We start from the raw sequence: 83447 nt of genomic DNA on the forward strand, positions 1-83447 counted from the left end.
TTCATGGAGGCGATCCCGGCGCCGATGGTCATCGCCGAAGGGTCGAACCTACTGTCGTTGGTTCCAGCGCCGGTCACGTTGCAAGCGTCGGTCGAGCAGATGATTTGGATTCGCGCTGGTTGGTCGGGTTGTACCGTGCCAAATCCGCCGACACTTGAAAGCGTGCCGTCGTAGATAACGCTCCACATCTGGGCACCCGTCTGTAATCCGGATGCCGAGACAGGTGTTACCGTTTCCGCGAGTGAAATTAGGCTTGCGAGGACAGTAACTTGGACTGCGAAGAGCAGATAACCCATACGCATGAGGATCTGCCGTCAGCTCAAGGAATAGGTGTGCCGTTGATTGACAATCCCAGCGCCGGTTCGGCGAAGGACGGCCCGACGATCGTCGAGGTATCCCCTGGCACGATCAATGTTAACTCAAGGAAACCCGTACTGTCGGTGCCCCACGTCTTCGATCCGGCTGGCTGGTAGTCGCTAACGTACTCGGGGACGTTCAGTCTAGCTAGGGAAGCTGCCAATGTGTCAAACAGTTCCTGCCCAGCGCCGACATAATATGACCAGGTCCAGTCGATTGCTCCGCGCTGATAAGTGCAGGAAGGAATCGGCAAATCCAGGGCATCAGGTACGGGAGTTGTTTCGAACGGGACCTCGACCCACGCGTTTCCACCTGAGCTTGCAGAGTTGAGGGTGTCGGCGAGTCCAGTGGGGCACGCCGGGTATGTACTTACCGCAGGTTCAACCGTCGGTGTAGGCGAAGGAGTCTCTTCAGCGCTTGCTGAAGCGGTCGGCTTGGACCCTGAAGGTTCCTTCTCGGAAGTGCCGGTCGCGCACCCACTTAACATGACAGAAAGGAGCGCTGCCAGAGACATCGATGCCATCCGGAACGTTTTGATGGTGGCTCCTCCAACTACGCGGTCATAGATCGCAATGACATTCGGATTGCCGTAGAGCTCCGCGGCCCGAGATGCCGCGTCGGAACTTGAAAGACGGCATCGCTGGACTTAACGAAGATTATGGCGCGACCACCCTTGGTTGCATAGGCCTAAGCAAAAACAGTTGGTTCGCCGGTTCAAAGGCGGGTGGCCGCTCTGATGCAGCTGCATAGCGGCGGCCTGGTGTCGTCCGCACCGGCTTCGCCCCCGTTCGCCGGACTCCCTCGATGAGAGCTCGCGTGGTTCAGCCCGTTATCGCAGGCCGAGCCGCACATCCCGCGGGTGGTGCTGCAACCCAGTCGACGACCGCGTATCCGGTCGCGTTCGCTGACCATGAGACGACCGCTGCCGCCTGTTCGATGGTGACGATTGTGTTCTGCCCGGTGGCCGCAGCCTGCGTTCCTGGGTTGATCGTCCCGGACGACCAGCTGACCGCAACCGGGATGACACGGCCGCCTGCAGCATCGAGCCCCCAATGAGGCCAGTGGGGGGAGTTTAGACGGCTAGTTCGAGCCCTTCATTCTCGCCGTGTTACTTATTCCGTTTCGTGAGCGACCGACCTGTACAGTATGTGCATAATCCTCACAACTGTGACGCACTCCCGCGCTCATGGTTTCCCGTGATGGAAGAACGGAATCCCCGCATGAGAAAAATCTCGCTCGGTCTGGTCGGCATCGTCGCCGCAGCCGTCAGTCTCGCCATTGCAGTACCCGCGAACGCCGCCAGCAGCGTCCTCTACGTACCGGACAGCTTCAACTCCGCACTTTCTGACACGAGGGCGTCAGGGCACTACGAAGTGGTCGCTACCGGTCTCCACATTTATACCGACTCGACCACCAGCACAGACAAGGTCGCGGAGTACGTCGACACGAACACCCTGCTCGCCGCAGCCGGCGAACCAAACCTTGAGTACACGAACACAGCCGGGGGTATCCCCGGCGCCCAGCTCATCGCCGACTTCGACGCAGACGGCACTGCCGATGGGATCCTCATCGGAGAGCCTGCCACTTATGGCAACGACTGGTGGTTGAGCAACTCCGCAGACCTGTTCGTCAAGGACGGAGCACCGTCCCACATAGGCGGATTCGGCAGCAACAACCACGGCACCCTCGACCAGTGGCGCACCGCCTTCCCGAACGCTGTCGTCACCGCGTTCGGCTTCTCCCTCGGTTCAGGTGTCAAAGGCAATGGCGTCCTCAACGCGATCAACTTCGCTGGCACTGAATACACATTCGGAACTCCGACTGTGCTCGCGGGCAAGGACAACTGCAAAAACGGCGGGTGGAAAACTAGTACGAGTCCCGTCTTCAAGAATCAAGGTGACTGCGTCAGCTCTTTCGCCTCTTCGAAGGAGTAGTTGTACTCGGCAAGGACATTGGTGACAGTTCGGGCTCGTGAAAGGTGAGGGCCTCCGAGCTTAGGGACTGCAGATGATTAACACGCTGGTTTGATTTCTGATCCGGTTTCGGGGCATGAGCAACAACGGAACGGTCAGTGGCGTTCAGCGGATGGGTTGAGTCCATTGACCGCCATTGGCTGTTCCAATGTCGGTCTGTGTTTCCTCGCTGGGGCGGTCTAGCAGGTCCGTGGATGGCTCCGGCGTGAGGGTCTCGTCGCGTGGGATACGGATTTTGTTATGGTTTGATGTTGTTGGGTCGCTTGGCTGGTGCTTTTAGGCTACTTTTCTCCTCATCGATGGAGTTTCTGACCGATGACGAGATCGCGACCTTTGGCCGGTATGCGGTGACGTTGACGCAGGCGGACCTGGATCGGGTGTTTCCTCGACGACGCCGATCTGGTGTTGGTGGGCCGGCGTCGAGGCGAGCATATGAGGCTCAGATTCGCGTTGCAGTTAGTCACTATGCGCTGGCTGGGGACGCTCTTGAAAGATCCTGTGGATGTGACAGCGGTCGTGCTGGATTTCGTAGCAGACCAGTTGGATGTCACGGATTCGTTGCGAGTCAACGAGTACACCGTTACTGAGACACTCCCACCGTCCCGCGCGGAGCGCCCTGAAGTCTTCGACGAACTGACTAAGAACGGTCCCGCTGCTCTCTTCAGGCAATTACCTCGGCCTCGTCATCCAGGTGAGGATGCCCGAGATTACAAAGGACACGGCGTCAATACCGATTGCGAGCACGGTGAGGTCTAGTGCCAGAAGATTCCGGCTAGCAGAGGTCCAGCTCGGTGCCCACTTGTGTATGCGGCCTAAACGTTGCCGAAGCGAGCGTGTGATTACGTCGTGGCGTGTTTCCTATGACCGATTTTTTTGAGTTTCGGCAAAATGTGGGAAAATCGGCCACTTAATCAAAGAAGAACCCCCTACTCCCCAGTAAAACACTGGGGATTAGGGGGTTTTCGTGGCGGTACCGGTGGGATTTGAACCCACGGTGGAGTCTCCCCCACACGACTTTTCGAGAGTCGCACCTTCGGCCGCTCGGACACGGTACCGCGGACGATTCTAGTAGAGACTGGGGTCCGGCGCGAATCGGCGAACATGCAGCCGACACTCGGATGCCGCGGAGTAGCCTCAGCGGGTGACCTCACCAACTCCACGCATCCGTTCTGCCATCGCTACCGGAGCAGCCGTTGTCGCGACAGGCATTGTGCTCGTCAGCACCTGGTGGCGGCGCGACCTCGACCAGCAGAAGGCCATTCTCAACGAAACGCTTCCGGTGCACTCGGCGTGGTGGCGCGAAAACGCCAAGAACTCGGGCGAACTGCTCTACGTTGCTATTGGCGACAGTGCCGCCCAGGGCATCGGGGCCTCAAGCCCAAACAAAAGCTATGTCGGCGTTCTCGCTGATCACGTACGGCTGGCGACCGGACGGACGGTTCGCGTCGTGAATCTCAGCGTGTCGGGTGCCACGGTTGCATTGGCTGTGCGCGACCAGCTTCCGCGCTTTGACAAGCTCGAGCCCGACCTCATCACGGTCGCGATCGGCGCCAACGACATCGCCCAATGGAACCCTGAGACCTTTGAAACTGGTATCCGCTCTGTGTTCGACGCGCTGCCACCGCACGCCCTCGTCGCCGACCTCCCGTGCTTTCACCTGCCGCATAACGAAATCAAGGTAGCGGTGGCCAACGAGATCATTCGCCGGATCGCCGCCGATAACAAGCTAACGGTGGTTCCGCTGCACGCGACGACCAAACGGGCTGGCTTCCGCAGCATCTTGACGCACGTCGCCAAGGATCTCTTTCACCCCAACGACCGTGGATACCGGTCCTGGGCAGAAGCGTTTCTGCCGGCCATGAGTGCCGATATCGCGCACCGTTTCTCGGCAGTCAGCCATACGCCAATCGAGGCCGATTAGAGGCTGCGCCGCGCGCACGGCCGACTGTCGGTGGCCCCGGCTAGGCTCGGAATATGGCAAAATCCGTCTCCTCTTTTCGCTGCTCCGAGTGCGGCTGGACCACCCTGAAATGGGCGGGCCGCTGCGGCGAATGCCAGCAGTGGGGCACCGTGGTCGACGCCGGCCAGACAGCGGGCATTACCCGCAAGCTCAAGGCCATCACACTCGTCGGGGATGGTGTCGCGCGCCCCATCACGCACGTTGAAACGGATGCCGCCGCCCACTGGCCGACCGGCATCAACGAGTTCGACCGGGTGCTTGGCGGGGGCATCGTGCCCGGGTCGGTGATTCTGCTCAGCGGCGAGCCGGGCGTTGGCAAGTCCACGCTGCTGCTCGAAGTCGCGTCCAAAGCGGCGGCGGCAAAGAGCCGCGTGCTCTACGTCAGCGCCGAAGAGTCCGTGAGCCAGGTACGATTGCGCGCCGAACGCACCAACGCGCTCGAACCCGAACTGTACATCGCCGCCGAAACCGACCTCGGGGTCATTCTTGGTCAGATCGACGCGGTCAAGCCCGACCTCATTATCATCGACTCCGTGCAGACCGTGTCGAGTGCACTCTCCGACGGTTCGCCGGGCATGCCCAGCCAGGTGCGGGAGGTCGCATCCACTCTTATCCGGGTCGCCAAAGACCGCAATCTGCCGGTGCTGCTGGTCGGTCACGTCACCAAAGACGGCTCGATTGCCGGGCCGCGGGTGCTAGAGCACCTGGTCGACGTGGTCTGCCAGTTCGAAGGCGACCGCCAGACGTCGCTGCGATTCATTCGGGCGCTCAAGAATCGATTCGGACCGACCGACGAGGTCGGCTGCTTCGAGATGACCGGTGATGGCATCGCCGAGGTGCCCGACCCGAGCGGGTTGTTTCTGAGCCGAGCCACCGAGCCGGTCGATGGCACCTGTGTCACGGTCGCTCTGGAGGGTCGCCGCGCGATGCCGGTCGAGGTGCAGGCGCTCGTCACCGACACCCAGGCTCCGAACCCGCGCCGCGTCACGAGCGGCGTCGACTCAGCCCGCGTGGCCATGCTCCTCGCCGTGTTGCAGGAGCGTGCGGGCATGAATCTGTCGACAAAAGACGTCTACGTGTCAACGGTCGGCGGTATCCGTCTAAATGAACCGGCCGCCGACTTGGCAATCGCGCTCGCCATCGCCTCGGCGTTCACAGGGCTCGCAGTGGCACACAACGTGGTCGCGTTCGGTGAGATCAGCTTGGCCGGCGAGGTGCGCGGCGCGCTCATGTCCAAACAGCGCGTGAACGAGGCGGTGCGCCTGGGCTTCACGACCCAGATTGACGCCGCCTGCGGGTCGATCCACGCGGCGGTTGCCTTGGCGCTTGGCACCACCCGTAAGCCGCGCGACGCCGAACTGGATCGGGCGTGGGGATAGGCCAGGGCGGTTCAGCGGGTCGGTGACCCGCTGAACGCGCGATACAGACGCTCGATCGTTATTCGGTGTCGCCCTCACCGAGCTGCGGGCTCAGTGCCTTCAGCAGGTCGGCCGGAGCCGCCTGCATTACATTTGGCCCGGCAATATCGAAGAAGACCATTTCCAATGTCGAGGCGTGCACGGTGAGAAACTCCCGCAACCACTGGCCATCGCACACCATAACCTGCGGGTTGATGTCATCGGGAACCACACGCACGTAGTTCTCCGCCGCGGAGAAGAGCAGCAGCATCCGCTTGTCGGAGCCTTCGCGGCCAAAGACACGCACCTGTGCTGCCTCGCCGTTGACAACGAGTTGAGGCACGATCATGTAATCGTTGCGCAGCGCGTAGGCGACGGCGACGACGTCTTGCGCCGCCAGTGCGGCGGCGAGCGCCTCGGAACGGGTGTTGGCAGTCGTATCGGTCACTCACTCAGTCAATCAGCCACGGCCGTGCACGCCCAGCTGGCAGCACACGCCACGAGCGAACGGATACCGCAGCCCCGGCGCAAACCCTAGTTGAGAATCATCAGCGCCGGGTCGGCCGCTTCGATGCCGTCCACGGTCACGTGCAGGTAGTACGACGCTCCGCCAGCCGGAACCGCAGTGCGGGCTTCCGCTGCACAGGTGTCAACGGCCGAGCGCGTGCGATCCCAGGTAATCGCGGCAGCGAGGGGCATGACGACCCCGGGCTTGAGGGTTACCTGGGCGTCGATCGGGTTGGTCTGGCAGTCCGTCGAGGTCCAGTAAACGTCCGCGCCGCTCATCACGGTGAACACCTGCCTGGCGTTACCGGCGTTGATGACACAGTCGGTGGTTCCGATGTTAGTCAGGCTCAGCGATAGCTGCGGCAGCGCGTCCGCCGCGTAGTTGGTCGCGTCGGTAATGGCCGCGACCTCTACGGCCGATGGGTCGCATGCCGCGCCGGCGACGGCGGTGGCCGTCTCGGGAATCGTGGTGGCGGCATCCGTAGGTGCGGCCGAATTGGCCCCGGCGGCCGCAGGTGATTTCGAGGCGTCTGCGTCGCCTTTACTTGCTCCCGGCTGCATGATGATGAGAAACAAAATGACGAGCACGGCGAGAAGCCCGAGCCCCACTAGGAAACGCCGGCGCCGGTACACCTTGCTGGACTGGCGGCCGACCGATTGCTTGATCGTCGACATGCCCCAAGGTTATTGAAGACGGTGCCAGAATCCGGTAATGGTGTGCGTGTCGGCAGCAATTGATGCCGGAAGAATCCAAGGCCCGCCCGCAATCGAAGGCGTGCGGACGGACCCTGACAACCACGGAACTAGCGAAGTCCGTTCTTCAGCGGCTTCCTGGGGTGGTCGATTTTGACGTCGGTCCAACCGATCACGTCACCGCTCACATTCTGCACGGAAACGCTGTATCGGCCGTGCTTGACGTCGTCGGCGAGATTGACGCTCACAGTGCCCTCGGCATTCACGAGCAACCAGCCACCGAGGTCGTCGGCCTTCTTCTTGGAGTAGGCCCACACCGACACATATTGCCCGGCGTGCTTCATTCCGACCTCGACCACAACCCTGTCACCGGCGCGATATGTATTCCGGTCGGTGTCGATCGCGCCCTTGAGTTTCTTCGTCAGCTCCTTCGCCGAGGCAGCCGTGGGCGCCTCGCCCGGCTCGGCAGTTACAGCCACCGCGACGGCCAGCCGCACAACGGTGCTTGACTCGACGGCTGTCATTTCCAGCAGGCTGTTCTCGACCGCGTCGGCCGGTACTGTAACGGTCACGGTGGCCGTCCCCGTCGAATCAACGGATGCCGTACCCACGTCAGTCCCCGACCACTTCAGCGCGAGTTGCGTGTTCTTCGGAGCGCCGAGCGAGGTGAGGTTGAGACTTCCGACCGTGAGGGTGAGAGTGTCACCCGGGTTGACCGGTGCCGTGGGGCCCCCGGTGATCGAGGCCTGGTTAGCCTTAAACGACGGCGACAGCGGGCTGTTGTGCTGAATGTAGGAAATCCAGGCGTCCCGGTCGACGAGGCCGGAGTCTCGCGTGTCCGTTCCATTCTTGAACTCGCGAAAATTGTCGCCGCCGGTGAGTAGAAAGTTGAACGAACCGATGCGATAAGACTGTGCCGGATCGAGCTGCGTCCCACCGATCCAGATACCCGTCACACGGTCCCCCGCTGCACGAGCGGCATCGAAGGTGTAATTCACGTTGTCGCTCAAGCCGAGTTGCAGGAACGGACGGCTCGGAATCGTGCCGTCCGCGTTGGTCTGCCACTGCTGTTCGAGAACGGTCTTGAACTGTGCGCCGGTAAGACTTGTCGTCCACAGGTTGTTCAGGAACGGCAGCACAGCGTTCGCCTCGGCATACGTCACGACACCGTCGGGAGCGCGTAAGAGGTCGGCACGCATACCACCGGGGTTGACGATGCCGATCTCGGCACCGCCGATAGCGGGATCGGCCAGGGACTCGCGCAGCGAGTTTGCGACGAGGGTGCCCATAGAAGAGGGCGCCATGCGGTTTTCGGCGCACGGGGCGACTCCGCCGACGCAGGCTCGGGTGATATCGGCGGTGATCGACCCCACCGGTACGTTGCCCTGGATCGCAGCCTCCGCCAGCGCGGCGTTCGTTATTGCCTGAACTTCAGCAGCGCGCGGGTAGGCGGCCACGAGGTCGGCATCGGGCACGGTGGAGCGGGCTACGTTGCGGTTGGTCACGGTGGTCGTGTCACCCGAGGCGATGTCGTAGCTGAGCACAACCTGCCCGATGTTCTCACCGTAGTTGCCGGTCTGCAGCACGGGACGAGTCACGCCATCAGCCGCACCGGGGACCTGCGCGTCCCACGCGTACTGCTTGTGCGTGTGGCCGGTAAAGATCGCGTCGACCGCAGCCGTTGTGTCATTCACGATGCTCGCAAAGGCTCCGCCGGCGGCGAGCTCCTGCTCAAGCGTTGCACCGTCGGGGATTCCCGCGCCCGCGCCCTCGTGGTACTCGGCGATCAGCACATCCGCTTCACCGTTAGACGGGTCGCCGTCGGTCAGTTGAGATGCCACTCGGTTGACAGCTGCGACCGGGTCGCCGAAGCTCAGGGTCGCGATTCCGTTGGGTGACACGAGTGCGGGGGTCTCTTCGGTGACCGCCCCGATTACACCCACGGTGATGCCGGCCACATCGAGCAGTGCGTATTCCTTCATCGCGGGAGTTTCCGTGCCGACGTTGTAGACATTCGCTCCGAGATAGTCGAAGTCGGCCGCGTCGGCCACCCGGCCGGTGAGGTCAGCGAAGCCCTGGTCGAACTCGTGGTTGCCCACGCCGGAGGCGGCGAGGCCGAGGGCGTTGAGCACGTCAATAGTGGGCCGGTCATTTTGCGACGCCGACGCGAACAACGAGGCGCCGATATTGTCGCCGTCGGAAAGGAACAGCGAGTTCGCGTCGCCGTACTCGGCCCGCAGCTGTTCAACTGTTCCGGCGAACTTGACGGTGTTCGCATCAATGCGTCCGTGGAAATCGTTGATGTTGAGCAGATTGAGCTCGATCGCGGTGGGGGCCGCGAGGTTAAGTCCGAGGATAACCGGGTCGTGGTCTGAGGACCGGAAGGCATCGGCGACGTAGAAGTCGGTCACATTGTTGTTGTAGCGACTGTACTCGAGGGCGACCGATTCGACGGAGTTGATGTTCCAGACGTCGACGGCGTTCACCGTGGCATCCGCTTCGGGCGAAGCGAACACGTGGTCGAGTGAGCCGACCGTGCCGCCGAAAGCGTAGGTGTACTCGCCGCTCTTGTTGCCCTGGTTGATGTAGCCGGCCTTGAGCAGCACCTGAATGGGATCTTCACGGTCGTAGGCGTTGAAGTCACCGGTGAGAAAAACCCGGTCAATGCCGGAATCGGCCTTCATCTGATCGGCGAAGGCTACGAGCGCCGTGGCCTGCTCGACCCGCGTTGGGTTGGAGGCGCCCTGCCCGTCGCCCTGGTCGGCGTTGTCCCCGGTGCCGGACCCCTTCGATTTAAAGTGGTTGACGATGGCGAGGAAGCTGCTCTCCTCATCGCCGACGAGCGCAAATGCCTGCGCGAGCGGCTCGCGTGCGCGACCGTTGAACGCGATGGATTCGGTCAGAATGACCGACTTCCCCACCGTTTCAACGAGGGCCGGCTTGTAGATGAACGCGGTGCGAATGACGTCTTCACTAGCTGGAAGCGCCGCCGGCGAGGCCACAAACGCCCAAACGTCACTGCCCGCGGCCGTGTTGAGCGCCGCGGTCAGGTTGCCGAGGGCATCGTCGCGGTCCTTGCCGAATGCGGCTGAGTTTTCGATCTCTTCGAGCGACACCACGTCGGCGTCGAGTGCGTTGATGGCCGAGACGATCTTGGCCTGCTGGCGTTCGAAACTGAGCTGGGTCGCGGCGCCGCGGGCGTCGCATCCGCCCCTCACCGTGGTCGGCACGCCGGCCCGGTCGTTGTAATACCGGCAGCCCTCGAGAGTGTCCCCGGTGGTGGAGAAATAGTTCAGAACGTTGAAACTCGCCAGGCGGATGTCCCCACCCACGTCTACCGGCGCGCTCGTGCGGGTGTCGGCAAAGGTCACCGGCTGCACGGTCGCGGCGTTGCCCGCGACGAGGGCCGTGGTCGGCTGCATTTTCCAGGCGTCGTTGCGAAAGTCGAAGACGACCGGTGACAGGAACGACACCGCGGCGCCGATGCGCACCGGAGCGGTCGTCGACAAGTACGGAACCGGGCTGCCCTGGTTGGCGGCGGCGAGGTAGTTGGTCGTGGCCCCATCGTCGAGGGTGACCGCGCGGCCGGCATTCTCGGCGAGGGCGGCCTGGTATTCGGCCGAGCCCGGCAGTGCCGTGACGGTCGGGTTCACAAGCGGTGTCGTTCCGGCGGCAAGGCCGATCTCGGCATACTGGTTGGTCGTGTAGTTGTTAGTGACGGTGTAGTCACCCTGCGGCGCGAGCAGCATGCCCTCGAGGGTTTCCCGCTGTTCCTCGCTGGTCGGCAATAAGACCGTAGCCGGTGCCACCGCGACAGCAGGGTCAGTGAGCTGGATGACGTCGCTAGCGGTCCCGAAGGTCACCTCCGTCATTCCGAAGAATTCCACGACGGTGCCCACGACCTGCACGTGGTCCCCGACTTGCACGTCGGCCTGTGCCGAGTTGGAGTATGCGAAAACGCCGTGCGAAGCAGAGTGGCTGGCGAGATCCAGTTGGCCACCGGTACCAGCGGTCTGCAGGTAGAACCCGTCGAAGCCACCCGTCGGGTAGGCGGCCGTGACCACGCCGGAGGTCTTGACGACGGTTCCGGCGAGCGGGCTCGCATCGGTCGTGCCCTGGATCGCATTGATCGCTGTCAGGGCGTCGGGCACCGGCGTCGGGTCAGGATCTGGGTCCGGACCAACCGGGGTTCCCGTGTCACCGGCTGTATTCGTTGGCGTGGGCGCCTTCGAACTGAAGTCGGCGAAGTTGACATCGGTGTCAGCAGAGGTCGTGCGATTCACCGAGGTGGTGACGGATGCAGCGGGTGCGGCCGTTCCCTCAAACGTGTTCGACGTTCCGTAGCCGATCAGGTCGAGGATTTGGGTCTGCCCGGTGAGCGACCCGGTTGCGGGCGCGGTGAGCGCGGTGGACTGGTTGGCGAAGAAGATCGTGCCGGCGGCGGCGGAGAAAGAGGTTCCAAAGGAGGCATCTGCCGTGGGCAGGGTAGCCCCGTTGGCCGCGTTCGAGCTGCCCTGCACGAGGTAGTGTCCCCCGGCGGCAATCGTACCGGTCAGGGCGACGACCCCGGTCGGGTTCGACGATCCGTTGGCCGAGCGATATTGAATCGAGGTGCCGTCGAGCGATACGTCGTCGGCAGTCGGATTGTAAAGCTCGACGAACTTGTTCAGGTAGGTCGCGCCCGAGCTTCCCCCGTTCAGGTACGCCTCATTGATGACGACTCCGGTGCCGGCGGTGTTAGCGCTGGCCGGTAGGGCAATGATTGGAGCGGCCGCGAGGCTCACCCCGAGAAGTGTGGCGAAAACCAGCCTGGAGCGGCGGCGAACGGCGGATGACATGGATCTCCTCATTCATAGGTCGTGTCACTACACCTGGGGCCGTGCTGGAGATAGATCTCCCGGCCCACGGATTGGCGGGTGCAATTGATCGCAGCCTAGCGACGGCCCATGTCCGGGGGGTAAACACCGCGTACTTTGCTCGTATGAGCACTGTTTAATACCCGATCCGGCCGATCCGAGCGAAATTTGTCAGTTCAGGCGCTTCACCATGCGGGTGTTTCCGAGGGTGTTCGGCTTCACCCGAGCCAGGTCGAGAAACTCGGCCACACCCTCATCGGGCGAGCGCACGAGTTCGGCGTAGACGGCCGGGGCGACGGTTTCGGTGCCCATGTCGCTGAAACCGTTGCGAGCGAAGAATCCCACCTCGAAGGTGAGGCAGAACAGTCGGCTGAGGCCGAGGTCTTGGGCATCCGTTTCGAGGCGTTGCATCATCGTGTAGCCGACGCCGCGGCCGAGCCAGTTCGCATCCACGGCAAGGGTGCGCACCTCGCCGAGGTCTTCCCACATGACGTGGAGGGCGCCGCAGCCGATCAGCTTCCCTGAAGAGTCAACGGCCACCCGAAATTCCTGCACCGCCTCGTAGAACACGACGCGGTCCTTACCGAGCAGGATGCGCTGCTGCACGAGCGGTTCGACGAGCGCTTCGATGCCGGGCACGTCACTCGTGCGGGCGCGGCGTACCGTGTATCCCGTTTCTAAATTCACTCCTCCAGTCTATTGATCCCCCTTCCACCGACTCTCCCCGCGCATAACTCCTGCAATTCGTGTTCGCTTCAACCGGCAACTCCTGGAAAGACGCGGAATTTGACCCGATGCTTCAGAATTTGCAGGAGTTGTGCGAACGCACGGCCGCCCCGGGCACAGAAAAGGCCCGACAGACGAATCTGTCGGGCCTCTTTCTACGAAACTTCTAGTCGCTGGTGATGGCCAGGTCGGGGGTGGCCGGACCGGTTCCGATCGCGGCGGACGTGTTCACTCCCACGCCGACCGGGTCAACCCTGGTCGTTGTGGTGAAGATGTACTCGCCGTCGACGTAGTCCACGTGCACGTGGTCACCGGCGTTGAGCTCACCCTGCAGGATCTTCTCCGACAGCCGGTCCTCTACCTCGCGCTGGATCGCACGACGCAGCGGCCGAGCACCGAGCGTTGGGTCGAAGCCGACCTCGATCAGGTGTTCCTTCGCCGGGACGGTGACCTCAACGGTCATGTCACGGTCGAGCAGACGCACACCGAGACGCTTGATGAACAGGTCGACGATCTGCAGCAACTCGGGCTTGGTCAGCTGCGGGAATACGATGATCTCGTCCACGCGGTTGAGGAACTCGGGCTTGAAGTGCTTCTTGAGCTCGTCCTTCACCTTGCCGGCCATGCGCTCGTACCCGGTGGTGCTGTCGCCTTCCAGCTGGAAGCCGACGGGTCCACCCGAGATGTCCTTGGTGCCGAGGTTGGTGGTCATGATGATGACGGTGTTCTTGAAGTCGACCACGCGACCCTGGCCATCCGTCAACCGTCCCTCTTCCAGAATCTGCAGCAGGGAGTTGAAGATGTCGGGGTGAGCCTTCTCGATCTCATCGAACAGCACCACGGAGAACGGCTTACGACGCACCTTCTCGGTGAGCTGGCCGCCCTCTTCGAAGCCGACGAACCCGGGAGGTGCACCGAACAGGCGCGACACGGTGTGCTTCTCGCCGTACTCACTCATGTCGAGCGAGATCATGGCGGCCTCGTCGTCGAAGAGGAACTCGGCGAGCGCCTTGGCGAGCTCGGTCTTACCAACGCCGGTGGGGCCGGCGAAGACGAACGAACCGGAGGGACGCTTCGGGTCCTTCAGGCCAGCACGGGTGCGACGGATGGTCTTGGCGAGCGCCGAGATGGCCTCTTCCTGACCGATGACGCGCTGGTGCAGTGCCTTCTCCATGAAGACCAGCCGCGAGGATTCTTCCTCGGTGAGCTTGAACACCGGAATACCGGTGGCCTGGGCCAGGACTTCGGCGATCAGGCCCTCGTCGACGACCGCGGTGGTCTTGACGTCGCCGGACTTCCACTTCTTCTCAAGGCGCAGACGCTCGCCGAGGAGGTTCTTCTCCTCGTCGCGCAGGCCGGCGGCCTTCTCGAAGTCCTGCTCTTCAATGGCGAGTTCCTTGGCGGCACGCACCACGGCGATCTTCTCGTCGAATTCACGCAGCTCTGGCGGGCTCGAGAGGATCGAGAGGCGCAGGCGGGCGCCGGCTTCGTCGATCAGGTCGATGGCCTTGTCGGGCAGGAACCGGTCGGAGACGTAACGGTCGGCGAGGTTTGCCGCGGCCACGAGTGCACCGTCGGTGATGGACACCTTGTGGTGCGCCTCATACCGGTCGCGCAGTCCCTTGAGGATGTTAATGGTGTGCGGCAGCGACGGCTCGTCGACCTGGATCGACTGGAAGCGGCGCTCGAGGGCGGCATCCTTCTCGAAGTGCTTGCGGTACTCGTCGAGGGTGGTCGCACCAATGGTCTGCAGTTCACCACGGGCGAGGAGCGGCTTCAGGATCGACGCGGCGTCGATTGCGCCCTCGGCGGCACCGGCACCCACGAGGGTGTGGATTTCGTCGATGAAGACGATGATGTCGCCGCGGGTGCGGATCTCCTTGGTGACCTTTTTCAGGCGCTCTTCGAAGTCACCGCGGTAGCGGCTGCCGGCGATGAGCGAGCCGAGGTCGAGCGAGTAGAGCTGCTTGTCCTTGAGCGTCTCGGGCACATCGCCCTTGACGATGGCCTGGGCGAGGCCCTCGACGACGGCGGTCTTGCCGACTCCGGGCTCACCGATCAGTACGGGGTTGTTCTTGGTGCGACGCGAGAGGATCTGCATGACCCGCTCGATTTCTTTCTCGCGCCCGATGACCGGGTCGAGTTTGTTGTCGCGGGCCATCTGGGTGAGGTTACGACCGAACTGGTCGAGCACCTGGCTGCCGGCCGTGTTGGCCGCCTGCTCGTTGGCGCCGACCTGCACCTGCTCCTTGCCCTGGTAACCGGAGAGGAGCTGGATGACCTGCTGGCGCACGCGATTGAGGTCGGCACCGAGCTTGACGAGAACCTGGGCGGCGACGCCCTCACCCTCGCGAATGAGTCCGAGCAGAATGTGCTCGGTTCCAATGTAGTTGTGGCCGAGCTGCAGCGCTTCGCGCAGGCTCAGCTCGAGAACCTTCTTCGCACGCGGCGTGAAGGGGATGTGGCCGGTGGGCTGCTGCTGCCCCTGGCCGATGATGTCCTGAACCTGCTCGCGCACGGCGTCCAGCGAGATGCCGAGGCTCTCTAAAGCCTTCGCGGCGACGCCTTCACCCTCGTGAATCAGCCCGAGCAGAATGTGCTCGGTACCGATGTAGTTGTGGTTAAGCATCTTGGCCTCTTCCTGGGCCAAAACGACGACGCGACGAGCTCGGTCGGTAAATCTTTCAAACATGTGATCGCTCCCTTGGCGCCAGGGCAGTTGGTGCCGTTACATTGAGAGTAGCCAGCCTGCGCCGCTTCCGGGCGTTTGTTCGCCGTAGGCGTGACGGATGCTATGCCTCGCCCCCATCCGCGGCCCCCGCAAGCCGGTTGTCATTGCACTGCGGAGGTGAGCCGGGCGAGGTTATCGAGGATCGTGGAGCGCAGGGGCTGCTTGCGCCATTCCTCAAGGGTCAGCTCGCGGCTGTTCAAGCGGTTCTCGTCTTCCATGACGCGCAGTTTGCGCACGAAGGAGCGCCCGCGCACCATGAGCGAGACCTCCATGTTGAGGCTGAACGAACGCTGGTCCATATTGCTCGACCCGACGACGGCGACCTCATCGTCGATGGTGAAGTGCTTTGCGTGCAGAATGTAGGGCGCTTTGTACATGTAGATGCGCACTCCAGCGGTCAACAACTCCTCGTAATACGAACGCTGGGCATGATAGACGACGGCCTGGTCGCCGATCTCCGACACGAAAAGCTCCACCTGCAGCCCCCGCTGCACGGCTGTCGTGATGGCGTACATGATCGATTCGTCCGGCACAAAGTACGGGCTCGTAATGACGATTCGGTCCTGCGCGTAATAGAGCAACGCGAGAAACAACCGCAGGTTGTTCTCACCCTTGAACCCGGGGCCACTCGGCACCACCTGGCAGTCGAGGGCATCGGTCACCGGCCGTGGATGCACCGGCTCAATGTCACGCGTGAGCAGCTCGTTGGTTTCGCTGTACCAGTCGGTGATGAAGATCGCCCCCAGCCCGGACACGATTGGCCCTTCCAGCCGGGTCATGAAGTCTTTCCACATCAGACCCCGCCGAATGTTGCGCCGCGTGTTGTAGGTGCGGTCGATGATGTTCTGCGATCCCATGAAGCCGACCGAGCCGTCGATGATCAGCAGCTTGCGGTGGTTGCGCAGGTCTGGTCGTTGCCATTTACCCCGGAACGGCTGCACCGGGAGCATGAGTCGCCACGGAATGCCGGCATCCGTCAAATATTTCTTGGTCTGGTGAAAGCCGGGCTTGCGCATCGATTGAATGTGATCCATCAACACGCGCACGTTCACTCCGCGCTGGTGCGCACGCTCCAGCGCGTCAAAAAACGGCGCGGTCGTGGGGTCAAGCGAGAGAATGTAGAACTCGACGTGCACGTATTTCTTGGCCAGATCGATGTCGGCGATCATGGTGTCGAAGGCACCCTGATAGTCGTTGATCAGGCTCGCGGTATTGTCACCGACAAGCGGCATCGCCCCCAGGTTGCGGTTGAGTTCAACGACCGATTCGAGCCAGCCCGGCCACGGATGGTCGCGCCGCACCAGGTCCATTCCCTCGGTGCTTTCGAGAATGAACCGGTTGATTTCATCTTGCATCAATCGGCGCTTCTTCGGAAAGGTACGGTAGCCGATCAGCAAAAAAAGCAGCACTCCGAGATACGGAATGAAAAAAATGGTCAGCAGCCAGGCCATGCCCGACATCGGACGACGGTTGCGCGGGACCACGATGATGGCCACCACGCGAACGGAAAAGTCAACAATCAAAGCCAGCAGAACGGTGATGGACAGGCCGTCGATGCCGAACATCGAACTTAGGTGACCGGTTTGTCGAGACCGAGTCGGGCTCGTTCTTCCGCTTCGATTTGGGCGTACACCTTACGTTCAGTGCGATCAGCGCGCAGGATTGAGCGCAGCATCAACCAGAACATCAGGCCAAGCGCAATGGTAGGCACAACCGAAAAAATCGCGTTACCCCAAAAGTCCTCAATCACCCTGCCAGCTTACGCGTAAAGGCTGGGAGAGCAGCTACTTGCTGAGGAGCCCAACGATGCCGCTTCCGAGGTAGTAGACGCCGACGCCGCTGATGATCACCCAGATGGCGATGCGGTTCATGGATGGCGGCTTGCGCCCACTCTTGTTTGGTTTCAACTCATCGTCGGGCAGATAGCTCATTATTTCACCAGGGGGAAGAGGATCGTCTCACGAATACCCAGGCCGGTCAGTGCCATCAACATGCGGTCAATGCCCATACCCATTCCGCCGGTCGGCGGCATACCGTATTCGAGTGCGCGCAGAAATTCTTCGTCGAGGCGCATGGCCTCCGGGTCTCCCCCGGCGGCGAGGCTCGCCTGTTCGACGAAACGTTCGCGCTGCACGACCGGGTCCACCAGCTCGGAGTAGCCGGTAGCCAGTTCGAAGCCGCGCACGTAGAGGTCCCACTTTTCAACGACGCCGGCCACCGATCGATGCCCGCGCACGAGCGGGCTGGTGTCGATGGGAAAGTCCATGACGAAGGTCGGGCGCACCAGATCGCCCTTGACGAAGTGCTCCCACAGCTCTTCGACGTACTTGCCGTGTATGGGGTGGTCGATCTCGATGCCCTCACGGGCGGCGAGCGCTACAAGTTCGGCGAGGGGCGTCTCGGGCGTGATCGTGATGCCGGCGGCGGCCGACAGGCTGTCGTACATGCCGATGCGATCCCAGTCGCCGCCAAGGTCGAACAGGGTGCCGTCGGCCCAGGTCACCACGTGTGATCCGGCGACCTGGAACGCGGCATCCTGAATCAGCTTCTGGGTGAGATCAGCGATGGAGTTGTAATCGCCGTACGCCTCATAGGCTTCGAGCATCGCGAATTCGGGCGAGTGAGTGGAGTCGGCGCCCTCGTTGCGAAAGTTGCGGTTGATCTCGTAGACGCGGTCGATGCCGCCGACCACGGCCCGCTTCAAAAACAGTTCGGGTGCGATGCGCAGGAACAGCTCGGTGTCGAAGGCGTTGCTGTGGGTCTGGAATGGCCGAGCGGATGCCCCGCCATGCATCGTTTGCAGCATCGGAGTCTCGATTTCGATGAAATCAAGGCTGGTGAACGTCTGGCGCAGGCTCGCCACCGCCTTGGATCGGGACAGCACGTTGGTGCGGGCCTGTTCCCGGCTGATCAGGTCGAGATAACGGCTGCGCACCCGGGTCTCTTCGCTGAGTTCGGAGTGCAGGTTGGGCAGGGGAAGCAAGGCCTTCGCGGCGACCTTCCAGTCGGCGACCATAACCGACAGCTCACCGCGGCGGCTCGAGATAACCTCGCCGGCCACGAACAAGTGATCGCCAAGGTCGACGAGGTCTTTCCACGCGGCGAGGGATTCCTCGCCGACCGCGGCGAGGGAGACCATGGCCTGGATGCGGGTGCCATCGCCGCTCTGCAGGCTCGCGAAGCACAGTTTGCCGGTATTGCGCAGGTGCACGATGCGGCCGGCCAGTCCCACCGTGACGCCGCTGGTGGCATCCGCTTCGAGCTGGCCGAATTCGGCGCGCACGGCCGGAATGGTGTGCGTGACCGGAACCGACACCGGGTACGCACCGCCGGCCGGGCTCGCAGCGGCCGCGTTCAGGCGGTCCCGCTTGCCGAGGCGCACAGCTTTCTGCTCGTTCATCTCCGCGTCGGACAAGCCTTCGTCGTTCGAGGCTGGCGTGGGGTTCTGGCTCATGGGGTTCTCCGTTGGTGCTGTCGTTTCAAAAAAGCGGATGCTGCGACTCACCCCAGGCAAAGCGACACATTGTCGATCAGCCGGGTTTTGCCGACGCGCGCGGCCACGAGCAACCGGGCTGGCCCGCGATAATCGTCGTGCACGGTCAGCAGGGTTTCCGGGTGCACGATCACGAGATAGTCCAGTTTAACCAACGGCTGGGCGGCGATGCGCGCGTGCGCGGCGACGAGGGCGGCGGCCGGGCCGGCCTCTGCCGCTTCCACGGCCGCGGTGAGCCCCGCGAACAGGGCCGACGCGGCCGTGTGCTGCTCATGGTCGAGGTAGCGGTTACGACTGGACAACGCCAGCCCGCCCGGTTCCCGCACGGTCGGGACGACCTCGATGATGCTGCGCACGTTGAGATCGTCGACCATACGCCGCACGAGAAAAGCCTGCTGGCCGTCTTTCTGCCCGAACACTGCGACATCCGGGGTCACGATGCCCAGCAATTTCGCCACAACGGTGAGCATGCCGTCGAAGTGCCCTGGCCGCGCGGCGCCCTCGTAGAGTGAGCCGACCAGGCCCGCGGTGACCCGGGTGTCGCTCTCCCCGCCGGGAAACATCTCGCGGGCATTCGGCGCGAACACGAACGAAACGTTCTCGGCTCCGAGGGCGGCGACGTCAGCGTCGAGCGTTCGTGGGTAGTTGTCAAGGTCTTCACCGGCGCCGAACTGCAGCGGGTTGACGAAAATCGACACCACCACGATTCCGCCGAGTGTGTGCGCGCGTCGCACCAGCGCGAGATGGCCGGCGTGCAGGGCGCCCATGGTCGGCACGAGCACGATGCGCGTATCGCCACCGGTCAGCGCAGCACTGTCGCGGGCCTGCCCCAGACGGTCGTGCAGCTCGGCAATGGTACTCACTACCTGGATGGTGCTCATTCGATCTCCCGGTCGTCGTCAAGCGGATGCTGCCGCTGCTCTATTTCGTCAAACCCGGTGAGATCCAGCCGTTCGGGGCTCGTGCGCGCGAGGGCGTTTTCCATCGCGGAACGCAGCAGCGGACCGAGGATAGCCCCCGGATGCTCCAGACCGATCCCGGTGAGCAGGCGCGTGGCCTGCTCGACGATCGAAGTGGAGAAGGCGGTGGCGATCTGGATGGCTTCGGCATAGCTGGCCCGGTCGGCTTCGGCGACGATAAGCGGTTCGCCGCCCATCTCCACGGCCAACGCCTGCCCGATCGGCAGCACCGGGCCGGGGGCGGTCACGGCGAAGTAGCTGTCGGAAAGTCGGGCCAGGTCGAGGCTGGTACCGGTGAAAGCCATGGCCGGGTGGATAGCCAATGGGATAGCGCCGGCGGCCTGCGCTGGCGCTAGCACCGTGGTGCCATAGCGAGCGGAGGTATGCAGCACGAGCTGGCCTGGCTGCCAGGTATTTGTTGCCGCGAGGCCCTTCACGAGGTCATCCAGCTGGGCGTCGGGCACGGCAATAATGACCAGCTCGCTGCGTTCGACGACCTCGGGCACCGTCAGAATCGGCACGAGGGGCAAAATGGCTTCCGCCCGATCAAGGCTGGTCTGCGAGATCGCGGAGATGCCGACGATCGCGTGGCCTGCACCGGCAAGCGCGGCGCCGAGGATGGGGCCGACGTGACCGGCCCCGATAATACCGACGCCGAGGCGTCCCGGTTTGGCGTTCATTGCGTTGCTTCCTGGGTTGGTGGGGTCGTGCGGCTCCACTGGTGGCTGGTGTCGGCGAGCGCCGACCGTACTGCCCCGGTGGACATCCACTCGAACAGCACGAGAGCTTCGTCGACGTCGATGACGCTGACTGAGGCGGTGACCGGTCCGGCGACCGTGTGCAGGGCGGCCGACGCGAGGCGCAGGCGACGGCGAATCGCGCCCTGGCTGATGCGCACCCCTTGCATTCGGGCCAGGGGCACCAGAATCAGGTCACGAGAGAGTACGCCGCGCCGAATCAGGGCGACGCTGCCCGAGACCGCCCAGCCGGTGCGCCACCAGGAGAACGGGCGCAGCCAGACAGCACGGGCGGGCGCATTGCTGTAGAAATCGGCGATGCCGGCGTCACGCTTGCGGCCGCCGAGCATGCCGTTTTCGATCAGGGCACGATGGGTGACCATGTCAAAGTCGGGCAGCGCCAGTTGCAATACCTTTTCCACGTCGGCGAGGGTGCCGACCGGCAATAGTGTGGTGCCCGTCACCGGGGTCGAGCTGCGACCGGAGGTCTGCCCGGCCGTGTTGATGCTGATCTGCCACCAGCCGAACCGACGCCAGAGAATAGGCTGCGACACCTCGATAGCGTGGATCCGCCCCGGAGGCAGGGTCTGGCTGCTGGTCGAGAGCAAACCATAGCCGACCCGTACGCCATCAGGGGTGCCCGCAATGCTGAATCGGAGCGTCTTGGTGATGCGGGAGAAATAGTAACCGACACTGCCGATGAGGCCGGGCAGAACGGCCACGAGCACCCAGCCGCTGCTTCCGGCGATGACGCTGATAAGGAGGCCGACGCTGGCCAACAGGAGAAAAACGGTGAAGCCGCTGAGTACGACCGACCCGATCAGGCGCCGCGGGGGAATACGCACCACCGACTGCGGCGGCGCGGCATCCGGATCAAGTTCCGGTGCCCGAAACTCGTTGAATCGCGCGGTCGCGAAGTCGCCGAGGGCGGAATGAGAAGTGGGCGCTCCGTCTACGGCGGGCGCTGAGGCGACCGATGCATCGGGCGCTGCGGCAGGCTGTTTGGCCTGCCGCAGGCCGGAGGCCAGATGCAGGATGTCGCGGCGCAGGTCATCGGCAAGTTTCGAGCCGAGGTAGGCGAGCTCCACGTTACCGTCCTGCCCAGCGACGGTGATTTGCAGCCGGGCAGCGCCAAACAGCCGCGGAATCAGCGGCCGGGTCAGATTGACGCCCTGCACTCGGTCGAGGCGGGCTTTGCGGTTACTGCGAAAAACAAGGCCGCTGCGCACTTCAACGATCTCTCCGGTCACGCGAAAGGTGTGCATGCGCCAGGACAGGTAGAAGACCACGAGAATGACCACCAACACGCCACCGATGATGAGCAAAGCCCAGCCGGTTGCTCCGCGCTCGTAGATGGCGTCGATCGGATCGCCGCCGTAATTCTCTTCGCCGATGAACAAATCGATGAGGCGTTCGCGCAGGTTGGCGATGATGAAACCGATGATGGCCACCATGAAAATACCGCCGCGCAGCAGGGGTGTCGCCGGGTGCAGCCGGTGCCATTCACCGTCGGTGAGGTCGGTGCGCGGTGCGGTGAGGGGCGGCCGTGCGTGAGCAACCGGCTCCTCGTTCACAGCCCCGCCCGGCGGCTCTCGGCCAGCTCCACCAACCGGTCTCGCAGGCTCTCGGCATCGGCCTCGGCCAGCCCGGGAATAGAGACGACGGCACTCGCAGCGGCAGTCACAAACTTGAGATCAGCCAAACCGAGCCAGCGGGCGACCGGGCCGCGAGTGATATCGATGAGTTGCATGCGCCCGTAGGGCACCGCCACGAAGCGTTGAAAAAGGATGCCCCGACGAAAGAGCAGGTCATCCGCGCGCAGCAGGTAGCCGATGGCGCGCACCCGGCGCGGCTCAAACACGAGGTTGATGATTGACAGGGCGAGGACCACGATTCCGACCCACAACGCCCAGGTCTGGCCGAGCAGGAGCCACAGCAGGGCTGCTCCGCCGCAGACCACGACGGCGTTGACGATGGTGCCGACGATCTCGACCACCACGTACTTCGGGGAAACGCGCTTCCATTCGCCGGTCTCGACCAGTTCGAGCCGATTGGACGGTTCAGGTGCCGGTTTAGGCTGCTGCCCGGCGGAGGGATTGGGTTCGCGATCAGGCACGGGTACCTCCCGAGTCGTCGATTTCGTCGTCGGGAGGGAGGGTGCAGAAGTGTTCGGCGACCAGGCCGGCCGTGAGCATCAAGGCCGCCCCAATGGCCGTGCCGATCGCGAGCCACAGGGACGTGACCGCGGGAACCACCGATCGGGTGAGGATGTACAGCACTATGCCGAGGGCAGCGCCAAAAAGCAGCGACGCCGACAGTGAGGTCGCCTTCGATAGCACAGCGACCCGCATGGCCCAGAACGGGTCGATGCGGCGCAGCGCCTTACGATGACTGCCCTGGCGCACCTGCCACGCCAGGCTGACGATTACGGTGCCCAGCAGGATCAGAGTGACCGGCAGGGTCACCGGCGGGACAACGATCGGTGCCCCGGAGGCCGCGAAGGCGATCTCGACGAGAAAGCCAACGACGAGACCGATGAGCAGAACGGCGAGCAGCCCGGTCGCCTGTGAGCGCTTCATTGCCGTGGTTCCAGCGTCGGTGCGCCCAATGCGGTATCCGCTGCTCGGCGCACCGCGTTGCCCGTTGCGGCCAGAAGGTCACGCACTAGTCCACGGCCAGGGATGGCCGCCGCTGGGTCGAGATCGAGCCAGGGTGCCAGTACGAAGTCGCGTTCCGCTGCCCGCGGATGCGGCAGGGTCAGGCGGTCATCGTCGATGCTCCGCTGTCCGAACACGATGAGGTCGATGTCGAGGGTGCGGTCGCCCCAGCGTTCGGCGCGCACCCGGCCGTGCTCCGCCTCGATGGCGTTGACGGCGTCGAGGAGGTCGTACGGGTCGCCACTGTAGTCGATGATGAGCACCGCGTTGAGGTACTGCGGAGCGGTCTCGTCGACGCCGTCGAGTTTCACGGCGGCGGATTCGTAAACGGGCGAGACGGCAGCCAGCGTGACACCGGCCAGGTCGGCGAGATCGTGCACGGCGCCGGCCAGCGTGGCCGTGCGGTCACCGAGATTGCTGCCGAGGGCGAGTACGACGCGTTCGCTGCGGTCGGTCATGGCCGCGACCGGGTGATCTGCACGGCGACGTCGGTGAACGGAACTGAAATGGGAGCCTGTGGTTTGTGCACCGTGACCTGCACGCGCAGCGCCGGCGGGTGGGCCAATACGACCCTCGCGATGCGTTCGGCAACGGTTTCGATGAGATCGACCGGGTTGTGCGCAGCCGCTCGAGTGACCTCCTCGGCGAGGACGCCATAGTGGATGGTCTGGGTGACGTCATCGCTCGCGGCCGCCTGGAGCAGATCGAGCCAGACGGTCACGTCGATGACGAAGTCCTGACCGTTTTCTTTCTCGAAGTCGTAAACGCCGTGGTGGGCGTTCACCCGCAGGCCGGTGAGGGTGATCGAATCAGTCATGGGTCCATTGTGACGGACGCGACGCGGCGCCCGGCACCTGCCCGGTACTCGAGGGCGTCGATCGGCGCACGCTGGCGAGCACGTTGAGGGCGGTGCGCGTCGCGGCCACGTCGTGCACGCGTACTGCCCAGGCTCCGGCCTGGGCTGCCAGCACGCTGACCACCGCCGTTGGCAGGTCACGATCCAGCACGGGCGCGTCGACCGGCAGCACGCCGGCGAGGAAGCGTTTGCGTGATGCCCCGACCATGACCGGGAGGCCGAGTTCGGCGAAGGCGTCCAGCCGGTTAATGAGCTGCCAGTTGTGTTCGGCCCTCTTGGAAAACCCGAGACCGGGGTCGAGCACGATGTGCTCCCGAGCCACGCCAGCGGCGGTCAGGGCGTCGACGCGGGCGCGCAGTTCGGCGATGACGTCGGTGACGACATCGCCGTAGTCGGAACGAGCGTCCATCTGCTGGGCATGAGCGCGCCAGTGCATGGCCACATAGGTCAGGCCGGTATCGGCGGCGACGGCGGCCATGCCGGGGTCCGCGAGCCCGCCCGACACATCGTTGATGATGCTCGCGCCCGCTTTCGCGGCGGCGAGGGCCGTCGCGGCATTGAGCGTGTCGATACTCAGGCGAAGACCGTGACTGGCGAGCTCGGTGACCACCGGAAGGATTCGGCGCTGCTCGTGTTCCGGCGCGACGCGGGTGGCACCGGGCCGCGTGGACTCGCCGCCCACATCGATCAGGTCGGCGCCCTGGGCGTGCAGCAGCAGTCCATGCTCGATGGCCGAATCCGTCGACGCCCACTGGCCGCCATCGCTGAAGGAGTCGGGGGTGACATTGAGCACACCCATGATGAGCGTCACCCGCCAGCCGAAATCAGCGCAATAATTTCGGCACGGGTCGTTGTTTCCGTCAGGGTACCGCGGGAGGCCATGGTCACGGTAGAACTCGCGGTCTGGCGCGGGCCGCGGGTACCGACGCAGCCGTGCACGGCGTCGAGCACGACGAGCACACCGAGCGGGTCGAGCCCCTCCTGCAGTGCGTCAGCGATCTCCTCGGTGAGACGTTCCTGCAGCTGTGGCCGGGCCGCGATGGTCTCCACCACGGCGGGCAGCCGTCCGAGGCCGACGACACGATCCCGTGGCAGATACGCCACGTGGGCGGTGCCAAGAAACGGCAGCAGGTGGTGTTCACAGATCGAGCGAAAGGCGATATCGCGCAGCAGTACAAGTTCGCCGGTACGGCCTTCGACCGGAACGAAATCCTGGAGCAGGTCTTGCGGGTCTTGGTCGAGCCCCGCGAAAAACTCGCCGTAGGCATCCGCTACCCGTCGTGGGGTGCTTTGCAGGCCGGCCCGATCGGGGTCCTCACCGATTGCGGCGAGAATCTCCGAAACGGCCGCCCGGATGCGCGCCCTGTCCACTGCCACGAGCGCCTAGGCGGTCGCTGGACGGGGATTGCGGGCCGGCGCGCGTTTTGGTTTGGTGTGGACTGCGTCGCCGCTGGAGATGCCACCGTCAACGGCGTCGCCATCGATGGGCGCTTTCGGGGCGGGCATTGCAATGGGCGGCACGTCCGAGACGGGGCGTTTGTCGCTGGAAAGCCACTGCGGGCGTGCCGGCAGCTGCTCGACGTTGGCGAAGATCTCGGCAAGGGCGGTCTGGTCGAGAGTTTCGTGCTCGAGCAGGGCCGTGGCGAGCTCGTCAAGAATCACGCGGTTCTTGATGAGTACCTCGTAGGCCTCGTCGTGGGCGTCTTCGAGCAGTTGGCGCACCTCGCGGTCGACGCTCTCGGCGACCCGCTCGGAGTAGTCGCGTTGGTGACCCATGTCGCGGCCGAGAAAGACCTCGCCAGAGCCCTGGCCGAGCTTGAGTGGACCGACGACACTGCTCATGCCGAACTCGGTCACCATTTTGCGGGCGGTGGCCGTGGCTTTTTCGATGTCGTTGGAGGCACCACTGGTCGGGTCATGAAAGATGATCTCTTCGGCGACACGGCCGCCCATGGCATAGGCGAGCTGGTCGAGCAGCTCATTACGCGTGACCGAATAACGGTCTTCGAGCGGCATGACCATCGTGTAACCAAGGGCCCGGCCGCGCGGAAGAATGGTGATCTTGGTGACCGGGTCGGTGAAGTTCATCGCGGTGGCCACGAGTGCGTGACCGCCCTCGTGGTACGCGGTGATGAGCTTTTCCTTGTCACGCATGACGCGCGTGCGGCGCTGCGGTCCAGCCATAACCCGATCAACGGCCTCGTCGAGAGCACGGTTGTCGATGAGCTGGGCGTTGGACCGAGCAGTGAGCAGCGCGGCTTCGTTGAGTACGTTGGCGAGGTCGGCTCCGGTGAAGCCGGGCGTCTTGCGGGCGAGCACTTCGAGGTCGACGCCCTCGGCCATGGGCTTGCCCTTGGAGTGCACTTCGAGGATGCGCTTGCGGCCGAGCATGTCGGGCGCGTCGACGCCGATCTGGCGGTCGAACCGGCCCGGGCGCAGCAGCGCAGGGTCGAGGATATCGGGCCGGTTGGTGGCGGCGATGAGAATGACGTTGGCCTTGACGTCGAAGCCGTCCATCTCGACCAACAGCTGATTGAGGGTCTGCTCACGTTCGTCGTGTCCGCCGCCCATGCCGGCGCCACGGTGCCGACCAACGGCGTCGATCTCATCGATGAAGATAATGGCGGGTGCGTTTTCCTTGGCCTGGCTAAACAGGTCGCGCACCCGGCTGGCGCCGACACCGACGAACATTTCGACGAAGTCCGAGCCGCTGATGGCGTAGAACGGCACGTTGGCCTCGCCGGCCACCGCGCGGGCAAGCAAGGTTTTACCGGTTCCGGGAGGGCCGTAGAGCAGCACACCCTTCGGAATGCGCGCGCCGACCGCCTGAAACTTAGCGGGCTCCTTGAGAAAGTCTTTGATCTCTTCGAGCTCTTCGATGGCTTCGTCGGCACCGGCGACATCGGCGAAGGTGACCTGCGGGCTTTCCTTGGAGACGAGCTTGGCCTTGGACTTGCCGAACTTCATTACCTTGCTGCCACCACCCTGCATCGAGATCATGAGCCAGAAGAAGGCACCGATCAGCAGTACGGGCAGCAGAAAGCTGAGCACTCCCAGAACCCAGTTGGGCTGCGGCACCTCGTCGGTGAAGCCGTCCTTCGGGTTCGCCGCAGTGACGGCGGTGATGATCTCTTCGCCGCGCGGGGCGACGTAATAGAACTGAACCTGTGTTCCGAGGTCGCCGCTGGCCTTGGTCAGCGTGAGGTCGACGCGCTGTTCGCCGTCGACGATCGTGGCCTCGGCAACGTTGCCGGACTTGAGGTAACCGAGGCCTTCCTGCGTACTGACCTCACGGAATCCGCTCATGGTAATGAGGCTTGACCCCACCCAGACGGCGATGACGGCGAGCACGATGTAGAGAATCGGGCCGCGGAGTAGCTTCTTGACGTTCATGGTGACCTCAGGCTAGCGCTCGATTACAGGGGAAAGCCGTGTGTTCGCTTAAAGGGAAACTCCAACGTGGTGCGCCGGCTGTGATTAGAGCGCGGGCGCGGCGACGGTGGAGTAAACGTGCGGGGCGAGAATACCCACCGAACGCAGGTTGCGGTACTTCTCGTCGTAGTCGAGACCGTACCCGACCACAAACTTGTTCGGAATGTTGAAACCGACGTATTTCACGTCGATATCGACGCGCGCGGCATCCGGCTTGCGCAGCAGCGCGCAGATCTCAATGGATGCGGGACCGCGAGTTTTCAGGTTCGCCAACAGCCACGACAGGGTCAGACCACTGTCGATGATGTCCTCGACGATGAGCACGTTACGACCGGAGAGGTCGGTGTCGAGGTCCTTCAGAATGCGCACGACGCCGCTGGACTGCGTGCCGGAGCCGTAGGAACTGACCGCCATCCAGTCCATGGTCACCGGGTGATGAAGCTCACGGGCCAGATCAGCCATGACCATGACTGCACCCTTGAGCACTCCGACCAGCAGCAGGTCGGTGCCGGCGTAGTCGACTTCGATCTGGCGTGACATTTCGGCCAGGCGAGCCCGAATCTGCTCCTCGCTGATCAGGATCTCGGTGAGGTCGCCGTCAATGTCGCGAGGTTCCATGTGGAAAAAGCATTCCTTTGTGTTAGGTGGGCCCAGGGGCGGAAAAAACTAAAATTCCATCCTGCCGTACAACTCTAATACCTGGCAGGCTGAGCGCCCCCTGTCCGTGCCACTGCGTCACGAGCGCCGCCACGGCCAGGGTCTGCACTCGATTCAGCCACACCCCGCACATTGCCTCGACTCCGAACCGAATCACTCTCTGCCGTACCGCCGCCGCCACCGACGCCAGCACGGCTGTCGCAATCCTGCCGTTGGCAAAATGTTCCTGCAGCATCGTGCGCGCCAGTTCGTCGAGGGCGTCTGAGTCTTCGCGCAGCGCATCGGCAGTACGGGCAAGCGCCACCCCGACGCCAGGACCGAGCTCCTTCTCGAGCGACGGCAGCACCGTCTCGCGCACCCGCACCCGCGCGTAGCGCGGGTCGAAATTCTGCGGGTCGCTCCACGGCTCCAGGCCTGCATCGACGCAGAATTGGCGGGTTTGGGCCCGACGAATGCCGAGCAACGGTCGCAGAAGCGGTCCGGTACGCGCAGCCATGCCCCGCAGGCTGGTCGGTCCGGAACCACGGGCGAGCCCGAGCAGCACGGTTTCGGCCTGATCGTCGAGGGTGTGGCCGAGCAGCACGCTGCTCGCCCCGGTGCGTTCGAGGGCCAGGTCGAAAGCCGCGTAGCGAGCGGTGCGGGCGGCCGCCTCCGGGCCCGTGCCGTCGCTGTCGACCGTGACGCTCACCACCAGCACCGGGTCGAGACCCAGCTGTCGGGCGGCCGCGGCGGCCCGCGCCGCGACATCCGCTGACCCGGTTTGCAGATTGTGATCCACGATGACCGCTCCGGCACGGATGCCCGCCCGCCCGGCTTCAAAAGCGGTCGCAGCGGCCAGCGCGAGCGAATCGGCGCCGCCGCTCAGGCCGACCAGAACGAGCCCCTCCGACGGCAGCAGCTCGCGCACGGCCCGGCGAATATCGGCCAGGGCCGGGGTCAGGCGCAGGCGGTGGACAGATTCCATCCAGTAACGTTAGCGGCAGACTTTGATCAAGGGAGAAACCAGCCATGGCCGAATACGACGCAGTCATCGAAATCCCTCGCGGGAGCCGCAACAAGTACGAGGTAGACCACGAAACCGGTCGCGTCTACCTCGACCGCGTGCTTTACACGAGCTTCATGTACCCCACCGACTACGGCTACTTCGAGAACACGCTCGGCCTCGACGGCGACCCCGTTGATGTTCTCGTATTGCTCGATTACCCGCTGTTCCCGGGCGTGGGTGTCTCCGTGCGTCCGGTGGGCGTCTTCAACATGACCGATGACGGCGGTTCCGACGCCAAGGTCATCGCCGTTCCGGCGGGTGACCCCCGCTGGGATCACATTCAAGATGTCCTCGACATTCCGGAGTACACCCGTAAGGAAATCGAGCACTTCTTCGAGCACTACAAGGACCTCGAACCCAATAAGTGGGTCAAGACGGAGGGCTGGGGCGACGCCGCCGAAGCCAACCAGATCGTGGTCGACGGCATTGCGAAGCTGGCCGACGAGGGACACTAACCCTCACCTTCAACGAAGGCCCCCGTGTTGCTAGGGGGCCTTTGTCGTACCTACGGTCGGGCCGGCGGTACGAAACCGGAGCTACGCTGCGGGGCGGCCGACGTACGGTGCGACGGCCCACGACGACCAGATACTGTGCACGCGCACCCGCGCCGAGGGGTTGGGGGCTTCGAGGACCTGGCCGTTACCGACGTAGATCGCCACATGGTAGTAGTTGCCCGGGCTGCCCCAGAACACCAGGTCGCCCACCTGAACCTGGGCGAAAGAGACGAGATTGCCCTGCTGGGCCATGGTGTTGTACTGGTTCGTGGCTGAGTGGGTGCCGATGTACACGCCGGCGGCTGCATAGGCGGCCTTGGTCAGCCCGGAGCAGTCCCACGCGTCGGGGCCGGAACCTCCGAAGACGTAGCGGTCGCCGAGCTGGCCGCGGGCGAACGCGAGGGCTGCGTCGACGACGCTCGCGTTGGGTACCGCAGCTGGCGCGGCCGGTGCAGCGGGCGCGGCCGGCGTGGCCGGCCTGGACGGCGTGACCGGCGTGGACGGTACAGCGGACGTCACCGGCGTGGCCGACCCGGAACCAGATCCTGATCCCGAACCGGCCGTTGCCCCGGCATCGCGAGCGGGTTGCGCGGGTGCGGCATCCGCTATTGCAGCAGCGGATGCCTGCGCCTGTGCGAACGCCTGAGCCGCAGCGGCCGCGTCCTCGCCGACGTGAAAGCTGCGCTCGGCCTCGGCCGTGGTGTCTTTGAGCAGGGCGAGTTGTTCGAATAGTTCAGTCGACTTGCGCTGCTGGGAATCGTAGGCGACCTCGGCAGCGTTCGAACTCGCCGTGGCCGCATCGAACGTGGTCTTGGACTCTTCGGTGAGCCGTTCGCGTTGCTCGGTCGCTGATGCCGCCTGCTCGCCGAGAGACTCCGCCGCATTCTTGTCCTGCAGGGCCTCGGTGTAGATCTGCTCCGACTGTTCGCTCAGCTTGCTGGCCGTTCCCAGCTGGCCGAGCAGGTCATCCGCGGTGCTGCCGTTCAAGAACAGGTTGAGTGACAGACCGCTGGCGCCCGACTTGGCGAGGTGAGCGGCGATGAGGCCGGCACGCATCTTCGATGTTGCAGCGGTGGCTTCGGCGGTTGCAGCCTGCTCGCTGAGGCTGGTTTCGCGCAGGGTCGCGGCGTTCAGGGCGTCCTGCGTCACACGATAAGCCTCGGCCGCAATCTGCGCGGTCGTGACGGCCTTCGCGGCCTGGCTCGCCAGACCGTCGAGCAGCTCGCCGAGAGTCGCGATCTCGGCTTGCTTGGTCGACTCGTTCTGTTTAGCCTTCTCGACGTCGTTCCAGCTCGGATAGTCCGGGGCGGCGAAGGCGGCCCCGCCGGCGGCGGCAACGGATGCTGTGACAGCCGAGACCGCGCCGATCGCCACGGCGGAAAGTAGCCGCTTCGACTTGGTGCGAACCCCTGCGCGTGCAGCGTCGGTGGTCTGTGCGGTGGTGCGCTTAGCCAAGTGATGCTCCCCGGTCGGCCATGAATGGAACGGGATTGATGCGGTTTCCACCAATCCACACTTCGAAGTGCAGGTGGCAGCCGTTGGCTGCGCCGGTGTCGCCGGAACTGGCGATGACCTGCCCGGCCGACACTGACTGTCCAACGCTCACGTTGTACCCACCATCCCGAATGTGGGCGTAGCCCGTTGAGACGTTGTCGCCGTGGCTGATCTTCACAAAGTTTCCGTACGTGCCAAGAACACCAGCCCAGGTGACGACGCCGGCGTGGGCAGCGTAGAGAGGCGCACCGCAGCCGGTGCCGAGGTCGGTGGCGTAATGAAAGCTTCCGCTGCAGTCACCACCCTTACAGATGACAGATCGGGGGCCGTAGCCACCGGTGATGCGGCCGCTGGCCGGAACCCCCCAACCGGTCATGCTCACCGAGCCACCAGAACCACCGCTACCGGCACGCGCCGCTGCCGCGGCCACCTCTTGTGCCGCAGCCTCAGCCGCAACACGAGCCGCTTCAATCCGGGCGCGTTCGACGACTCCGGCTTCATACCCCGTTGTTGTGGTGGCCTGGGCGTCGCGCATGAACTGCAGTTGCTGTTCGAGTTCCACGCTTTTAACTTCGGACTCGGCGAGCGCGTTCGCCGCTGCTTCGGCCGCAGCCTGGGCCGCAGCGAGCGCAGCCTCGGCGGCGACGCGCAGGGTCTCACGTTCGGCTTGCGCGACTTTGGCCTGGTCACCGAGCGATTGCGCGTTATTCGTGGCCGATTGCGCTGATTCATAGACGTCGGAGCTGCGTTCGACGAGCTTGCTCATGTTGCCGAGTTTTGCCAGCAGCAGGTCAGCATCGGCGCCATTCCCTTCGCCCTCCAGGAATAGGTTCACGCTGAGATCGGTGCCGCCGGTGCGGTAGAGCTGGGCGGCGAGCTGACCGGCCTGTCTGGTGGCGGCATCCGCTGCGGATTTGCTCGCATCAGCCTGGGTCTGGATATCTTCGGCACGGCGGGTGGCATCGTCAAACTCCTGCTGCGCGACCTCGAGCTCGCTGGCGCTTTTTTCGGCAGCGGCTTGGGTTTCTTGCACCTGCACCTGTAGACCGGCAATGAGATTCTCGATGGTGGTCACCTGCGCCGCGGCCGAGGCCGTGTTCGCCTTGGCATTTTGGAGGTCCTGCCAAGACGGGTATTCAACGGCGCTCGCTGGAGCTACGGGGCTTATCAGGGTGACCAAGAGGGTCATGGCGGCCATGATGCTGGTCAACGCCAGGGTGCGCCTGGGCCACGGATTGGTCGCATGCAAGCGATGGGTGGGCAGGTCAGTCTTGCGGCCGGCCACGGTTCTCATGCGAATCATTGTTTCCCAACAGGCTTATAGCAGTCGCCACGTGCGCCGAGGCAGACTCTTGAGCGTAACAAGGCGGGCAGGATTCACCCAGTCTTACCGGCGAATCTAACCCGCCAAGTAACAGCTGGCCCGCCCATTTGCGGGCGCGCTGCAAATTAGCGTTGAAAAATAATTGCCATTCACCCAAATGCTGCGCGTGCCGATTTGGCCTTCGCCCCACAAGACCGTATGCTTACTCTTCGGCAGCCATGAACATTGTGGCTCACGGCCCCATCGTTTAGCGGCCTAGGACGGCGCCCTTTCACGGCGTTAACACGGGTTCGAATCCCGTTGGGGCTACGCAAACTGCACGTGCACGAAGTAGCAAAATAAATAGAATAGTCTTACCAAGTGCCTCGCACACAGATTCACATTTTCACATCGAGGCCCTGTAGCGCAGTTGGTTAGCGCGCCGCCCTGTCACGGCGGAGGTCGCCGGTTCAAGTCCGGTCAGGGTCGCAAAGAAAATAGCCCTTTCGAAAGGAAGGGCTTTTTTCTTAGAAGAGGCGTTTATTGCGCAGCTTCGGGGCCCTGTAGCTCAGTTGGTAGAGCGTTCGACTGAAAATTGAAAGGTCACCGGATCGACGCCGGTCGGGGCCACCACCGCCACTCCCTAGGAAACACTGGGGAGTGGCTTTTTTATGCCTATTTTTTGGCTCCGGTGCGGCCTCATTTTCGTCCAGTGAACACATGTTGAACACAAAATGGAACACTGCTATTCAGGGCGCCCGCAACGGCGTCTAAGTCGTCGTCAAAGAAGTCGGCGTAGACGTCATAGGCCAGCAGAATGATGACGACTGGACCACGGATTGCCCCGTCACTCTCGGTCATGTCGGGGTGGCCTCAACCTACCTATGAATAAGACCAACGGTGCTCTGAGTAGACTCGGGCGCATGGCAAGCTCACAGCTTCGTGATCGCACAGTGTTCCCGGCTTCCCGCGCGCTGTTGATCGGAGGTGGGCTACTGCTGACCTCGGTCGTCATCACGGTAATTGCGCAGCCCACACTCTTTCCATACGCCGAGATAGTGGGCCCTGCTCTGTTTTCCGCCGCTCTGTTAGTGTTCGCCTTCGGCGTGCGTGGGGTCGGCAGTGTCACGGCGCGCCGCCCTGTCGGCACTATCGCTCTCGCCGTGTTGGCTGCCTGGCTTCTTCTTGGGTCCGTTCTGTATCGCCTTATTGCTGACGTCTTCTCTAACGACCCTGCTCCGACCGCGCTCATGGCCTTTGCCTACGCGGATTCGTTCGTGCAATTCGCTCTCGCAGTGGTCGCAGTCATGCAGATCGCCCGGCGCGGCGCCGTGCCCGCTCCGTGGAACTGGGTGCCAGCCGGGATCGTCGCGGCGGTGACCGTGACCTGGCTGCTACTGCAGGTGCTGGGCGGAGGCTCGGCCACCATATACGGACCCAATCTTCTGACCTGGCTCCTGACGGGGCTGGACGGCCTTGCCCGGATCGGCGGCACAGTACTGCTCGGTGTAATCGCCATCGTTCTCGCCGACCGCGTCAATCGTCGGGCGACCGCCGATGTACCTTCGGTGTCCGAAACGCAGATCTGAATTCGTCCCGTTCCGAGCCCCCGCAGGCGTCAATCTTTTCACGAGCGCACGCCAATGTCTGTGGCGCGTCAGTGCCGCCCGCCTGACAGCTGCTCAAGATGATCGCCGCCAGGTATTCCGAGGAGGTGGGCGAACCCGAGCGGAGCCGAACCTACTAGGGGACCAGATCATTTCGATTGCATGTCCCGCATTACCTAAGCCAGAGCGGCCATGGGTCGTCCGGGGCTACGTTTAGCGACCTGGTTCAACTGCCTTAAGCCACGAAGGCGCGGTAGGCGGGGTCGTTGGCGCGAAGTACGCGCAGCACGTTCTGGGAGCCCAGCTTGGCGAGGTCGGCGTCGCTCCAGCCGCGGCGCTCGAGCTCGGCGAACAGGTTGGGGTACTCCGCCACATTGGCCAGTCCGACCGGCATATCGAGGCAGCCGTCAAAGTCGCCGCCGAGACCGATGTGATCGACGCCTGCCACACTGCGGGCATGCTCCACATGGTCAGCGACGTGCGCCACGGTCACCACCGGCTTCTCCCCCACCGAACCGTTGTCCTCCCATCTGCGATAGTCGGCCGAGAGGAAGGCCGGTACAAAGGTGAGCATCTGCACACCATCGTTGGCGGCGAGCTGGGTAAGAATCGCGTCGGGCACGTTGCGCGGGTGAGGATTGAGGGCGAAGCACGAGGAGTGGCTGAACAGAACGGGAAGCGTTGTGGCATCGAGGGCGTCCTGCATGGTGGCAGCAGAGACGTGCGAGAGATCGACCATCATTCCGATGCGGTTCATCTCCGCGATAACGGCCCGGCCACGATCGTTGATGCCATCGTGTGTTGCCTCGCCGACGGCCGCATCGGCCCACTCCGTTGACGAATTCCAGGTCAGTGTCATGTAGCGCACGCCCAATCGGGCGTATTCACGCAGCACCGCGAGCGAGTTATTCATCTGATTGCCGCCCTCGACCCCGAGGAGCGACGCGATTCTTCCGCCGTGCTGGGCGCGGTCGACGTCATCAGCGGTGACGGCACGCACAAAGTCGTCGGGGTACGCGGCAATCAAGCGGTGAATAAAATCAATCTGCTCGAGCGTGGCCTGCACCGAATCGGTGCCCGCAAGGTCGGTGTGCACCCATACTGACCAAAACTGCCCCTGCACCCCTCCGCGACGCAGTTTGGGAATATCCGTCTGCAAGCGACTGCGGGCAGAATCATGCTCAGAGTCCAGCCCGGAAACGGAATAATCGCGGTGTTCCCGGCACGACCAAGCCAGGTCGTTGTGTCCGTCGACAACGGCGAATTTCGAATTTCTTACGCTCATGTGGACTCTTCCCGGCGATCGAGGCGAAATACCAGCCTAAGACCCGCAACCTCGGTCACTTGATGCGCCCCAGCCGATCGAGTCGGCCGTGCCAGAAACCTGCTTTGTGCCCGTTACACCGGGTCGATACACGGGAGTAGCCGAGCGGCGGATGCATCCGGTTCCGCTTGCTCGCCAAGCAGAAAATTGTGCCCCCTGTTGAGGTTACAGCGCCGACGACTTGAATCGGGGTAGTCTCTGCCAGTAAGTTGCTGAGAAAGAATCATTTTCATACGCCGCACTCCACCGACCGACAGGTGCCAGCATCGCCACCTCGTCACTATGACCACCTGCTCCTGTAAACCCGACTGCAGGGAATGAAACCGTGACATCCACCTCAACCCGCCGAACAGCTCCAAGAAGCCGCTCCACGAATCTCCGGTACCGCCGCATGACAACGACCATACCCGGCACCACATGCACGTTTGACCGCAGGGGGATGACGCATGAGTGAATCAGATTCGCGCGCGTCGTTTCCTAAATCTCTGCCGCCTCGCCGCACCCCGAAACTTCGGCTCGTCGATCAGGCGATGCCTTCGTCGGCTGACATTGCGGTCGATACCCCCTCATTGGGGCTGATGTGGGCTCGGCGTTACCGCACCAAGCTGCGGCTCACCGATGTTGTGGTCATTGTTCTCGCAGTTGGTGTTGCACTGGTCTTTCGGTTTGGCGTGGACGGCATTCCAGCCGCGACTGGATCGTTCAGTGTTAACTACTGGCTCGTATCGCTTCTCATCGTGGCGACCTGGCTCACGACCCTCGAGCTTTTCCATACTCGGGACTCCCGCGTCGTAGGTGTCGGGGCGAGCGAGTATAAGCAGGTCGCCAATGCCAGCGCTGTGACCTTCGGCATGCTAGCCATCGCCTTTCTAATCCTTCACATCGACATCGCCCGCCTCTATTTTGTCCTGGCGCTTCCGCTTGGAATTGTCGCGCTCGTTCTCGAGCGGTGGCTGTGGCGCAAATGGCTGCTGCACCAACGCAAGTTCGGCCACTATCTCTCTCGCGTGATCGTCGTCGGAAATCGCGACGACGTGGAATACGTGATCAGCCAGATCGATACCAAGTCCGGAGCCGCGTATTACATCGTCGGCGCGGCTTTGGAAGACGGTGTGGGTGACGAGATCTCAGCCGGCGAGCGTCTGGTGCCGATCGTGTCGGATTTCGAGCATGTCGCAGCGGCGGCGGCTTCTATGGGCGTCGACACGGTCATCGTGGCCGGGCAACCCAGCGGCGGCAGTTCTTACATTCGCAACCTGGGGTGGGACCTCGAGGGCACTTCCGCGGAGCTTGTTCTTTCCAGCCGGCTGACGGATGTCGCGGGTCCCCGCATTCATTTCCGGCCGGTTGACGGCCTTCCGCTGATCCATGTCGAAATCCCCCGGTTCGAAGGGGGCCGACATGCCCTCAAGCGCACCCTGGACATCGTCACAACAGCTTTCGCCATGCTGTTCCTACTGCCTCTGCTCGCCGTGATCGCCGTGTTCATCAAACTGGACAGTCCCGGTCCGGTGCTGTTTCGGCAGGAGCGATGCGGCCGCAATGGGCAGACGTTCCGCATAGTCAAGTTTCGCTCGATGGTTCAGACAGCGGAAGACGACCTGGCCGGCCTCCTCGACCAGAACGAAGCCTCCGGGGTGCTGTTTAAGATTCGTAACGATCCGCGAATCACCAAGATCGGTCGCGTGCTGCGCAAATATTCGCTCGACGAACTACCGCAGCTATGGAACATTTTTGTCGGAGAGATGAGCCTCGTGGGCCCGCGTCCGCCACTGCCCGAAGAAGTCCAGGTCTACGAAACCCACGTGCACCGCCGCCTGTACATCAAGCCAGGTCTGACCGGCATGTGGCAGGTCAACGGACGGTCCAATCTCAGCTGGGAAGACAGTGTTCGTCTCGACCTGTATTACGTCGAGAACTGGTCGCTCGCGGGCGACCTGATGATCATCTGGCGCACCTTCAAGACCGTCATTCAACCAGTAGGGGCATATTGACATGACCGCGGGCATCGAACACACTGCGCCCACCAGCCACCGGCGTCTGAGCATCGCAATGATCGGTACCCGCGGAGTTCCCGCAGCCTACGGCGGCTTTGAAACCGCCGTCGAGGAAATTGGCCGCCGGCTCGTCGACCGTGGTCACGATGTGACCGTCTATTGTCGCCGCACCGCCCAGCCGGTGCCAAAAGAGTACCTCGGCATGAAACTCGTCGAGCTACCGGCACTGCGCCACAAAATTCTTGAGACCTTGAGTCACACGGGGCTGTCGGTCTTGCACGCCACCCTGCACCGTCCGGCCGACGTCGCATTCGTATTCAACGCTGCCAACGCGCCGTTCGTGCCGCTATTGCGCCTACGCGGAATCCCCAGCGTCGTGCACGTCGACGGTCTGGAATGGAAGCGCGACAAGTGGGGTGGCGCCGGTCGACGCTACTACCGCTGGGCCGAGCAAGTATCGGTGCGCGAAGCTGACGCCCTCATCGCTGACGCGCAGGGAATCGTTGACTACTACCGGGACGAGTTTTCCGTCCCGACAGAACTAATCTCGTACGGCACCCGAATTTTGCACGATACCTCGGCAGATCGGCTCGCTGAACTCGGCCTTCGCCCGGGCGGCTACCACCTGGTCGTTGCCCGGTTCGAACCAGAAAACCATGTCGACATCATCGTCGAGGGATACCGGGCCAGCGAAGCGCGACTCCCGCTCGTGGTCGTTGGCTCTGCGCCCTATGCGGCCGACCACACCAACCGCATCAGTGACCTCGCCGCCTCCGATTCCCGCATTCGCATGCTCGGCAGTGTGTGGGACCAAAATCAGCTCGACCAGCTCTACAAACACGCCAGCACCTACCTGCATGGCCACTCGGTCGGCGGCACAAACCCGTCGCTGCTGCGCGCGATGGGTGCCGGCACCATGGTCATCGCCTGGGACGTCGTCTTCAATCGTGAGGTCCTCGGCCTAGGTGGCGCCTACTTCTCTGGGGCGGATTCCCTCAGCGCCCTGATCGAAGACGCAGAAGTGAATCCCGATCGAGTCGCCGAGGTCGCGGCGGCACTACAACAGCGCGCTGAGCAGCTCTACAACTGGGACAGCGTCACGACCAGCTACGAAAAACTCGCTAAGCGGGTGGCCGTTGGCTACAGCACCCACCGCCAAAGCAGCGGCAGGGCCGGAGTGTCGATGTGGAGCCTTTCCGACAACCTGAGCAAGCAACCGACAACCGCGCCATCCAGGGGGATAACCTTATGACCAGCACCTCAGCCCAAATCGCTCGTTCGACCGAATCGTACTGTGACACCGTGCGCCGTCTGTCGTCCGCCCAGAAAACGGCGGGCCGCGGCGCTCCGGCCTATTCGGTCTACGTGAACCGCCGCGTGGGGCGCTACCTCGCAGCGGGCGCGTTTCGGTTAGGCCTGACTCCCAACAACGTCACCGCCGTCAGTGCGGGCTTCACGTTCTGTGCGATCGGACTCTTGGCTATCGGTGAGCCGAGCTGGTGGCTCGGACTTATCGTGTGGCTGCTGCTCGCCATCGGGTATGCCTTCGACTCGGCCGACGGCCAGGTCGCCAGGTTGCGCGGCGGTGGCTCCCCTTCGGGGGAATGGCTCGACCACGTCGTTGACTCCATCAAGATTTCAACCCTGCATCTAGCGGTGCTCATCACGATGTTTACGCACTTTCCACTTTCCAATTCGATCTGGCTGCTCGTACCCATCGGGTTTGCGGTCGTGGCCGCCGTGTCGTTCTTCGCAATGATTCTGAACGACCTGCTCAAGGCCAAGCACGCGCCGACGGCGCCGCTTTCCACCGCTCCCCGCTCCGCGCTGCGATCATTTCTTGGTCTGCCGACCGACTACGGCATACTCTGTCTCGCCTTCGTGCTGCTGGGCGCTCCGCTAGCTTTTTTCGGCCTGTACAGCCTGCTTTTTGTGGCCAATGCGCTTTATCTCGCCTTGGCGCTCGGCAAATGGTTTCGCGATATGACCGCGCTGGGACGCGCGGAAGTCGCCCGACCGTAGTTCGACATCCGCTGTCACAACGAAGCGACTCTGCCTGTGCCCCGTTCTGGGGCTGCTTCACCCCACGTTCCGACGTGAGTTTTGATCACCTTGATTGTAGTGTGGGCGCAACCGGACGGAGAAAGCTGTGGAACCAATCGACTATCTGAGAACCATCACGAGACGATGGCTGCTCATCGCTATTGTGGGCCTTCTCGGAGGCGCGGTGGCGTGGGGCTATGCGACCACCCAGCCGGCGCAGTACCAGGCAACCAACAGCGTCTTCGTGACGAGCGACCGCGGTGAGACCACAGGCGAGCTGTTGCAATCGTCAACCTTCACTCAAAACCTTGTGCAGTCCTACGCGCAACTCGCCACAACACCAACCGTTCTGGCCCCGGTGATCAGCAAGCTTGGATTGAATATTTCCACGCAGGCCCTGGCCTCCCGCGTCACCGCGGAGATCCCCATCAACACTGTTTTCATTAACATCACCGTTACCAGCCGGTCGTCGACGCAGGCCGTGGCTCTCGCTGATGCTGTCTCCGATTCCCTCGCCACCGCGGTCGAAAACTTGGCGCCGAAAGGGCCCGACAATTTGCCGTCGATCACGGTCGAGACAGTTTCTCCTGCTCAGCTGCCTGGCAGCCCGTTTGCACCGAATACGCAGCTGATCGTTGTCACCGGATTGCTGCTCGGGCTCGTTCTCGGTGTGCTCTACGCCCTGGCCCGCGAGGTGTTCGATACCCGGGTGAGCACGGAGAAGGACCTCGACCGGGTCTCCTCTGATCCCCTGCTCGGAATGATCGGTCGCAAGAAGCGCACCGACCCAGCAGGTCTGGTCATGCGGGTGATGCCACACAGCGCCCTGGCTGAGGCGTACCGGCGAGTGCGGGCCAACCTGGAATTCATCGACGTGGACAGCCCGCCACGCAGCGCCGTGGTTACGTCCGCAGTGACCCGCGATGGCAAGTCCACGACCGCGATCAACCTTGCCCTCGCCATGGCGGAACGGTCGTCGCGAGTACTCCTAATTGATGCCGACCTACGCCGCCCGTCGATCGCCGAGCTGTGCGACCTCGAGGGCGACGTGGGACTGACGACTGTTCTGCTCGGCGATGTCGGACCCGACGACGCCATCGTGCGCTGGTCGAATGGTATCGACGTGTTGCCCTCCGGCGCTGTGCCGCCCAACCCCGGACAGTTGCTCGGTTCGGACGCAATGAAAACCCTGATGCAACGCCTACTGCTTGATTACGACTTTATCGTCGTCGATTCCCCGCCGCTGCTGCCGGCCACCGATGCCCTCGGTCTGTCACATCTCACCGATGGCGCCATTGTTGTCGCCCGCTACAGGGCGACCACGCGCCAACAGCTGGCCACCACGCTGGAGTCGCTCGAAGCCGTCAACGCGCGCATTCTCGGCATCGTGCTCAACCAAGTACGGGAACGTCGCGCTGAGGTGTACTACGGGCCGCTCACCCCAACGGCTAGTGCTGCCGCGCCGACCCCAGGAACGAGCAACCGGGTCACGGCCACCCGAGCGCCTCGCACCACCTTTGATGAGACGGGCCGTCGCAGCTCCCGCACGTCGGAACCTACTCGGTCGTCATAGTGCGGGTCCTCCAGTCATTTCCGGAGGGTCGCACGACGACGAATCCCTACCTGCTGCAACTGAGCCGGTCGCTCAGCCCACACGTCGAGGTGCTCGGCTTCACTTGGCGCCGGGCCCTCACCAGCCGTTACGATGTGTTCCACGTGCACTGGCCGGAGATTTTATTGCAGGGTCGAACACCGGTGCGGGCGCTGGCCAGACGGATGTTGTTCCGCCTGTTCCTGCTGCGCCTGCGCCTGTGTCGCACGGCGGTAGTGCGAACGCTGCACAACGTGCGCAGCCACGACCTCTCACCGCGGCATGACCAACGCTTACTCAAGCGTTTCGACCTGCGCACAACCCTGTGGATCAGGCTCAACCCATTCACACCGGTGCCCGCTGACGCGCTCGAACACACCATCCCGCACGGCGACTACCGAGACTGGTACTTCGACGTGACGTCAGGCGCGCCCGTACCCGGTCGGCTGCTCTACTTCGGACTCATTCGCCCCTACAAGGGTGTGGACACCCTCGTGCACGCCTTTCAGCAGCTGGGCACCGGGCTCCTGGCCGATCCCCCGCCGACGCTGCGTATCGTCGGTGCTCCCCACTCCAGCGACCTGGCCAAGCAGCTGCGGCTGACGGCGGCTGGCGACCCACGCATCGAGCTTGTGCTGCGCCATGCGAGTGATGCCGAGCTGGCCGGCGCCATCCACGCAGCCGAACTGGTCGTGTTGCCGTACGCCGAGATGCATAACTCCGGCGCAGCACTGCTGGCCCTTTCTCTCGACCGGGCAGTATTGGTACCAGAAAACGCGGTAACGATCGCACTGGCCAACGAGGTCGGCACTGATTGGGTACTCACCTACACCGGGCCGCTGTGCGCTGAGGTTCTGGCCGATGCGCTCGTGCGCGTGCGGTGGCCGCGGAGCGCCCCCGCGCCCGATCTCTCGCACCGCCGGTGGTCGGTCGGAGCGGCCGCTCACGTCGAGGCCTATGGCAGGGCCGTGCAGTCTGTCCGCTCGCACTAAACCGAGTGATCGGCGGCATACCGCTCAGGCGCCAACGAATAACCAGGCGTCAGCGGCGAGCCGGCCATCGATGGCCGGCAGATCCTCGACTGCAGGGCGAGGGTCCTGCAGGGCGCGCACCATGGCATCCGCCAGCAGCTGCGGGGTGCATCCCGGCGCGACCACCTCGTGGCCGTGCGCGTTGAGCCAGGACGCGAGCCCGGTTTCGGTCGTGGTCACAATCGAACAGCCGTGGGCGAGACCCTCGACGATCGGCAGGCCGACCTGTTCACGCCAAGTGGCGCTCGGTTGGCTGGGCAGGGCCAGCACGCTGGCGCGGCGCAACTGTCGGTGAATCTCGCTGCGTGGCGGGTCGATGACAAGCTCGATCGTTGGGTCGTTGGCGACGGCCTGCCGCGCCTGATTCTCCAATGCACCCTTGCCGATCAGGGTGAGGCGGGCCTCGGGCAACGCTTTGGTCACCAGCGGCCACGCCGCGAGAAGGCTGGGCAACCCTTTGCGCTGGGCGAACGCACCAAGAAAAACCACCCGGTTCATCTCAGGGTCGCCGTCAGCGATGCAGGCGCATGCGGCCGGCAACGCCGGAATAACGACCGAAGCGGCATCCCGAGCGGGTTCGGGCAGGGCCGTGCAGTACGTGACGCGTGCCGCATCCGTTCCAAAAACGATGCGGTCGGTCTGACGCCAGACGAAGCGGGCGGCGATGCCGTTGAGACCGCGACGCAGTCGCGCCCGGATATCGAGTTGGCGTTCGAACGGGTCAGCGTTTTCCAAGGCATAACACACGATGCTCGCTCGACTACCACCGATCAGCGCCCGCAGGCGGAGGGCGCTGATCGCCAGCGTGCTGGCCCAGACACTCGAAAGCATGAGCGGTTCGCCAATTTCCAGTGTCGTGATCGAGGAGCGAGCCAGCAACCACGCTGCGCGCACGGGGTGAGCCTGCACGAGCACGAGGCCCGTGGCCAATTCCTCGTGAAAGTCGTACCTCTTGATGCGGAACAAAATGGCGGCCGGCGGCAGCTCATGTGCCCGCTCGAGGTGGGCGCTACGCAGCGTGCGGTACAGCCGTGCCCGGTCGGTCAGAATTCGAACGCTAGCCACGCTTGTACTCGTGGTAGACCGAGCCCACCGAACCGGCCAGCATCCCGGCACCGCGGGCGGCTGTGCGCAGGCCTCGGGCGCGCAACGGCACCTGCCCGACGAGGGATCCGGCGAGGTATCGCACGATCCCGCCGCAAACCCGCGCGGCGCCGCGCGCTTGCAGATTCATACGCACCAGCACGCGTTTGGCATGTTCAGTGTCGTCAAGGTTGATACGACTCCAGGTGTTTCCCATGCGAAACGCGCGTTGCAGCACCCACTCCCGGGTGAGACGATCCGCCGGAACGATATCGATGACGATGGCTTCATCGCACCAGATCATCTGCCCGCCGCGTTGGTGCAGCTGCCGGGTAAACAACGAGTCCGACCCGCCCGACAGCCCGAACCGTTCGTCAAAGCTGAGCCCTAATCGACGCACCTGGGCTAGATCGAGAAGCAGATTATTCGTTGCCGCGAGCGATACCGGCGTGCCCGTAATGAACCGGCGGCGCTCGAAGAAGCCACCGGCCCGAATCCACTGGTCCGGTTCGATATCGTACTGCGACAGTACCGGGCCGACGACGGCCGCGGGCCGATAGGTCGAGTAGGTATCGAGCAGTTGCACGAGCCAGTGGCTGCTGGGTCGTTCGTCATCGTCGATGAAGATGAGCAGGTCGGCACCCTGACCTTCGTGCAGCGCTCGATTGCGCGCCGAGGCGATACCCGGGGTGGGTTCGTGCACGTATCGAATGGGAGTCACCCCGGTCGATGCGGGCTCCCCGGCTTCTACCCACCGGGTATCGGTCACGAGGGTGCGAGCTCCGGCGTCCGGATCGTTGTCTATGACGATGATCTCCACCGGTGCCAGCACCATGCCGGCCTGGTCGAGCAGTTCCGGCAGGAGTTCCTCGAGATCGGCCGGGCGTCGATAGGTCAGCACCGCAATCACTACGCGCGGGTCACGTGTGGATCGATGGACGGATGACATACCCAAACCCCTCTGTAGCGATGAAAACGATGCTGGTGGTGCTGTGTGAAAACGAGAAGGTCGGGATTGGGGCGCGGTTCAATTGGCTCGCTTCACGATCAGGTCATCGAATGTCGCGGTGACGGGCGTCACGGTAGCAGTCGATCCCAGATAGAAGGCCAGACCAACGGCACCGGGTGTCTGCATCGCAGCGGTCGAATCGGTCACCGTGGTCTGCCACGCCGACGGTTCCGGTGTGCCGAGGGCCCAGACTTTGGCACGAATTGTCGTCGGGGCCGAGCCGATGACCTGAACGCGCAGTTGCACCTCGGTTCCGGTTGCGTAGGTGAGGCCGGAGATGTTCTGGGCCTTCAGGGTGGTAGCCCCGCGCATGAGCTGCAGTTGCACAACTCCGGTCGACAGATTCTTCATGCGCACCCGGTAGTCGTCCGTACCGACCCGGCGGCCGATCAGCGAGGTGAACGCGCCGGAACCGGTCGCATCCTGCTGGAGGGTCGTGGTGACGAGCATGTCAGTGTCGAGCAGGGATACGCCAGACAGGTACGCATTGACGGTGCCTCCGGCAGCGGCCTTGAGGCGGCCGACTCCGCCACTGACCGAGTAATTCGATGCCGTACCGGTCGTCGTCCAGGCTCCTCCGGTGTCGGCGGTACCCAGGCCGGTTGCCACGGTGCGGGAGAATGCGTCGGTGGCCAGCGGGGTGTTCGGGTCGACTGCCGGAACGACAACCGCCTGCCTGGTTTGCGCACTGGCGGAGGAATTATCGGTCACCGTCAGGGTCACGTCGTAGGTGCCCGCAACGGCGTAGCTGTGTGAGGCGGTCACACCGCTGCCGGTGCTCCCGTCGCCGAAGTCCCAGCTGTAGCCGGTGATGGTGCCGTCGCTGTCGGCGGAAGTGGAAGCATCCGTCGCCACGGCGAGCGGCGTGGCCTGATAGCTGAATGCTGCTGTCGGCAGCGCGTTGGCCGGCGGGTCGGTGGCATCAATCGTACGGGTGGTAACCGTGCTCGCTCCGGAGTTGTCGGTGACGGCGAGGGTGACCGGGTAGCTGCCGGACGCCGCGTAGGAATGCGTTGCAATGGCTCCGGTTGCGGTGCTGCCGTCGCCGAAGTTCCAGGCATAGCTCGTGATGGCACCGTCGGAATCGGTCGACCCGGTGGCATCAACGCTCAGGTCACGGTAGGTGATCGCACTGCTGAATGATGCCGTCGGCGCAACGTTGGCGGGCGGCCCTGATCGGCCGATCGAGTTGTGTCGGGCGATGGCACTGGCACTGAGGGCTGTGCCGTAGACGGCGACCTCGTCGATGTCGGCTGCAATGTAATCACTCGCCGGCCGACTGGTCCACCCGCTGAGATTGTCGCCTCCGATACGCCAGAAGCCCTGGATCGGTGCCGCCGATGTCGTGTCGGTGCGCTGTGCCACGAGAGCACCGTCTACGTACAGCGACATGCCTGCGGCCCCGACCGACGCCACTACGTGGTGCCACTGGCCGTCGTTGTACGACGCGGTTGTGTTCACCGTTCGCAGGATTCCGGGCTTCACTCCGAACCAGAGACGTCCGGCGTTGTCCATGTAAACGTGACGGTCATAGGCCGTCGATGCACCGCTCGCCGCACTTCCGAGCCCGATGATCTTTCCACCACGGGTCGTGGTGGTCTTCATCCAGGCTTCTACGGTGAAGGCGCCCCGAGGAGTCTCGAATGCGGATGATGCTGCCGTACCTACGTTCGTACCGCTAAAGCGGGACGCTGTGCCCGAGTCTGCAGCAAGCGCGCCCGGCACGTTGCGGATGACACCGGTGCCTGCGGTCTCGTTTGAGGCCGCAGCCCAGTCGTAGGCTGTCGTACCGCTGGATTCGCCGAGAGGCCAGTACGACGAGGGCGAGTCGCTCTGCACGGTCTTGGCGTAGGCGTTGTACTCGCCGGATCCAGAGACGGTCACGCTGGTGGGGTTGCCGGTTTTCACATTACCGAAGGGGTCCTGCACCCGCACGCGGTAGACGTAGGTCTGGCCCGGCGTGAGTCCGGTGTCAGTGAAGCCCATGGCCGGCCTGGACCAGTCAGTCGAGAGACCCTTCACCGTGCCGACAGAGACACCGTCACGCAGCACCTCGTAGCTGAGCTGTTCATTGTCCCGGTCGAAGGCTGCCTTCCATCCGATGCGGGCGGTACCAGTCGAGAGCGAGTCGGCGGTCGGCACGAAAGCGGATGCGGCGAATGCCGCGTTCGCGACGCGTGGTCCTTCCTTATTGGGTGCAATCGCCTTGTTCGCAAAGCGCACCAGGCCCTGCTGACCTTTATTGTTGACGTTGGTGAACTCACCGCCGTAGAGCAAATATTCATTATTGGCTGTGACGGTCCACGGGCCCTGACCCTGGCCGGTGAATTTGCCGGAGTTGATCTCGGGGTAGAACGTGAGCAGGCTGGGGCTCGGTTTTGCGGTGAAGCTGGCGTAGCTGCCGACCGCATTCGGGGTGAGTGTGCTGGTGGCTGCCATGGAGAAGGTCAGGGTGCGGTGGTAGGAGCGGGGGCTGGTCTCAACCGGGCCGCCGAGATTGCCGAGATTGCCGCAGTAGTGGGGGTGGCCCGTCGTGTAGACGGCACCGGCGATTGGAACGACGGAGTAGGTGTCTCCGTGACAGTCCTCCAGCCAGACGAGCGAACCATCACTCCAGTTCGCCCGGAAGGTGCCTTCGAAGTTCGCTCCAACGCCGTAGTCATAGCCGGTGCCAAAAGCGCCGTCGGCCGAGGAGGACAAGCTGGTGATAGCTCCATTCACACCACCGTTACGAACCGTGGCGTTCACGGCCCAGGGCAGCGACGCACCGGTGACCGAGTCCGTCGCGGCCATGCCGTAGCCGGGAGCAGCGCCGCCGTTATACGCGGTGAAGGAGCCTCCGATGAGAACTTTAGTGCCGTCCGGCGAGATCGCCATGGCGTTGACCGACCCGCCAGTCGGGTCGCCGGTCCAGTCGCGGATGGCACCGTTGGAGGCGGCGAACGCCGCCATCTGGTTGCGCGCGACCCCGCTCGCCGAGGTGAACACGCCGCCCACGTAGACGGTGTCGCCAAAGATTGCCAAGGCCTTTACCGAGGCGTTGGCGGTCGGCGCCCAAGATGAGACAAGCGACCCAGTGGCGGTGTCGAACGCCGCGAGGCGGTATCGGGCCACACCGCCGACGGTGGTGAAGAATCCGCCAGCATAGAGCCGGGTGCCGTCGGCGGAAGCAGCGAGCGATCGGACCGCACCGTTGAGGTCGGGATTGAAGCTCGCTACCAGGACGCCGGTCGTGAGGTTGTAGGCGAGCAGGTTGTTACGCACCACCTCGTTTACACCGGCGGCCGAACCGGCCGGTCTGGCCCTGGTGAACTCGCCGCCGGCGTAGACGGTGTTGCCCACGATGACCTGGGACCAGACGACGCCGTTGATCTGGGCCGTGGGCAGCGCGTCGGCCGCGAAAGTCGCCGGAGTGCTGGAATCCACTGGAGCAGTGTCGGCCTGAGCGGCGAACGGCGCGGTCAGGATTCCGGCGAGCACGGCAAGGATGGTGACCAGGCTGAGCCAGCCGGCGCGCAGCGTGTGAGTAGCCCGCGATCGGGGCTCGTCGCGCATCGCGACCGTGGACGGGTTTACGTGCAGGCGAGACGCAGGGAGAAGTCGCACGATGATTCCTTACTCGGGACGAGGTGCCGGGCCGTCGGGTAGCCACCGCATTATTTGGAGTATAGTGAGAATCTTTCATGGATGGCTGCCCCCTATCCGGGGCACAGTCGCAGGGATACTCAGCGCGGGGCGGCACCCTCAAACAGCACGATCGGCACGCCTGCGGAGTAATCCACGGCGATGCGCACCTGGTCGCGCTGGTCATTCGGCACCGCGAAAACGAAGACCCCTTGCTGGGTCGCCCCCGCTGCGACCGATTCCGGGAACGGCGCCCCACCCGACGCCGTCAATTCAGTCGCCGGACTCTGCTCCGCACCGAAAAACAGGTTGACCACCGTTGAGGTCATTGACACGGCATCGGCCGTGTCATTGCGCACGGTCACGGCGAAACGCAGGGAAGGCCCACCCACCTCGCCCGGTCCGCGCGCGACCCCGTCGACGGCTTCGAGGGCGCCGATGCTGAACACCACACCCTGAACGGCCGCAGCGGAGTCGGTCAGCGGTACCGGCGCCTGTTCGGCGGGCGGAGCAGGAACGACCGCGGCAGCCTCGGTCGGCTCGGGCGGAGCGGGCGGTGCGGGCGGTGCGGGCGGTGCGGCAGTCGGAACCGCTGTAGGTGATGGGTCGGGCGATGGCACCGCTGTCGGCGTTGCCATCGTCCTCGAGCTCGGCGCAGGGCCGTTGTTACTTGCGATTGTATTCGGGCCGCCGCTGTTCGATGCGGCGACACCGGCGACCACTAGTACGACGATGAGTACTGCCAGCGCAGCGGCTGCAACGATCCACCAGAAGCGCCGCCGAGGAATCGAACTCCCACCCACGGTGGGACCTGTGTTGTTATCAACGGGGTGGCGCACTGCCATGGTAAAACTCCAGGTTGCTGGTCACACGATCGGGTCAAGTTCTTGGTGCGGCTATTAATATGATGCAGTCATTAATACACGGGACGCGCCCGCATTCCTAGGGGGCAGCTGGACCCCATACGGGGGCACCCGCTCAGGCTGTACAGTGTGGAACTCCGGCATCCGCCCGGCACCACACCAAACACTCGACCGAAGCGACAGACATGAAATTTGCCATTTTGCACGGCAGCAATGATGCCTACGGTGCCAGCAAGGTGCTCTGCCAGGAAGTCGAGTGCTTGGTCCGCCTGGGGCACGAGGTGCTCATCGTTGTTCCACACACCGGTCCGTTGTCCACGGACCTTGCCCGGTTCGGCGCATCAGTTTCGGTCGTAATTGATTCGTCACTGGTAGTGCTTCGTCGAAGCAAATTGACCGACCTACTGCACCCGCTCACTTTGCGACACGACGTGGCACTCGCCGACGTCGTTGTTTTGTGGACCCTGGCCCTGAGTGCCTACATCCCACTGCTACGTCTGCGTCGCCGACGCTTCTATGTCTCGGTGCATGAACTCCTCTTAGGGCGAGTCGGCGGCCTGCTCGTGCGCACAGTGCTGGCACCCGGCACCTTTCCGGTGTGCGCGTGCAGTGGGGCCACTGCCGAGTGGTTGCACGCCCAAGGCGTTGGGTGGGACCGCCTGACTGTCACATCTCCGGTCTTCAGCGCCGTCGAAACGGTACCGATGCGTGCCGTGCACGACCCGCTGACGCTCGCTGTCGTCGGACGCGTCAACGGGCACAAGGGACATCTGGAGGTGGCCACGGCATTTCAATCGACGATGTTGTCCGGCCGGGACTGGCGGCTCCTGCTCTTCGGCGCGCCGTATCCCGGACAGGATGACGCTCTTCAGGACGTGATGGCGCTGGTCAATCGTGACCCGCGCATCGAGTACCGCGGAGAAGCTCCCTCGGTGGCGGCCATTGCGGATGAGATCGATGCCGTGGCCTGTTTTCCGTCTACTCCCGAACCGTTCGGGTTGGTACCGATCGAAGCCTGGCGGGTCGGCCTGCGATCGGTTGGCTTCGCGGACGGCGGCGCTGGAGAAGTCCTTCCGGTAGTCGGCGGCATTGGGGTGCCGCGCACAGATTCTCCGGACCGGGACATCACCGGCGCACTCCTTGATTTGGCCGTGACACTAAAAGAACACCCCGCTTTGCCAGAACCTGCCGCGGTCAATGCACTTTTTTCGCAGGAGCGTCGCCGTGACCTTATTGCCCAGGTCGTCACCAGAAGCTAGAAACAACATGGCGCGGTCTTCCACAACGCAAGCCTGAAGGGACCGCCCTGTTAGCGGGCGGCCCCTTCAGGGGTGATGCACGACTGACACCGCGCTAGGCGGCTGGCACCTCGGGCAGCGGCGCGGGCGCGTCATCCGGCACCGGTTTGGTTCCTGGTTCCTGCTGCACCCCCGGTTCCGGCACGACATCCGGCAGGGGAGCTACGTCGGGAACCGGAGCGATATCCGGCGTCAGCGTTGCGTCGGGGGCCTGCGCCGGCGCACCCGGTATGACGGTCTGGTCGGGAGTCGTCTTGTTTGCCGCGCCGGTCGCCCTGATGCTTGCCGACGATCCGGTCACAGTATTACCGAACGGATCGGTCGCCCGCACTTGGTAGGTGTAGGTGGTGCCACCCGATCGCCCGGTGTCGGTCCAACTTAGGGTCGGCCGCCTCCAGTCCACCGAGAGACCCGTCTGCGTGCGCACGACGACTCCGTTTCGCAACACCTGGTAGGTGAGCTGCTCGTTGTCACGGTCATAGTTGGACTTCCAGGTGACCTTCACAGAGTTGGCACTCGGGATGCTGAGCGTCGGCCGAAAACTCGTGCCCGTGGCCTTGGGGCCTTCCTTGTCGGGCGCGATGGACGACACGGCAAAACGCGTGAGGCCCTGTTGGCGCTTGTTGTTCACGATGGTGAATTCGCCACCATAGAGAACGTACTGGGAGTTCGCCGCGAGGTTCCACGGGCCCTGGCCCTGCCCGGTATACGTACCGGTGTTGATGTCGGGGTAGAACGCCAGCAAGGTGGGGCACGGCCGGCCCTCGAAGTTGAAGTAACTGCCGCCCGTTACATTTCGAGTGATAGTGCAGGTGGCTGCTTTGCTGAAGGTCAGTGTGCGGTGATAGCTACGCGGCGTCGTCTCCGGAAACCCTCCGATATTTCCACAGAAGTGGGCGTGGGCGGTGGTGTACACGACGTCGCCGACCGGTACAGCCGAATAAGTATCGCCGTGGCAGTCTTCGATCCAGACGGTATTCCCGCTGCTCCAACTGGCCCGGAACGTTCCCTCGAACATTGCTCCCGCCCCAAAATCGTAGCCGGTGCCATAGACACCGTCGGCATCGGAGGTGAGGGAGAGAATTGCCCCGTTGGGGCCGGCATTCTTGATCAGCTTGCCAATATTCCACGCGACGGCGGCGCCGGTGCTCGAGTTCGTGGCGGCCATACCGTAGCCGGGTGCCCTAGCTCCGTTGTAGGAGGTGAATGAACCGCCGATGACGACGCGGTCGCCGTTCGGTGAGATTGTCAGCGCATTGACGGCACCATCGGGAATGGTTCCCTTCCAGGTTCCCAATGCACCCGTGGAAGCACTGAAGGATGCTGCCTTCTGACGACTCTGCCCGCTGGCCGACGTGAAACTCCCGCCGGCATACACCGTACTGCCGAAGGTACCGAGGGCACGGACGGTGCCGTTCGCCGTCGGCGTCCAGTCGGACAGGAGCGCCCCGCTCGCCGTGCTGAATGCCGCGAGCCGCGAGCGGGAGACTCCGCCGACGGTACTGAAGCCACCACCAACGTAGATGCGGGATCCGTCGGGGGAGGCGGTAATCGCCCGCACGACACCATTCACGCTGGGATTAAAGGATGTCATCACTCCGGTCGACAAGTTGTAGGCCATGAGATTGTTGCGGGACACCTCGCTCGTTCCGGCTGCGGCTCCGGCGGGACGCGCCCGGGTGAATTCACCGCCGACGTAGACCGTATTTCCCACAATCGCCTGCGACCACACGACGCCGTTGATTTGCGCTGTGGGCAGGGCGTCCGCTGCGACGGTCTTAGGGGTGGAGGCGCTGGGGGGTGCGGTGTCGGCCTGGGCCGCTCCCGCTCCGGTAAATATCGCACTGGTCATTACGGCCAAGGCGACAACGGCTGTCACGGGGGAACGGAAACGCCACGACATAAAAGAGCCTCATCTTCTCGTTTTCAGGGGCTCGGGTCGACCCCAGCAATTTTCGAAGTATACTCAGTTTTCCGCTTTCTCCTACCGCAAAATAGCAGTTGCATCCCGAAGATGAACGAGCCGAACAGCACCCTAGTCAGGCCAGCCAATAAACGTTAGGATTTCTCATTGCCTCCCCTGACCCTCCTCTACTCGACTGCTGCCGCCCTCGCCGGGTGGCCTGAAAGAAATCTGAGTACTTTATGGCTGCAGGACACTATTCCCCGGATTCAGACATCAATGCAACGAGACCTCTCCGCATCGGCTATGCCGCAGGCGCTTTCGATCTTTTTCACGTGGGCCACCTCAATATTCTTAAACACGCCAAAAGCCAGTGCGACTACCTGATCGCTGGCGTCGCGTCCGACGAAATGCTGGAACTGACCAAGGGCGTCACTCCGGTTGTTCCACTGTTCGAGCGCCTTGAGATTGTGCGGCATATTTCATTCGTCGATGAGGCCGTCGCCGAAGTCGTGCAAGACAAGATGGAGACGTGGCGTCAGCTGCGTTTCGATGTCTTCTTTAAAGGCGACGACTGGCGAGGAACCCCACGTGGCATGCACCTCGAGCGCGAGTTCGCCGCTGTCGGCGTTGATGTGGTCTATTTTCCATACACAGTGAACACCTCGAGCACGATGTTGCGTCGAGCCCTGGACGCGCTGACGCGACCGGATGCCGCTTCGCGCTGGCAGACCCGAGCGATTGAAGGCACTTCCTAGCATCGACTGGCTCCCGGAATGGCGGGAGGGCGGGTTCCTCGTGCAGCGCACAAGCAACCCGCCCTCTTCAATGAGTCCCGGTCGCCCCGGTCACCCGGCGTGAACCACGACCAGGGTGTCATCGGGCGTGTAATAGTTGCGCGCCATCTTGACCTTCGTGGACGAACGCGCAATCACCGCACAATCGTCGACCCGAGTATTGCGACCAAAAGTATTATCCGTGATGACCACGCCACGCAGGGGGCCGTGACTTTTCTCAGCGAGGTTGATCGAGCATCCGCCACCGTCGACGACATTGTCCGTGATGGTGAGGTTCTCTACGTCACCGCGGTCCTGGGTGACCTGCACGGACGCGTTCCAGGCGTCGGTCAACCGATTGCCTTCGATGAGGATGTTGGACCCTTCCTGGATTTGGATGGCATCGTCATGACTCGGCGTGCCGCCCTGGTTCGGGTCCCTGTCGTAGTGCAGGTTGTCGTGAAGCCATGAGTCCGTGATGGCAACGTTTCCACCCGTGATGTGAATACCGTCAATGACACCGTGAATGTTGAGGCGCGTTGCCTCAAAGTTGTAGCCGTAGATTCCCTGAACATCGGGTGATGGCGTGGATGGGAACAGCTCGGTGTCGATGATGCGCAGATTTTCGTAGCCGCCGAGATTGCCGATGAGGGCCATCGGCCCGTTCAGATCTCGTCCGCGCACGATCGAGTTCCTGATCGTGACATTGGGTGCTTCGACTTTGACCATGCCGCGAATGTCGAGGCCATCAATGACGGTTCCGGCCCGCGTGATGGTCAGGTCGCCGTTGTGCACCGTCAAATCGGTGCCGGCCGGTACACCGGTGTTGCGCTCGTTGGGTGTGCCGCCGGTTGACGGCGGCGAGGGTACCGGAACGGGTGCCGGCACCGGCGCGGGCCGCGGGACAGGCACCGGCGCGGGAGTAGGGGACGGAACCGGAACGGGAGCCGGGGCCGGCACCGGCACCGGCGCGGGCACCGGCGCCGGCACGGGAGCGGGCTGAGGATCGGGGGCCACAATCGGATCCGGATCCGGAGCCGGCGAGACCGGCGGAAACAACTTCGCCATGAGCCAGCGCAATTGGGCCGGGGTCAGGCCCAATCCCGGAGTGGTTTCGGCCACGGGGGGGGCCGCGGGCTCGGCACCCCACGGCGTGATCGCATACTCCTCTCCTGGCTGTTGTGCGGCCTGGGCCGGACCGACGCCAACGAGGGCGTAGATCAGCCCCAGCGCAACAGCGGCGGCAGCCGTCGCGCGCGCGCGGCGGAAGGGGGAGCGAGCTTCCTTGAGGGCGGGCAAGCCAGTAAACATATTCGGATTGAGTTTCATAGAGGCAATTTCGTGTCCTGCACACGTTTCGGGGCGTGTTGGGCGGGGCAGCTGAAGGGAGCCGCCGGTCGTGGGTACAGCATTCCGTATCGACAAGAGCGGGTCAAACGGAAGGTTATGAATACCTTGAGGTGCGCGGGAACGCCCGGAGTGCCAGCCCGGCTCGGGTGCACCGAGGGCCGCGCCGCGACGACGCGCCATAGCGGCGCGCCGTCGCGAATCGTGGGGCAGGCGAAGGGCGGTTTAGCCGCCGTGCACCGTTACGGTCTGGCTGTCGGGCGTGTAATAGTTACGCGCCGTGCTGATCTTGGTCGTACTGGGCGAGATGATGGCGCAGTTGGCCACCCTGGTATTGCGCCCGAATTTGTTGTCGGTAACGACGGTGCCGTAGATCGGACCATACGACTTCTGGGCCACGTTAATGGTGCAGGCGCCACCGTCGGCGAAATTATTCGTAAAAGAGAAGTTCGAGACATCACCGGTGTCCTGCGTGATCTGCACCCCAGCGTTATGGGAACCACTCAGGGTGCTTCCGTACACCTTGATATTGCTGCCCTTTTGAATCTGGATAGAGTCATCGTGACTGGGCTTTCCGCCCTGATTCGGGTCACTGGAGTAGTGCAGGTTGCCGTGCAGCCATGAATTTGCGATAGTGACATTACTGCCGGTCACGTGAACACCATCAATGACGCCGTGGATATCAACGCGGGTCAGCGTAAAGTTATAGCCGTAGATTCCATTGATATCGGGCGACGGCTTCGACGGATACAACTCCGAATCGATGATCTTCAGGCCCGAGCGCCCGCCGAGGTTATTGACCAGCGCAGCGGGAGCGCTGACGCTTCGTCCACGAATGATGGAGTTCTTGATCGTCACGTTGATCGCGTTGATCTTGACCAGGCCACGAATATCCAGCCCGCTGATGACCGTGCCGGCCTTGGTGATATTGAGATCGCCGTTGTGCACCCTCAAGGTCGTACCGGAAGGGACTCCGGTCGTACCGGCACTCGCGGTGGCCATCCGAATGACGCCTCCGCTCGCGGCGTAGGCCTGAGCCGGAGCCGCCAAGCCGGCCAGCGGAATGAGAACGGCAAGGGTAGCTGCGGCCACAAAAACTGGGGTTCGTGCGCTGGAATTGCGTCGTGTCCGAGTGCGTTCCAGGCGAACTGCGTGCGGCAGATCGGCACGGGTGAGGTCTGGACGAGGTGGGTCATAACGATGCAGGGCGGGGTGGTGCTGGTGTATGCCGCGGGAGTACTGCGGGGTCAGGGTCAGCGGTCGGCGATGAGAGCGTGAGATATGGTCGGTCATGAATTCGTTTCGGGTGGTGCACGTTCGGGTATGCGGGTGAGACAACTGCAGGGAGTCGCCGATAGATACTAGAGTGTTACCCAAAAATGAAATTACGTCAAATTAGCGTTGCGTGTTTGTTGAGATCACTGCGCGCTGTGAAACGATGACCCAGCCTTTGACCGGCACAGTGAAGATGCCTGGAACGGTGTGAAACCGCCAGTTGAGCGCCAGGGCGACCGCGATCGAACCGGCGCACAGCAGCGGCGGGAACAGCGTCGCGGCCAACACCGGATCATGGACGTCGAAGGCAACCAGAATGGCCGCGAGCGCCGTCATGGGAAAAGTGTGCACGAGGTAGATCGGCAGGGTGCGAGAGCCCAGGGTGCGCACGAAATCGAAGGCGGGCAGCTTGGCAAGCAATACGGCGACGGTGACGCCGACAACGACGGCTAGCGTGCTTACGAGCAGCAACACGAATGGAACCTTGTTGAGCGTCAATTTCGTGGTAATCACTACCAGCGCAGCGTACCCGAGGCACAAGAAAGCAACATGCCACCAGCGCACGAGGGGAACGAGGCGACGCACCAGCGGCCCAAGATAAATGGCCGCGATGAAAAACACGACGTACTTGCCCATTTTGTCCCACGGTGAGCCGGTGTGCAGCACCCCCGCACCGAACAGCACCGCTATGACCGCGGTCAAAGCGATCTGCAGCGCCGGAGCCCATCGCCGCATCAGCCAGGCCAGCGTGAAAAACAACGGCAAGGCGTAGATAAACCACAGGTTGGAACTGGGCCGAACGAATAGGGTGACGAGGCTGGCCCAGGAGGCGTTGGGCGCCCCCGACGGGCTGATCGGCGGCAGAGCGAGCAAGAACAGCGTCTGTAGGGTTACCCAGGCTACGTAAAGATACAGGAGCAACGACATCCGCTTGCGAAACAACTGCCAGTAGGGCAGGCGGATGGCCGACGCGGCCAGAATTCCCGACATGAAAAAGAACAGGGGCATGCGAAACGTATCGAACAGCGGGTTGAGCGGGGCGAGCGCGCCGGCCAGCCCGACCTCATCGAGGTACATGATCGCGTGGTAGAGCACGACCAGGGTGATCGCGATCCCCTTCGCGACGTCGATCCAGGCTTCCCTGGGTGCCACGGGTGCGGGTGCCGGCGCCCCGGTCATGTCGACTCCTCGGTCGATCGGGACGGGTGAATCGAACGATAGAGACGCTGGTCGAACTCGGTGACAATCGGCGGCGGCTCATAGGCGTAGCGCAGAGCGCTTCGGGATGCGAAGCGGTTGAGGGAGAGGGCGAGGAGTACGGCCGTGACCGCGAGAATGGGCGGCAGGATGGGCGCGATGACGGCGACAGCAGGAAAGGAGAGCGGCAGGGAGAGCACGAAGGAGATCAGGATGACGATGGGTGTGTGCGCCAGGTAAATGGGCAGGGTGATGCGCCCGATCGTGCCGAACCAGCGCACGCCGCGGAGGGTGCGGCTGAACGCAATGCCGCCGACGACACCGACCAGACAATTCAGAAAGTACAAACCGAAGACATCGCGCAGCCCGAGCAGCGCGACGGTGGCGGTGACGGCTACCCAGACGAACATGGCTGCACCCACGAGCAGCCGGTTATCGACCGTGCCGATGCGAATGATCCAGTTGCGCAGGTAGATGCCGGCTAGAAAAAAGAAGTAGTACTTGAGCGACCCGGACCAGCCCACGTTGGCCGTCTCCAGCCCGCTCAGGGCCACGATTGATACGGCGCCGGCGATGACGAGTTGCAGTCGGGGATTTACTTTTCGACTGAGCTTGGCCACGACGAAGAAGATCGACAAAGCCCAGATGAACCAGAGTTCGAACCGGGGCAGCACCGGGGACACGACAAGGCCCAGCACGGCTTCGCGGAGGCCGAAGCCCTCGCCCTTCATGGTCTGACCGAGCAAGAAGACAATCGAACCGACCACCTCCCAGAGCAGGAAGACCCAGAGGTATAGGCGCACCTTGACCGTCCACAGATCGCGCCACGGTTTGAGGAGCCATTTGGGCGCGAACAGGCCCGACAGAACAAAGAACAAGGGCATGCGCATCGACGACAGTGAGTCGTTGATCTCCCGCCAATAAGGAATATCAAAACCGGCGCCGAGCAGCCAGTTCGCCGAGTGGAACAGGGCGACGAGCAGGATCGCGATGCCCCGGCCGGTATCTACCCAGCCAACGCGTTCGGCCGAGGGGTTGGTGGCGCTCATCGCCGGCGTCGAACCATCGTAGGTCGAAGGGGCGCGGGGCTCTGCAGCGCGGCATCCTTTTCGGTCGGCACCCTGCGGGTGATGAGGAGTCCGAGAACAAGCACGAGCAGCACGGATGAGCTGAAAAACGGGCCGAAGAACATGAACCAGACGGCTTTGATACCGAGGTACAGCAGCACGGCACTGGCGGTGTTGGCTGCCACGTGTATGCCAATACTGCGCACGATGAGCACGAGAATGAAGAGGGCGAGCACAAGCCCGGGAATGCCGAAGGCCGCCCAGAAGTCTCCGATGACCGAGTGCAGTTCGATATGGCCACCGAACATGTAGTTGTCGACATAGCCGTTGTTCGGCGCGTAGTTGATCGCAGCCATACCGGTTTTGGCGGCCAGTATGTCTTCTGGATTGGGCACGGTGCCAACGCCGAACCCCCACGGCTGATGCTGCATGAGCGCGATCGTCGCCGCGAGTTCGGGGCGCCCGCCGAGGATGAGCGAACCGGCCTCGTTGAGCTGGGCGACGGTACGCTGCTGGGTGGCTTCACCGAGCGCGCCGTCGAGGATGAGCGCCTGAATCACGTTGAAGACGATGAGACCCAGAACGCCGAGTCCGAGGAGGGCGCGCAGCGCCGACTTGCCGCGCGTGGTTCGGGTCGGGCGCATTTGCCAGGCGACCAACAGCACAGTCAGCAGCATGAATGCGAACGCGGAACGGGCATCCGTCACGGTAGCCACGACGGTGAGTGCGAGCGCGACGGCCAGCTCCAGCCAGCGGCGGCGCAGCTGCATTGTGATCCCGAGCAGCAGAATCGTCAGGGCCACCGAATAGCCGAAGCGCCATGGATTTTCCGCGTACAGTTCACTCGACGGCGAAACACCGAGCAGGATTCCGGCACCGTACCAGATGGCGATTTGGGAGGCGGGCAGAACGGTGCGCGCCCAGAGCACGAATCCGACGCCGGCGATCAACCCGATGAGACCGGCGATCGACCCGAACGCCTGGCCGAGACTCGTATCGTGCGTGGGCGCGGATAGGACGGTGAGCCAGACACCCGAGCCGATCGCTACCAGGCCGCCGATCAAGAACAGCCGAGCGCCCCAAAATTGGCGCAGAATCGGGAACCAGACGGGGAACAGGGCCACACAGACCACGGCGCCCACAGTGACGCCTCGGTCGATGTCGATTCGCAACGCGACTACGACCAGAACAACAACGGCAATGAACTTATTGGCGAGGGACGGGGCCTGGTGCACGGAACGGCCCGCGCGGGTGCGACGGAGTGCCGCAGCAGGTCGCACCGCGATGATATTGGAGCGCACCTGAGAGAACAATAGCTACCACCACCCGGGCCACACAGGGATGATTCGGGTACCAGCCCCTGTTGCACAGCCGCATCGTGCATAACAATAGACGGCTCAGTAGAGAAGGGACAAGGGCGATCCCTCTCAAACTGAGGGAAAATCATCCCCCGAGAAGGGGGTCGGGGATGGGTGGCACGGCCTGTATAGTGGCGATTTCGTGAGAGATATTCATCGTGCAACCGGAAGTAGCGTGTGGTCATCAATAACGTGGTCATCAACACCGTCCATCGGCTTGTCACCGATCTGCGTCGAGACCCGGCCGCCCTGGCCCAGCGGGCCAGTATCAAGTTGCGCCTCGCGGGCCTGCGCTTGACCAACCAGCTCAGCCGTCGTTCAGTGACGGGATCGGGCACCGTGGTGGTCAACCTCACCTCGTTCGGCCATCGGATCAACCTTGTGCACTATGCCCTCGAGACCATCGCCGCCGGACGAATTCGCCCACGGCGCCTCATTCTCTGGCTCGATGACGTCGCGGTGCTCGCGCACCCACCGGCCACACTTCTTCGATTGCAGCGGCGCGGTCTGGAAATTCTCTCCTGCTCCGACTTCGGGCCGCACAAAAAACAGTTCCCGTATGCCTCTTCTACGCCGACCCTCCCCCTGGTCGCCGCCGACGACGATGTGCTGTACCCGCGCACCTGGCTGGCCGAACTTCTCGAGGCGGCCGCCCGGCATCCATTGGAAATCATTGGGCAGCGCGCCCACACCATCACCTTCGACGGCGATCGGGTCGCGCTCTACTCCCGCTGGGTCGCCGCCCGCGGCACCGCTGCCAGTTACCGAACACTCTGCACCGGCGTCTCCGGTATCTACTACCCGCTCGAACTCCTTGCTGCCCTGCGGGCCGAAGGCGAGGTCTTTCTGCGGGTCGCTCCGCGGGCGGATGACCTGTGGGTCTATTCGGTCGCCGTGCGGCACGGTATTCGCGCCCGACAGGTGGGTGAGCGGCAGGCCGAGTATCCGGCGATCCCGGGTTCGCAGCGTGGCACCCTGTATCGGCAGAATGTGACGGAGGGCGGCAATGATGCCCAGTTCGCGGCGTGCGTGGGTGAGCAGGAACGAGCGCGGATACTGCGCGATGACCCTCTTGATTCGGGTGTGTTGCCAGCCATTCCGCTGCGGGTCGTGATCAGCGATGGCACCTAGGCGACCCCGGGGACAGCTACCCGCCCAGCCGGGCATCGACCCTACAATCACGTCTCCGGGCGGCCCGACCAGACGCCGGGCAGCCGCTGCGAATTCAGTGTCACGCAACATGACGATTGCGCTGATCGGAAACGCTTTTCCTCCCCTCGTCGCGCTGTTTTCCGGTCCGATCCTGGCCCAGGCACTCGGGGTCGACGGTCGTGGCGCTGTGGCCGCCGCGACCGCGCCGCTCGCGCTCGTGGTCACCGTGGCAACCTTCGGTGTACCCGAAGCCGTCACCTGGGCCATCGCCCGCAACCCCACCCTGGCCCGCAACGCTTCCAACCGGGGGATGCTTATTCTGGTTGTCGCCGGATTGCTCGCCATGGGCGCCGTCGCGTTGTCAGCGGCCTGGCTCAGCGGTGGCGACCCGACGGTGCAGCAGCTCATTCTCGTGGCCTGCCTGGCCATAGTGCCCAACTTGCTGGTCGGCGTGTTCCGGGGGGTAGCATCCGCTACCCAAAGCTGGCGGCTGGTCGCCATAGAACGCATGGTAACCTCGTCGCTGCGGCTCGGCGTGCTCATTCCGTTCTGGCTCACCGGCACCCTGACGCCGCTCGTGGCGACCATCGCCGTTGCCGCGATGCCGGTGACCGGGTTGTTCGTCTATATCGGGCGTATGCGCAGCCTCGACCCGCGAGCCTTCGACGTTCCGCGTGAGGCGCGCACGGCCGGGCTGCTGAACTATGGACTGCGCATCTGGGTCGGCTCGCTGTCGGGAATTTTGCTGTCGCGGCTCGACCAGGTGCTCATGACGCCGTTCGCCGGCACCTATCAGCTCGGTTTGTATGTGGTGGCGGTGAGCGTGAGTGAACTGCCGCTGATCATCAACCAGGCGGTGCGGGACGTGACTTTTGTGACGGATGCTGCTGATTCCGTCGACGCCCGTCTTGCCTCCTCGGCTCGCATCAGCACCATGCTGTGCGGCCTGGCCGCCGTGTTCCTCGGCATCAGTATGTTGTGGTGGCTGCCTTTTCTGTTCGGCGAGGATTTTCGCCCCGCACTCCCGGTGGCCGGTGTGCTGCTCGCCGCAGTGGTGCTCGGCACTCCTGGGTCGATCGCGGGCTCTGGCCTGAGCGCCCGCGGACGCCCCGGCCTGCGCAGCGTGTCGCTGCTGATCGCCTGCCTGGTGAACGTCGGCATGCTGATCGTCCTGGCGCCGCCGCTCGGCGCGATGGGGGCCGCGCTGGCGACCCTGGCCGGCAACGTCATCTCGAGCAACCTGAATTTGTTGTTTATGTATCGCAAATTCGGCATCAACCCGCTGCAGTTCTACGGCGTGCGGCGCACAGACTTCGTGACCCTGCGCGAGTACGCCAAGCGGTTCACCCGGCGGCGCAAACGCTAGATCGTGCTGGTGCCGACAGTCGTGGGCAGTGCAGCGGACGCTGGCCGATAGGCGAGGCCGTCGCGCAACCCCCTCACCGCGGCGACGAGTGGCTGCCGCGAGGTCAACAGCTGGCGCCGGCCCCCGCGGGAGATGACCTCCCAGGCCGCGGGCACGCTGCGTCGACGCCATCTCCGGCGGTCATCGTCGGCGAGGTTGCGCGCCGCGTAGACCAGGCGGTTGCGCACGTTGTAGTAATAGTAGGAGTAAGACTTGGCCTGGCCGGCGCTGTGCTGGCCGACGCCCTGGGTGCCGCCCTGCGCGTGAGTGGCGTACGCGTCGACGCAGACCGTGACCTCTCCCCCGGCCAAGAGCACCCGGTGCGAGAGTTCGACGTCTTCCCAGTACAGAAAATAATCGTCGCTGAACCCGCCGACCCGGCGCCAGAGATCATCACTGATCATCAGACACGCGCCGCTCAACCACGGCGTGGTGCGTTCGCCCGGGCGGTCCCCGCGCTTGCGGGTTGCGCGCACCCGACCGTCCTCGAGGTACAGATCGCTACCGTCAAACCACACCGTACCGTCCGGCCGCAGGATGCGGGGCGAGACCAGGGTGAGCGGATGCAGGGCGACCGCCTCGAGCAGGCGGGCGACCTGGTCGGCGGGGATGGCGGCATCCGGATTCAAGAGGAGAAAATAGGTGCGCCCATTCTGCTGCGCCCACGCGACGCCGAGGTTCATGCCGCCACCGAAACCGAGGTTGGTCGGCGACAGCACGAGCTGCCAGCCCTCACGCTCGGCGAGCGCGCTCACCCTGACCTGCTCCGCAGTGTCGGTGAAATTGTCGACGACGACGATGTGCAGGCCCGGTGCCGATCGGGACAGCGGTTGGAGGTTCTCTTCGAGCAGTGCTGTCGACCCGAAGTTCACCACCACCACGGCGAGGGAAGCGAAGTTCGAGTCGGTCATGCGGTCAGTATTGCAGATCCGCGAAGATCGCTTGACAAATTCTCAGTGGTTCAGGTTGCAAAGCGGTCAGTCGCCACAATAATGGCGTCGAGAATGCCGGGCTGGTCGAAGGCATGGCCAGCATCGGGAATGAGGCGGAATTCGGCTTCCGGCCAGTTCTTGTGCAGGTCCCACGCGGTGAACGCTGGGGTGCACATGTCATAGCGACCCTGCACGATGACGCCGGGGATATCAGCGAGACGGGAGGCATTGTCGATGAGCTGGTTGGGTGTGAACCAGCCTTTGTTGGCGAAGAAATGGTTCTCGATGCGGGCGAAGGCCACCGCGAAGGAAGGATCGGAAAAGTGGGCGATCTTGTCCGGTTCCTGCAACAGGGTGATTGTTGAGGATTCCCAGGTAGCCCACGCCACGCCAGCACGTTCGCGCACGAACTGATCGGGGTCGTGCAGCAGCCGGCCGTAGGCGTCGATCAGGTGGCCGCGTTCGTTTTCAGGAACGGGCGCGAGGAAGGATTCCCACAGGTCGGGGTAGATTGCGGCAGCACCGCCCTCGTAGAACCAATCGAGCTCAACCGGGCGCAGGGTGAAGATGCCGCGTACGACGAGTTCGGTGACCTTCTCCGGGTGCGTCTCGGCGTAGGCCAGCGCGAGAGTACTCCCCCACGATCCGCCGCACACCAGCCACCGGTCAATGCCAAGGTGCTCGCGCAGTTTCTCGAGGTCGGCCACGAGGGTCCACGTGGTGTTGACGTCGAGATCAACGTCGGGCTCGCTCGCGTGCGGTGTGCTGAGACCGCAACCGCGCTGGTCGAACAGGATGATGCGGTACTTTGCCGGGTCGAAAACCCGCCGCTGGTCCGGGCTGGACGCGCCGCCGGGGCCCCCGTGCAGATAGACCGCCGGCTTGCCGTCTGGGTTGCCAGAGGCCTCCCAGTAGATGGTCTGGTTGTCACCGACATCAAGCATGCCGGTGTCGTATGGTTCGAGCTCGGGGTAGAAGGTACGCATGCGTCGAGCCTATTCCCCGGATCGGAGGTTGATGAATTTCACCTATCCAGCCTTGGCCGAAGCGATCGCGGAGTGCGACCATAGATCATGGCGAGTACCTCTCTTACGGATGCCGAGCTCCGGCACTTCGACAAGGCTCTCAGGGATCAGCGCGCCATAATAGCGACCGAGCTGAACCGGCTGGCGGAATCGCTCACGAGTGTGCGTGAGGCGCGGAGCGACGGATCGGCCGACGACGAGCACGATCCGGAAGGTCCGACCCTCTCCGGTGAGTGGTCACGAATTGTTGGTGTCCACGGCGAGTTCAACGAGAAAGTCGCCGCAATCGATCGTGCACTGGCCCGAATTTCTGACGGGAGTTATGGCACCTGCCTCCGATGCAGTAAACCCATCGGGGCCGCCCGCTTGTCCGCCCTGCTGACGGCCGAGTTGTGCATCGTTTGTGCCAGACAAGTCGAGGGCCGCAGCCGATGACGGGCCGGGTCGACGGTCACTGTCCGACGAGGCCCTGTTCGTAGGCCAGAATGACCGCTTGGACCCGGTCACGAAGGCCGAGTTTGTGCAGGATTCGGCCCACGTGGGTCTTCACGGTCGAATCGGAGAGAAAGAAACGTTCGGCCAGTTCGGGGTTGGACAGCCCTTCGGCGATGGCGAGGAAGACTTCGGTTTCCCGCTCGGTGAGGGCTGCGAGAGCCTTGGCCGCGCATCCGTTCTCGACGTCAACCTGTGGCAGCTGGGTGCCGAACAGGTCGAGCAGGCGCCGGGTCACCCGCGGTGAAACGGATGCCTCCCCCGAGACGACCGTGCGAATGGCACTGATCAGCTCCCCCGGTTGGGAGTTTTTCAGCAGGAAGCCGCTCGCGCCGGCACGCAGGCCGCCGAAAGCGTACTCGTCGAGGTCGAAGGTGGTGAGAATGATGATGCGAGTGTTCGGGAGGGCGGCCATGATCTGCCGCGTCGCTTCGATGCCGTCGAGCCCCGGCATGCGCACATCCATCAGAATGACCTGCGGGAGCACACTCGCGGCGAGCGCAATCGCCTGGGCACCGGTGCCGGCTTCGGCGACGACGGTGAAGTCGTCTTCGGCCTCAAGCACCATGCGAAAGCCCACGCGCAGGAGTGCCTGGTCGTCGACGAGCATGATGCGGATGGGACCGGGCGTTGGGGTTGGTTTCGGCACGGTCATCTGTGCTCCTCGACTCGTGGTGATTCGTCCTCAAAGGTCATCGCGGCGTGCACGCGCCATCCGTCGTGGATTCCTGCGCCGGCTTCAAAGTCGCCGCCATAAATGGACACCCTTTCCTGCATGCCAATTAGGCCTCGGCCGAAGGCCCGCGCGCCGGGATCCGTACGCTTCCGACCGTTGTCGCTAATGGTGACCCGGGCAGTTCCGGGGGCCGAGTGCAGCTGCACCACGACCCGTGTGGGCGTATCGGCGTATCGCAGCACGTTGGTCAGCGACTCTTGCACCAGTCGAAAAATTGTCAGCTGCACGCTTGGATTGGCCGGTTCGGGGCCGCTGCGTTCCAGCACGACGGGCAGTCCGGTCGACCGGAAGGATTCGACGAGGTCGGCGAGTTGGTCGATTCCCGGCTGCGGCGAACGCGGAGCCGGCTCGGTACCGACGTCGAGCACGCCGAGCAGACGCCGCATCTCATTCATCGATCGGCGCCCGGTGCTCGCTATGTCGAGCATGGCCGCACGAGATCGCTCAACGTCCTTGGGCGCGATGGCATGGGCACCGTCGGCGAGCGCCACCATCACGGACAGGCTGTGGGCGACAACGTCATGCATTTCGGAAGCGATGCGGGCTCGCTCGGACAGGCGTGAGAATTGAGCTTGCTGGTCGCGTTCACGGGTCAGCTGCGCAGCCAGATCGACTAGCGAGGTCACGTAGCGCCTGCTGATTCCCAAATTGACGCCGACCAGGGTAGTGGCCAGCATCATGATCCCTATCTGGATGGCCACCGGAATCCAGGGCACATCGGCCGGATTATCGCTCTGCCAGGCGGCCAAACTCGTCAGCAGCGTTGACGTCCCAAATCCGATCCACGCACTGCGCGCATCGGAGTACACCGCTACCGCGTAGAGGGCGAGGAGCTGGCCGACGAGGTTCGCTTCGCCGTAGTCGGCGAAGGTGAGCAGGCTGATCCAGGTGATGACCAAGACGAGCCGGGGCATCCGTCGTCGAAAGATTAGGGCGGCAGCCAAAACGAGCGCGATTGCAACGTTCAGTACGATATCGCCGAGTGGAGCAGGCTCGGCGGCCCGCGCGTTGACCAAGAGGGTGAGCCCGATCGATACCACGTAGATCGATGCGACCAGCGCATCAGCTACGTGCGGATGCCGGCTCCAAAACCGTCGCACTACCCCGGGCGGAGTAGGCAACGCCACCTCTCCCCCCGGCGCGAGGTCGCGCGCAGGGCGAGAGGTGGCGGTGCTCATTCTTCGATGGTACGGGTTAGGCGTCGCGTCGTTTGAGCAGCAGCGCGGCCGTCCCAAGGCTCACTGCCACCCAACCGAGTACGACCAGGAGCGCCTGCCAGGATTCCATCGTGGTCGGGGCGACCATCTCGGAGCCGGCCATGGTCAACAGGAACGGCATGATGTCGGCAACCCAGCCGACCATTAGCGAGAACAGTGCCACAACCGTCGGCAGGAGCAGGATGATTCCCAGCGCCGTCGCGATGCCACCAGCGCTGCTCCGCACGATGGCACCGATACCGATCGAGAACACCGCGATGAGCGCGAGGAAGAGCACGTTGCCGAGTAGGGGCAGGATCACGTCGACGTCGAAGAAGCTCACCGTGACATCCTTGGCACCCAGGATGGGAAACGCCACGAGGAACGACCCGACCACGCTGAACAGACCGATCAGGAAGCTGAACACGAACAATACGAGCACCTTCGCCCAGAGCGCGGGCAGTCGGTTCGGGACCGCAGTGAGCGTCGACTTGATCATTCCGCTGGAATATTCGCCACTGATCGTGAGTACGCCGAGCACGGCGACGATCAGCTGGCCGAGGCCCAGTCCTGTGGTCGAGACGAGCACAAACAGCTGGGCATTACTGCCAGCGATAGGGGCACCCGTGTTCGGGTCGAACGCGGCGGTCGCCGTGGACATAGCGAACGACATCGCGACCGCGAGTCCGAGCGCGGCCACGATGATCAGTGAGAAGGTCCAGTAGGTGGAGCGCAGGCTCCACAACTTGATGGATTCAGATTTCACCAGGCCGGTGAAGCTGAGGCCGGAGCCCGCCGACATGAACGTTGCGCGGGCCGCGGACGGCTGGGTGGGGGTTATAGTGCTCATCGAGCGACCTCCGCTTCGGCGTGGGTATCGCCGGTGCGATACTCCACTTCGTTCTGGGTGAGTTTCATGTAGGCGTCCTCGAGGGAGGCGCTCACCGCCGAGAGTTCGTGCAGTGAAATCCGGGCAGCCGCGGCGCGATCGCCGATCTCGTTCACGGTTAGTCCGCTGATCTCGAGCACGTCCTGCTCGACGTTGGTGATGGTGACATCTTCCTGCGCCAGCAGGGCGGCGAGGGCCGCCGTGTGCGGGGTGCGCACGCGCACCGTGTTCTGCGCGGCCGAGGCGATGATGTCGGCGACCGAGGCATCCGCTATCACTCGACCGCGGCCGAGCACGATGATGTGGTCGGCAGTGAGCGCCATCTCACTCATGAGGTGCGAGGAAAGCAGCACAGTGCGGCCCTCGGCCGCGAGCTGCTTGGTGAGCTTGCGTACCCACTGCACACCCTCTGGGTCGAGGCCGTTCACAGGCTCGTCGAGAATGAGGGTGGCCGGGTCGCCGAGCAGTGCCGCGGCAATACCGAGACGCTGGCCCATGCCGAGCGAGAAACCGCCGACGCGCTTGCGGGCGACGGACTCCAGGCCGGTGAGGTTGATGACCTCGTGAACCCGACTGGTGGGGATGTTGTGGGTAGCAGCCATAGCGCGCAGGTGGTTGTAGGCGCTGCGGCCGGTGTGCACGGCCTTGGCATCGAGCAGAACGCCGACCTCACGCAGCGGTGCCTTGTGCTCGTGGTACGGCTTGCCGTTGACGATCACCGATCCGGCGCTGGGCCGGTCAAGGCCCACGATCATGCGCATGGTGGTGGACTTGCCGGCGCCGTTCGGACCGAGAAAACCGGTGACCTTGCCCGGCTGCACCGTGAAGTCGACCGCGTCGACCGCGGTCTTACTTCCGTAGTGTTTGGTCAGGGACTGTGCCTGGATCACGACTGCCTCATTCCGTTGGTGGGTGAGGCCCCGTTTCACTGCACTGAAGCCCCCATACCAAACGGTATGGTTTGCCTTCTATGTGGCGCATCAACCGTAAGGATGGTTGTGCGCCACAGCTGTCGTACCTGAGTACGACGCGTATTGCCTTACCGCTTGACCGGTTTTTCGGGTGAAGGAGCGGTTCCGGACGCCCGCTGGTCGGCGTAGTAATCGCGGGCTTCGACCTGGCGCTCGCGTTCGATGCCGCTCGCGATCGTGGCGCGCAGGTGGTCGGGCGAGTAGCCGAACGCGTCGACGAGATCGAGGGCGTGCGGGCGGATGCGCGCGATCAGCCGGTCGATGTAGGCCGTGACGGCCTGGGCCCGCTGGGCGGAGAGCCGACCGTGAATGAGGTACCAGGCCAGGTTCTTCTCCACCAGGCCGAGGCCGAACAGGTCACGCAGCCAGGTGAGCACCTGCTTGGTGCCGGCATCCGTCGTAGCGTCCAGCGCCCGGGTGAACGATTCCCACTGCAGGAGTTCGCCGTGGGCGCGTGCTGCTTCAATGAGCTCGTTCTGGTGCGCATTGAACAGGTCGGCGGCCTGCTTCTTGGGCAACTTGGTGGCGCCGCGCAGTTTGCCGGCGACCTCGCCGATCATGCTCTCGACCCGATCGGTGAGCAGTTCGCGCTGCACATCGGCTTCGCGGAGGGCGCCGACCGAGCGTGCCGTTGATCCACGGTCGGCAACGGACTGGCCCAGGGTGCGGAGGCCTGTGCCGTGGTAGGCGCGACCAGCGGCGTGCTGAACCACGTAGCGGGCGAGGGCGCCGGCATCCGCTGTGGCGAATTTGCGGCTGTAATCGGTGAGCAGGCGTTTGGCGACGAGCTGCAGCAGCACGTTGTTGTCGCCCTCGAAGGTCACAAAGACGTCGAGGTCGGCGCGCAGCCCCACGAGGCGGTTCTCGGCCATGAAGCCGGCGCCGCCGCAGGCTTCACGCGCCTCCTGCAGGGTATCGAGTGCGTGCCAGGTGGAAAGCGGCTTGAGCGCGGCAGCGAGGGTCTCGAGGTCCTGCCGGTCGTCGTCGGTGTCGGCTTTGCCGCTGAACACGTCGTCGAACTTCACCAGAAACTCGTCGTGCGCGAAGGTCTGCGCGTAGGTCGTGGCAAGGCGCGGGAGCAACCGGCGCTGGTGCCTCTGATAGTCGAGGATGACCTCCTCGTCACTGTCGCTTCCTGCGGTGAACTGACGACGCTGGCTGCCATAGGTGATTGCGATGGTCAGGGCGAGAGCGGATGCCGCGGTGGCTGCCCCGTCGAGCGACACGCGACCCTGCACCAGCGTGCCGAGCATCGTGAAGAAGCGCCGGCCCGGGCTTGATATGGGGCTGGAGTACGTGCCGTCCTCGGCGACGTCACCATAGCGGTTAAGCAGGTTCTCGCGCGGGATGCGCACGTCGGTGAAGTGTAGTCGGCCGTTGTCGATGCCGTTGAGGCCGCCCTTCAAGCCGTCGTCCTCGCCGCCGACACCGGGGAGGAATGCGCCATCGGCGCCCCGAATGGGCAGGTAGAAGGCGTGCACACCGTGGTTGGTTCCCCGGGTGATGAGCTGGGCGAACAGCACGGCGGCGATGCCGTCTTTCGCGGCGTTGCCAAGGTAGTCCTTCCAGGCAGCGCGAAACGGGGTATTGATGATGAACTCCCCGGTCGCGGCGTCGAAGGTGGCGGTGGTCGCGATGCTCGCCACGTCTGAGCCGTGACCGATTTCGGTCATGGCGAACGCGCCGGGAACGGAGAGGTCCATAATGCCGGGAAGGTACTTATCGTGGTGCGGTTGGGTACCGAGGTGAAGCACAGCGGCGCCGAAGAGGCCCCACTGCACGCCACCCTTGATCTGCAGGCTCGGGTCGGCGATGACGAGTTCTTCGAAGCCGGCAATGTTTCCGCCGTGGTCATCCTGACCGCCAAGATGCTTGGGGAAGGCACGGAGTACGTGTCCCTTGGCTGCGAGCACCTTGAGCTGCTCGAATACGCGCAGCCGATGGTCAGCCATGGAGAGGCCCTCAATGCGCTGCATATCGGGGCGCGCGGTGACTTCTCGGGCGGCAAGGCGCACGTCGGCCCAGGTGCCGAGCAGCTGGCGCCCGAGTTGTTCGACGTTGACCGTGGGGGCGGTCGGATCACCGATGGACTTAATGGGTCCAGTGTCGACGCTGGGATCGATCGTCGATCGGGTGCTGGAGCGCTGGGCTGTGTCAACCATCGGTGGTCCTAACTGTTCGCGCGAAGTTGTGATCGCAACGTTAGGGCCGCGTAGTCGCGGTCGTGAAACGCGCGGTGCGGGGGCGACAATGATAGATGCCGCACCCGGCATCCGTTTTGTAGGTTCACTACAACTTCGGGTCGTTCGCACCTGCGCTGTTGCACAAATAGCGCGCTGTTGCGATCAGGCGGAGGCCGCGACAACCTCGAGCAAGGCTGCGCCGTAGGCCTCGAGCTTCTTAGCACCGATACCGGTGATGCCGTCGAGCGCGGCGAGCGTGGCGGGGCCGGCCGCGGCCACAGCAATGAGGGTCGCGTCGCCGAAGACGATGTAGGCGGGAACGCCCTGCTCCTTTGACTCGGCCGAACGCCACACCCGCAGCGCCTCGAATAGGGTCTCCTGAGATGTGCTGAGGTCGGCGGCCGCGACTTTCGCTGCGCTCGGGCGGCGGGCGGCGCTGGAACGTGCGGGGCGGTCGGGTTCGCGCCGCAGTTGCACGTCGCGACTGCCGCCGAGAACCCCGGCTGCGGCATCCGTCAACACGAGGGTTCCGTATTCTCCGGAGGTAGCCAGCAGGCCCTGGGCCAGCATCTGGCGCACGACGCCACGCCAGGCCTGGTCGCTGAGGTCGGCGCCAAGGCCCCAGGTACTCAGTTCGGTATGCCGGTATTGGGTGGCACGGGGGGTTTCTTTGCCGCGGAGGATGTCGATGAGGTGGCCGGCGCCGAACTTCTGGTTGCGTTCGCGGTGCAGGCGCACGATAGTGGAAAGCAGTTTCTGGGCGGGGATGGTGCCGTCCCAGGCTTCGGGGGGTTCGAGGCAGGTGTCGCAGTTGCCGCAGGGTTCGCTGGTCTGGCCGAAGTAGCGCAGCAGATTGACCCGGCGGCAGTGCACGGTTTCGCAGAGGGCGAGCATGGCGTCGAGGTGGGCGGAGAGTTTGCGCCGATGGCCGAGGTCGCCGGGCGACTCGTCGATCATGCGCCGCTGTTGCACCACGTCTTGCAGGCCGTAAGCCAGCCAGGCCGTGGCCGGGGCCCCGTCGCGGCCGGCTCGACCGGTTTCCTGATAGTAGCCCTCGACCGATTTGGGCAGGTCGATGTGGGCGACGAAGCGCACGTCGGGCTTGTCGATTCCCATGCCGAAGGCGATCGTGGCGACGATGACGACGCCCTCCTCGCGCAGGAAGCGAGACTGGGTGCGAGCGCGCAGGCCCGCGTCGAGCCCGGCGTGATACGGCAGTGCGTTGACGCCGTTCTGACGCAGAAAATCGGCCGTCTGGTCGACCGTCTTACGGCTGAGTGCGTAGACGATTCCGGCGTCGCCCGGGTGCTCCGTCTTCAAGAAGGACAGCAGCTGCTTGCGTACCTCGGACTTGCCGACAATGCGGTACTGGATGTTGGGCCGGTCGAAACTCGCCACGAAGTGTCTGGCGTCGCCCATCTGCAGGCGGGTCGTGATCTCCTGGTGCGTGGCATCCGTCGCGGTGGCGGTGAGGGCGATGCGCGGCACATCGGGCCATCGGTCGGCGAGTTCGCTGAGCGCGAGGTAGTCGGGCCGAAAATCGTGTCCCCACTGCGACACGCAGTGGGCCTCGTCGATGGCGAACAGCGCGATCGTTCCGCGCTCGAGCAGCCGCTTGGTGGCCTCATTGGAGAGGCGCTCCGGCGCGACGTAGAGCAGGTCGAGGTCACCGTTCAGGTAGTCGCGTTCGACCTGGCTGCGGGTCTGCGAATCCTGGCTGGAGTTGAGAAACTCAGCTCGCACACCGACGGCGGTGAGCGCGTCCACCTGGTCTTGCATCAGTGCGATGAGGGGTGAGACGACGATGCCGGTGCCGGGTCGCACCAGCGCGGGAATTTGGTAGCACAGGCTCTTGCCGCCGCCGGTGGGCATAAGCACGACGGCGTCCTTGCCGTCGACGACCTGTGCGATGATCTCGGCCTGGTCGCCGCGGAAGGAGTCGTAGCCGAACACGGTGTGCAGGGCTTCGGCGGCGGTGGCGAATTTGCGGGTCGCCGCGCGAATCGGCGTGGCGGGCCGGGTGACTGCCGCCTCGCTGCGGTGGCTCGAAGCGAATGCCGCGGCCGGGTCGGCGGGCTGCCGCCCGAACTGGCGGTCGGCAAACTCCCGGTCCGACTCGGGTGGTGGAGCGTCGTAGTCGTCGGGGGCATCGAAATCGCTCGGGCCATCGAAGGCACTGGATGGTTCAACGTCGTCGGGGTTCCCGGGCAGCTCAGCGTTCCAACTCACGTGGACAACTTTACCCGGGCCCCCTGACACGTTCCCTGCAGCTGGTCAGCGTCGGGAGGCAAGAACGGCGGTCAGGCTCGGGACTTACGGCGGAGGGCGAACAGGGTGGCACCCACAGCGAGGAGCACGGCGCCGAGGCTGCCACCGATCCAGGCGACCGTGGAGAGCGTGCCGTTGGAGCCGGAATCTGCGGAGGGCGAGGTGCCGGAATCCGTTGTTGCTGCATCCGTTTCGGTAGCGCAGGCGGGAGCCGTGGCAGCCCCGTCGGCGAGTACCTGATCGGCGTTTGGCTGCCAGTCGAAGGTATATTCGTCGGAAATGGCGTGGCCGTCGGTGGAGATCGTCTGCCAGATCACCGTGTACTCGCCGGCCGCGCCGAGCTGCGCCGAGGTCTCGACCGTAGCGCCGGAGACACTCCCGCAGCCATCGCCGTAAAACAACGGAGCGCTGGTTGGCCCCGTGACGATCATCGCGCCGCCCGAGCCTGTTCCACCGAGGTCGAGCAACTGGTCGCTGGTCGTGACCGAAAATACACCGGGTTGCTCGGTCACGACGGAATCGGCTGCCGGTGAAGAGCCGACGACGTTGTTGTGAGCGAATGCCGGGGCCGCGCCCCAGCCCAGGGCCGCTGCAGCGACGACGACCGCGAACAGGGCTCGGGCCGTGCGGCGAGTGGCCGAAGCCGTCTGCCGGCGGGTCGGCCGCTGGCGCGCAGTTCTAACGAGGGGGGCTATCGCTCCGTGGGGCGCTGTGTTGGCGCCCACGGTGCTCGACCGACGGCTTGCGACGGGCGCAGTGGAAGCCAGTGCTGTAGCGGTACCGGTGGGGGTCGTGAACTTCATGACTTTCCTTAAATATGGGTGCCCGGCGCAAACCGAACGAGGCCGGCGAAGCCTCTGCTACTCGTTCGGTGCGATGGGGAAATTAGTCTGGTTGGTCTATTCGTCAGGCGGCGAGGGCGAAGGCGGGCGGCCCGCGATGGCGCAGGGCCGAGAGCACCAGGATCAGATCGCGCGGGCTAAACACCGGTGCCACGTGTCCGATACGGTGAGGCGCTTCAATCGGCACGACTCGCTGGGCCCGCGTGAAAAGGGTGCGGATGCCCAGGCGAACGTTCTCAACCAGGCTCCAGAATGCGCGTTCCGCGTACCGTAGCGCAAGAATCGTGACGATTGCGGCGCCGAAATGGGCGAGCCACATTGCCGCGCCATCGTGTGGGACATGCGTGGTCGAGCCCAGAACGGCCGGGTCGATCAAATTGGGCAGCGCCGCGTGCTGGTGGGTGGCCGAGGCGGCGAGAGCGTCGGCCCCGAGAGCACCGCCCGGCGCTCCGAGTGAAAACAGTCCGTGAAAGATGACCTGGCTGATCAAAACGGATGCGGCACCGCGCCAGAACGAGAGCGTGCGGCCGGCGAGCGCGACGCAGACCATGCCGCCGAAGGCCAGCGAAACGACGACGGCCAAAAGGCCAGGTGCCGAACCGCCACCCAGGGTGTGCGACAGTGCGGCAACAAAAGTCGAGAACAGGGCGACGATCCAGCCGCGCGCAAAGCGGGCCCAGCGTGTGTGCATTTCGGCCCCTCTCCGGTTTCCTCCAGAGTAGCTGACCGACCCTGAAAAAAAGGTTGGCGTGGTCGGTGTGACGGAGCTAGTACACGACCACGCGAATTGGGCGGGAGACAGACTCCTGAAAATGATCGCTTCCGCTGTACTGCACGGTGAGCTTGTGCACACCACGGCTCAGCCCGGTGATGCCCGTGGTCACGACGCCATCCTTCTGCGACGTGAGCAGCCGGGTCTTGATGAGCTCACCCCGGTCAAACACCCGAATCGTTCCGGTCGGCGTAGCTTTGTCAGCCGCAGCCACTTCGACCCGCAGCTGCACGGCCCTCTTCTGGCTCACGAAGTGGCGCTGTACTGCGGCCGTCGTCGTCGTCTGCACGGCAACGGGTCCGACGTCTTTGATGACGATGGGGATGGTGATCGCGGTCCCCGTCCCCACCACCTCGAAGGTCACCTGGTGCAGGCCGCTGGATGCGTCAGACGGAATCGGGAACAGCACGTTAGCGCGACCGACCTCGTCGGTGTTATCGACAATGGCGGGGTCGATCAGATACGTGGCACCGGCACCGTCGAATTGCACGAAAACGATGTCGGATCCGCCCTCGCCTGCACTCATCAGCAGCGAGGACAGGCCAATCTCGAGGTTCTGGCCGGGCAGGTACGCGTCCTCGACCGGAGGCGTCAGAGTGACACCGATCGCGCGCTGCGACTGGTCGGGGTTGGCGACGCGGGTGTCGACGAAGTAGTCGACCATGGCCTGTAAATCGGTTTGACCGGAGTCGGCCTGGTTCGTGCCGGAGGCGAGCGTGAAAAAATTGTCGCCGCCCGCAGCGAGGAACGAATTGACGGTGATGCGATGCACCGCACTGTCCGCAATCTCGACACCATTGAAGAACATGTGGGTGATGTGCTCGCCGGCTGCTGCGGTGGGGTCGTAGGTATAGGCGAGGCTCTTCGAGAGGCCGAGTTTGAGGAAGGGCCGGCTGGACCCGGTGGGCTGCCACTGCTCCTCGAGCACCTGGCGCAGTTGGGTGCCGGTCAGGTCCATGGTCACGAGCGTGTTGGCGAAGGGTTGAACGGATGCCGCCTCGCGATAGCTAACATCGCCGACGAGGTCATCCGGCCCACTGCTGGCCATGACGAGATCTGTACGGAGCCCACCCGGATTCATCAGCGCAATCTGGGCACCCGACTCGATTGTCGCGCTCAGCTGTACGTCGGCGACAAAGTTGCCGAGAATCGACTCTCCCCCACGATTCTCGGTTCCGTCGCTCTGCCTGGCTCGATTGAAGTCATTGGTGATCACACCGATGATGACAGCTCCCAGGGGAGCGGCAGCCTCGGTCGCGGCAGTGACGAGGGACGCAACTGCCGGGTCGGCCGGGTACAAAGCGACCCCGTCAGCATCGACGGTAGGCAGGGTCTCGCCAGCGATACTCACCAGCTCATGACTCTCGGGGTCGACGGCGAGGGACAAGTGGCCCAGATCCTGGCCATAACTCGCGGCCTGAATCACGGGTCGTGGCAGGGAGTTGCCGGCCACCGAAATTGAATGGCTGTAGAGCTGGTGAGTGTGCGCCGACACGATCGCGGCGACCGAGGGATCGGTGTCCGTAACGATGCGCCCAAACGCGGAGTCGTCGGTGGAGTCGGCCAGGTCGGGCCCGGCGGCGCCCTCGTGCACGAGCAGGATGGTGACATCCGCTTCGCCGTTGGCGGCGTCGCCGTCGCCCAGGTTGGCTGCGACCCGGTTGACCTCGGTCACCACGTCACGCACCTCAAGGGTGCTGATGCCGGCTGGACTCACCAGGCTCGGCAGCTGATTGGTGACGGCACCGATGAAACCGACGGAAATTCCATCGACCTCCGTCACGACGTACTGCTCGAATGCTGGTTGCCCGGTGCCCAGGTCATAAACATTGGCGGACAGGTAGGGAAAGTCTGCTGCGGGAATCACGCGGTCGTCGAGGTCGGCCCGACCCTGGTCGAACTCGTGGTTGCCGAGCGCAGAGGCGTCGAGGCCGATCGCGTTGAGAGCGTCGATCGTGGGGGTGTCCTGCTGGATGAAGGAGGTGAAGGTGGAGGCGCCGATGTTGTCGCCGGCCGACACGACCAGCGTGTTGCCAGCGTCGCGGAATTGGTTGACGGCACCGGCGAGCACGGCGGCACCCGCCGCAGCACCGGCTGCCTCGATCCGACCGTGAAAGTCGTTGATCGTGAGCACGTCAATGATGATTGGCGGCTCGGCGGCGCTGACGGGTGCGGTGGCGGGCGTCGAGAAGCCGAATGCCAGCACGATGACCGCCGCGAGCGTTGACCGTGCCCGCCGCCGGGTTCGATGTGTCGAAGAATCAGGGCTGAGAACGGCACCTGCGGTGATCACAATCGCGCTCCTTGTTTAGAATGACTCTGCTACGGCCATCGACAACATAGGGGCAAGCGCAGACCTTGCCTAGGGCTCAGGACAATCTCACGCGGAGGCGTCGAGAGATCAGCGCGGGCGCGACTCAGGCGCGACCGGTGAAGGAGGGCTTGCGCTTCTCCTGGAATGCGGCGAAACCCTCACGGTAGTCGCCCGTGGCGCATAGCGCGGCCTGGGCGGCGGTCTCGTCGCTCATGCTCTGCCAAAGTCCAAGCCGCTCGTCACGCAGAGATTGGACGAGCACCTTGCTCGCGAGAAAAGCCTGGGTGGCACCGGATGCCGCGCGCGCGGCTGCCTGCGCGGTCGCCTCGGACAGCTCCGCAGCCGGAAACACCTGGCTGAACAGTCCACCAGCGACGGCTTCAGCCCCCGACATGAGCCGCCCGCTGTAGATCAGGTCGAGGGTACGGTGCGCACCGAGGCGTTCCACGAACAGGGCATGCCCGCCAGAGTCGAGGGTGGCGCCGAGATTCGCAAACGGTGAACCGATCTTGGCGGTATCGGCGACGTAGACAACGTCGGTGGCGATGAGCAGGCCGAGGCCCACGCCCAGGCACGCGCCGTGGGCGGCCGCGAAGGTCGGTGCCGGAAACCGGCTCATGCGTTCAAGCAGCGGCGTCACCAGATTGCCGAGGTAACCGATCACGTCGTCGGTACGCGGGTCGACCGCCGAAATGTCGCGGCCGGCGCAGAAGGCCCGGCCTGTCCCGCTTAGCACGAGCGCGCGCACGCCGGCCCGCTCGGCGGTCTGGTACGCCGCGTCGAGTTCGACGATCGCGGCCTCATCGAGGGCGTTGAGTTTATCGGGCGCGTTCAGCATCACGTGGGCGACGTCGTTGTCTATCGAGAGCTCAATCACGGCATCCGCTTTTCTCATGGGTTAGACGTCGTAGTCGACGACGACGGTGTCGGTGGTCGGGTGCGACTGGCAGGTCAGCACGTAACCGCGAGCGAGTTCTTCCGGCTCGAGCGCGTAGTTCTCGGTCATGGTGACGTCGCCGCTGACCAGCTTGGCGCGGCAGGTTCCGCAGACACCGCCGGCGCAGGCGAAGGGAACGTCGGGGCGCACCCGCAGGGCAGCATTCAGAATGCTCTCGTTCGCGTTGACCGGGGTGGTGACCGTGTTGCTCTGGCCGTCGAGGGTGAACTCGATCTGGAAGGTCTTGTCGCCGGTGCCGATGATGACCGGCCGACCGCGGTCACCATGGGCGGCCGAGGGCTCGCCGGCGGTGAACAGCTCGAAGCGTACGTGCGACCGGTCAACGCCGGTACTCTCGAGCGTGTCGCGGCAAAGCTGCACCAATTCGAACGGACCACACAGAAACCATTCATCGACCGTAGCCGGGCGCAGGATCGTGTCGAGCATGCGCCGAAACTTCTCTTCGTCGATGCGGCCGGAGAGTAACGAGGATGAGCGCTGCTCGCGAGAGAGCACGTGGTAGAGCGCTAGGCGGGCCGGGTAACGGTCCTTGAGCTCGGCGAGTTCGTCGAGGAACATCACGTCGAGGGCAGTGCGGTTGGTGTAGACGAGGGTGAACATCGACGTCGGTGAAGCGGCGAGCACGGTGTGCGCGAGCGCCATGAGCGGGGTGATTCCCGAACCGGCAGCCACTCCAACGACGTGCTTCTGGTCGAGGTCCTGCAGGGTCGAGGTGAAGCTGCCCTGCGGGCTCATCACGTCGATTTCATCACCGGGGTGAAGCTCGCTGTTGGCCCAGGTGGAGAAGACGCCGCCGAGGTCGCGTTTGATGGCGACACTGATCGAACCGCCTGCACTGGTTTTGACACCGGCCGGACGGCAGATCGAGTAGCTGCGACGCAGCTCCTTGCCGTCGATCATGGCGCGCAGGGCGAGGTGCTGGCCGGGCAGGTAGTCGAAAGCGCCTTGCAGTTTGGGCGGAACGGTGAAGGTGACCTCGACGCTGTCGGCCGTGAGCGGGCGCACTTCGGCCACCGTGAGGGTGTGGAAGCGTGCGCGGTGCTTGACCGGCGCCAGCGTGGTGGCGCCCTGCTTGGTGGATTCAAGACGTGTTGCAGCCATTAGAGCACCTTGAAGTAGTCGAACGGCTCGAGGCAGTCTCGGCATTCGTAGAGGGACTTACAGGAGGTGGAGCCGAAGTGCGCGAGCTCGCGGGTATTGAGCGAGGAGCAGCGCGGGCATTTCACTGCCATTTTCAGGCGGATCGGGCCGGCCGGGCCGGAGCTCCGCACGGTGGCATGGCCGGTGGGAGCGGCAATACCGTACTCACGCAGCTTGGCCTTGCCGATCTCGCTCATCCAGTCGGTGGTCCAGGCCGGGCTGAGCACCAGCCGCACCGACACATTTTCGTAGCCAGCGTTCGCGAGTACCGCTAGAACGTCGTCGCGCATGGCGTCCATGGCGGGGCATCCGCTATAGGTCGGCGTCAGGGTCACCGCGACAGCATCGCTGGTGACCCTGACGGACCGCAGCACACCGAGGTCTTCGATGGTGAGCACCGGAATCTCGGGGTCGACGACCTGCGCGGCAATTATCCAGGCCGCGAGCGACGCGGCGTCAGCGGGACGCGGGCGCGAGAGTGCCTCGTGCGCTGCTGTAGTCACCATGATGCGCCGGGGTGAGCGCGGGTGAGCACCTGCATTTCGGCGAGGAGAAAAGCGAGGTGCTCGGAGTGCTTGCCGGTGCGGCCGCCACCGGAAGCGACAAATCCACGGGGGACCTCGAGTTCGGCTTCGGCGAGCACCGGTGCGATGGCGGCGTCGAACGCCGGGAGCAGGCTCGACGGGCGAACCGCGATCCCTTCGAGACGGTCGATGAGCGGGTCGTCGCGAAAGATCTCTTCGACGTAGGGCCATAGGTCGGAGAACGCGGTGATCATGCGGCGCCGCGATTCGTCGGTGCCCTGCGCGAGGCGCAGTACCCACTGGGTGGAGTGGTCGCGGTGATAGTCGACTTCTTTCACCGCCTTGGCGGCGATCGCAGCCAGGGTTGCGTCAGCGGATGCCCGCAGCCGACCGTACAGTTCGAACAGGTAGTGGGCCACAATGAACTGGCGTGCGATGGTGTGGGCAAAGTCACCGTTGGGCTGTTCGACGATGTGCAGCGAGCGAAAATCGGGCTCGGTGCGCCAGTACGCGAGGTCATCTTCGGTGCGGTTCGTGGCGGTGCCGGCGTAATGCAGCAGCGACCGGGCGTGGCCGATCAGGTCGAGGGCGACGTTGCCAAGGGCGACGTCTTCTTCGAGCTCGGGAGCGCGGGAAATCCAGGCACCGAGCTGCTGGGCCAGGATAAGTGAGTCGTCGCCGAGCCACAGCGCATACTCCGCCAAGTCGGGTGTGGCGAGGGACGGGCCTTCGATGAGTTCGGCGTCGAGCGTGGTGACATCGACGGCGACGTGGCCGTGCTCGTCTTCGTGACCGGAGGCAGGGACATCGGCTTCGATGTGATTGCTCATAGGTGCTTCACTCCTTCGCTCTTGGAGTAGTAGCTCGCGTGGCGGTAGTTCTTTCCGGCGGGCGATTCGAAGAAGGCGCCCTTGGCGTCGGGATCACTCGTGGTGATGGCGGCGGCGGGAACGACCCAGACCGAGACGCCCTCGCTGCGGCGGGTGTACAGGTCGCGAGCATTGCGCACGGCGAGGGTCTCGTCGGGAGCATGCAGGGAGCCGACGTGCACGTGACTCAGGCCGCGGTTGGAGCGCACGAACACTTCCCAGAGGGGCCAGATTTCAGCTGCGGAATCCCCGGGAGTGGTCATGAGACTGCCATTTCTTCAGTTCGTGCGGACCGTTTGAGTGCAATCTGTTTGACGGCATAGGCCGCGGCGGCTTCGCGCACCCACGCGCCCTCGTCGTGGGCGTCGCGTCGACGCTGTAGGCGCTGAGCGTTGTTGGGGCCACGGCCGGCGAGCACCTCGTGGAACTCGGTCCAGTCGATCGTGCCGAGGTCCCACTGCTGGGTCTCCTCGTTGAAGTGCAGGTCCGGGTCTGGCAGGGTGATGCCCAGCACGGCCGCCTGGGGCACGAGCATGTTCACGAAGCGCTGGCGCAGTTCGTCATTGGAGTGACGCTTGATCTTCCACGCCATGGACTGCGCCGAGTTGGGCGAGTCGTCATCGGGCGGGCCGAACATCATGAGCGCGGGCCAGTACCAACGGTTGACCGAATCCTGGGCCATCTGACGCTGCTCGTCGGTGCCCTGCATGAGCTCGAGCAGAATCTCGAAACCCTGGCGCTGGTGGAAGGATTCTTCCTTGCAGATGCGCACCATCGCACGGCCGTAGGGGCCATAGGAGGCACGGCAGAGGGGCACCTGGTTGCAGATAGCGGCGCCGTCGACGAGCCAGCCGATCGAGCCCATGTCCGCCCAGCTCGGGGTCGGGTAGTTGAAGATCGACGAGTAGCGGGCCTTGCCAGCGATGAGGGCATCCGTCATGTCGTCGCGGGTAGCGCCGAGGGTCTGCGCGGCGGAGTAGAGGTAGAGACCGTGGCCGGCTTCGTCCTGCACCTTGGCCATGAGAATCGCCTTGCGCTTCAGGCTCGGGGCGCGCGTGATCCAGTTCGACTCGGGCTGCATGCCGATGATTTCCGAGTGCGCGTGCTGTGAAATCTGGCGCACGAGCGACTTGCGGTAGGCCTCTGGCATCCAGTCACGCGGCTCGATGCGCGAGTCGGCCTCGATCAAGTCGTTGAACTGCTGTTCCTCGACGCTGATAACGGCGGTTGCGCTCGTATCGGGCGTGATGGTGCTTGTCATCATCGGCTCCTGGTCTGCGTTGACTGCGGTGGTCGTGGTTGGTTTTGTGCACAAGCGAGCGGCGCTAGGGTGATGCTCGTCGGCAATTGCGCTCACGGGTTTGAAATCTATTACCGACCGATCGTTCAGTTAGTATATAGTCACATTATCGGACGGGCAACCCCGACCGGTACGGCAACTCAACGAGGAGAACCGAATGACCGAAGCTCTGCATGTCGGCAGCCAGGCCATGATGCAGCGCGACCGGGCATCCGCTTCTCTCGGTATGGTCGTCCATCGCAACGAGCCAGGCCACTCCGTGGTTTCCATGGTCGTGCGCGACGATATGCTCAACGGTTTTGATGTGACCCACGGCGGTTTTATCTTCGCCCTCGCCGACACGGCTTTCGCCATTGCCTGCAATGATTCGCACCATGTCACGCTCGCGGCCGGCGCCGACATCAGCTTTCTGAAGCCGACCACCAGCGGCCAGAATCTCACCGCCACCGCTCTGCTGCGTGTGAAGAGCGGCAGAAGTGGCCTCTATGACGTACGGATCACCGTCGACAACGACGTGACCGTTGCTGAATTTCGCGGTCGCAGCCGCACCACCAATTTGCCTGTTCCCGACCGCACCCACCTATAACCCTTCCGGAAGGCACCATGTCAACGCTGACCAAGACCCGTCTGCACGCACCGGCACTCGACGAGCTCGACGCGGCCGAGCGCCTGGACCAGGGCGAAATCCGCGCGCTGCAACTGATTCGACTACAGCACACTGTGCGACACGCCTACGAGAATGTACCCCTCTATACGCGCAAATTTGATGCGGTTGGAGTGCACCCCGATGACATTCGCACCCTCGAAGACATCAGGCTGCTGCCGTTCACAACAAAGGATGACCTGCGAGTTTCGTACCCCTTCGGCATGTTCGCCGTTCCGATGGATCAGATCGCTCGCATTCACACGTCATCGGGTACTACTGGCCTGCCGACCGTGGTCGGGTACACCAAGAACGACCTCGCTATGTGGTCTGGTCTCGTCGCCCGCAGCCTGCGCGCCTCTGGCGTGCGCCCCGGCATGAAGGTACACAACGCCTACGGTTACGGCCTGTTCACGGGCGGGCTCGGTGCCCATGCGGGCATCGAAGCGCTCGGTGCTTGCGCCATCCCTATGTCGGGTGGCCAGACCAACAAACAGGTCCAAATGATCACCGACTTCGAGCCCGACGTCATTCTGTCAACGCCCAGCTACCTGCTCACGATCACCGATGCCATGGTTGCTGCCGGCCTTGATCCGCGCCGCTCGAGCCTGAAGGCCGGCGTGCTCGGTGCCGAGCCGTGGACCAATCAAATGCGCCTCGAGCTTGAAGACCGCCTCGACTTCGATGCGCTCGACATTTACGGCCTGAGCGAGGTCATGGGTCCTGGTGTCGGCAATGAGTGCATCGAGTCCAAGGACGGCCCACACCTGTGGGAAGATCACTTTCTGCCTGAGATCATCAATGGGGACACGGGACACAGCCTGCCCGACGGCGAAACCGGAGAGCTCGTCTTCACGTCGCTGACCAAGGAGGCGTTCCCGGTCATCCGCTATCGCACCCGCGACCTGACCCGATTGCTGCCAGGCACCGCGCGGCCGGGAATGCGACGAATGGAGAAGATCACCGGGCGCAATGACGACATGATCATTCTGCGCGGGGTCAACCTGTTCCCGACCCAGATCGAAGAGATCGTGCTCGGAATCGACCACCTCTCCCCCCATTTCGTGATCGAGCTGACCCGACCGTCGCGCATGGACGAGCTCACCGTACGCATCGAGCGACACGAGCACGCCAATGATGAGGCCTCTGCCATTGCCCGTGCGTTGCTCATCACCCTGATCAAGGATCGGATCGGATCAAGCGTGAACGTGCTCGTCGTCGAACCGGGCACCCTGGAGCGCAGTACGGGAAAGCACAAACGCGTCTACGACCTGCGCTAACCGGTCTCGGCCGGCACGTCTGCGTGAGAGACTCAAGTCCTATGCCTGACGTACACCCACCCAAACGCGGCCGTCCCGGCTACGACCAGCGCGCCATTCTTGAGATCGCCGTCACCGCGTTCAACGAATTCGGCTACGACGCGACCTCGATGGGAGTACTCGCGACACGTTTGGCCTTGTCGAAGGCTGCTATTTACCATCACTTCACCTCCAAGGATGAAGTGCTCCAGCTCGCCCTCGATGAAGCTCTCAACGGCCTCGAGGGCGTGCTGCTCGAGTCTGGTGCGCTGACCGGAAATGCGATCGACCGCCTGGCCTACGTGCTGCGCGGCGCCGTACATATATTGACGTCTCGGCTTCCGTATGTGACCTTGCTGCTGCGTGTACGCGGCAATACGGAGGTCGAGCGCCTGGCGCTCACCCGTCGCAGGGCTTTCGACCGAGCGGTTTCTGCTCTGGTCGTTGAAGCCCGTGATGAGGGATCATTGCGCAGCGACATCGACCCGCGCGTCGTCACACGACTGCTCTTCGGCATGGTTAATTCGATCGCCGAGTGGTACCGCCCCGAGGGCCCGGAGGACGCCAGCCACCTCGCGGACGACGTACTCGCCGTAGCTTTGGATGGCCTCCGCCGCCATTAGCGTGTTAACGACGAAGGGCCACGCACAGTGTGCGTGGCCCTTCGTCGTGTTTGATCGGATTAACGCAAAAAGGCCACCCGAAGGTGGCCTTTCTGTTTGTTTCTAAGTTAAGTCCGGCGGTGTCCTACTCTCCCACAGGGTCCCCCCTGCAGTACCATCGGCGCTGAGAGTCTTAGCTTCCGGGTTCGGAATGTG

General features: G+C 63.8%; 71 protein-coding genes, 4 tRNA genes and 1 rRNA gene (1 of these 76 cut by a window edge). 22 read left to right on the forward strand and 54 right to left on the reverse strand.

The genetic code is table 11. From position 1 onward, the window contains the following. Positions 1-77, reverse strand: partial view of a hypothetical protein gene (locus E3T51_RS10345; protein WP_134529750.1) — the 5' end (the start) only. It extends 1357 nt beyond the left edge of the window; 77 of the gene's 1434 nt are visible here — the first part of the coding sequence; its start codon is at positions 75-77; its stop codon lies off the left edge, out of view. 1500 nt (positions 78-1577) lie between these two features. On the opposite strand from E3T51_RS10345, the gene E3T51_RS10350 reads away from it, so the two are divergent. Next, on the forward strand, positions 1578-2291 hold the full coding sequence (locus E3T51_RS10350) for a hypothetical protein (protein WP_134529751.1): 714 nt from the start codon (positions 1578-1580) through the stop codon (positions 2289-2291). 411 nt (positions 2292-2702) lie between these two features. After that, the gene (locus tag E3T51_RS17530; RefSeq protein WP_134529829.1) at positions 2703-3086 is read left to right on the forward strand and encodes a DUF4158 domain-containing protein; all 384 of its coding nucleotides are present in this window, start codon (positions 2703-2705) and stop codon (positions 3084-3086) included. A gap of 209 nt (positions 3087-3295) precedes the next feature. On the opposite strand, the gene E3T51_RS10360 is transcribed toward E3T51_RS17530, so the two are convergent. Continuing rightward, positions 3296-3385 (reverse strand) — tRNA-Ser (locus E3T51_RS10360). Positions 3386-3471: 86 nt separating this feature from the next. On the opposite strand from E3T51_RS10360, the gene E3T51_RS10365 reads away from it, so the two are divergent. Both E3T51_RS10365 and radA read left to right on the forward strand, forming a co-directional pair. After that, positions 3472-4251 carry an SGNH/GDSL hydrolase family protein gene (locus E3T51_RS10365; protein ID WP_241989265.1) on the forward strand — a complete coding sequence of 260 codons (780 nt, stop codon included), beginning with the start codon at positions 3472-3474 and terminating at the stop codon, positions 4249-4251. A 53-nt stretch (positions 4252-4304) separates the two neighbouring features. Continuing rightward, positions 4305-5669 (forward strand): DNA repair protein RadA, encoded by a 1365-nt coding sequence (radA, locus tag E3T51_RS10370; protein WP_134529752.1) that lies wholly within the window; start codon positions 4305-4307, stop codon positions 5667-5669. A 58-nt stretch (positions 5670-5727) separates the two neighbouring features. On the opposite strand, the gene E3T51_RS10375 is transcribed toward radA, so the two are convergent. From E3T51_RS10375 to tilS, 21 genes are all read right to left on the reverse strand, one after another. Further along, complete coding sequence (locus tag E3T51_RS10375) at positions 5728-6135, reverse strand: dehydrogenase (protein ID WP_104193501.1); 408 nt, start codon at positions 6133-6135, stop codon at positions 5728-5730. Positions 6136-6221: 86 nt separating this feature from the next. Then, complete coding sequence (locus E3T51_RS10380) at positions 6222-6869, reverse strand: hypothetical protein (RefSeq protein ID WP_134529753.1); 648 nt, start codon at positions 6867-6869, stop codon at positions 6222-6224. 128 nt (positions 6870-6997) lie between these two features. After that, complete coding sequence (locus E3T51_RS10385) at positions 6998-11725, reverse strand: ExeM/NucH family extracellular endonuclease (RefSeq protein ID WP_134529754.1); 4728 nt, start codon at positions 11723-11725, stop codon at positions 6998-7000. Between the two features lie 189 nt (positions 11726-11914). Next, positions 11915-12430, reverse strand: a complete 516-nt coding sequence (locus E3T51_RS10390; RefSeq protein ID WP_134529755.1) for an amino-acid N-acetyltransferase — start codon at positions 12428-12430, stop codon at positions 11915-11917. A gap of 205 nt (positions 12431-12635) precedes the next feature. Next, a complete protein-coding gene (locus E3T51_RS10395) occupies positions 12636-15161 on the reverse strand; it encodes an ATP-dependent Clp protease ATP-binding subunit (protein WP_104193505.1) in 2526 nt (841 codons plus the stop codon). 140 nt (positions 15162-15301) lie between these two features. After that, positions 15302-16765: a cardiolipin synthase gene (gene cls / locus E3T51_RS10400; RefSeq protein ID WP_134529756.1), complete on the reverse strand. Its 1464-nt coding sequence runs from the start codon at positions 16763-16765 to the stop codon at positions 15302-15304. A gap of 5 nt (positions 16766-16770) precedes the next feature. After that, a complete protein-coding gene (locus tag E3T51_RS10405; RefSeq protein WP_104193507.1) occupies positions 16771-16950 on the reverse strand; it encodes a hypothetical protein in 180 nt (59 codons plus the stop codon). Positions 16951-16984: 34 nt separating this feature from the next. Continuing rightward, complete coding sequence (locus E3T51_RS16765) at positions 16985-17131, reverse strand: hypothetical protein (protein ID WP_166806436.1); 147 nt, start codon at positions 17129-17131, stop codon at positions 16985-16987. Beyond that, the gene (gene lysS / locus E3T51_RS10410) at positions 17131-18654 is read right to left on the reverse strand and encodes a lysine--tRNA ligase (protein WP_134529757.1); all 1524 of its coding nucleotides are present in this window, start codon (positions 18652-18654) and stop codon (positions 17131-17133) included. Before lysS ends, E3T51_RS16765 begins: the two co-directional genes overlap by 1 nt. 47 nt (positions 18655-18701) lie before the next feature. After that, the gene (gene panC / locus E3T51_RS10415) at positions 18702-19574 is read right to left on the reverse strand and encodes a pantoate--beta-alanine ligase (RefSeq protein ID WP_134529758.1); all 873 of its coding nucleotides are present in this window, start codon (positions 19572-19574) and stop codon (positions 18702-18704) included. Beyond that, a complete protein-coding gene (locus E3T51_RS10420; protein WP_134529759.1) occupies positions 19571-20332 on the reverse strand; it encodes a Rossmann-like and DUF2520 domain-containing protein in 762 nt (253 codons plus the stop codon). Before E3T51_RS10420 ends, panC begins: the two co-directional genes overlap by 4 nt. Beyond that, entirely contained in the window at positions 20329-21963 is a 1635-nt protein-coding gene (locus E3T51_RS10425; RefSeq protein ID WP_134529760.1) for a PH domain-containing protein, read from the reverse strand. Before E3T51_RS10425 ends, E3T51_RS10420 begins: the two co-directional genes overlap by 4 nt. Next, positions 21960-22505, reverse strand: a complete 546-nt coding sequence (locus tag E3T51_RS10430) for a PH domain-containing protein (protein ID WP_134529761.1) — start codon at positions 22503-22505, stop codon at positions 21960-21962. The genes E3T51_RS10425 and E3T51_RS10430 overlap by 4 nt, the downstream gene beginning before the upstream one ends. Then, positions 22498-22968 (reverse strand): DUF3180 domain-containing protein, encoded by a 471-nt coding sequence (locus E3T51_RS10435; protein ID WP_134529762.1) that lies wholly within the window; start codon positions 22966-22968, stop codon positions 22498-22500. The genes E3T51_RS10430 and E3T51_RS10435 overlap by 8 nt, the downstream gene beginning before the upstream one ends. Continuing rightward, positions 22965-23504: a 2-amino-4-hydroxy-6-hydroxymethyldihydropteridine diphosphokinase gene (gene folK, locus E3T51_RS10440; RefSeq protein WP_134529763.1), complete on the reverse strand. Its 540-nt coding sequence runs from the start codon at positions 23502-23504 to the stop codon at positions 22965-22967. The genes E3T51_RS10435 and folK overlap by 4 nt, the downstream gene beginning before the upstream one ends. Further along, positions 23501-23863, reverse strand: a complete 363-nt coding sequence (folB, locus tag E3T51_RS10445; RefSeq protein WP_134529764.1) for a dihydroneopterin aldolase — start codon at positions 23861-23863, stop codon at positions 23501-23503. Before folB ends, folK begins: the two co-directional genes overlap by 4 nt. After that, complete coding sequence (gene folP, locus E3T51_RS10450; protein ID WP_134529765.1) at positions 23856-24713, reverse strand: dihydropteroate synthase; 858 nt, start codon at positions 24711-24713, stop codon at positions 23856-23858. The genes folB and folP overlap by 8 nt, the downstream gene beginning before the upstream one ends. After that, positions 24710-25279 (reverse strand): GTP cyclohydrolase I FolE, encoded by a 570-nt coding sequence (folE, locus tag E3T51_RS10455; RefSeq protein ID WP_134529766.1) that lies wholly within the window; start codon positions 25277-25279, stop codon positions 24710-24712. The genes folP and folE overlap by 4 nt, the downstream gene beginning before the upstream one ends. A gap of 6 nt (positions 25280-25285) precedes the next feature. Beyond that, a complete protein-coding gene (gene ftsH, locus E3T51_RS10460) occupies positions 25286-27295 on the reverse strand; it encodes an ATP-dependent zinc metalloprotease FtsH (RefSeq protein ID WP_134529767.1) in 2010 nt (669 codons plus the stop codon). A gap of 84 nt (positions 27296-27379) precedes the next feature. Further along, positions 27380-27952, reverse strand: coding sequence for a hypoxanthine phosphoribosyltransferase (hpt, locus tag E3T51_RS10465; RefSeq protein WP_134529768.1), 573 nt, complete (start codon positions 27950-27952; stop codon positions 27380-27382). Between the two features lie 22 nt (positions 27953-27974). Next, positions 27975-28955 carry a tRNA lysidine(34) synthetase TilS gene (tilS, locus tag E3T51_RS10470; RefSeq protein WP_134529769.1) on the reverse strand — a complete coding sequence of 327 codons (981 nt, stop codon included), beginning with the start codon at positions 28953-28955 and terminating at the stop codon, positions 27975-27977. A 44-nt stretch (positions 28956-28999) separates the two neighbouring features. Between tilS and ppa the strand changes: the two genes are divergently transcribed. Next, positions 29000-29491: an inorganic diphosphatase gene (gene ppa, locus E3T51_RS10475; RefSeq protein ID WP_104126063.1), complete on the forward strand. Its 492-nt coding sequence runs from the start codon at positions 29000-29002 to the stop codon at positions 29489-29491. Between the two features lie 81 nt (positions 29492-29572). On the opposite strand, the gene E3T51_RS10480 is transcribed toward ppa, so the two are convergent. Then, the gene (locus E3T51_RS10480) at positions 29573-30985 is read right to left on the reverse strand and encodes a C40 family peptidase (protein WP_134529770.1); all 1413 of its coding nucleotides are present in this window, start codon (positions 30983-30985) and stop codon (positions 29573-29575) included. Next, the gene (locus E3T51_RS10485; protein WP_166806437.1) at positions 30978-32318 is read right to left on the reverse strand and encodes a M23 family metallopeptidase; all 1341 of its coding nucleotides are present in this window, start codon (positions 32316-32318) and stop codon (positions 30978-30980) included. The genes E3T51_RS10480 and E3T51_RS10485 overlap by 8 nt, the downstream gene beginning before the upstream one ends. A gap of 266 nt (positions 32319-32584) precedes the next feature. Here E3T51_RS10485 and E3T51_RS10490 point away from each other — a divergent pair. The 4 genes from E3T51_RS10490 to E3T51_RS10505 all read left to right on the forward strand — a co-directional run bounded on the left by E3T51_RS10490 (position 32585) and on the right by E3T51_RS10505 (position 33916). Continuing rightward, positions 32585-32657 (forward strand) — tRNA-Glu (locus tag E3T51_RS10490). Positions 32658-32742: 85 nt separating this feature from the next. Beyond that, positions 32743-32816 (forward strand) — tRNA-Asp (locus tag E3T51_RS10495). Positions 32817-32884: 68 nt separating this feature from the next. Then, positions 32885-32960 (forward strand) — tRNA-Phe (locus E3T51_RS10500). A gap of 290 nt (positions 32961-33250) precedes the next feature. After that, positions 33251-33916, forward strand: coding sequence for a hypothetical protein (locus tag E3T51_RS10505; protein WP_134529772.1), 666 nt, complete (start codon positions 33251-33253; stop codon positions 33914-33916). 253 nt (positions 33917-34169) lie between these two features. Here E3T51_RS10505 and E3T51_RS10510 read toward each other — a convergent pair whose 3' ends face one another. Continuing rightward, complete coding sequence (locus E3T51_RS10510) at positions 34170-35219, reverse strand: dipeptidase (protein WP_134529773.1); 1050 nt, start codon at positions 35217-35219, stop codon at positions 34170-34172. Positions 35220-35704: 485 nt separating this feature from the next. Here E3T51_RS10510 and E3T51_RS10515 point away from each other — a divergent pair, with 485 nt between their 5' ends. From E3T51_RS10515 to E3T51_RS10535, 5 genes are all read left to right on the forward strand, one after another. Then, positions 35705-37252 (forward strand): sugar transferase, encoded by a 1548-nt coding sequence (locus E3T51_RS10515; protein WP_241989266.1) that lies wholly within the window; start codon positions 35705-35707, stop codon positions 37250-37252. A gap of 1 nt (position 37253) precedes the next feature. Beyond that, on the forward strand, positions 37254-38507 hold the full coding sequence (locus E3T51_RS10520) for a DUF1972 domain-containing protein (protein ID WP_134529774.1): 1254 nt from the start codon (positions 37254-37256) through the stop codon (positions 38505-38507). Beyond that, the gene (locus tag E3T51_RS10525) at positions 38504-39277 is read left to right on the forward strand and encodes a CDP-alcohol phosphatidyltransferase family protein (protein WP_134529775.1); all 774 of its coding nucleotides are present in this window, start codon (positions 38504-38506) and stop codon (positions 39275-39277) included. Before E3T51_RS10520 ends, E3T51_RS10525 begins: the two co-directional genes overlap by 4 nt. Before the next feature lie 127 nt (positions 39278-39404). After that, positions 39405-40871, forward strand: coding sequence for a tyrosine-protein kinase domain-containing protein (locus E3T51_RS10530; protein ID WP_134529776.1), 1467 nt, complete (start codon positions 39405-39407; stop codon positions 40869-40871). Further along, positions 40871-41881 (forward strand): glycosyltransferase family protein, encoded by a 1011-nt coding sequence (locus E3T51_RS10535; RefSeq protein WP_241989267.1) that lies wholly within the window; start codon positions 40871-40873, stop codon positions 41879-41881. The genes E3T51_RS10530 and E3T51_RS10535 overlap by 1 nt, the downstream gene beginning before the upstream one ends. A gap of 24 nt (positions 41882-41905) precedes the next feature. Here E3T51_RS10535 and E3T51_RS10540 read toward each other — a convergent pair whose 3' ends face one another. The 4 genes from E3T51_RS10540 to E3T51_RS10555 all read right to left on the reverse strand — a co-directional run bounded on the left by E3T51_RS10540 (position 41906) and on the right by E3T51_RS10555 (position 48274). Beyond that, positions 41906-42985, reverse strand: a complete 1080-nt coding sequence (locus E3T51_RS10540) for a glycosyltransferase family 4 protein (protein ID WP_134529778.1) — start codon at positions 42983-42985, stop codon at positions 41906-41908. Beyond that, positions 42978-43952 (reverse strand): glycosyltransferase family 2 protein, encoded by a 975-nt coding sequence (locus E3T51_RS10545; RefSeq protein WP_134529779.1) that lies wholly within the window; start codon positions 43950-43952, stop codon positions 42978-42980. Before E3T51_RS10545 ends, E3T51_RS10540 begins: the two co-directional genes overlap by 8 nt. Before the next feature lie 78 nt (positions 43953-44030). Then, complete coding sequence (locus E3T51_RS10550; RefSeq protein ID WP_134529780.1) at positions 44031-47618, reverse strand: PKD domain-containing protein; 3588 nt, start codon at positions 47616-47618, stop codon at positions 44031-44033. Positions 47619-47737: 119 nt separating this feature from the next. After that, complete coding sequence (locus E3T51_RS10555; RefSeq protein WP_166806438.1) at positions 47738-48274, reverse strand: hypothetical protein; 537 nt, start codon at positions 48272-48274, stop codon at positions 47738-47740. Between the two features lie 410 nt (positions 48275-48684). Between E3T51_RS10555 and E3T51_RS10560 the strand changes: the two genes are divergently transcribed. Then, on the forward strand, positions 48685-49758 hold the full coding sequence (locus E3T51_RS10560) for a glycosyltransferase family 4 protein (protein ID WP_134529782.1): 1074 nt from the start codon (positions 48685-48687) through the stop codon (positions 49756-49758). 94 nt (positions 49759-49852) lie between these two features. Here the strand turns inward: E3T51_RS10560 and E3T51_RS10565 are convergent, their stop codons facing one another. After that, positions 49853-51700, reverse strand: a complete 1848-nt coding sequence (locus E3T51_RS10565) for a WD40 repeat domain-containing protein (RefSeq protein ID WP_134529783.1) — start codon at positions 51698-51700, stop codon at positions 49853-49855. A 242-nt stretch (positions 51701-51942) separates the two neighbouring features. Between E3T51_RS10565 and E3T51_RS10570 the strand changes: the two genes are divergently transcribed. Continuing rightward, complete coding sequence (locus tag E3T51_RS10570) at positions 51943-52458, forward strand: FAD synthase family protein (RefSeq protein WP_134529784.1); 516 nt, start codon at positions 51943-51945, stop codon at positions 52456-52458. 90 nt (positions 52459-52548) lie between these two features. On the opposite strand, the gene E3T51_RS16770 is transcribed toward E3T51_RS10570, so the two are convergent. The 5 genes from E3T51_RS16770 to E3T51_RS10600 all read right to left on the reverse strand — a co-directional run bounded on the left by E3T51_RS16770 (position 52549) and on the right by E3T51_RS10600 (position 58663). Further along, the gene (locus E3T51_RS16770) at positions 52549-53787 is read right to left on the reverse strand and encodes a right-handed parallel beta-helix repeat-containing protein (RefSeq protein WP_166806439.1); all 1239 of its coding nucleotides are present in this window, start codon (positions 53785-53787) and stop codon (positions 52549-52551) included. 261 nt (positions 53788-54048) lie between these two features. Next, positions 54049-54915: a right-handed parallel beta-helix repeat-containing protein gene (locus tag E3T51_RS10585; protein ID WP_166806440.1), complete on the reverse strand. Its 867-nt coding sequence runs from the start codon at positions 54913-54915 to the stop codon at positions 54049-54051. Between the two features lie 303 nt (positions 54916-55218). Then, positions 55219-56277, reverse strand: a complete 1059-nt coding sequence (locus E3T51_RS10590) for an acyltransferase family protein (protein WP_134529788.1) — start codon at positions 56275-56277, stop codon at positions 55219-55221. Beyond that, positions 56274-57344, reverse strand: coding sequence for an acyltransferase family protein (locus E3T51_RS10595; protein ID WP_134529789.1), 1071 nt, complete (start codon positions 57342-57344; stop codon positions 56274-56276). The genes E3T51_RS10590 and E3T51_RS10595 overlap by 4 nt, the downstream gene beginning before the upstream one ends. Next, positions 57341-58663 carry an O-antigen ligase family protein gene (locus tag E3T51_RS10600; protein WP_134529790.1) on the reverse strand — a complete coding sequence of 441 codons (1323 nt, stop codon included), beginning with the start codon at positions 58661-58663 and terminating at the stop codon, positions 57341-57343. The genes E3T51_RS10595 and E3T51_RS10600 overlap by 4 nt, the downstream gene beginning before the upstream one ends. A gap of 234 nt (positions 58664-58897) precedes the next feature. On the opposite strand from E3T51_RS10600, the gene E3T51_RS10605 reads away from it, so the two are divergent. Then, complete coding sequence (locus tag E3T51_RS10605; protein ID WP_134529791.1) at positions 58898-59851, forward strand: hypothetical protein; 954 nt, start codon at positions 58898-58900, stop codon at positions 59849-59851. A gap of 109 nt (positions 59852-59960) precedes the next feature. Then, entirely contained in the window at positions 59961-61238 is a 1278-nt protein-coding gene (locus tag E3T51_RS10610; RefSeq protein WP_166806441.1) for an oligosaccharide flippase family protein, read from the forward strand. Here the strand turns inward: E3T51_RS10610 and E3T51_RS10615 are convergent. Then, positions 61235-62188 (reverse strand): glycosyltransferase family 2 protein, encoded by a 954-nt coding sequence (locus tag E3T51_RS10615; RefSeq protein WP_134529793.1) that lies wholly within the window; start codon positions 62186-62188, stop codon positions 61235-61237. The genes E3T51_RS10610 and E3T51_RS10615 overlap by 4 nt on opposite strands. A 50-nt stretch (positions 62189-62238) precedes the next feature. Beyond that, positions 62239-63195, reverse strand: coding sequence for a prolyl aminopeptidase (pip, locus tag E3T51_RS10620; protein WP_134529794.1), 957 nt, complete (start codon positions 63193-63195; stop codon positions 62239-62241). An 87-nt stretch (positions 63196-63282) separates the two neighbouring features. On the opposite strand from pip, the gene E3T51_RS10625 reads away from it, so the two are divergent. Then, complete coding sequence (locus E3T51_RS10625) at positions 63283-63669, forward strand: TraR/DksA family transcriptional regulator (RefSeq protein WP_134529795.1); 387 nt, start codon at positions 63283-63285, stop codon at positions 63667-63669. A 16-nt stretch (positions 63670-63685) separates the two neighbouring features. On the opposite strand, the gene E3T51_RS10630 is transcribed toward E3T51_RS10625, so the two are convergent. The 15 genes from E3T51_RS10630 to paaA form a co-directional block, all read right to left on the reverse strand. After that, a complete protein-coding gene (locus E3T51_RS10630; protein ID WP_134529796.1) occupies positions 63686-64381 on the reverse strand; it encodes a response regulator in 696 nt (231 codons plus the stop codon). Next, complete coding sequence (locus E3T51_RS10635) at positions 64378-65640, reverse strand: sensor histidine kinase (RefSeq protein ID WP_134529797.1); 1263 nt, start codon at positions 65638-65640, stop codon at positions 64378-64380. The genes E3T51_RS10630 and E3T51_RS10635 overlap by 4 nt, the downstream gene beginning before the upstream one ends. A 16-nt stretch (positions 65641-65656) precedes the next feature. Then, entirely contained in the window at positions 65657-66508 is an 852-nt protein-coding gene (locus E3T51_RS10640) for an ABC transporter permease subunit (protein ID WP_134529798.1), read from the reverse strand. Continuing rightward, positions 66505-67437 (reverse strand): ABC transporter ATP-binding protein, encoded by a 933-nt coding sequence (locus tag E3T51_RS10645; protein WP_134529799.1) that lies wholly within the window; start codon positions 67435-67437, stop codon positions 66505-66507. The genes E3T51_RS10640 and E3T51_RS10645 overlap by 4 nt, the downstream gene beginning before the upstream one ends. A 149-nt stretch (positions 67438-67586) precedes the next feature. Continuing rightward, entirely contained in the window at positions 67587-69680 is a 2094-nt protein-coding gene (locus tag E3T51_RS10650) for an acyl-CoA dehydrogenase family protein (RefSeq protein WP_134529800.1), read from the reverse strand. Positions 69681-69863: 183 nt separating this feature from the next. After that, positions 69864-71930 (reverse strand): DNA helicase RecQ, encoded by a 2067-nt coding sequence (recQ, locus tag E3T51_RS10655; protein ID WP_420898425.1) that lies wholly within the window; start codon positions 71928-71930, stop codon positions 69864-69866. Positions 71931-72001: 71 nt separating this feature from the next. Further along, on the reverse strand, positions 72002-72772 hold the full coding sequence (locus E3T51_RS10660; protein ID WP_134529801.1) for a copper resistance CopC family protein: 771 nt from the start codon (positions 72770-72772) through the stop codon (positions 72002-72004). A gap of 103 nt (positions 72773-72875) precedes the next feature. Beyond that, the gene (locus E3T51_RS10665) at positions 72876-73502 is read right to left on the reverse strand and encodes a hypothetical protein (protein ID WP_134529802.1); all 627 of its coding nucleotides are present in this window, start codon (positions 73500-73502) and stop codon (positions 72876-72878) included. Between the two features lie 76 nt (positions 73503-73578). Next, positions 73579-75876 (reverse strand): 5'-nucleotidase C-terminal domain-containing protein, encoded by a 2298-nt coding sequence (locus E3T51_RS10670; RefSeq protein WP_134529803.1) that lies wholly within the window; start codon positions 75874-75876, stop codon positions 73579-73581. A gap of 124 nt (positions 75877-76000) precedes the next feature. Next, positions 76001-76774 carry an enoyl-CoA hydratase/isomerase family protein gene (locus tag E3T51_RS10675; RefSeq protein ID WP_134529804.1) on the reverse strand — a complete coding sequence of 258 codons (774 nt, stop codon included), beginning with the start codon at positions 76772-76774 and terminating at the stop codon, positions 76001-76003. Between the two features lie 21 nt (positions 76775-76795). Next, positions 76796-77956 (reverse strand): 1,2-phenylacetyl-CoA epoxidase subunit PaaE, encoded by a 1161-nt coding sequence (gene paaE, locus E3T51_RS10680; protein ID WP_134529805.1) that lies wholly within the window; start codon positions 77954-77956, stop codon positions 76796-76798. Next, positions 77956-78501 carry a 1,2-phenylacetyl-CoA epoxidase subunit PaaD gene (gene paaD, locus E3T51_RS10685; protein WP_134529806.1) on the reverse strand — a complete coding sequence of 182 codons (546 nt, stop codon included), beginning with the start codon at positions 78499-78501 and terminating at the stop codon, positions 77956-77958. Before paaD ends, paaE begins: the two co-directional genes overlap by 1 nt. Then, positions 78495-79349: a 1,2-phenylacetyl-CoA epoxidase subunit PaaC gene (gene paaC, locus E3T51_RS10690; RefSeq protein ID WP_134529807.1), complete on the reverse strand. Its 855-nt coding sequence runs from the start codon at positions 79347-79349 to the stop codon at positions 78495-78497. The genes paaD and paaC overlap by 7 nt, the downstream gene beginning before the upstream one ends. After that, a complete protein-coding gene (paaB, locus tag E3T51_RS10695; protein ID WP_092106867.1) occupies positions 79346-79651 on the reverse strand; it encodes a 1,2-phenylacetyl-CoA epoxidase subunit PaaB in 306 nt (101 codons plus the stop codon). The genes paaC and paaB overlap by 4 nt, the downstream gene beginning before the upstream one ends. Further along, the gene (gene paaA, locus E3T51_RS10700; RefSeq protein WP_134529808.1) at positions 79648-80652 is read right to left on the reverse strand and encodes a 1,2-phenylacetyl-CoA epoxidase subunit PaaA; all 1005 of its coding nucleotides are present in this window, start codon (positions 80650-80652) and stop codon (positions 79648-79650) included. Before paaA ends, paaB begins: the two co-directional genes overlap by 4 nt. A 193-nt stretch (positions 80653-80845) precedes the next feature. Between paaA and paaI the strand changes: the two genes are divergently transcribed. From paaI to E3T51_RS10715, 3 genes are read left to right on the forward strand one after another with little or no spacing between them, the layout of a single operon-like run. Further along, a complete protein-coding gene (paaI, locus tag E3T51_RS10705; RefSeq protein WP_134529809.1) occupies positions 80846-81274 on the forward strand; it encodes a hydroxyphenylacetyl-CoA thioesterase PaaI in 429 nt (142 codons plus the stop codon). 17 nt (positions 81275-81291) lie between these two features. Continuing rightward, on the forward strand, positions 81292-82611 hold the full coding sequence (gene paaK / locus E3T51_RS10710) for a phenylacetate--CoA ligase PaaK (protein ID WP_104193558.1): 1320 nt from the start codon (positions 81292-81294) through the stop codon (positions 82609-82611). Positions 82612-82652: 41 nt separating this feature from the next. Continuing rightward, the gene (locus E3T51_RS10715; protein WP_104193559.1) at positions 82653-83252 is read left to right on the forward strand and encodes a TetR/AcrR family transcriptional regulator; all 600 of its coding nucleotides are present in this window, start codon (positions 82653-82655) and stop codon (positions 83250-83252) included. A 111-nt stretch (positions 83253-83363) separates the two neighbouring features. Here the strand turns inward: E3T51_RS10715 and rrf are convergent. Further along, positions 83364-83447, reverse strand: a 5S ribosomal RNA gene (gene rrf, locus E3T51_RS10720); the annotation flags it as partial.

The sequence above is a fragment of the Cryobacterium serini genome (assembly GCF_004404025.1).
In the GTDB taxonomy this organism is placed as follows: Bacteria; Actinomycetota; Actinomycetes; order Actinomycetales; family Microbacteriaceae; genus Cryobacterium; species Cryobacterium serini.

What these genes read in the sequence shown, in the direction of transcription:
- E3T51_RS10350 (WP_134529751.1), top strand. Translation starts at nt 1,578, where the DNA reads ATGAGAAAAATCTCGCTCGGTCTGGTCGGCATCGTCGCCGCAGCCGTC.
- radA (WP_134529752.1), top strand. Translation starts at nt 4,305, where the DNA reads ATGGCAAAATCCGTCTCCTCTTTTCGCTGCTCCGAGTGCGGCTGGACC.
- E3T51_RS10380 (WP_134529753.1), bottom strand. Translation starts at nt 6,869, where the DNA reads ATGTCGACGATCAAGCAATCGGTCGGCCGCCAGTCCAGCAAGGTGTAC.
- E3T51_RS10385 (WP_134529754.1), bottom strand. Translation starts at nt 11,725, where the DNA reads ATGTCATCCGCCGTTCGCCGCCGCTCCAGGCTGGTTTTCGCCACACTT.
- E3T51_RS10395 (WP_104193505.1), bottom strand. Translation starts at nt 15,161, where the DNA reads ATGTTTGAAAGATTTACCGACCGAGCTCGTCGCGTCGTCGTTTTGGCC.
- cls (WP_134529756.1), bottom strand. Translation starts at nt 16,765, where the DNA reads ATGTTCGGCATCGACGGCCTGTCCATCACCGTTCTGCTGGCTTTGATT.
- E3T51_RS16765 (WP_166806436.1), bottom strand. Translation starts at nt 17,131, where the DNA reads ATGAGCTATCTGCCCGACGATGAGTTGAAACCAAACAAGAGTGGGCGC.
- lysS (WP_134529757.1), bottom strand. Translation starts at nt 18,654, where the DNA reads ATGAGCCAGAACCCCACGCCAGCCTCGAACGACGAAGGCTTGTCCGAC.
- panC (WP_134529758.1), bottom strand. Translation starts at nt 19,574, where the DNA reads ATGAGCACCATCCAGGTAGTGAGTACCATTGCCGAGCTGCACGACCGT.
- E3T51_RS10420 (WP_134529759.1), bottom strand. Translation starts at nt 20,332, where the DNA reads ATGAACGCCAAACCGGGACGCCTCGGCGTCGGTATTATCGGGGCCGGT.
- E3T51_RS10435 (WP_134529762.1), bottom strand. Translation starts at nt 22,968, where the DNA reads ATGAAGCGCTCACAGGCGACCGGGCTGCTCGCCGTTCTGCTCATCGGT.
- folK (WP_134529763.1), bottom strand. Translation starts at nt 23,504, where the DNA reads ATGACCGACCGCAGCGAACGCGTCGTACTCGCCCTCGGCAGCAATCTC.
- folB (WP_134529764.1), bottom strand. Translation starts at nt 23,863, where the DNA reads ATGACTGATTCGATCACCCTCACCGGCCTGCGGGTGAACGCCCACCAC.
- ftsH (WP_134529767.1), bottom strand. Translation starts at nt 27,295, where the DNA reads ATGAACGTCAAGAAGCTACTCCGCGGCCCGATTCTCTACATCGTGCTC.
- hpt (WP_134529768.1), bottom strand. Translation starts at nt 27,952, where the DNA reads ATGGAACCTCGCGACATTGACGGCGACCTCACCGAGATCCTGATCAGC.
- tilS (WP_134529769.1), bottom strand. Translation starts at nt 28,955, where the DNA reads ATGGAATCTGTCCACCGCCTGCGCCTGACCCCGGCCCTGGCCGATATT.
- ppa (WP_104126063.1), top strand. Translation starts at nt 29,000, where the DNA reads ATGGCCGAATACGACGCAGTCATCGAAATCCCTCGCGGGAGCCGCAAC.
- E3T51_RS10485 (WP_166806437.1), bottom strand. Translation starts at nt 32,318, where the DNA reads ATGAGAACCGTGGCCGGCCGCAAGACTGACCTGCCCACCCATCGCTTG.
- E3T51_RS10505 (WP_134529772.1), top strand. Translation starts at nt 33,251, where the DNA reads ATGGCAAGCTCACAGCTTCGTGATCGCACAGTGTTCCCGGCTTCCCGC.
- E3T51_RS10510 (WP_134529773.1), bottom strand. Translation starts at nt 35,219, where the DNA reads ATGAGCGTAAGAAATTCGAAATTCGCCGTTGTCGACGGACACAACGAC.
- E3T51_RS10515 (WP_241989266.1), top strand. Translation starts at nt 35,705, where the DNA reads ATGAGTGAATCAGATTCGCGCGCGTCGTTTCCTAAATCTCTGCCGCCT.
- E3T51_RS10520 (WP_134529774.1), top strand. Translation starts at nt 37,254, where the DNA reads ATGACCGCGGGCATCGAACACACTGCGCCCACCAGCCACCGGCGTCTG.
- E3T51_RS10525 (WP_134529775.1), top strand. Translation starts at nt 38,504, where the DNA reads ATGACCAGCACCTCAGCCCAAATCGCTCGTTCGACCGAATCGTACTGT.
- E3T51_RS10545 (WP_134529779.1), bottom strand. Translation starts at nt 43,952, where the DNA reads ATGTCATCCGTCCATCGATCCACACGTGACCCGCGCGTAGTGATTGCG.
- E3T51_RS10555 (WP_166806438.1), bottom strand. Translation starts at nt 48,274, where the DNA reads ATGGCAACGCCGACAGCGGTGCCATCGCCCGACCCATCACCTACAGCG.
- E3T51_RS10560 (WP_134529782.1), top strand. Translation starts at nt 48,685, where the DNA reads ATGAAATTTGCCATTTTGCACGGCAGCAATGATGCCTACGGTGCCAGC.
- E3T51_RS10565 (WP_134529783.1), bottom strand. Translation starts at nt 51,700, where the DNA reads ATGTCGTGGCGTTTCCGTTCCCCCGTGACAGCCGTTGTCGCCTTGGCC.
- E3T51_RS10570 (WP_134529784.1), top strand. Translation starts at nt 51,943, where the DNA reads ATGGCTGCAGGACACTATTCCCCGGATTCAGACATCAATGCAACGAGA.
- E3T51_RS16770 (WP_166806439.1), bottom strand. Translation starts at nt 53,787, where the DNA reads ATGTTTACTGGCTTGCCCGCCCTCAAGGAAGCTCGCTCCCCCTTCCGC.
- E3T51_RS10590 (WP_134529788.1), bottom strand. Translation starts at nt 56,277, where the DNA reads ATGACCGGGGCGCCGGCACCCGCACCCGTGGCACCCAGGGAAGCCTGG.
- E3T51_RS10595 (WP_134529789.1), bottom strand. Translation starts at nt 57,344, where the DNA reads ATGAGCGCCACCAACCCCTCGGCCGAACGCGTTGGCTGGGTAGATACC.
- E3T51_RS10610 (WP_166806441.1), top strand. Translation starts at nt 59,961, where the DNA reads ATGACGATTGCGCTGATCGGAAACGCTTTTCCTCCCCTCGTCGCGCTG.
- E3T51_RS10615 (WP_134529793.1), bottom strand. Translation starts at nt 62,188, where the DNA reads ATGACCGACTCGAACTTCGCTTCCCTCGCCGTGGTGGTGGTGAACTTC.
- pip (WP_134529794.1), bottom strand. Translation starts at nt 63,195, where the DNA reads ATGCGTACCTTCTACCCCGAGCTCGAACCATACGACACCGGCATGCTT.
- E3T51_RS10625 (WP_134529795.1), top strand. Translation starts at nt 63,283, where the DNA reads ATGGCGAGTACCTCTCTTACGGATGCCGAGCTCCGGCACTTCGACAAG.
- E3T51_RS10630 (WP_134529796.1), bottom strand. Translation starts at nt 64,381, where the DNA reads ATGACCGTGCCGAAACCAACCCCAACGCCCGGTCCCATCCGCATCATG.
- E3T51_RS10635 (WP_134529797.1), bottom strand. Translation starts at nt 65,640, where the DNA reads ATGAGCACCGCCACCTCTCGCCCTGCGCGCGACCTCGCGCCGGGGGGA.
- E3T51_RS10640 (WP_134529798.1), bottom strand. Translation starts at nt 66,508, where the DNA reads ATGAGCACTATAACCCCCACCCAGCCGTCCGCGGCCCGCGCAACGTTC.
- E3T51_RS10650 (WP_134529800.1), bottom strand. Translation starts at nt 69,680, where the DNA reads ATGGTTGACACAGCCCAGCGCTCCAGCACCCGATCGACGATCGATCCC.
- E3T51_RS10660 (WP_134529801.1), bottom strand. Translation starts at nt 72,772, where the DNA reads ATGAAGTTCACGACCCCCACCGGTACCGCTACAGCACTGGCTTCCACT.
- E3T51_RS10665 (WP_134529802.1), bottom strand. Translation starts at nt 73,502, where the DNA reads ATGCACACACGCTGGGCCCGCTTTGCGCGCGGCTGGATCGTCGCCCTG.
- paaE (WP_134529805.1), bottom strand. Translation starts at nt 77,956, where the DNA reads ATGGCTGCAACACGTCTTGAATCCACCAAGCAGGGCGCCACCACGCTG.
- paaD (WP_134529806.1), bottom strand. Translation starts at nt 78,501, where the DNA reads ATGGTGACTACAGCAGCGCACGAGGCACTCTCGCGCCCGCGTCCCGCT.
- paaC (WP_134529807.1), bottom strand. Translation starts at nt 79,349, where the DNA reads ATGAGCAATCACATCGAAGCCGATGTCCCTGCCTCCGGTCACGAAGAC.
- paaB (WP_092106867.1), bottom strand. Translation starts at nt 79,651, where the DNA reads ATGACCACTCCCGGGGATTCCGCAGCTGAAATCTGGCCCCTCTGGGAA.
- paaA (WP_134529808.1), bottom strand. Translation starts at nt 80,652, where the DNA reads ATGATGACAAGCACCATCACGCCCGATACGAGCGCAACCGCCGTTATC.
- paaI (WP_134529809.1), top strand. Translation starts at nt 80,846, where the DNA reads ATGACCGAAGCTCTGCATGTCGGCAGCCAGGCCATGATGCAGCGCGAC.
- paaK (WP_104193558.1), top strand. Translation starts at nt 81,292, where the DNA reads ATGTCAACGCTGACCAAGACCCGTCTGCACGCACCGGCACTCGACGAG.
- E3T51_RS10715 (WP_104193559.1), top strand. Translation starts at nt 82,653, where the DNA reads ATGCCTGACGTACACCCACCCAAACGCGGCCGTCCCGGCTACGACCAG.